Annotated in this window: 113 protein-coding genes and 3 tRNA genes (1 of these 116 cut by a window edge); 61 read left to right on the top strand and 55 right to left on the bottom strand. The window is 56.0% G+C overall.

The features are described 5' to 3' along the window. Positions 1-87: 87 nt before the first annotated feature. From DFP90_RS23435 to DFP90_RS18100, 6 genes are all read right to left on the bottom strand, one after another. Positions 88-411, bottom strand: coding sequence for a TnsA endonuclease N-terminal domain-containing protein (locus tag DFP90_RS23435; RefSeq protein ID WP_115938008.1), 324 nt, complete (start codon positions 409-411; stop codon positions 88-90). A 705-nt stretch (positions 412-1116) separates the two neighbouring features. Next, positions 1117-1193: transfer RNA gene (locus DFP90_RS18080), tRNA-Ile, on the bottom strand. A gap of 92 nt (positions 1194-1285) precedes the next feature. Then, positions 1286-3187, bottom strand: coding sequence for a methyl-accepting chemotaxis protein (locus DFP90_RS18085; RefSeq protein WP_115938010.1), 1902 nt, complete (start codon positions 3185-3187; stop codon positions 1286-1288). A 196-nt stretch (positions 3188-3383) separates the two neighbouring features. Continuing rightward, a complete protein-coding gene (gene rpoD / locus DFP90_RS18090) occupies positions 3384-5453 on the bottom strand; it encodes an RNA polymerase sigma factor RpoD (RefSeq protein WP_115938012.1) in 2070 nt (689 codons plus the stop codon). 489 nt (positions 5454-5942) lie between these two features. Further along, positions 5943-7808: a DNA primase gene (gene dnaG, locus DFP90_RS18095; RefSeq protein ID WP_115938014.1), complete on the bottom strand. Its 1866-nt coding sequence runs from the start codon at positions 7806-7808 to the stop codon at positions 5943-5945. A 162-nt stretch (positions 7809-7970) separates the two neighbouring features. Further along, the gene (locus DFP90_RS18100) at positions 7971-8423 is read right to left on the bottom strand and encodes a GatB/YqeY domain-containing protein (RefSeq protein WP_281269702.1); all 453 of its coding nucleotides are present in this window, start codon (positions 8421-8423) and stop codon (positions 7971-7973) included. A 205-nt stretch (positions 8424-8628) separates the two neighbouring features. Between DFP90_RS18100 and carA the strand changes: the two genes are divergently transcribed. After that, entirely contained in the window at positions 8629-9798 is a 1170-nt protein-coding gene (carA, locus tag DFP90_RS18105) for a glutamine-hydrolyzing carbamoyl-phosphate synthase small subunit (protein WP_115938016.1), read from the top strand. Between the two features lie 59 nt (positions 9799-9857). Here the strand turns inward: carA and DFP90_RS18110 are convergent, their stop codons facing one another. Genes DFP90_RS18110 through DFP90_RS18130 form a run of 5 tightly spaced genes read right to left on the bottom strand, consistent with a single transcriptional unit; the run spans position 9858 to position 14935 of the window. Beyond that, a complete protein-coding gene (locus DFP90_RS18110) occupies positions 9858-10913 on the bottom strand; it encodes an ABC transporter ATP-binding protein (protein WP_115938018.1) in 1056 nt (351 codons plus the stop codon). Next, positions 10910-11941 carry a carbohydrate kinase family protein gene (locus DFP90_RS18115; protein ID WP_218044727.1) on the bottom strand — a complete coding sequence of 344 codons (1032 nt, stop codon included), beginning with the start codon at positions 11939-11941 and terminating at the stop codon, positions 10910-10912. The genes DFP90_RS18110 and DFP90_RS18115 overlap by 4 nt, the downstream gene beginning before the upstream one ends. Further along, on the bottom strand, positions 11938-12789 hold the full coding sequence (locus DFP90_RS18120; protein ID WP_115938020.1) for a carbohydrate ABC transporter permease: 852 nt from the start codon (positions 12787-12789) through the stop codon (positions 11938-11940). Before DFP90_RS18120 ends, DFP90_RS18115 begins: the two co-directional genes overlap by 4 nt. Beyond that, entirely contained in the window at positions 12786-13673 is an 888-nt protein-coding gene (locus DFP90_RS18125) for a carbohydrate ABC transporter permease (protein ID WP_218044728.1), read from the bottom strand. Before DFP90_RS18125 ends, DFP90_RS18120 begins: the two co-directional genes overlap by 4 nt. Positions 13674-13690: 17 nt before the next feature. Beyond that, positions 13691-14935, bottom strand: a complete 1245-nt coding sequence (locus tag DFP90_RS18130; RefSeq protein ID WP_115938022.1) for an extracellular solute-binding protein — start codon at positions 14933-14935, stop codon at positions 13691-13693. 139 nt (positions 14936-15074) lie between these two features. On the opposite strand from DFP90_RS18130, the gene DFP90_RS18135 reads away from it, so the two are divergent. After that, the gene (locus DFP90_RS18135) at positions 15075-16292 is read left to right on the top strand and encodes an ROK family transcriptional regulator (protein WP_181905440.1); all 1218 of its coding nucleotides are present in this window, start codon (positions 15075-15077) and stop codon (positions 16290-16292) included. Positions 16293-16327: 35 nt separating this feature from the next. On the opposite strand, the gene DFP90_RS18140 is transcribed toward DFP90_RS18135, so the two are convergent. Then, the gene (locus DFP90_RS18140) at positions 16328-16834 is read right to left on the bottom strand and encodes a DUF1579 domain-containing protein (RefSeq protein WP_115938026.1); all 507 of its coding nucleotides are present in this window, start codon (positions 16832-16834) and stop codon (positions 16328-16330) included. A 113-nt stretch (positions 16835-16947) separates the two neighbouring features. Next, complete coding sequence (locus DFP90_RS18145; RefSeq protein WP_147301054.1) at positions 16948-17154, bottom strand: hypothetical protein; 207 nt, start codon at positions 17152-17154, stop codon at positions 16948-16950. An 80-nt stretch (positions 17155-17234) separates the two neighbouring features. Here DFP90_RS18145 and DFP90_RS18150 point away from each other — a divergent pair, with 80 nt between their 5' ends. Next, positions 17235-18062, top strand: coding sequence for a choice-of-anchor A family protein (locus DFP90_RS18150; RefSeq protein WP_115938030.1), 828 nt, complete (start codon positions 17235-17237; stop codon positions 18060-18062). Between the two features lie 76 nt (positions 18063-18138). Here the strand turns inward: DFP90_RS18150 and DFP90_RS18155 are convergent, their stop codons facing one another. After that, positions 18139-19614, bottom strand: a complete 1476-nt coding sequence (locus tag DFP90_RS18155; RefSeq protein ID WP_115938032.1) for an AMP nucleosidase — start codon at positions 19612-19614, stop codon at positions 18139-18141. A gap of 178 nt (positions 19615-19792) precedes the next feature. Here DFP90_RS18155 and DFP90_RS18160 point away from each other — a divergent pair, with 178 nt between their 5' ends. Further along, entirely contained in the window at positions 19793-20131 is a 339-nt protein-coding gene (locus DFP90_RS18160) for a DOPA 4,5-dioxygenase family protein (RefSeq protein WP_115938263.1), read from the top strand. Further along, positions 20128-20589 (top strand): thiol-disulfide oxidoreductase DCC family protein, encoded by a 462-nt coding sequence (locus DFP90_RS18165; protein ID WP_115938034.1) that lies wholly within the window; start codon positions 20128-20130, stop codon positions 20587-20589. The genes DFP90_RS18160 and DFP90_RS18165 overlap by 4 nt, the downstream gene beginning before the upstream one ends. 50 nt (positions 20590-20639) lie before the next feature. Here DFP90_RS18165 and DFP90_RS18170 read toward each other — a convergent pair. Both DFP90_RS18170 and DFP90_RS18175 read right to left on the bottom strand, forming a co-directional pair. Beyond that, positions 20640-20715: transfer RNA gene (locus tag DFP90_RS18170), tRNA-Ala, on the bottom strand. Positions 20716-20826: 111 nt separating this feature from the next. Further along, entirely contained in the window at positions 20827-21159 is a 333-nt protein-coding gene (locus tag DFP90_RS18175) for a TIGR02300 family protein (RefSeq protein WP_115938036.1), read from the bottom strand. Positions 21160-21476: 317 nt separating this feature from the next. On the opposite strand from DFP90_RS18175, the gene aroA reads away from it, so the two are divergent. The 6 genes from aroA to DFP90_RS18205 all read left to right on the top strand — a co-directional run bounded on the left by aroA (position 21477) and on the right by DFP90_RS18205 (position 27299). Continuing rightward, positions 21477-22802: a 3-phosphoshikimate 1-carboxyvinyltransferase gene (aroA, locus tag DFP90_RS18180; RefSeq protein WP_115938038.1), complete on the top strand. Its 1326-nt coding sequence runs from the start codon at positions 21477-21479 to the stop codon at positions 22800-22802. 30 nt (positions 22803-22832) lie between these two features. Then, positions 22833-23483 (top strand): (d)CMP kinase, encoded by a 651-nt coding sequence (gene cmk, locus DFP90_RS18185; RefSeq protein ID WP_115938040.1) that lies wholly within the window; start codon positions 22833-22835, stop codon positions 23481-23483. A 134-nt stretch (positions 23484-23617) separates the two neighbouring features. Continuing rightward, positions 23618-25300 carry a 30S ribosomal protein S1 gene (gene rpsA / locus DFP90_RS18190; protein ID WP_115938042.1) on the top strand — a complete coding sequence of 561 codons (1683 nt, stop codon included), beginning with the start codon at positions 23618-23620 and terminating at the stop codon, positions 25298-25300. 325 nt (positions 25301-25625) lie between these two features. Further along, positions 25626-25904: an integration host factor subunit beta gene (gene ihfB, locus DFP90_RS18195; RefSeq protein ID WP_115938044.1), complete on the top strand. Its 279-nt coding sequence runs from the start codon at positions 25626-25628 to the stop codon at positions 25902-25904. 74 nt (positions 25905-25978) lie between these two features. Beyond that, positions 25979-26326, top strand: coding sequence for a LapA family protein (locus tag DFP90_RS18200; RefSeq protein WP_115938046.1), 348 nt, complete (start codon positions 25979-25981; stop codon positions 26324-26326). 22 nt (positions 26327-26348) lie between these two features. Continuing rightward, on the top strand, positions 26349-27299 hold the full coding sequence (locus DFP90_RS18205) for a glycosyltransferase family 2 protein (RefSeq protein ID WP_115938048.1): 951 nt from the start codon (positions 26349-26351) through the stop codon (positions 27297-27299). On the opposite strand, the gene DFP90_RS22955 is transcribed toward DFP90_RS18205, so the two are convergent. The 3 genes from DFP90_RS22955 to DFP90_RS18215 form a co-directional block, all read right to left on the bottom strand. Next, positions 27284-27427, bottom strand: coding sequence for a hypothetical protein (locus DFP90_RS22955; protein ID WP_181905441.1), 144 nt, complete (start codon positions 27425-27427; stop codon positions 27284-27286). The two genes, DFP90_RS18205 and DFP90_RS22955, sit on opposite strands and share 16 nt — an antisense overlap. Positions 27428-27558: 131 nt before the next feature. Then, positions 27559-30318 carry a DNA polymerase I gene (gene polA, locus DFP90_RS18210; RefSeq protein ID WP_115938050.1) on the bottom strand — a complete coding sequence of 920 codons (2760 nt, stop codon included), beginning with the start codon at positions 30316-30318 and terminating at the stop codon, positions 27559-27561. A gap of 89 nt (positions 30319-30407) precedes the next feature. Next, on the bottom strand, positions 30408-30608 hold the full coding sequence (locus DFP90_RS18215; RefSeq protein ID WP_115938265.1) for a zinc-finger domain-containing protein: 201 nt from the start codon (positions 30606-30608) through the stop codon (positions 30408-30410). A 106-nt stretch (positions 30609-30714) separates the two neighbouring features. On the opposite strand from DFP90_RS18215, the gene DFP90_RS18220 reads away from it, so the two are divergent. Beyond that, positions 30715-31722 carry an ABC transporter ATP-binding protein gene (locus DFP90_RS18220; protein ID WP_115938052.1) on the top strand — a complete coding sequence of 336 codons (1008 nt, stop codon included), beginning with the start codon at positions 30715-30717 and terminating at the stop codon, positions 31720-31722. A gap of 96 nt (positions 31723-31818) precedes the next feature. Here the strand turns inward: DFP90_RS18220 and hpt are convergent, their stop codons facing one another. Next, positions 31819-32340 carry a hypoxanthine phosphoribosyltransferase gene (gene hpt, locus DFP90_RS18225; RefSeq protein WP_115938267.1) on the bottom strand — a complete coding sequence of 174 codons (522 nt, stop codon included), beginning with the start codon at positions 32338-32340 and terminating at the stop codon, positions 31819-31821. Between the two features lie 225 nt (positions 32341-32565). On the opposite strand from hpt, the gene DFP90_RS18230 reads away from it, so the two are divergent. The 7 genes from DFP90_RS18230 (at position 32566) to DFP90_RS18260 (ending at position 38575) form a co-directional block, all read left to right on the top strand. Beyond that, the gene (locus DFP90_RS18230) at positions 32566-33102 is read left to right on the top strand and encodes a DUF2269 family protein (RefSeq protein ID WP_115938054.1); all 537 of its coding nucleotides are present in this window, start codon (positions 32566-32568) and stop codon (positions 33100-33102) included. Then, positions 33080-33523, top strand: coding sequence for a MarR family winged helix-turn-helix transcriptional regulator (locus tag DFP90_RS18235; protein ID WP_115938056.1), 444 nt, complete (start codon positions 33080-33082; stop codon positions 33521-33523). Before DFP90_RS18230 ends, DFP90_RS18235 begins: the two co-directional genes overlap by 23 nt. Then, a complete protein-coding gene (locus tag DFP90_RS18240) occupies positions 33520-34491 on the top strand; it encodes an alpha/beta hydrolase (protein WP_115938058.1) in 972 nt (323 codons plus the stop codon). The genes DFP90_RS18235 and DFP90_RS18240 overlap by 4 nt, the downstream gene beginning before the upstream one ends. Before the next feature lie 123 nt (positions 34492-34614). Next, the gene (locus DFP90_RS18245) at positions 34615-36954 is read left to right on the top strand and encodes a PAS-domain containing protein (protein WP_115938060.1); all 2340 of its coding nucleotides are present in this window, start codon (positions 34615-34617) and stop codon (positions 36952-36954) included. Between the two features lie 141 nt (positions 36955-37095). Beyond that, positions 37096-37689: a HupE/UreJ family protein gene (locus DFP90_RS18250; protein WP_115938062.1), complete on the top strand. Its 594-nt coding sequence runs from the start codon at positions 37096-37098 to the stop codon at positions 37687-37689. A 151-nt stretch (positions 37690-37840) separates the two neighbouring features. Beyond that, positions 37841-38128: a DUF1330 domain-containing protein gene (locus DFP90_RS18255; RefSeq protein WP_115938064.1), complete on the top strand. Its 288-nt coding sequence runs from the start codon at positions 37841-37843 to the stop codon at positions 38126-38128. Positions 38129-38182: 54 nt separating this feature from the next. Further along, on the top strand, positions 38183-38575 hold the full coding sequence (locus tag DFP90_RS18260) for an MAPEG family protein (protein WP_115938066.1): 393 nt from the start codon (positions 38183-38185) through the stop codon (positions 38573-38575). Here DFP90_RS18260 and DFP90_RS18265 read toward each other — a convergent pair. Next, positions 38541-39452: a DMT family transporter gene (locus tag DFP90_RS18265; RefSeq protein ID WP_115938270.1), complete on the bottom strand. Its 912-nt coding sequence runs from the start codon at positions 39450-39452 to the stop codon at positions 38541-38543. The genes DFP90_RS18260 and DFP90_RS18265 overlap by 35 nt on opposite strands. A gap of 197 nt (positions 39453-39649) precedes the next feature. Between DFP90_RS18265 and DFP90_RS18270 the strand changes: the two genes are divergently transcribed. Next, entirely contained in the window at positions 39650-40576 is a 927-nt protein-coding gene (locus tag DFP90_RS18270) for a bestrophin family protein (RefSeq protein ID WP_115938068.1), read from the top strand. Here DFP90_RS18270 and DFP90_RS18275 read toward each other — a convergent pair. After that, complete coding sequence (locus tag DFP90_RS18275; RefSeq protein WP_181905442.1) at positions 40568-41125, bottom strand: PAS domain-containing protein; 558 nt, start codon at positions 41123-41125, stop codon at positions 40568-40570. The two genes, DFP90_RS18270 and DFP90_RS18275, sit on opposite strands and share 9 nt — an antisense overlap. Positions 41126-41347: 222 nt before the next feature. On the opposite strand from DFP90_RS18275, the gene DFP90_RS18280 reads away from it, so the two are divergent. The 4 genes from DFP90_RS18280 (at position 41348) to DFP90_RS18295 (ending at position 44912) form a co-directional block, all read left to right on the top strand. Then, on the top strand, positions 41348-41965 hold the full coding sequence (locus DFP90_RS18280; protein ID WP_181905443.1) for a LysE family translocator: 618 nt from the start codon (positions 41348-41350) through the stop codon (positions 41963-41965). A gap of 201 nt (positions 41966-42166) precedes the next feature. Next, the gene (locus tag DFP90_RS18285) at positions 42167-42985 is read left to right on the top strand and encodes a UDP-2,3-diacylglucosamine diphosphatase (protein WP_245957116.1); all 819 of its coding nucleotides are present in this window, start codon (positions 42167-42169) and stop codon (positions 42983-42985) included. Continuing rightward, positions 42973-44031: a glycosyltransferase family 4 protein gene (locus DFP90_RS18290; RefSeq protein ID WP_115938077.1), complete on the top strand. Its 1059-nt coding sequence runs from the start codon at positions 42973-42975 to the stop codon at positions 44029-44031. Before DFP90_RS18285 ends, DFP90_RS18290 begins: the two co-directional genes overlap by 13 nt. An 83-nt stretch (positions 44032-44114) precedes the next feature. Then, positions 44115-44912 carry a substrate-binding periplasmic protein gene (locus tag DFP90_RS18295; RefSeq protein WP_147301055.1) on the top strand — a complete coding sequence of 266 codons (798 nt, stop codon included), beginning with the start codon at positions 44115-44117 and terminating at the stop codon, positions 44910-44912. 4 nt (positions 44913-44916) lie between these two features. Here DFP90_RS18295 and DFP90_RS18300 read toward each other — a convergent pair whose 3' ends face one another. Continuing rightward, positions 44917-45696, bottom strand: a complete 780-nt coding sequence (locus DFP90_RS18300) for an SDR family oxidoreductase (protein WP_115938081.1) — start codon at positions 45694-45696, stop codon at positions 44917-44919. Between the two features lie 220 nt (positions 45697-45916). Between DFP90_RS18300 and DFP90_RS18305 the strand changes: the two genes are divergently transcribed. Both DFP90_RS18305 and DFP90_RS18310 read left to right on the top strand, forming a co-directional pair. Further along, entirely contained in the window at positions 45917-46561 is a 645-nt protein-coding gene (locus DFP90_RS18305; RefSeq protein WP_115938083.1) for a methyltransferase domain-containing protein, read from the top strand. A 5-nt stretch (positions 46562-46566) separates the two neighbouring features. Then, positions 46567-47745 (top strand): hypothetical protein, encoded by a 1179-nt coding sequence (locus DFP90_RS18310; RefSeq protein WP_147301056.1) that lies wholly within the window; start codon positions 46567-46569, stop codon positions 47743-47745. On the opposite strand, the gene DFP90_RS18315 is transcribed toward DFP90_RS18310, so the two are convergent. Continuing rightward, the gene (locus DFP90_RS18315; RefSeq protein ID WP_115938087.1) at positions 47742-49022 is read right to left on the bottom strand and encodes a GSCFA domain-containing protein; all 1281 of its coding nucleotides are present in this window, start codon (positions 49020-49022) and stop codon (positions 47742-47744) included. The two genes, DFP90_RS18310 and DFP90_RS18315, sit on opposite strands and share 4 nt — an antisense overlap. A gap of 29 nt (positions 49023-49051) precedes the next feature. Further along, a complete protein-coding gene (locus tag DFP90_RS18320) occupies positions 49052-49303 on the bottom strand; it encodes a hypothetical protein (RefSeq protein ID WP_115938089.1) in 252 nt (83 codons plus the stop codon). 222 nt (positions 49304-49525) lie between these two features. Between DFP90_RS18320 and scpA the strand changes: the two genes are divergently transcribed. After that, positions 49526-51685 (top strand): methylmalonyl-CoA mutase, encoded by a 2160-nt coding sequence (gene scpA, locus DFP90_RS18325; RefSeq protein WP_115938091.1) that lies wholly within the window; start codon positions 49526-49528, stop codon positions 51683-51685. Between the two features lie 20 nt (positions 51686-51705). On the opposite strand, the gene DFP90_RS18330 is transcribed toward scpA, so the two are convergent. Further along, positions 51706-52065, bottom strand: coding sequence for a Crp/Fnr family transcriptional regulator (locus tag DFP90_RS18330; RefSeq protein WP_115938093.1), 360 nt, complete (start codon positions 52063-52065; stop codon positions 51706-51708). Between the two features lie 116 nt (positions 52066-52181). On the opposite strand from DFP90_RS18330, the gene DFP90_RS18335 reads away from it, so the two are divergent. Beyond that, complete coding sequence (locus DFP90_RS18335) at positions 52182-53855, top strand: adenylate/guanylate cyclase domain-containing protein (RefSeq protein ID WP_115938095.1); 1674 nt, start codon at positions 52182-52184, stop codon at positions 53853-53855. Between the two features lie 6 nt (positions 53856-53861). Here the strand turns inward: DFP90_RS18335 and DFP90_RS18340 are convergent, their stop codons facing one another. From DFP90_RS18340 to ubiA, 6 genes are all read right to left on the bottom strand, one after another. Then, entirely contained in the window at positions 53862-54356 is a 495-nt protein-coding gene (locus DFP90_RS18340; RefSeq protein WP_115938097.1) for a GNAT family N-acetyltransferase, read from the bottom strand. A 6-nt stretch (positions 54357-54362) separates the two neighbouring features. Further along, positions 54363-55415 carry a 2OG-Fe(II) oxygenase gene (locus DFP90_RS18345; protein ID WP_115938100.1) on the bottom strand — a complete coding sequence of 351 codons (1053 nt, stop codon included), beginning with the start codon at positions 55413-55415 and terminating at the stop codon, positions 54363-54365. A 76-nt stretch (positions 55416-55491) separates the two neighbouring features. Further along, on the bottom strand, positions 55492-56661 hold the full coding sequence (iadA, locus tag DFP90_RS18350; protein ID WP_115938102.1) for a beta-aspartyl-peptidase: 1170 nt from the start codon (positions 56659-56661) through the stop codon (positions 55492-55494). A gap of 126 nt (positions 56662-56787) precedes the next feature. Next, positions 56788-57789, bottom strand: a complete 1002-nt coding sequence (locus tag DFP90_RS18355; RefSeq protein ID WP_147301057.1) for a tetratricopeptide repeat protein — start codon at positions 57787-57789, stop codon at positions 56788-56790. 125 nt (positions 57790-57914) lie between these two features. Continuing rightward, positions 57915-58586: a class I SAM-dependent methyltransferase gene (locus tag DFP90_RS18360; protein ID WP_115938106.1), complete on the bottom strand. Its 672-nt coding sequence runs from the start codon at positions 58584-58586 to the stop codon at positions 57915-57917. A 1-nt stretch (position 58587) separates the two neighbouring features. Beyond that, positions 58588-59505, bottom strand: coding sequence for a 4-hydroxybenzoate octaprenyltransferase (ubiA, locus tag DFP90_RS18365; RefSeq protein ID WP_115938108.1), 918 nt, complete (start codon positions 59503-59505; stop codon positions 58588-58590). Positions 59506-59629: 124 nt separating this feature from the next. Here ubiA and DFP90_RS18370 point away from each other — a divergent pair, with 124 nt between their 5' ends. The 3 genes from DFP90_RS18370 to DFP90_RS18380 are packed head-to-tail and all read left to right on the top strand — an operon-like array spanning position 59630 to position 62631. Next, positions 59630-60400, top strand: a complete 771-nt coding sequence (locus DFP90_RS18370; protein ID WP_115938110.1) for a 16S rRNA (uracil(1498)-N(3))-methyltransferase — start codon at positions 59630-59632, stop codon at positions 60398-60400. A gap of 21 nt (positions 60401-60421) precedes the next feature. Next, positions 60422-61795 carry a glutamate--cysteine ligase gene (locus tag DFP90_RS18375; protein ID WP_115938112.1) on the top strand — a complete coding sequence of 458 codons (1374 nt, stop codon included), beginning with the start codon at positions 60422-60424 and terminating at the stop codon, positions 61793-61795. Positions 61796-61830: 35 nt separating this feature from the next. Further along, positions 61831-62631, top strand: a complete 801-nt coding sequence (locus tag DFP90_RS18380) for a substrate-binding periplasmic protein (RefSeq protein WP_115938114.1) — start codon at positions 61831-61833, stop codon at positions 62629-62631. A gap of 6 nt (positions 62632-62637) precedes the next feature. Here the strand turns inward: DFP90_RS18380 and DFP90_RS18385 are convergent, their stop codons facing one another. The 4 genes from DFP90_RS18385 to fosX all read right to left on the bottom strand — a co-directional run bounded on the left by DFP90_RS18385 (position 62638) and on the right by fosX (position 65186). Continuing rightward, positions 62638-63102 carry an NUDIX hydrolase gene (locus DFP90_RS18385; RefSeq protein WP_115938116.1) on the bottom strand — a complete coding sequence of 155 codons (465 nt, stop codon included), beginning with the start codon at positions 63100-63102 and terminating at the stop codon, positions 62638-62640. An 11-nt stretch (positions 63103-63113) separates the two neighbouring features. Next, positions 63114-64082 (bottom strand): DUF3137 domain-containing protein, encoded by a 969-nt coding sequence (locus DFP90_RS18390; RefSeq protein ID WP_115938118.1) that lies wholly within the window; start codon positions 64080-64082, stop codon positions 63114-63116. Between the two features lie 16 nt (positions 64083-64098). Next, complete coding sequence (locus tag DFP90_RS18395) at positions 64099-64677, bottom strand: LemA family protein (RefSeq protein ID WP_115938120.1); 579 nt, start codon at positions 64675-64677, stop codon at positions 64099-64101. Positions 64678-64775: 98 nt separating this feature from the next. Continuing rightward, entirely contained in the window at positions 64776-65186 is a 411-nt protein-coding gene (fosX, locus tag DFP90_RS18400) for a FosX/FosE/FosI family fosfomycin resistance hydrolase (RefSeq protein ID WP_115938122.1), read from the bottom strand. Between the two features lie 163 nt (positions 65187-65349). On the opposite strand from fosX, the gene DFP90_RS18405 reads away from it, so the two are divergent. Both DFP90_RS18405 and DFP90_RS18410 read left to right on the top strand, forming a co-directional pair. After that, positions 65350-66381 carry a class I SAM-dependent methyltransferase gene (locus DFP90_RS18405; RefSeq protein ID WP_115938124.1) on the top strand — a complete coding sequence of 344 codons (1032 nt, stop codon included), beginning with the start codon at positions 65350-65352 and terminating at the stop codon, positions 66379-66381. 60 nt (positions 66382-66441) lie between these two features. Further along, positions 66442-66795 (top strand): hypothetical protein, encoded by a 354-nt coding sequence (locus tag DFP90_RS18410; protein ID WP_115938126.1) that lies wholly within the window; start codon positions 66442-66444, stop codon positions 66793-66795. Here the strand turns inward: DFP90_RS18410 and DFP90_RS18415 are convergent. Beyond that, on the bottom strand, positions 66792-67706 hold the full coding sequence (locus DFP90_RS18415) for a LysR family transcriptional regulator (RefSeq protein ID WP_115938128.1): 915 nt from the start codon (positions 67704-67706) through the stop codon (positions 66792-66794). The genes DFP90_RS18410 and DFP90_RS18415 overlap by 4 nt on opposite strands. Before the next feature lie 100 nt (positions 67707-67806). On the opposite strand from DFP90_RS18415, the gene DFP90_RS18420 reads away from it, so the two are divergent. Genes DFP90_RS18420 through DFP90_RS18430 form a run of 3 tightly spaced genes read left to right on the top strand, consistent with a single transcriptional unit; the run spans position 67807 to position 68716 of the window. After that, entirely contained in the window at positions 67807-68115 is a 309-nt protein-coding gene (locus tag DFP90_RS18420) for a putative quinol monooxygenase (protein ID WP_115938130.1), read from the top strand. After that, positions 68112-68345, top strand: a complete 234-nt coding sequence (locus tag DFP90_RS18425; protein ID WP_115938132.1) for a DUF2798 domain-containing protein — start codon at positions 68112-68114, stop codon at positions 68343-68345. Before DFP90_RS18420 ends, DFP90_RS18425 begins: the two co-directional genes overlap by 4 nt. Positions 68346-68347: 2 nt before the next feature. Continuing rightward, positions 68348-68716, top strand: coding sequence for a RidA family protein (locus DFP90_RS18430; RefSeq protein ID WP_115938134.1), 369 nt, complete (start codon positions 68348-68350; stop codon positions 68714-68716). 48 nt (positions 68717-68764) lie between these two features. Here the strand turns inward: DFP90_RS18430 and DFP90_RS18435 are convergent, their stop codons facing one another. The 5 genes from DFP90_RS18435 to DFP90_RS18455 all read right to left on the bottom strand — a co-directional run bounded on the left by DFP90_RS18435 (position 68765) and on the right by DFP90_RS18455 (position 73434). Then, the gene (locus tag DFP90_RS18435; protein ID WP_115938136.1) at positions 68765-69499 is read right to left on the bottom strand and encodes a substrate-binding periplasmic protein; all 735 of its coding nucleotides are present in this window, start codon (positions 69497-69499) and stop codon (positions 68765-68767) included. A 55-nt stretch (positions 69500-69554) separates the two neighbouring features. After that, positions 69555-71006, bottom strand: a complete 1452-nt coding sequence (locus DFP90_RS18440; protein WP_115938138.1) for a TrkH family potassium uptake protein — start codon at positions 71004-71006, stop codon at positions 69555-69557. Positions 71007-71146: 140 nt separating this feature from the next. Then, a complete protein-coding gene (gene folE, locus DFP90_RS18445) occupies positions 71147-71776 on the bottom strand; it encodes a GTP cyclohydrolase I FolE (RefSeq protein WP_245957117.1) in 630 nt (209 codons plus the stop codon). Between the two features lie 136 nt (positions 71777-71912). After that, positions 71913-72305 carry a Co2+/Mg2+ efflux protein ApaG gene (apaG, locus tag DFP90_RS18450; RefSeq protein WP_115938272.1) on the bottom strand — a complete coding sequence of 131 codons (393 nt, stop codon included), beginning with the start codon at positions 72303-72305 and terminating at the stop codon, positions 71913-71915. Between the two features lie 289 nt (positions 72306-72594). Next, the gene (locus DFP90_RS18455) at positions 72595-73434 is read right to left on the bottom strand and encodes an OmpA family protein (RefSeq protein WP_115938142.1); all 840 of its coding nucleotides are present in this window, start codon (positions 73432-73434) and stop codon (positions 72595-72597) included. Between the two features lie 159 nt (positions 73435-73593). Between DFP90_RS18455 and DFP90_RS18460 the strand changes: the two genes are divergently transcribed. The 3 genes from DFP90_RS18460 (at position 73594) to DFP90_RS18470 (ending at position 76458) form a co-directional block, all read left to right on the top strand. Continuing rightward, positions 73594-74742 carry a DegT/DnrJ/EryC1/StrS family aminotransferase gene (locus DFP90_RS18460; RefSeq protein ID WP_181905444.1) on the top strand — a complete coding sequence of 383 codons (1149 nt, stop codon included), beginning with the start codon at positions 73594-73596 and terminating at the stop codon, positions 74740-74742. Further along, a complete protein-coding gene (locus tag DFP90_RS18465) occupies positions 74739-75317 on the top strand; it encodes an LbetaH domain-containing protein (RefSeq protein WP_181905445.1) in 579 nt (192 codons plus the stop codon). Before DFP90_RS18460 ends, DFP90_RS18465 begins: the two co-directional genes overlap by 4 nt. 73 nt (positions 75318-75390) lie before the next feature. Next, positions 75391-76458 carry a sugar phosphate nucleotidyltransferase gene (locus DFP90_RS18470; protein WP_115938149.1) on the top strand — a complete coding sequence of 356 codons (1068 nt, stop codon included), beginning with the start codon at positions 75391-75393 and terminating at the stop codon, positions 76456-76458. A gap of 18 nt (positions 76459-76476) precedes the next feature. Here the strand turns inward: DFP90_RS18470 and DFP90_RS18475 are convergent, their stop codons facing one another. Continuing rightward, the gene (locus tag DFP90_RS18475) at positions 76477-76947 is read right to left on the bottom strand and encodes an Lrp/AsnC family transcriptional regulator (protein WP_218044730.1); all 471 of its coding nucleotides are present in this window, start codon (positions 76945-76947) and stop codon (positions 76477-76479) included. A 140-nt stretch (positions 76948-77087) separates the two neighbouring features. On the opposite strand from DFP90_RS18475, the gene DFP90_RS18480 reads away from it, so the two are divergent. The 4 genes from DFP90_RS18480 to DFP90_RS18495 are packed head-to-tail and all read left to right on the top strand — an operon-like array spanning position 77088 to position 81476. After that, positions 77088-78260, top strand: a complete 1173-nt coding sequence (locus tag DFP90_RS18480) for a M20 aminoacylase family protein (RefSeq protein WP_115938153.1) — start codon at positions 77088-77090, stop codon at positions 78258-78260. Positions 78261-78273: 13 nt separating this feature from the next. Then, positions 78274-79485, top strand: coding sequence for a diaminopropionate ammonia-lyase (locus DFP90_RS18485; RefSeq protein ID WP_115938155.1), 1212 nt, complete (start codon positions 78274-78276; stop codon positions 79483-79485). Between the two features lie 42 nt (positions 79486-79527). Further along, entirely contained in the window at positions 79528-80709 is a 1182-nt protein-coding gene (locus DFP90_RS18490) for a M24 family metallopeptidase (protein ID WP_115938157.1), read from the top strand. Further along, on the top strand, positions 80706-81476 hold the full coding sequence (locus DFP90_RS18495) for a maleate cis-trans isomerase family protein (RefSeq protein WP_115938159.1): 771 nt from the start codon (positions 80706-80708) through the stop codon (positions 81474-81476). Before DFP90_RS18490 ends, DFP90_RS18495 begins: the two co-directional genes overlap by 4 nt. A gap of 7 nt (positions 81477-81483) precedes the next feature. Here DFP90_RS18495 and DFP90_RS18500 read toward each other — a convergent pair whose 3' ends face one another. Further along, complete coding sequence (locus tag DFP90_RS18500) at positions 81484-82236, bottom strand: SDR family oxidoreductase (protein WP_115938161.1); 753 nt, start codon at positions 82234-82236, stop codon at positions 81484-81486. A 159-nt stretch (positions 82237-82395) separates the two neighbouring features. Between DFP90_RS18500 and DFP90_RS18505 the strand changes: the two genes are divergently transcribed. Further along, positions 82396-83412 carry an SDR family NAD(P)-dependent oxidoreductase gene (locus DFP90_RS18505; RefSeq protein ID WP_115938163.1) on the top strand — a complete coding sequence of 339 codons (1017 nt, stop codon included), beginning with the start codon at positions 82396-82398 and terminating at the stop codon, positions 83410-83412. 36 nt (positions 83413-83448) lie between these two features. Next, on the top strand, positions 83449-84384 hold the full coding sequence (locus DFP90_RS18510; protein ID WP_115938165.1) for a 2-hydroxyacid dehydrogenase: 936 nt from the start codon (positions 83449-83451) through the stop codon (positions 84382-84384). Positions 84385-84448: 64 nt separating this feature from the next. On the opposite strand, the gene DFP90_RS18515 is transcribed toward DFP90_RS18510, so the two are convergent. Together DFP90_RS18515 and DFP90_RS18520 are read right to left on the bottom strand one after the other, a co-directional pair. Further along, on the bottom strand, positions 84449-84646 hold the full coding sequence (locus DFP90_RS18515; RefSeq protein ID WP_115938167.1) for a hypothetical protein: 198 nt from the start codon (positions 84644-84646) through the stop codon (positions 84449-84451). Between the two features lie 169 nt (positions 84647-84815). Beyond that, complete coding sequence (locus DFP90_RS18520; RefSeq protein ID WP_218044736.1) at positions 84816-85355, bottom strand: peptidylprolyl isomerase; 540 nt, start codon at positions 85353-85355, stop codon at positions 84816-84818. A gap of 213 nt (positions 85356-85568) precedes the next feature. Between DFP90_RS18520 and DFP90_RS18525 the strand changes: the two genes are divergently transcribed. Continuing rightward, a complete protein-coding gene (locus tag DFP90_RS18525; RefSeq protein ID WP_115938171.1) occupies positions 85569-86399 on the top strand; it encodes a 3'-5' exonuclease in 831 nt (276 codons plus the stop codon). Here DFP90_RS18525 and DFP90_RS18530 read toward each other — a convergent pair. Further along, positions 86388-87293: a LysR substrate-binding domain-containing protein gene (locus tag DFP90_RS18530; protein ID WP_181905446.1), complete on the bottom strand. Its 906-nt coding sequence runs from the start codon at positions 87291-87293 to the stop codon at positions 86388-86390. The genes DFP90_RS18525 and DFP90_RS18530 overlap by 12 nt on opposite strands. 164 nt (positions 87294-87457) lie before the next feature. On the opposite strand from DFP90_RS18530, the gene DFP90_RS18535 reads away from it, so the two are divergent. Together DFP90_RS18535 and DFP90_RS18540 are read left to right on the top strand one after the other, a co-directional pair. Beyond that, complete coding sequence (locus DFP90_RS18535) at positions 87458-88261, top strand: type 2 periplasmic-binding domain-containing protein (RefSeq protein WP_115938175.1); 804 nt, start codon at positions 87458-87460, stop codon at positions 88259-88261. Positions 88262-88318: 57 nt separating this feature from the next. Beyond that, on the top strand, positions 88319-89209 hold the full coding sequence (locus DFP90_RS18540; protein WP_115938177.1) for a LysR family transcriptional regulator: 891 nt from the start codon (positions 88319-88321) through the stop codon (positions 89207-89209). Here DFP90_RS18540 and DFP90_RS18545 read toward each other — a convergent pair. Next, positions 89206-89973 carry a class II aldolase and adducin N-terminal domain-containing protein gene (locus DFP90_RS18545; protein ID WP_115938179.1) on the bottom strand — a complete coding sequence of 256 codons (768 nt, stop codon included), beginning with the start codon at positions 89971-89973 and terminating at the stop codon, positions 89206-89208. The two genes, DFP90_RS18540 and DFP90_RS18545, sit on opposite strands and share 4 nt — an antisense overlap. A gap of 192 nt (positions 89974-90165) precedes the next feature. Between DFP90_RS18545 and DFP90_RS18550 the strand changes: the two genes are divergently transcribed. After that, the gene (locus DFP90_RS18550) at positions 90166-91185 is read left to right on the top strand and encodes an alpha/beta hydrolase family protein (RefSeq protein ID WP_115938181.1); all 1020 of its coding nucleotides are present in this window, start codon (positions 90166-90168) and stop codon (positions 91183-91185) included. A 370-nt stretch (positions 91186-91555) separates the two neighbouring features. Here the strand turns inward: DFP90_RS18550 and DFP90_RS18555 are convergent, their stop codons facing one another. After that, on the bottom strand, positions 91556-92215 hold the full coding sequence (locus DFP90_RS18555; protein WP_115938183.1) for a glutathione S-transferase: 660 nt from the start codon (positions 92213-92215) through the stop codon (positions 91556-91558). A gap of 239 nt (positions 92216-92454) precedes the next feature. On the opposite strand from DFP90_RS18555, the gene DFP90_RS18560 reads away from it, so the two are divergent. Next, a complete protein-coding gene (locus tag DFP90_RS18560; protein ID WP_218044731.1) occupies positions 92455-92886 on the top strand; it encodes a MarR family winged helix-turn-helix transcriptional regulator in 432 nt (143 codons plus the stop codon). An 18-nt stretch (positions 92887-92904) separates the two neighbouring features. Here the strand turns inward: DFP90_RS18560 and DFP90_RS18565 are convergent, their stop codons facing one another. From DFP90_RS18565 to DFP90_RS18575, 3 genes are all read right to left on the bottom strand, one after another. Continuing rightward, positions 92905-93318 (bottom strand): hypothetical protein, encoded by a 414-nt coding sequence (locus tag DFP90_RS18565; protein ID WP_147301058.1) that lies wholly within the window; start codon positions 93316-93318, stop codon positions 92905-92907. A 62-nt stretch (positions 93319-93380) separates the two neighbouring features. Next, on the bottom strand, positions 93381-97919 hold the full coding sequence (gene gltB / locus DFP90_RS18570; protein ID WP_115938187.1) for a glutamate synthase large subunit: 4539 nt from the start codon (positions 97917-97919) through the stop codon (positions 93381-93383). Between the two features lie 65 nt (positions 97920-97984). Then, complete coding sequence (locus DFP90_RS18575; protein WP_115938189.1) at positions 97985-99442, bottom strand: NAD(P)-dependent oxidoreductase; 1458 nt, start codon at positions 99440-99442, stop codon at positions 97985-97987. A gap of 393 nt (positions 99443-99835) precedes the next feature. Between DFP90_RS18575 and DFP90_RS18580 the strand changes: the two genes are divergently transcribed. Further along, positions 99836-100633: an undecaprenyl-diphosphate phosphatase gene (locus DFP90_RS18580; protein ID WP_115938191.1), complete on the top strand. Its 798-nt coding sequence runs from the start codon at positions 99836-99838 to the stop codon at positions 100631-100633. 87 nt (positions 100634-100720) lie between these two features. On the opposite strand, the gene DFP90_RS18585 is transcribed toward DFP90_RS18580, so the two are convergent. After that, the gene (locus DFP90_RS18585; protein WP_115938193.1) at positions 100721-101680 is read right to left on the bottom strand and encodes a complex I NDUFA9 subunit family protein; all 960 of its coding nucleotides are present in this window, start codon (positions 101678-101680) and stop codon (positions 100721-100723) included. 234 nt (positions 101681-101914) lie between these two features. Here DFP90_RS18585 and DFP90_RS18590 point away from each other — a divergent pair. The 10 genes from DFP90_RS18590 to DFP90_RS18635 all read left to right on the top strand — a co-directional run bounded on the left by DFP90_RS18590 (position 101915) and on the right by DFP90_RS18635 (position 112427). Next, positions 101915-102001 (top strand) — tRNA-Leu (locus tag DFP90_RS18590). Between the two features lie 133 nt (positions 102002-102134). After that, on the top strand, positions 102135-102746 hold the full coding sequence (locus tag DFP90_RS18595; protein WP_115938195.1) for a ribonuclease D: 612 nt from the start codon (positions 102135-102137) through the stop codon (positions 102744-102746). 178 nt (positions 102747-102924) lie between these two features. Next, the gene (locus DFP90_RS18600; protein ID WP_245957118.1) at positions 102925-103920 is read left to right on the top strand and encodes a KpsF/GutQ family sugar-phosphate isomerase; all 996 of its coding nucleotides are present in this window, start codon (positions 102925-102927) and stop codon (positions 103918-103920) included. A gap of 8 nt (positions 103921-103928) precedes the next feature. Then, positions 103929-104600 carry an LPS export ABC transporter periplasmic protein LptC gene (gene lptC, locus DFP90_RS18605; protein WP_115938197.1) on the top strand — a complete coding sequence of 224 codons (672 nt, stop codon included), beginning with the start codon at positions 103929-103931 and terminating at the stop codon, positions 104598-104600. A gap of 3 nt (positions 104601-104603) precedes the next feature. Further along, positions 104604-105407, top strand: a complete 804-nt coding sequence (locus tag DFP90_RS18610; protein WP_115938199.1) for an LptA/OstA family protein — start codon at positions 104604-104606, stop codon at positions 105405-105407. 657 nt (positions 105408-106064) lie between these two features. Beyond that, on the top strand, positions 106065-106853 hold the full coding sequence (gene lptB / locus DFP90_RS18615) for an LPS export ABC transporter ATP-binding protein (protein WP_115938281.1): 789 nt from the start codon (positions 106065-106067) through the stop codon (positions 106851-106853). A 21-nt stretch (positions 106854-106874) separates the two neighbouring features. After that, positions 106875-108401, top strand: coding sequence for an RNA polymerase factor sigma-54 (gene rpoN / locus DFP90_RS18620; RefSeq protein WP_115938201.1), 1527 nt, complete (start codon positions 106875-106877; stop codon positions 108399-108401). Between the two features lie 292 nt (positions 108402-108693). Further along, positions 108694-109263, top strand: a complete 570-nt coding sequence (hpf, locus tag DFP90_RS18625) for a ribosome hibernation-promoting factor, HPF/YfiA family (protein ID WP_115938203.1) — start codon at positions 108694-108696, stop codon at positions 109261-109263. Positions 109264-109345: 82 nt separating this feature from the next. Further along, positions 109346-109810: a PTS IIA-like nitrogen regulatory protein PtsN gene (ptsN, locus tag DFP90_RS18630; protein WP_115938205.1), complete on the top strand. Its 465-nt coding sequence runs from the start codon at positions 109346-109348 to the stop codon at positions 109808-109810. Between the two features lie 523 nt (positions 109811-110333). Further along, complete coding sequence (locus DFP90_RS18635) at positions 110334-112427, top strand: methyl-accepting chemotaxis protein (RefSeq protein WP_218044732.1); 2094 nt, start codon at positions 110334-110336, stop codon at positions 112425-112427. Between the two features lie 86 nt (positions 112428-112513). Here DFP90_RS18635 and DFP90_RS18640 read toward each other — a convergent pair whose 3' ends face one another. Both DFP90_RS18640 and DFP90_RS18645 read right to left on the bottom strand, forming a co-directional pair. Continuing rightward, a complete protein-coding gene (locus DFP90_RS18640) occupies positions 112514-113134 on the bottom strand; it encodes a PEP-CTERM sorting domain-containing protein (RefSeq protein ID WP_115938209.1) in 621 nt (206 codons plus the stop codon). Positions 113135-113387: 253 nt separating this feature from the next. Beyond that, on the bottom strand, positions 113388-113458 hold the final stretch of the coding sequence (locus DFP90_RS18645; RefSeq protein ID WP_115938211.1) for a hypothetical protein. 148 nt of this gene lie beyond the right edge of the window; the window shows 71 of its 219 coding nt (coding positions 149-219); the start codon falls outside the window, past its right edge — the gene reads right to left on this strand; its stop codon occupies positions 113388-113390.

Raw genomic sequence — 113458 nt, forward strand, 5'->3', positions numbered from 1 at the left:
CATGCCCCCATACTGCTTGCAAACAACAACGTAACTGAGCAAAACTTTAACCGACGACTCTGCCTATAGCTGGAGGAACTCTGGGGCTCAGGTCATTTTGACTAAACGATGTTTTCGTACGATGTCAGGCTCCGCGGCCCGATCGTCCATTTTGACTTCGTAATAAACTGAACCCGCACGATATTCGACCAAGACGTCCGGTATGTAGTACCGGTTCTTCATTCCATCTCGATAATCGAGCCTCTCAGGCTGCACTTCGAAACAGATGACTTCCGGATCTAATTCTAGAAGTTTCAAGAAATCACGTTCTGGCTGCGATTCCCAAGGCAACGATTTTTTGCACTTAAAGCTATGAAAAAGGCCGTTAAATCGATTTCGCCCCCTATTGAGGACAGGTTCTCTAACTCGCATTTCAACCTCCGTACAAAATTTGGACAAAGGCCACCTGCTGCGAGAATCAATCTCGCCTCTTGCCTGGATAAGGAAATGGTGCTAGAGAGGGTATTGCTAAATAGGCCTCTTTAGGCAGACATTGACCGTCCCGGCTTGCTGGTGGCGGTTTTTGTTTCTATTGCTCCTTTTCATTCACAATATGAAACAAAGTAGAGCGAGCCTGGTTCACCGGCAAGTTCCCGCATTCATTTGATTTTGCAGGGGGCACCTCTTCGGATAAATGAGTTTTGTGCGACTTTTTTAACCTAGTGCTTAAGCCAAGCTAATATTTTCACCTATTTTGCTTATATTTTTTTTCATCGATTTTCATAGTCTGAAACTGGTTAAAAATTCCAATAGCAAGTGGCTGCTTATATTTTCGCGATCTTGCTTATATTTTTCCGAGATAAATTTAACTATGAGATCACTCGGAAACTCGGATCAGGCCAAATAAATCTTGTCCGAATATTTTTTTTCGAAAAATGCACCAAACGCACAGAAAGTGCGATTCACTACAGCGCGGTATTATAATACCGCGAATCGGTGTGATGCTCGTTGCAAGTACGGATCAAGTTTGTTTGGGTAAAGTCGAGTGCCAGAGACATATCCACATCACATTAGAAAACACTGATGCAAATAACTTTGGCCAGAATTGCAAACAACTGTGGCACTCGACAAGAGAAATGGTGGGCCCGGCAGGAATCGAACCCGCGACCAATCCGTTATGAGCGGACCGCTCTAACCAACTGAGCTACAGGCCCCACCATGGACGGGCCAAGTGACCCGCCGCCATTTCCGATTTCTAGCCAAGGGGTCAGGATGTGGCAAGCGGAAAAGGATATGGCCGGCACCATCATTCCGCAGCAGCCGGCATATAAACCACATTGTCAGCCTCATTGTTGGCCGCCCCCCCGCTTTCCATGCCGACCTTTGGCCTTGCCCCTTCCGGAGCGGCACCTTCGGTGCGGCTGGCCGCATGCAGGATCCCAAACAATTCTTCGCGCATCCCATTCAGTGCCTGCACAATCCCGCCCATCGCACCGGAAAGCTGGCCCGCCGCCTCGCCGGATGTCTCGGCCGAACGCTGGATCGATTGATTGCTGCCCGCCACCTTCTCGGCATTTTCCGCAGAGCTTTTCACATGACCGGCAATTGAGCGTGAGGCCTTGATCTGGCTTTCGCAGGACCGGGTCAGCTCACCCATGGCGCCATTCACATCGGCGATTCTGTCGTCAATCGTCGCAATGGCCTTGGCCGCGCTTCCTGAAACGGACCGGATAGCTTGGATTCGGTTGCTAATCTCCTGAGTTGAACGGGCGGTTTCCGCCGACAGCTTCTTCACTTCCTGGGCAACCACAGCGAAACCGGACCCGGCCGACCCGGCGCGGGTGGCCTCAATGGTGGCATTCAGCGCCAATAGATTGGTCTGCCCGGCAATATCCTGGATGATCTGGACAATCTCTTCCACCTGATCGGCGGCGCGCTGCAATTCCTCAACCGTTTTCTGCGAGGCCGCCACATCCCGGCTGGCGAGCCCGGTCAAATGGCGCTGTTGATCAACCGCCCGGCTCATCTGGTCGCCATTGCTGACCAGATTTTCGGAAAGCTGCAGGATCTTGGCGGCGGTTTCCGCATTGGCACCGGCCAGTTGACTGGCCTGATCCGCCTGGGCCTGGTTGTCATGGGCCAGACGGGTCAGACCGGCTGCCTTATCCGTCATATCATGGGCCCGGTTGGTCAGATCCTTCATGCTGGTCCGCATGCCGCGCTCAAGACTGTCGGCAACGGCGGTGAGCCTTTCTTCCACCCGGCGCTTGGTTTTCTCCCGCTCCGCATCCCGGCTGGCCCGCAGACGGTTCGCTTCTTTTTGGGCATCCTGGATCTGATGCAGACCGATCGCCAGGGCACCAATCTCGTCCTTGCGTTCCACCTCACGCAACGACACTTCTTTTTCCGCAGCAATATCCTTCAAGGCCTGCTTCAGACGCACAAGAGATCTGGTGATCAACATGCGCCCAACCATATAGGCCGCTGAGATCGCCACGAGAATCGCCAACAGGCCACTGCCCGCCACCAACGTCTTGACCCGTTCCACGAAATCATCCACCGCAGCATCCTTTTGCTTGATCTGGTCAAACTGGAACAAGATCTCCACCCGGCTGTTTTCCGCCGCCAGCGCCGCATCGGCCAGGCTGGATTTCAACGCACCAATCTTACGCACAATGGCGTCTGCGCCAGCATTGTCAGCGACGATCTTATCCACATCCGCCTGCAACTGATCCTGGGGGACGCCCTTGAACCGGTATTCCAGAACCACATTCTTAGGCTCACCATTCTCAAACAGACCAAATGAAACGGCACCGCTGCCGTCATATTCATCCACCACGAAACGGCCCGGTTTGCCGACGTCCCTGCGGACTTTACGCTTTTTATAGCGGGCAACAATGGCATCACGCCCCTCATGCTGAACCGGTTTCGCACCCTTTTCCGCCGCCCAACTGCCAAGCGCGGCCACGGGGTTGACCTCCAACTGGTTCGGGATTGCAAGATATTGTTCTTGTAATGCAAATACCTGTTCACGCAGGTCATGGTTGGTTTCCGCCAACATCTGGTTCCGGGCGTTCTCTTCATCCAGAACCTGATTGAGCAGGACAATATAACCGCCGATCTGTCCGGCCATCACAACGGTCAGGACCAGAGCCAGAATCAGCACGAATTTCACATCAATTTTTTTACGCAGGGCACGAAGCATCATCGTTCAACTTTATGCAGGGAGAGGGGCAGCCTTTTGAATTCCGGACCTTCCTAGGCCTGTTCCATGACTCTCCGGTTACATTTGCATAAAAATTGACACGATTTTGCCACAGACAAGAAAAAACCCGCCATAAAGGCGGGTTTTCTCATTAGTTATCAGCAAGCTAACCTGTTGACTTATTTTTGCTGTCCAACGATCAATAATCCAGGAAGCTGCGCAATTTGCGCGAACGGCTCGGATGTTTGAGCTTGCGCAGGGCTTTTGCTTCGATCTGACGGATACGCTCGCGGGTGACCGAGAATTGCTGACCGACCTCTTCGAGTGTGTGGTCCGTATTCATGCCAATGCCGAAACGCATGCGTAGCACACGTTCCTCACGCGGGGTCAGGGATGCCAGAACCCGGGTGGTGGTTTCCCGCAAGTTGGACTGGATCGCCGCATCCGACGGCAGCAACGCATTCTTATCCTCGATGAAATCACCAAGGTGGCTATCTTCCTCATCCCCGATCGGGGTTTCAAGGGAGATCGGCTCTTTGGCGATCTTCAGGACCTTACGCACTTTTTCCAGCGGCATATGCAGCTTTTCGCCCAGTTCCTCCGGGGTCGGCTCCCGGCCGATCTCGTGCAGCATCTGGCGCGAGGTCCGGACCAGCTTGTTGATCGTCTCGATCATATGGACCGGAATACGAATGGTGCGGGCCTGATCGGCAATCGAGCGGGTGATCGCCTGACGGATCCACCAGGTGGCATAGGTGGAGAATTTATAACCGCGGCGATATTCGAACTTATCCACCGCCTTCATCAGGCCGATATTGCCCTCCTGGATCAGATCCAGGAATTGCAGGCCACGGTTGGTGTATTTCTTGGCGATTGAAATCACCAGGCGCAGGTTCGCCTCAACCATTTCCTTCTTGGCCCGGCTGGCTTCACGCTCCCCCTGCTGAACCAGCTGATTGATCCGGCGGAATTCCGGCAGCGGCACGCCGGATTCGGCGACAATATCCCCGATCTGGCCGCGGATTTTTTCCGCATCCACACCATAGTTGGCAGCAAATTTCGCCCAAGGGTTGGATTTACTGGCCATATCTTCCAACCAGTTGGGATCCAATTCCCGGCCATAATAATGCTTAAGGAAATCCTCGCGCTTCACCCGGCATTTTGATGCCAAACGGAACAGCTTGCCTTCACAGGACGTCAGGTTCTTGTTGATGGTATAGAGCTGCTCCACCAGATCTTCGATCCGGGCATTGTTGAGGCGCACACTGTCCATCAGCTCGATCAGTTCCCGGCGATGCTTTTCATAGGTGCGTTCTGTCGAACGGGAGGCCTCTTCCCCTTTTTGCAGGCTGACCATCCGCTTGTCCTGAGCCTTCTGCAGCTTGCCGTAGGTCGCGGCAATCTGTTCAAAGGTCTCAATCACGGAGGGTTTCAGCGCCTGTTCCATGGCGGCGAGAGACATATTATTCTCATCGCTATCACCATCTTCACCGCCTTCACCATTCTCGCCTTCCTCCCCCTCTTCACCGGAGGCAGCGCCTTCGGCACCGTCCTCGGCGGGCTTGGCTTCGGCAGGCTTGACTTCGACCTTTGGCTCTTCCTTAACCTTGGCGGCCTTGGCTTCCTCCACCTTGGCCTCTTCCTCCTGATCGGCTTCGTCGGCCAGGATGGTCTCTTCCTCATCCATATCCTCGGAATCCGGTCCGCTGGACATGGTGGCGTCAAGGTCAATCACGTCGCGCAGCAAGATGCGGCCTTCGACCAACTCATCATGCCAATGGGTGATCGCGCGCATGGTCAGCGGGCTTTCACACAGCGCGCCGATCATTTTCTCACGGCCGGCCTCGATCCGCTTGGCGATGGCAATCTCACCTTCACGGGACAAAAGCTCGACAGACCCCATTTCGCGCAGATACATCCGCACCGGGTCATCGGTGCGACCGACCTCTTCATCATTCAGATTACCGGAAGGACTGCTTTCCTCTTCCTCGTCGGAGGAATCGTCGGAACTGTCATTGTCGCTTTCTTCATTATCGATAACATTGATGCCCATCTCGGAAAGAAGGGTCATCGTGTCTTCGATCTGATCCGTGGAAACCTGATCCTGCGGCAGGGCGGCATTCAGCTCATCAATCGAGATGAAGCCTCGCTCCTTGCCTTTGGCGATCAGCTTTTTCACCGCCGCCTTGGGATCTTCCAGTACCGGGTTGTCCCCGCTCTGGTCTTCGGTTTTCTTGGATTCCTTCGCTTCAGCTTGTTTGGTGGACATTAAGCCAGCATCCTCAAGTCATGCAAACATGCGGCACGGGCCTCCCGGCTCAACCGCATTTAATTCTTCAATTCCTTCCCGGCCGCCAGGTGCAGGCCGGTGCCGGAAACCACATCCAACCGATTGAGTCCCGGACCCGGCCTCTGCAGCGGCTATTCGGGTCCTGCCAACGGTTGTCGCCTGTCGCTTCCAATCGCCCCGTCTCTGATTGCCCGCTCACCCATCAAGGTTCAGGAGCGGTCAATCCAATCCAGTGCAATGCGCGTCTCCGCAATCGCGGTCACCGGTCCGGCCTCTCTGGCAAGTATCATGACTTGCGGGCTCTGAACCGCTTTCATTTCGCGCGCTTTCACCATGGAATGAGAAATGGGATTTCACGATCTCGGCGTCAAGGGTTTCCTCATAAGAAACCATCTTTTGGCGAGCAGAGGGAATTTTGTCAAGGTTTCGATTGGATTTCACAGGAAAGAAGATGGCAAACCACCGGCCTTAATCAAAACTTCGTTCATCTTCGATCCGGCGCAGTGCATCGATTGCCCGCAAAATCCGCTCCTCACGATCCTGGTTCTTTTCACTCAACCCGGATTTCACCTCCTGCTCCAGGCTGGCCGATGCGTGGGTCCGGTTGAAGATATCGTCCAGAATGTCGCGCGCATGGCCAAAAGACCGGTCACGCCCCAAACCATAGGTATGAAGCTGCATCGTCGCAAACAGCTTGGCGGTGATTTCCGCGCATTCCCCGTTTCTGAGCACATTCATCACGGCTTCCGAACTTGGATCCTCGAGAGTTGCATAGGCCCGCAAGATCGTCTGGAATACCCGTTGCAGATCCGGTGCAAACGGGATCGCCCCCACCTGCTCCTCGAATTCATCCAGAAGATTGGGATGAAATCCAAGGCAGGCCAGAATGGTTTTTTGCTGCATCACCCCAAAGACATTGCCACCGGTATTTTTTTTCAACACCTGGCCGCGCAATTCCTGGCTATGGGGCGCTGATCCCTCGATCCGGCGATAGGGCTTGGAAAAACGCCTCTGGGGAGCATAACCGCCGGCCTTCCCGGCGCCGCCATTCCTTTGCTCGCGCATCAGTTGCCAGATCCGGTCGCCAAAGGCCCGGCGATAATATTTCGCCACCACCTCGTCCGGGATGGCATCGGCAATCTCGTTAAGACGCACTTCAAGATCCGCGCGCTGCTCCGGCGTGGTCACCGGCTTGGCCCGGCTTTCCCGCTCCCACAGGAATTGGTCCATAGGCTTGGCACTGTCCATGACCGCCTCAAAGGCTCCGCGCCCCTCGCTTTGGACCAGGCTGTCCGGATCCTGCCCCTCGGGCAGGAAGACAAATTTCATGGACCGGCCCGCGCCCAGCATCGGTATCGCGCGATCCGCCGCCTTGGCCGCGGCACGGCGGCCCGCCTCATCGCCATCAAAACAGAGATAGGGCAGCTGATCCATCTGCCAGAGCGCCGTAATCTGGTCTTCGGTCAGGGCGGTCCCAAGAGGGGCAACGCCGCCTTCCAGGCCGGCCTGGGAGAGTGCAATCACATCCATATAGCCTTCCGCCACGATCAGGGGCTGTCGGTCATGGGTCGCCTGCCTGGCCTCGGCAAGATTATAAAGGGTGCGTCCCTTGTCAAAGAGCGGCGTATCCGGCGAGTTGATATATTTCCCCACCCCGGCCGCCTTGGCATCGCCCATAAAGCGTCCGCCAAAGGCAATGATACGGCCACGCCGGTCGGCAATGGGAAACAGCACACGGTCGCGGAAAAAGGCATAAGGCGCCCGGCCATCCCGGCCCTGGCGAAACAGCCCGGCCTCGATCAACAGTTTCTGCTCCACCTCCTGGCCGGTCAGCTCGCGCATCAGGGCACTGCCATCGGCAGGTGCAAAGCCCAAGCGGAAGCGGGCGATGGTTTCATCGGTCAGACCACGCCCTTTGAGATATTCCAGTGCCTCCGCCCCGGCGGAGGACCGGAGCGCACGCTGATAATGCTGGCAGGCAATTTCCATCACCTCATAGAGGCTATGGCGTTTTTTCTCCCGCGCTGCCTGTTCCGGGCTGGCTTTTGGCACTTCCAAGCCGGCCTGGTTTGCCAGTTGCTCCACCGCCTCGGGAAAACTCAGGCCCGATGTCTTGATCAGGAAGGTGAAAATATCGCCATGCTCACCAGTGGCGAAGCAATGATAAAAGCCTTTTTGATCATTGACGGTAAAGCTGGGCGTCTTTTCCGTCTTGAAGGGGCTCAAACCTACATATTCATTGCCCCGCCGGGTCAGTTTGACCTTTTGCGAGACAATTTCGGAGACGCGGATACGCGCCCGAACCTCATCCAAAAATCCATGCGGATATGCCATGACGGAAACTTAACATAAAAACACTGGCGACAATTCACTATATCCCCGGCAAAGGGCCTGTCCAGTGCTCAGATAAAACGATCCCCGGGTCAGGCCCGGGGATATCAACATCTATACAGCGCTGATCATCATGCCGGATCCGTTCCGGCAATCCGCAAAATGTCAGCTCAGCTTCTGCTTCACCAGGCCCGACGCCGTGCCAAAATTCATCTGGCCCGCATAGCGGGTGCGCATCTCACTCATGACCCGGCCCATATCCTTGAGGCCCTCGGCGCCCAACTCGGCGATCATCTCGTCAACCTTGTCAGCAACCTCATCATCGGAAAGCTGCTTGGGCAGGAAACGTTCGATCACATCAATTTCCCGCTGTTCGGATTCGGCCAGCTCAAGACGGCCGCCCTGCTCATACATATTGATGCTTTCCCGGCGCTGCTTGACCATGGTCTGCAGCATCATCAGGATTTCCTCTTCCCCGATACCTTCGGCCTGACCCTTGGAACGCGCGGCAATATCGCGGTCTTTCAAAGCCGCCAGAATCAGACGCAGCGTGGCCAGGGACGCGGTGTCCTTCGCCTTCATTGCCTCTTTCAGCGCCTTGTTCAGCTCTTCGCGCACGGTAGCCTCCCTAAAGAAAATTGCAATCAGACCGGGTACCGATTCCGGCCAATCCGGGGACGTTATATAAAATTGCAGAGAAACGCAACCTTCATATTTTTGCTAAGTGATTGAATATAAACAATTAATTAATTTGAATGATTCTTGACGGATCGCCTCTCTTCCTTTAAAAACCGGCAAAATCATATGCGAGGATCGCAGTTCCATGACAATTGAACTTGAAAATATGACGCCGCCGAAGAACGCGACGGCAGTCGTTGTGCTGGCCGATGGAACCGTTTTCTGGGGCCGCGGTGTCGGAGCCGTCACCACCAAGGTTGGCGAAGTTTGCTTCAACACATCGCTGACTGGGTATCAGGAAATCCTGACCGACCCCAGCTATGCCGGGCAGATCATCACCTTCACATTTCCCCATATCGGCAATGTGGGCGCGAATTTCGAAGATGTCGAAACCACCACACCGGCCGCATTGGGCTGCATCCTGCGCGCGGATATCACAGAGCCCTCCAACTTCCGGGCGGTTTCCCACCTTGATGGCTGGCTGAAATCCCAGGACCTGCCGGGCATCACCGGGGTCGACACCCGAAAACTGACCCGCTATATCCGCGACAATGGCGCGCCCAATGGGGTGCTGTGCCACAATCCGGAAGGCCAGTTCGATCTGGTTGCCCTGCACAGCCTGGCAAAAGAATGGCCCGGCCTGGAAGGCATGGATCTGGCCAAGCAGGTTTCCTGTACCCAGGCCTACCAGTGGGAGGAAACCACCTGGAAGCTGGGTGAAGGTTACGGCCAGCTGACCAACCCTAAATTTCACGTGGTCGCGGTTGATTTCGGCGTTAAACGGAACATCCTGCGTATTCTGGCAGGCCTCGGCTGCCGCCTGACCGTCGTACCGGCTGAAACCACCGCCGAAGAGATCCTGGCGCTCAATCCCGATGGGGTCTTCCTGTCGAACGGACCTGGCGACCCGGCAGCCACCGGCGAATATGCCGTGCCGATGATCCAGGGCGTGATTGAAAGCGGCAAGCCGGTCTTTGGCATCTGCCTCGGCCATCAGATGCTGGCCCTGGCCGTGGGCGCAAAATCCGAAAAAATGCATCTGGGTCACCGCGGCGCCAACCACCCGATCAAGGACCTGACCACGGACAAGGTGGAAATCACGAGCCAAAACCACGGCTTTGTGATCAATAAGGACAGCCTGCCGGAGAGCGTCGAAGGCACCCATTATTCGCTCTTTGACGGTAGCCTCGCCGGCATCCGCCTGAAGGATAAACCGGTCTTTTCGATCCAGTATCATCCGGAAGCCTCACCCGGGCCCCAGGACAGCCACTATCTGTTCAAGCGGTTTGTCGACCTAATGGAAGACCGGATCTGACCAATAATAGATCCAGACGTGAAGGCCCCGCGGCATTGCCTGCGGGGCTTTTTTCTTTCCTAGAGCCTGTTCCCATTTTCCGAGAACAAATGATATTGCTCTGCCGCTACTTGAAAACCGATATTCTCGCCCGTGCGGACGCCGGAAATACCGTTTATCCTAGCGATTCCCCCCTCCATGAAAGCACTGTCAAAATGGACCAGCGTGTCCGCCCCAAGATGCTCGACCGCCGTCACAACACCACGGAGCCCCCCATCATCCACCGGGGTCATATGTTCAGGCCTGATTCCGGCAAAAACCCGGCTGCCCGCCGCCCCCTCTGCCGATAAGGCCGTTTGTTCCGACAAACGAATCACCGGATTGCCGCCTGACCGGTCGAGATCAGCGGAAAACACATTCATTTTCGGCGAGCCGATAAATTCCGCCACAAAAACATTGGCCGGCCTGGAATAAAGCTCCAACGGTGTACCGACCTGCTCGACCTTGCCTTCTCGCATAATCACGATCCTGTCGGCCAGTGTCATCGCCTCCACCTGATCATGGGTGACATAGACCATCGTCGCGGCCAACTGCTTATGAAGCCTGGAAAGCTCCATGCGCATTTCCAGCCTCAGGGCCGCATCCAGATTGGACAGTGGCTCATCCAGCAACAAGACCTTTGGATCCCTGGCCAACGCGCGCCCGATCGCCACGCGCTGGCGCTGACCACCGGATAGCTGACCCGGCTTGCGGTCAAACAACGCCCCAAGGCGCAGACTCTCCCCGACCGCCGCCACTTTCTCCGCGATCCTTGCCCTTGGCAATTTCGCGAGCTTCAACGGAAACCCGATATTTTCCGCCACAGTCATATGGGGATAGAGCGCATATGACTGGAACACCATGGCAATGTTGCGGGCCGCGGCCAGCAGTTGGTCCGCACGTTGACCGCCAATCCAGAATTCGCCCGATGTGATATCTTCCAACCCGGCAATCAACCTGAGCAATGTGGATTTCCCACAACCGGATGGCCCGACAAACACAACCAGCTCGCCGCTGTCAATCGAGAGGTCCACCTCGTGAATAACCGGGAACTCCCCAAACTTCTTATTGACCTGTTTTAGTGTCAGCCCCGTCATGCCAATGCGTCCTCTTCCGAAAATTTACCCGCCACCCCCTGATCCAAGCCGATTTCTTCCGCATTCGGATAGCGTCGGGGATCAGATGAAATTGCAATTGAAGCGGTTCGAACCGCCAGCTCCAGGCAAGCCTCCATAGGCAGGCCACGGGCAAGCGCCGCCAGGAAGCCGGCATTAAAGCTATCTCCGGCACCAATCGTATCGACCGGCTGCACCATGGCGGCGTCCACCGAGAGTGGTTCCGCACCCAAGCGATCAATGCGCGCGCCCCTGTCCCCGAGTTTGGTGACAAATACGGCTCCTTCCGGCATTTGGTAGAGCGCCCGGCTAACATCCGGCAAACCATCGGCTTTCACATCCCCCAACAGGCCTTCGGCTTCAATTTCGTTCAGCAGAAGGATGGATACCTCTCCCAGCCATCCAAAGACTTCCCGGCGCAGCTCTTCGGTCCAGCCGCCGGTCGGCCATGCTGTATCCAGGGCAACCAGCCCGCCGCGCGCGCGCACATACCGGAATATCTCCGGCAGGCCTGGGGCCAGGGCCGGCATCAGCGAGGTGCCAACAAAGAGAACGATGACTTCATCCAGGCCCATGCCCTTCAAGCGGTCCATAACATCCTCGGGCTTGAATACCGCCACATGCCCCGGCGTGCTCAGGAACGTCCGCTCACCGTCCGGATGGGTAATCCCCACGGTCAATGCCGTGTCGACATCTTCAACGATCCAGTCCTGCGACAGGCCGCCGTAACGCTGCCGCAACCAATCACCAAAAAGGTCCTGGCCGACATTGACGATCATCCGCTGGCGGCAGCCAAGCGCCGCCAGAGCCATGGCCGTGATACCCGCACCGCCCCCCTCCCGCAGGCTCGCATTCGGGAGAATGACTTCCGTACCCGGCGTTGGCCATGGCTCTTGGGGGCCCATGATGAGATCAACATTAACCGTGCCCACCGTCACCACCTCGGCCCGTTCGAGCATTGCCAGGGGAAAATCACTGTTTTTTCTTTTTTGTGGAATAATCGGTTTCATCCTTTGACACTCCCACTCATCAGGCCGGATACCAGCGATTTTTGCAGAAAATAGGCCAGCGCCACCGGTGGAATTGTCGCCAGGATTCCAGCCGCCGATATCAGGCCGTAATCCGCCACCCGGCCGGCCGCAAAATCAGCAATTGCAACCGGCAGGGTCTTGGCCCTGATATCGTTGGTAAAAAGCAGCGCATAGAAAAATTCATCCCAGGCCATCAACACAGCCATCAAGGCAGCTGCACCCAGGGCCGGCTTGGCAATCGGGAGCGTCACATGCCAGATCACCTGCAACCGGTTGGCCCCATCAATAATCGGCGCCTCATCGAGATCCATTGGGATGCCATCAAAATTGCTTTTCAACAGCCAGGTGGTGAATGGAACCAGGATCCCGCAATAGACCAGAATGAGAGACAGGTGGGTATTCAATAGCCCCAATTCCCCCATCATCGCATAAAGCGGCAAAACAATGGCCACAGGTGGCATCATGAAAGTCGCAATCGCTACAAACAGCAGCGATTTGCGGCGCCTGCCGGGCAAACGGGAGAAGCTGTAGGCTGCCGGCACTGCCACAGCCAGGGAAATAGCGGTCGCACTTAACGCCACGATCAGACTGTTGCGCAACGCCGTCAAAAAGCTTTCCGCCACCGTGCTGCCCCCGCCGCCCAGAAGCTTGGCGTAATTTTCCAGGGATATCGTTTCAGGGATCCAGGTCAGCGGCAGCGCCGTCAGATCCCGGGTTGAACTGACACTCATGATGAACAGCCATAAAACCGGCGCGAGCAGAACTGCACCTAACAACAGGGCCAGGCTATAAATCATGATCGTTTGGGAGGGCGATCGACGGGTCATGCGGTTTCCCCCTGTCTTTGCAAAAGCTTGAGATAGACGGCAATCAGCGCCGCACTGATCAGGACCACAATCAACGCATAGGACGCACCTGATCCCACACGCATATAGGCGAACGCCTCCTGATAGACATGGAAACTGACGGTTTTGGTGCTGCTGGCCGGGCCCCCACGCGTCATCACATAAATAATGTCAAAAACCTTGAAGGCCTCTATCGTGCGCAGTACCAAAGCCACACTGACCGGCGCAACGATGGCGGGGAACACAACATGCCAGAAACGCTGCCAGGCATTCGCGCCATCCAGAAGCGCCGCCTCCAGATGATCCCTTGAGATCGTTTGCAGCGCCGCCAGGGTGATCAATGCCACCAGTGGGAAATTTTTCCAGATATCCGCTAGCGCCACCATTGTGAGGGCCGAGGACGGATCCCCCAGCCAGCTGCGGTATTCGGCCAGCAGGCCCACCTGGGTTAACAGGGCGTTGAGGGCGCCGAAATCAGGTCCGTAGATCAGACGCCACATCATCGCATTGACCACAGTTGGCAGAGCGAGCGGTAAAATCACCAGCGCCCTGAGCAGGGTCCGGCCGTGGAATTCCTGGTTCAGCAACAGCGCAACCAGCACACCGAGCAGAATTTCCGCACTGACCGAAAACACCACAAAATAGACTGTATTACCGATAGAGGATCGGAATTTCGCATTGCCAAGCGCTTTGAGGAAATTCGTCAGCCCCACCCATTGATCACTGGTATCGGGTGAAACCAGATGGGCCGCTGTAAAACTGAAATAGACTGTTTTGATCAATGGGTATCCCGCCACCCCGACGATGATAATCATCATCGGGGCAAGCAGGTACCACGCAACGGTGGTTTTGGACATTTGCGTCATTGGAAATCATTTTGCCCTTAGTCGAGATTGGCAACAGTTTCAGCCGCTTCCCGCAAAGCATCTTCGGGGGATTGATTTCCAAGCAGGGCGTTTTGAATGGCCAATTGTAATGCAGCGGACATTTCCTGATAAGACGCCTTGGTCGGACGCGGATACATGGCCGCCAAACCAACCTTGGCAGCAACCAGCAGCTCTTCCTGGCCCTTGGCGATTTCAGGATTATCATAGGACGCCTTCCATACCGGCAGGCTCAGACGGGCAAAGTCTTCCTGCACAGGCATTGAGGTCAGATGCTGGATATATTTCCAGGCCAGGTCCTTGTGTTTGCTGTTGACCGGAATACCCAGCCCCATGGACCCATTGACCGCAGACGCTTTGCTGATATCGGCCTCCCCCAAAGCAGGCGCGATCCGAACCTGGCCGGCAACCGATGATTCCTCCGGATTGTTGGCAAGGCTGTACATATAGGTCCAGTTGAGGGCGAACGCCGCCTGACCGCTGGAAAAGGTGCGGCGCACATCTTCTTCGGAATATTCCCTGGAGTTGGGATTGGTTAAGCCCGCCTTGATACTGTCCACCATATATTCCAACGCCTTTAACCCGCCGCCAGAATGAAAGACTGGGTTCTTCTTATCATCCAGAAATTCCCCGCCCATTGCAGACAACAAGGTGGTGTAATCACAAATGACGGCTTCGGATTGCGACCAGCTCCAAACCAGTGGATATTCCACAACCCCTTTTTCCTTCAGGGTTTTCGCCTGCTGAACCAGCTCGCCCCAGGTCGCCGGCGGACTATCGATTCCCGCCTTTTTCAACATGGCTTCGTTATAGAACAGATATTTGGTATCCACGATCCAGGGCATGCCATAATACTGCCCATCATATTCTACAGTAGACCATGCCCCCTCCAGGATTTTCCCCTTGGTCGTGCTGTCAATCTTGTCACTGACATTCTCCAGCAGCCCATATCGGGCAAATTCCGCCGGCCAGATGACATCAAACAGAACAACATCGTAACCATCCGCAGCGTTGTGGGATAAAACGATTTTGTCATGCAGCGCCTCGTAGGGCACAAACTCCAATTTGACATCAGTACCGGGGTTTGCCGCTTCGAAAGCTTCTGTCATCTGTTCGATATCTTGCTCACTATAGGCCGCCTGGGCCATGAACAAGGCGCTCAATTGGGTGTCCGCCCCCAAGGCAGCGCCAGAAAACACCAGGCTTCCCAAAGCGGCAGCCAGCCATTTATTTCCCAGTTTCATTGTAACCTCCCTGTTTCAAGGTTTGCGCCACCCGACAAATCACTCTTATGTTTGTATCTTATCACTGTCTGTGGCAGTTTTAGTCGAGACTCATTTATTAATTCAATTTGATTTAATTAATATAGCGCGGAAGTTTTTGATGACAACAAGAATCTCGAAACCGGGACAAAACAGGTCTTTCATGCAGGGTGTTTCCGGTACAAATCTGGGCTTTGCCAAGGAACATAATCTCCGCGCGGTCATCGATGCCGTGCGCCGCCACGATGCGTTGACCCGCGCTGAAATCACCCGGATCACCGGGCTTTCCGCACAAACCATCTCCAACCTCGTCGGCGAATTGGAAGCACGTGGCCTTCTGGTGGCCGGCGCGCCGCAAAAAGCCAAACGCGGTCAGCCGGCAAGGCCATACAGCCTCAACCCAAACGGTGGCTATTCCATTGGCATTCAGGTGGATTATCAGATGGCACTCGCCACATTGGTCAACCTGTCCGGTCAGGAATGCCACCAGATCAAAAAACAGATTGCGCGCCCTTCCCCGAATGACGGCGTCATCATATTGTCCGAGATCATCGACCGGCTTTTGATCGAAAGCGATGTCGCCCGCGAACGGGTATTCGGGGTCGGGGTGGCAATTCCAGGTCCCTTTTGTGTCAGCGGCCCGACCGGCATCGGCCCGGGCTGGGTCGAGTTTCCCGTGGCTGAACGGCTGAGCGAACGCAGCGGCCTCCCGGTGATAGTGGAAAATGATGCTAATGCCGCCGCAATCGCCGAACGGCTGCATGGCGCAGGCCGCAACAACGACAATTTCATTTATATTTTCATCGGCATGGGCCTGGGGGCCGGCCTGTTCATCAACGGACAAATTTACCGGGGGCTGCGCGGCGCGGCGGGCGAGATCGGCCATATCATCGTGGAACCGGGCGGCAAAATCTGCGAATGCGGCAACAGAGGATGTCTGGAACGCTACGTTTCCCTGCGTGCCGCCTACGAAGCCATTGGCGAGGCGGAAGACGATCCAGACAGCCTGGCCAAATTGGAACAAAGGCTCAACGACAATGACCCCGCCGTGAAGGCCTGGTTGAAGGATGCCGCCGAAAAGCTGAGAATGGGCATTCTGGCTCTGGAAAGCACCCTGGATCCCGAAGCCGTTTTCATCGGTGGCCTGTTGCCATCCAAACTGGCGGAAGCGCTGATGGCAGAGTTGTTACCCCCCCTGCCATCAGTGACCACCCTACAGGGATCCGGGCAAGGTTCCGGAGAACCTCATATCCAGCTCGGCAGAAGCGCCCCTTCCGCGCCGGCCCAAGGTGCTGCCAGCGTCCCGATTTTCAATGAGTTCAACCCGGGGCCGACCTGATCACAAGCCCCCACCTCCCCACTTCGGCCAGAAGGTCAGGTTAGTGCATTATTGCAATCATGGCGATCCGGCGTCCGGCGGAACGTCATGGTCCAGTTCACCTCCCAACTCTTTCCTCCATCCGCTGAAAAGGCCTGCTCCCATACCGGGGTCGGGGTTTCCATGCTCCGCCAGCGGAACCGGACCTTGATCGGGCGGCCTTCGAAAACATCTTCCGCCAGAAAGATCCCCTCGCCCCCTTCAAATCGGCCGACGACCGGCACATCCATGCCGTGGGGGGACCGTCCGTCCAGCCACCAGATCGCCCACTCCCCGCTTCTTTGGTCAAAACTGCGCACCGACATGGCGCGGTAATCCCCCTCGGGCAGCGCCAAGAGATTATCATCCACATTGCCTATCCCGCCCAAGGTCGGCCAGACAGCGACACACCCGCCAAATTCCTGCCAGTCATCCGCTCCGGCCAGACGGGTTTTCAGCCGCCGATGTGCGACCTCCCATTGACCATGCAGAAAATCAAACTCCGTTCCTGGCACCACTGTCATTTTGAATGCTTCCCTTTATCTATACCCCTATCCGCCGGTTGCCGGATCAGGATCGTCAGCTGCTCGTTTCTTTACGGGCCGCACTCTATCTCCGCCCTGCTGACAGGGTCTTGTCAGTAAGGAACGCTCAGACCGATATTTTTTCCGCACAAATTTTTTTGGGCGACTGCCGTCTCTTCGATAAATACCAATTTTCGAGTTTGTTGAAAAATCAACAACTTCTGACAAAACCAATGAAATTGGCAGTTTTCTGCAGCTTTGACCGGAATTTTGCCCCCCGGAAATAGCGCGAATTTATCTTGCATTTTCGGTAATTTCATATCAAAACCGGTCAGGAGACATGGAAATGTCGCGATCAGAATTCCTGCCCGCATGAGACGGGCAACGGGGGACAGAGATTATGAAAACCATTTATCGGGCGCTTGGCCTGCTGGCTGTCGGCCTTCTGGCAGCACTGCCTGCTCGGGCCGGCGTGATCGACCTGGGCACAGCCGATGACTATACGCTGCTGGCGACCGGTTCGGCATGGGGCGGCTCCATGGTGCTGGGTTCCGAAGTGGATATCGGCGGTAATATCGGTGCGCGTGACAGCGTACTGATCGGTACCGGCTCAACCATTGACGGCAATGTGGATGGCGGCCTCGTTCATTTTGACGCCAGCACCAGCATCACCGGTGCGGTTCAGACACGCTCCGGCGGCTACTGGGATCAGGTCACCAGTGATCTGAAAAATGCCTCTCTCTTTGCTGCCAACATGGCCGGCAGCGATAGGGGCAATATCACCGATACCACCATTTTATCCGGCGGCGGTGTTTCGGTTTTCCATCTGGACGGCCTCGCACTGGGCTCCGGCGAGACCCTGTTCCTGGATGGTGACGCAACCTCTGAATTTGTCATTAATGTCAGCGGCAGTTTCATCATGAATGGCGGGGCGGAAATCGCACTGCTCAATGGTCTGCAGCCCGCCAATGTCACCTTCAACATCCTGGAAGCATCCCTGATCCAGATGAATAACGCCATTGCGGTTGGCACCTTCATCGCGCCAGAAAGCTATGTCCAGCTGGGCGATGGCAATATCCTTGAAGCCACCCGCTTCCTGGGCGGCGCCATGCAGGGCAACCTGCAGTCTGTGCGCCCGCCCTCGGTTGTTGATGTACCGGCACCGGCCATGATCGGCCTGATGTTGATCGCCATTGCCGGCGTTGGAACGATCCGCCGGTCCCGCTAAATCAAAGCGACATTCTGTAAGAAAAAAGCGCGGCCGGTTTCCGACCGCGCTTTTTATTGCCTCCATCCCTGCGTTTTTACCGGAAAGCCGGCTCAGAGAAACTTCTCAGCTTTCGGGAATGCAGCCGGTCGACGCCCTGTTCCTGCTCGCGGAGCATGCGGATCGCCTCGATTGAGATATCCAGATGCTGGCTGATCCGTTCCTTGTAGAAGGCATTGGCCATGCCGCGCAGCTTGATCTCCCCATGCATCGGCTTGTCCGAGACGCAGAGCAAGGTGCCATAGGGCACCCGGAAGCGAAAACCGTTGGCGGCAATGGTGGCGCTTTCCATATCCACCGCCACAGCGCGGGACTGGCTGAACCGTTTGGAAAGTTCGGAATATTGCAATTCCCAGTTCCGGTTATCCGTGGTGGCCACAGTACCGGTACGCATGGAGATCTTGAGGTCCGGACCGGTCAGGCCGGTGACGCTGGCCACCGCCTGTTGCAGGGCCACCTGCACTTCGGCGATCGGCGGCACCGGCACCCAGGTCGGCAGATCGTCATCCAGCACATGGTCTTCACGCATATAGGCATGGGCCAGCACGTAATCCCCCAGTGACTGGGTTCGGCGCAGGCCGCCGCAATGGCCGATCATCAGCCAGCAATGGGGGCGCAGGACAGCGATATGGTCGGTGATTGTCTTGGCGTTGGAGGGCCCAACCCCGATATTAACCAACGTAATACCGTCCCGATCCGACCGTTTCAGGTGATAAGCCGGCATCTGCGGCAAGTGATCCAGCGGCCTGCCCGACGGCTTTTCATCGGAATAGCGCGGGTTCGGCGTGATCACATCACCAGGTTCAACAAAGGCTTCATATTCATCGCCATTCTCCACCTGATCGCGGCTGTATTTAATGAATTCATCCACATAGCGCTGATAGTTGGTGAATAGCACGAATCGCTGGAAATGGCTGGCATGGGTTGCCGTGTAGTGCGCAAGCCGCATGCAGCTCAGATCAACCCGGACCGCAGAAAAAAGCGACAACGGGAAAGGATAGCCCGGTTTGGGTTCAAACGTGCCGTTGGCAATGGAATCATCAATATCCGCCAGGTCCGGCATGGTGAAAATGCGTTGAAGATCCTTCACATCATCGGAGGTCACATCCGCGGTCGCATGCTCGATCACAAAAGGCAGCGGGATCGGCCGATCGGATATGCCGATCACCACGGATGTACCATGGCTTTTCATCAACAGCGCGATTTGTTTTTTCAAATAGCCGGTGAACATGTCCGGCTGGGTCAGGGTTGCGCCGTAATGCCCCGGGAAAGAGAGCGTTCCATAAGACATGTTCAGATCATGGGCCGGATGCGGGTTATCCACCCGCAGGCCCAAATACGGATAATAGGCCTCCACCGGCTCAATTTCCCGGTTGCCTTTGGAAAACTCATCAAAGGCGCGATGGATCTTCTCCACCTCTGTTTCATAGAGGCGTTTGATCTCTGCAAAAGCAGAATCCGGATCGGTAAATTCCGTGAGATTACGGGCGTTGCCGTGGCCAGTTCCTGGCATGATATGTCACCTTATTTTTGTTGTTATTGTGACCCCGCATTCTGTCTTACTTGGCAGGGCGTTACAACCTTCGAAATCAGTAGGGAACAATAGAATGATCCTCCGCCTGCCGGGATTGACTTCCCCCCCCGACAGCCGTCAGCCTACCCCCATGGTTCCACAGGAAAGTTCCAGTTTCATGACCGACCCGGCCTCTGCCTATCACGCCCATATCTATTTCGACCAGGACAGCCGGGAGGCCGCCTTGACCCTGCGGGAGCAGGTGGCCGCCGCCTTTCCCGATCTGGAGATCGGCCGGTTTCACGAACGGGAGGTGGGGCCCCATCCGAAATGGAGCTGCCAGATCGCCTTCCCCCTGGAGGCATTTGGCACCCTGATACCCTGGCTGATGGCCAATCGCGGGTCGCTGACCATATTTTTGCATCCACTGACCGGGGATGATCTGGCCGATCATCGTGACCTAGCCTGCTGGCTGGGCCGGGAAGAGACATTGAAGCTGGAGATGTTTGGCGCATGACCACGGAACGCGCACCCTATTCCTACCGGCAGGACCCTGACGTGCCGGACTTTCCCGATGGCAAGCCCATCATCATCTTTGACGGGCATTGCGCCTTTTGCTCGGACTGGGCGCGCTTTGTTCTGAAACATGACCGGGAGGGCCGGTTCCGCCTGCTGGCCGCCCAGACGGATCTGGGCCGAGCGCTCTATGTCCATTACGGCCTGGACCCGGAACATTACGAAACCAACATCCTGATTGAAAACGGCATGGGATGGTTTAAATCGGAAGGATCAATCCGCATGGCGGAAGGCCTGGGCTGTCCCTGGTCCCTGGCCGTCATCTTCCGGCTGCTGCCGCTGCCGGCACGTGACTGGCTCTATGAACTGATCGCCCGCAACCGATTCAAACTGCGTGGTCGCCTGGAACAATGTTTACTGCCAAGCGAAAAAGAGAAGGCCCGGTTCCTCGGCCTGTAATACCAAAGGGTAGAAAAAACAAAACCCGCAGGTTTCCCTGCGGGTTTTGATGGTGGAGCCAAGGAGGATCGAACTCCTGACCTCTTCGCTGCCAGCGAAGCGCTCTCCCAGCTGAGCTATGGCCCCTTTGCCTTCGGCTTCATCTTGCCGTCGGTGGCGCTTTTTATACGCACCCATTTCCGACTTGCAAGAGGAAAAATTGCCCAAGGCTACATTTTTATGACCTATGCCACTTTTTTAGGTCTCGTCGCCGTCGCCATCCTTATCGGAAGCCACAACTGCAACACCATCATCATTGTCGAGATCGCTGGTATCCTCCAGGATATCGTCATCGGAATCATCGATGGCATCATCGTCGGTTTCCAGCAATTCAACGTCGCCGCTGTCCGCTTCCTTCGCAGGCTTGGCACCCTCGGACATAACACTTCGACCGCGCTTCAGTTTGATGGCCGCTTCCGGATCAAACGGGGAATCGCATTTCGGGCAGTCAATCGGATTACGCTGCAAATCGTAAAATTTAGCACCACAGCTCAGGCAGGTGCGCTTCAGGCCCCATTCGGGTTTCGCCACAGGAACTCTCCTCGGATATCTCTTAAGCCATCCAGGTTTCGGTCAGCCGCGCGCCAGCCATGCACCATCTAATAAAAACGGCTGGTCTCACGCCTTCGGGCCGACCAAGGCGACCTGGTGAATAAACACGTTGCAGGGCAATAGCGAAAATGGCCCCCCTCTGTCAAAAGCATTTTGACGATTCCTCCATTTTTTTGCACGCATATTATCCTGAGATGCCTTTCCCACATCGTTCAGTCATGATAATAGCCTCTCTTCCCGCGCCAATGTGAAGCGCAGGGACCACATGAATTTTCTGCCCTCCGGAGACACCCGCCTTGACCTTTCTTCGTGCTTCAAAATCACAAAATCTGACCGGTACCGTCACTGTCCCCGGAGACAAATCGATCTCGCACCGGTCCATCATGCTGGGCTCGATGGCCATTGGGCGCACAACGGTCAAGGGCCTTCTTGAAGGCGAAGACGTCCTCTCCACCGCGGCGGCCTTCCGCGCTATGGGCGCGACAATCGAAAAACATGAAGATGGCACCTGGACCGTGGACGGCGTCGGCATCGGCGGTCTGCAGGAACCGGATGATGTGCTGGACATGGGCAATTCCGGCACCTCGGCCCGGCTGATCCTCGGCATTCTGGCCGGTCATGACATCACCTGCTTCCTGACCGGGGACGATTCCTTGCGCAAGAGACCCATGGGCCGGGTAATCAACCCGCTCTCCGAAATGGGTGCGACTTTCGAGAGCCGGGCGGGCGGGCGCCTACCCCTGATGGTGCGGGGCGCGGCCGATGTTTTGCCGATCACCTATGAATTGCCCATGGCATCGGCCCAGGTGAAATCCGCTGTCCTGCTGGCCGGTTTGAGCGCCCGTGGCAAAACCACTGTGATAGAGAATAAGCCGACCCGGGATCACACCGAACGCATGCTGACCCATTTCGGCGGGGAAATCACCGTCGAACCGATCGAAGGCGGCGGCAATAAAATCACCGTCACCGGCCAACCGGAACTAACCGCGGCCGATCTGGTGGTGCCGAGCGACCCGTCTTCGGCCGCCTTCCCGGCGGTGGCGGCCGCCATCACGCCCGGTTCCGAGGTGGTGCTGCCGGCGATTGGCATGAACCCGACCCGGTCCGGCATTTTCCAAACCCTCAAGGATATGGGCGCCGACCTAACTCTTTCCAACGAGCGGATCGAAGGCGGCGAACCGGTTGCCGACATCACCATCCGCCACGCACAGCTCACCGGCATTGAAGTGCCGGAAGAGCGCGCGCCCTCCATGATTGATGAATATCCGGTTTTGGCCGTCGCCGCCGCACAGGCCAGCGGCAAGACCGTTATGCGCGGCATCGGCGAATTAAGGGTGAAGGAATCCGACCGCCTGGCAGTTGTCGCCGAAGGCCTGCGCGCCAACGGCATCACGGTGGAAGAAGGCGAGGATTGGATGATCGTCCATGGCACCGGCGGCAAGATCCCGGGCGGCGGCACTGTCACCACTCATCTGGATCACCGCATCTCCATGTCCTTCCTGGTCATGGGGTTGGTCTCCGAAAAACCGGTCACCATCGACGACGGCCAGCCGATCGAGACCAGTTTCCCCAATTTCCTGGAATTGATGACGGGTTTGGGCGCAGATATTGCGCCTCTTTGAGGCGAACCGAGCAACAAAGGACGAGAGACCATGATCATCGCCATCGACGGACCCGCCGCCAGCGGCAAGGGCACCCTTGCCCGCCGCCTTGCTGAGTATTTCGATTTTGCCTATCTGGATACGGGCAAGCTTTATCGCGCGGTCGGGCTCGGCGTCTTGCGCATCGGCGGTGATCCGGAAGACGAGGATCAGGCCCTGGATGTGGCACAGAACCTTGATCCGGCACAGCTGGATGACCCGGACCTGAAAGGCGATGATGCCGCACAGGCCGCTTCCAAGGTTGCCGCAATCCAGTCCGTGCGCGCCGCCCTTCTGGATTTCCAAAAGACCCTCGCAGCCCACCCGCCGGGCGGCAAGGCAGGGGCTATTCTCGATGGCCGCGATATCGGCACCGTGGTCTGCCCGGAAGCAGAAGCGAAGCTTTTTGTCACCGCCAGCGTGGAAGAACGGGCGAATCGGCGACACAAAGAGTTGCTAGATCGGGGAGAAACCTCTATATACGAGCGCGTTCTGGCAGATTTGAAGGAACGTGACGCAAGGGACAGCAGCCGGGCGGTTGCCCCGCTGAAACCCGCGGATGATGCCACTGTCATTGATACTTCGCAGATGAATGCTGACGAAGCCTTTGATAAAGCAGTAGAAATCATCCAACCGATCTATTCGGCAAGCGCACGGGATTAATTTTCAGAACGGAAACTCCTGGGAGTTTAAATGCCAGCGTCAGAGCCTCAACACGCTGACATCATGAATGAGGTGAGACCGCCGGAAACAACCGGACGGCCGGATAAAACTGAATATCGAAAGGTTTATTAACAATGACTGAGAGCTTTGCAGCCCTCCTTGAAGAGTCTCTGGGCGCGAATGACAGCCTGGAAGGCACAGTAGTAAAAGGCACCGTTATCTCCGTTGATAGCGACCATGCCCTGATCGACGTTGGCCTGAAAGCCGAAGGCCGCGTTGCACTGAAAGAATTTGCCCCCGCACCTGGCCAGCCGGCAGAACTGAAAGCCGGCGACACGGTTGAAGTCTACATCGAGCGCCTCGAAGACCGTAACGGCGAAGCGATGCTGTCCCGTGACAAAGCCAAGCGCGAAGAAGCCTGGAAACTGCTGGAAGAACAGTTCAACGCCAATGAGCGCGTTAACGGCGTTATCTTCGGCCGCGTCAAAGGTGGCTTCACCGTTGACCTCAACGGTGCCGTTGCCTTCCTGCCGGGTTCCCAGGTTGATATCCGCCCCGTGCGCGACATCACCCCGCTGATGGGTAACCCGCAGCCGTTCCAGATCCTGAAAATGGACCGCAGCCGCGGCAACATCGTTGTGTCCCGTCGTGCTGTTCTGGAAGAGACCCGCGCGGAACAGCGTGGCGAGTTGATCAAGAACCTGGAAGAAGGTCAGGTTCTCGAAGGCCTGGTCAAGAACATCACCGATTACGGTGCCTTCGTTGACCTGGGCGGCGTTGACGGCCTGCTGCACGTCACCGACATCTCCTGGAAGCGCATCAACCACCCGTCCGAAGCTCTCAACATTGGTGAGACCGTCAAGGTACAGGTTATCCGCTTCAACTCCGAAACCCAGCGTATCAGCCTCGGCATGAAACAGCTGGAAGCGGATCCGTGGGAAGGTGTTGACGCGAAATACCCGATCAACGGCAAGTTCACCGGCCGCGTCACCAACATCACCGATTACGGTGCCTTTGTTGAGCTGGAGCCGGGCATCGAAGGTCTGGTTCACGTGTCCGAAATGAGCTGGGTGAAGAAAAACATCCACCCGGGCAAAATCGTTTCCACCAGCCAGGAAGTCGACGTCATGGTTCTGGATGTGGACGCTTCCAAGCGCCGCATCTCCCTTGGCATCAAACAGTGCGCTGACAATCCGTGGGATTCCTTCATGGACAAATACCCGGTTGGCGCTGAAGTTGAAGGCGAGATCAAGAACATCACCGAATTCGGTCTGTTCATCGGCCTCACCGACGACATCGACGGCATGGTTCACATGTCCGACATCGATTGGGACCTGTCCGCGGAAGAAGCCCTGGCGAAATACGCCAAAGGTGACATCGTTAAAGCCAAGGTCCTGGATGTTGACGTTTCCAAAGAGCGCATCAGCCTCGGCATTAAACAGCTGAGCAGCGATCCGTTCGAAGAAGCCATGGACGGCATCAAGCGTGGTGCGATCGTAACCTGTACCGTGACCGAAGTGACCGAAAACGGCATCGAAGTATCCGTCAATGACGGTCTGACCGGCTTCATCCGCAAAGCAGAACTGAGCCGCGACCGCTCCGAACAGCGTCCGGACCGTTTTGCCCAGGGTGAAAAGGTTGACGCCAAAGTCACCGCCATCGACAAGGCCAGCCGCAAGCTGACCCTGTCCATCAAGGCATTCGAGACCGCAGAAGAGAAAGAAGCCATGGCGAACTATGGTTCCTCCGACTCCGGCGCGTCCCTCGGCGATATCCTTGGCAAGGCTCTCAAAGAGAAAGCCACTGACAAGGAATAAGGCTTAAGGAATATACCGCTGGATCCGGCCTCATGGGGCTTTGATCAGGCGGTTCCGGCCACGGGCCGGCAGCTGTTCCCAGCTGCCGGCCCGTTTCTTTTTCTGCCGCCAATTCCCAACCATCTGCGCTAACCTGCTGATCCGATTCTGAAATTTTCCCTCAAATCGCCCTTAAGCCCTTGACCTGAAACTATTGTAATGGCAAGCTTTTACGGCATCTAAGCATTCTAGGCAGCTAGGCCTAACGGGAATATGGCCCGGCAGATGCGAGAATTGGAGCGGGCGCCCTTTGGTGCCTTTTGGATCATTATCTGGGGGCTCGAAAATGACGCGTTCGGAACTGATTGCACGCATCGCACAGCAGAACCCGCATCTCTATCATCGCGATGTTGAGCGCATTGTCGCAACCATCTTTGAAGAGATCTCTTCCGCGCTGGCCGCTGGTGATCGTGTGGAACTGCGTGGGTTTGGTGCTTTTTCCGTAAAACATCGAGATGCACGCGTCGGCCGGAACCCGAGAACGGGCGAGTCCGTTTCCGTGGAAGCCAAAGCGGTACCGTTCTTCAAGACCGGGAAGCTTTTGCGCGAACGGTTGAATAAGTGAGCATGGCCCCTGTTCAGGGGCTCTTGTATTTTGTGGCATATCGTTTTCAGACTTAACAGTAGAACGCTTCACCCATGCGCCTGATCAATTGGCTTGTTGCACTGCCGGTGACCCTGCTGGCAATTTCCTTTGCCGCGTCCAATCTGGAACGGGTCGAATTCAAATTGTGGCCGTTGCCCATGACGTTCGATCCCCATCTGCCACTTTTTACTTTTTGCGTCTTGCTGATCGGATTCTTACTTGGGGCCGTAACGACCTGGGTGGGCGCCAGCAGGACCCGCAGCCGCGCCCGGCAGGCCGAACGCAAGAGCCAGCAGCAAGCGCGCGAAATCAATGATCTTGAGCGCAAGGTCAACGAAAATAAGCCAGACCAGGCCCTGCTCAAGCCTCAACAGGACAAAACCGTCCTGCCCCCTCAATAACAGCGTATGATGGGGCAGACCATTGGCTGAGATCGCAGCAGTCATTCCCTGTTATAAAGTCACCGATCAGGTCCTCGATGTCCTGGCGGCCATTCCCGACTGCTTCACCAGAATCTATTGTGTCGATGATGATTGCCCCGATCATAGCGGTGATCTGATCGAAAAAGAAAACCGGGATCCCCGGGTCGTGGTCCTGCGCAATGATCGCAACCTGGGTGTTGGTGGTGCCGTTAAACATGGCTATCGAAAAGCTCTGGAAGAGGGCGCAGAGATCATTCTGAAGATCGATGGTGACGGCCAGATGGATCCCAGGCTAGCCCATAAATTTATCGAGCCGATCCTCTCCGGTCGGGCCGACTATACTAAGGGCAACCGCTTCTTCGATCCCCATAATATCAAGGATATGCCCGCCATCCGCCTGTTTGGAAACGCGATCCTAAGCTTCATGAACAAGTTTTCCAGCGGCTATTGGCATGTATTTGATCCCAATAACGGCTATACCGCTATCCATGCAAAGGTTTTACGGCTGCTGCCGCTGGATAAACTCTCGGACCGCTATTTCTTTGAAACCGATATGCTGTTCCGCCTGAATACGGTGCGCGCCATGGTGCAGGATATCCCGATGGATGCGGTTTACGGCGACGAGATCAGCAATTTGAACATCCGCAAGGTCATAGGCAGCTTTTTCGGCGGCCATATCCGGAATTTCGGCAAGCGTGTGCTCTATAACTATTTCCTGCGGGACTTCCATGCCGCCTCGGCCCAGCTTGTCCTGGGCCTGCTTCTTTTCCCATTTGGCGTCGCCTACGGCACCATCCATTGGATCGAAGCCCTGGCCACCGGCCAGCTCACCCCCACCGGTATCATCATGGTCGCGGCCCTGCCGATCATCATCGGCGTGCAGATGCTGCTCTCAGTGCTTCAATTTGATGTTGAGAACACGCCAAAGACGGTGATTCACCCGCTTCTGTAGGTGACCCGTTGCGCTTCGATTCCAAGACCGACGCGCGCACCAACCCAGGCCAGCGGATGATCCCTGCGCAATTCGCTGACAAGCTCTTCAACGCCTGCAGCAACGGTCTCCAGACAGAACAAGAACAATCATCATCCGACAGTTCAATGGCCATTTTCACGGTCCCCGTGCCATAGCAGTCACAGCTTAGCTGAAAGGATTGAGGCTCCTCGGGCAGAGCAATCTCGAACCTGCAACGATCCCCCTCTGGAGACTGCGCTTAGTGCGCCTCGCGCCAATTGTCGGCGATTCCCCCATCCACCACCAACGGCACGGAAAGGTCATATACCGGCCTGGCTGCATTTTCCATGATGTCGCGCACCACCGGCACAACGGCTTCCGCCTTATCTTCCGGCGCCTCAAAGATCAATTCATCATGGACCTGCAGCAGCATTTTGACATCCGTCATCCCGGCCTTTTCCAAGGCTCCCGGAATACGGATCATGGCGCGTTTGATGATATCGGCCGCCGTCCCCTGGATCGGTGCGTTGATCGCCTGCCGTTCGGCATAATTGCGCTTCATCGGGTTCTTGTCATTGATCGAGCCCAGATGGATGCGCCGCCCAAACAGGGTTTCCACATATCCCTTGGCCCGACAGCCCTCGACCACATCATCCATAAAACGGCGGATACCTGAGAATCTCTCAAAATAAGCTTCGATAAAGGCTTTGGCATCGCCCCGGCTGACGCCCAGCTGGTTTGCCAGGCCAAAGGCGGAGATGCCATAGATGATGCCGAAATTCACCGCCTTGGCCTGGCGGCGCACAATCGGGTCCATGCCTTCAAGCGGCACGCCGAACACCTCTGACGCGGTCATGGCATGAATGTCGATATCGTTGCGGAAGGCTTCACGCATGGTTTCAAGCCCAGCGATCTCTGCCACCAGGCGCAGCTCGATCTGCGAATAATCCAGACTGATCAGCTTATGGCCGGGCTTGGCGATGAAGGCTTCGCGGATCTTGCGCCCTTCTTCCGTCCGGACCGGGATATTCTGCAGGTTCGGATCGGTTGAAGACAGCCGCCCGGTCTGTGCGCCGGTCATCATATAGCTGGTATGGACCCGTCCGGTTTCCGGATTGATGTCTTTAAGCAGCGCATCGGTATAGGTGGAACGCAGCTTGGACAGGGTCCGCCATTCCAGGATCTTGGCGACAATGGCGTGCTCATGGGCCAGCCCTTCCAGCACCTCGGCATTGGTGGAATAGCCGCCGGTCTTGGTTTTCTTGCCCCCCGGCAGCCCCAGATCCCCGAACAGCACCTCGCCCAGCTGCTTGGGGGAACCGACATTAAATTCCTTGCCGGCCATTTCGTGGATCTCGCCCTGCAGTTCCTCGATCCGTTTGGAGAAATCCTCGGACAGCTGTTTCAGCGTTGCCGGGTCCACCAAAATGCCTTCCCGCTCCATGGCGGAAAGCACCGGTGCCAGCGGCCGCTCTATGGTTTCATAAATGGTGGAGAGGCGTTCGGAAAGAAGCTCAGGCTTCAGTTTCTGCCAGAGGCGCAAGGTGATATCGGCATCTTCCGCCGCATAGTCACGGGCCTTGTCCAGATCCACATAATCAAAAGTGACCTGGGATTTCCCCTTACCCGCCACTTCTTCAAACTTGATCGGCTTGATATCGAGATGAAGCTCGGACAACTCGTCCATGCCATGGCCGTGGGAACCGCCTTCCAGCACGAAACTGATCAGCATGGTATCGTCGATGGGGGCCACATTGATCCCGTTACGGGCCAGAACGGTCATATCATATTTGATATTCTGCCCGATTTTCAAAACAGACGGATCTTCCAGCATGGGTTTCAGGATTTCAATCGCCCGGGCAAAAGGGATCTGTTCCGGCGCTTCTTCGCCACCCCCCAGCAAATCCCCCTGGGCCGCGGTCGATTTATGGGCCAGCGGGATATAGCAGGCCGTGCCTGCCTCCACGCATAAAGAAACCCCGACCAGCTCCGCCCGGTTCTGGTCGACGCTGGTGGTTTCCGTATCCACCGCCACGGTGCCCTTCAATGTCGCCTCACGGACCCAGCGGATCAGATCCTCTTCTTTCTGGACCAGCTGATAGTCGGTTTTTTCCGGCACCTTGGGCGCGCCATCCCCTGCATCCCCGTTCAAAGCTGCCTCTTCCGCCTCAAATTTTGCGATCAGGCGTTTGAACCCTTGCTCTTTCAGGAAGGTCAGCAATTTCCCATGATCGATCTCACGGCGTTCCAGCCCGGTCAGTGGCGTTTCAACCTCGATATCCTGGCGCAGGGTCACCAGCTCTTTGGATACGCGGGCCATATCCGCTTGGCCGGTCAGCCGTTCCCGGCGTTTGGGCTGTTTAATCTCACCCGCTCGCTCTAAAAGGGTTTCCAGATCACCATATTCATTGATCAACTGGGCTGCGGTCTTGATGCCGATCCCCTCGACACCCGGCACATTATCAGCCGTATCGCCTGCCAGCGCCTGGACGTCGACCACCCGTTCCGGGCCGACACCAAACTTCTCCCGCACCTCGTCCGGCCCGATGGTCTTATTCTTCATCGGGTCCCACATATTGATCCCGTCGCCGACCAGCTGCATCAGATCCTTATCGGAAGATACGATGGTCACTTCCGCTCCGGCTTCGCGGGCCTGCCTGGCATAGGTCGCAATCAGATCGTCTGCCTCGAACCCATCCATATCGATACCGGGCAGGTTGAAGGCTTCGACCGCCTCACGGATCAGGGGAAATTGCGGCACCAGATCCTCCGGTGCCGGCGGACGGTGGGATTTATAGTCAGGATAAATATCGTTACGGAAACTTTGCCGGGCCTTGTCAAAAATCACGCCGACATAATCCGCATCCGTTTCCTCCACCAGTTTGAACACCATGGTGCAAAAACCGAAAACCGCGTTGGTCGGCGTGCCATCCGGCCGGTTCATCGGCGGCAGGCCGAAGAAAGCGCGGAAAATATAGCTGGAGCCGTCAATAAGGTAGACGTGACGCGGTGCCGACATGGATTTGCAGCCTTGTTAGATCAGAGTGAAGGTCAGAAGGCGATCAGGCCCCGGATATACCGGGGCGCATTGATCAATGATAGCCGGGATCAATGATGGCCTGAGATTTTGGCCCCTTCCTTCAGCACGAAACGGCGGTCGCAATACTGGCATTCGACATAATTGGATTTGGCCGGATCGATGGTGAGGTATACGCGCGGGTGGCCCATGGCGCCGCCATCGCCATCACAGGCAATTTTCAGCGTTTCCACCTCAACGATTTCCGGGTTGTTATTGGCTTCAGCACCCATGATCTCATACTCTTCCATTGTTTAAAGCGATTTGCGCCCTATATAAACGCAAGGCCCGCAGTTCTTCTGCGGGTCGATCCCTTCTATTTAAACGCTTGGATGATAGATGTCAGCCCAGACCGACAATTTTTCTCACCCTGAATTTGCCATCGAGATCGAGGGGCTGTCCAAGACATATAAACCGAGCGGAAATGCTGAGCCCAAAGTGGCCCTTTCCAACGTGGATCTCAAAATCCCGCGCGGCAGCCTGTTTGGCCTGCTGGGACCCAATGGCGCCGGGAAATCCACCATGATTAACATTATGGCAGGCCTGGTGATCAAAACCGCCGGCACCGTCAAAATCTGGGATATGGATATTGATACGGATGGCCGAAATGCCAAAGCGGCCATCGGCATCGTGCCGCAGGAACTTAACATCGATCCTTTCTTCACCCCCCGTGAGGCACTGGAGATCCAGGCCGGCATGTATGGGGTGAAAAAGTCGGAACGCCAGACCGAAGAGATATTGAAAACCATTGGCCTTTGGGACAAGCGGGATTCCTATGCCCGGACCTTGTCGGGTGGGATGCGGCGGCGCATGCTGATCGGCAAGGCAATGGTCCATAACCCGCCGATCCTGGTGCTGGATGAACCAACCGCCGGTGTCGATATCGAACTGCGCCAGCAGCTCTGGGAAAATGTCGTCGAGCTGAACAAACGCGGCACCACTGTCCTGCTGACCACCCATTATCTGGAAGAGGCGGAAGAGCTGTGCGACCGGATCGCCATCATCAACCATGGCCAGGTGGTCGCCCATGATGAGAAAAAGCGTTTACTCGGTCGGCTGGATGCAAAAACGGTTAAGCTCAGTGTCAAGGAAAGTATGGACCGTGTGCCCGATACCCTGAAACATCTGGATCCGGCGATCAGCACCGACATGGACGGCCTGACCTGGCTGACCATTTCCTACCGCCCCTCCAACATCAATGCCGGCGACATTATCCAGGCGGTGAATGCCGCCAGCCTATCGATCCTGGACCTTACCACGGAAGAGACTGACCTGGAGGATATCTTCCTGCAGCTGACTTCTTCAAAGACTGGCGCAGTGGATAAACGAGACGAGCAGGCGGCATAACGGATTGCCCGGTCAAACCCAGCAATGGCAAAACCATCAAGTTATAGGGGTTGAGTGGTTATCCCCGGGTCTGCCCCGGGGATTTACCTAAAGACCTCAGTCCACGGTGCCGACATAGGGCAGATGACGGAATTTCTGTGCATAGTCGATCCCGTAACCGACCACGAACAAATCATCGATCTTGAAACCGACATAGTCGGCTTGGCTATCCACTTCACGTCGGCTGGGTTTATCCAGCAAAACACAGGTTGTAACTTTGGCGGCACCCCGCTCCAGGAACATATTTTTGGCAAAGGCCAGCGACCTGCCGGAATCGAGAATATCATCCAGAACCAGAAGATGCTTACCTTCCACATCGCTGGGAATGTTGCCGGAAACCAGCACCTCGCCGCTGCTCTCCTTTGAATTGCCGTAGGAAGAAAGACGCAGGAATTCGATCTGGGGTTCCATACCGGCCTTATCCAGCGCGCGATACATATCGGCAGTGAAAACAAACGCCCCTTTCAAAAGACCGATCACCAAAACATCATTTGGCAGGTCCCGGGCAATCTCAGCGGCCATCTCTTCAACGCGGGCATGAATGTCCGCTTCATCGATCAGTTTGGTCACCGTGGTCATGTTCGTGCGATCCTTCTCAATCCGGCAGTTATCTAAAATGATTTCCTTGTCCCGTGCCGTGTTGAAGCCTTGAGCAGGCATATCGCCTCTTTCACCGGGCGATCCGTTGGCCCGCGCAATGTGGCCAAAAACGACAGCAAAGGCAAGCACGCCCATCAATATAGCTTGCTATACTGATTTCCTTCCGGTATTTACATTCCATGCTATATAAATGAGGGGAAAGAAATGCCGAAAACCATCAAACTATTTCACATCCTGGGGCTGGTCCTGTTTTTTGGAACCGTGCCGGTTCACATTCTGCTGGGCCAAATCGCGCTCAGCTACTTCGAAAATGGAGATACCAGCCTTGCGGCCACCTATCGCATGATCCTGGTCCAAGTTATCCAGATGCTGACCCTGCCGGGCCTTGCCTTGTTATGGCTGAGCGGGCTGTTCTCGGTATTTCGGTCCAAAGGCAGAATACTTAGGCAGAAATGGATCCTCATGAAGCTGGCGCTCGTCTTTTTGGTAAGCGTGAACGGAGTGGTCATCCTGACATCACTCGCCAAAGAACTGGCCTTTCACTATGGCATGGCCGCCGCCACAGGGGAGATCGCGGAAGAAATCACAGCTCTAACCACCCAGGAAGATTTGTTTGGAACACTAAATTTGCTAATGATTTTGGCGATTTGCGCGCTTGCATGCTATAAGCCGGGACGGATAGGAAAAACCGCCACTATTAAGCATCCGGAACAAAAGGTTGAGCAAATTACCGCGACGTGAATCCTTCGGCTATCAGGTCAATCATCTGGGCCGGCTTTTTGCCAGGGCGCTGGACCGAAAGATCCAGCCCCTGGGCGTATCAACCGGACAGATGCCGACCCTGCTGGCGCTGTTCGAACAGGACGGCCTGAGCCAGAAAGAGTTGATTGCCAGGGTTCAGGTGGAACAGCCGACCCTGGCCAATACACTAAACCGTATGGAGCGGGATGGTTTGGTCCAGCGGGAGAGCGACGACCAGGACAAGCGCAGCAGCCGGTTTTTCCTGACCGAAAAGGCCAGGGATATTCAATCCCCGCTGATCGCGTCGGCGCGCGCCATCAACGCATTGGCCGTAACCGGTTTTGCGGAGCAGGAACAACAACAGCTGCTGGATCTGTTGACCCGCATGATCGGAAACCTTCAAACCGGCGGCCATACATGATTCGCGCAGTCTTTTTGCGCACAAGCTGCCTTCTCCTTCTTCTTTCCATCGTGGCCTGCGCACCGAGAGTGGAACCGGCTGGCCCGTCGATTCAATCGCCCGCTATGGCGGCGCAGAGCTTTGTGATGGCCGATGCGGCGGTACTTCCTTTCCAACGATGGGGGAATGAGTTGGCACCGCCCAAAGCCATCCTGCTCGCCCTGCATGGATTTAACGACTATTCCAATGCCTATGATGCCCCGGCAAAATACTGGGCGGCACAGGGTATCATGACCTATGCCTATGACCAGCGGGGCTTTGGACAAGCCCCCAATCGAGGGCTTTGGCCGGGCAGCGAGACCCTGCGCCGGGATTTGACCGAAATCGTCACACTGCTGCGCCATCGCCATCCGGGTATTCCATTGGTTCTGATCGGAGAAAGCATGGGCGGTGCTGTCTGCCTGACCGCCCTGACCAGCGATGACCCGCCGGACGTGGATCGGACAATCTTGAGCGCCCCCGCCGTTTGGGGCAAACAGGTTCTGCCATTATACATGAAGGCCCCTTTCTGGTTTTTCGCCCATACCATTCCTTGGCTGGAAGTGCGCCCGCGGGTTGATATCCAACCCTCGGACAATATTGAGATGCTCCGCGCGCTGGGGCGAGATCCCCTGATCATCAAACGTACCCGCATCGATGCCGCCTGGGGATTGCTAAACCTAATGACCGACGCCCATGATGCAGGCGCCAGGCTCGACAAACCAACGCTCATCCTGTTTGGCCTGAAAGAGGAATTAATCCCGGAACAAGCCCGTCAGGGGTTTTTAGCCAAGCTGCCGGCGAGCAATGGCAAAAGTTGGGCCTTACGCGAATATGAAGACGGGTATCATATGTTAATGCGTGATCTGAACGCTGAACCGGTTTGGCAGGATATTGCGGATTTTATCCTGGATGATACTGTCCAATCATCATTTGCAGACGGTTCCTAATATCCCGATACCGGAAGCGCGGGATCTTCTTGAAAATTTAAGGTAATTGTTAACCCTGTCGGATAAGAATGTTAGGTTGTCACCCCAGGTGATCTGAGGCGACCTATCTTTCCGAGGGGATGAATGACTGAACCGAAAGGGAAAATCACAACGGAACTACTGGCGCTGGTCGCGAAACATTCCAGCACCGCCGTGATTATTCTCGACAGGCAGGATCGGATCCTCTGGGCCAATGATGCCTATGAGAAGCTGACCGGTTGGCCGGTTCATGAAATCACCGGCAAAGCGCCTTACGAGTTTCTCAATGCCGAGGGTACGGATCCTGAAGCAATCAAACGCCTGGCAAATGCCGTTCGAGATGGCACAGCGGCTTACGAAACCATCCGGAACAAACATCGGGACGGGCACGCCTTTTGGATGCGGATCGAAAAAGAACCGGTTACGGATGAAACCGGCTTTGTTACCCATTTCATCTCTATCGAGCGCGACGTTACCGATGTCATGGAACAGCGCAATGCGCTGGCCCATAGTGAGCGGATCCTCAAAGATGCCATAGAAGCCCTGGCGGACGGGTTTGTGATTTACGACGCGGATGACCGCCTTGTGGTCTGCAATGAACGCTATCGCGAAATCTATCAGACTTCTGCGGATCTGATGGTTGAGGGCGCCTATTTTCCCGACATCATCCGGGAAGGGGTCCGACGCGGCCAATATCAGGATTTCACCGATGAAGCAGAGGCGGAGGAGTGGATTAAAGAGCGGCTGGACCGGCATAACAATCCTAGCAACGAACCGGTTGAATATGAAACAGATGACGGGCGCTGGATCCAGATCCGGGAATGCAAAACCGACAATGGCGAAATAGTCGGAATCCGGACCGATGTCACCCAATTAAAACAGGCGCAGCTGGATGCGGAGGCCAGCAGCAAGGCCAAATCGGATTTCCTGGCCCATATGAGCCATGAACTGCGCTCGCCGCTCAATGCCATACTGGGCTATGCGGAACTGACGCTCAATCCAGAGATTGCAGGTTCTTTGCCCGCAGAAGCACGGCATTATGTGGAAACCATTCAGAAATCCGGCCAGCATCTGATGGGCCTGATCGGGGACATCCTGGATCTCTCCAAGATTGAGGCCGGACAACTCAGTCTGGAACGAGTACCGTTTGACCTGCGCCATATGATGGAAGAACTGGTCAGCATGATGACCCTGCCCGCGCGGGAAAACAACAACCGCCTGGAATTGGAAATGCCTGACGATCTGAACTATTGGATCACCGGCGACCCGGTACGCGTTCGCCAGATTGTCATGAATTACATTTCCAATGCCGTCAAATTCACCCGGGATGGGCTGATCCGGGTTTGCCTGAAATGCATAGAGGAAAGCCGCAAGGAAGTCCTTCTGAGATTTTCCGTCATCGATAACGGCATTGGCATCCCGCCGGAAAAGCAGGCCCAGCTGTTCGATGCTTTCATCCAGGCTGATGGCTCCACCACCCGGGAATATGGCGGCACCGGGCTTGGCCTGGCGATTAACCGGAAACTGGCTGAGGCCATGTCCGGCACTGTAGGCCTAGATAGCCGAGAACATGAAGGCAGCAGTTTTCATTTCGAGGCCCGTTTCCGCAAGGCACGCCAGCCGGTCCGCAAGGCTGACGGCAAGGGATTGGCCAATTTGCCCTCCATGCGGCTGCTGCTGGTGGAGGATATCGAAATCAACCGGGAGATGGCCAAACGGATGCTGGAGCATCAGGGCCATGTCATCACCCCGGCCGGAAACGGCCTGGAAGCGGTCCAGGCAGTGCGCGAAAATGATTTTGACGCGGTTCTGATGGATATTCATATGCCGATGATGGACGGCATCGAAGCCACCAACCGGATCAGAATGCTGGATGATCCTGCCCGGCGGGCGGTGCCGATCATTGCGCTGACGGCGGATATCGCGGCATCAAACCTTGAGGAATATCTGAAGGCCGGTATGAATGACTGCTGTTCCAAACCAGTGGACCTGAAAAACCTGTCACAGGTGCTGCAAAAATATGCGCCAGTACCCGGCATGGCCGCCACGACCTTCATTAAAGCCGATATCCCACCCCCCAAACCCGCCAGTGCGGGCAACCCGAACCTGCTGGACCGGAGCCGCCTGCTGGAGGTATTGCGCCATATTCCCGATTGTCTGGCCCTGTTCGAGAGCCAGTCGGAAAAGAATATCTCCGCCTTCAAGCTGGATCTGGCCAATTTTGAAATGGGAAAACTGAGGGCTCATGCCCATGCGCTCAAAGGGTCGTCACTGAACCTGGGATTCAAGGCCATGTCGGGCTGTTGTGCGGAGATTGAAACCATGCTGAAGGATGAGAACCAATCGGCCGCCGTTCTTGAAGAACGGATCCGGGAGTTGGAAACCCTTGCCCAGGCGACACTGGCTGCGGCCCGCAAGACGGCTGATGAAAATCATAACCCTTAAGGACCTTTCAGCCCCGGCGGGGTGATTTTCTTTTGACGCGCAAGGGGATATCTGCAAAATATAAGGAACTGCTGATTCAGCAATAGAACGTTCATGGCGCGACCGTTGTAGCGGGCGTCTGGTTGACCAAACGAGGAACCGATGATCAAGAAACTCCTGCCTGCCGGCGGCATTTTGCTGGCGCTTTCCTCTCCGGCTTATGCCCATCTCAATCCTGCGGAACACGGTTCTTTCATGGCTGGTGCCACCCATCCGCTGTTCGGCCTGGACCATCTTCTGGTCATGGTAGCCGTCGGTCTTTGGGCCGCCCAGGAAGGCCGGAAAGCGATCGTTGCGCTGCCGGCAAGCTTTGTCGCCATGATGCTTTTAGGATTCGGCCTGGCCTTGACCGGCATGGCCCTGCCTTATGTTGAACCGGTCATCCTGTCATCCGTGGTCGGCCTGGGCCTGCTGGTTGCTCTGGCAATTCGTCTGCCGATCGGTGCCTGCATGATGATTGTTGGTACCTTCGCCCTGTTCCACGGCCATGCCCATGGCGGCGAGATCGGTTCTGCCGGTGCCCTGGCCTATGGGGCCGGATTTGCGCTGGCCACTGCCCTGCTGCATGGCTGCGGAATTGTCATCGGCCGTTATGCACGGGCAAGCCGGAATTCCGAAAGCCCGCTTCACCAGATGATCAGCCGTGCGCTGGGCGGTTTGACCGTTTTGGCCGGGGCGGCTTTGATCCTCGGCTGATCAGGCGAACCTGATTATTTGAAAGAGCGGGCCTATTGGCCCGCTTTTTTATTGGCGACTGGCTGACGGATTTTTGTGGCTTTGCTCCTGGTATGGCGATTAACCTGACCAAAGAGTCAGAACAATATCAACTTACAGGGATACATCACCCATGCCCAAGGCCTATTGGATCGCCCATGTCACGGTCACAGACCCGGATCAATATAAGCTCTATGCCGATGCCGCACCCAACGCATTCAAGAAATACAATGCCCGCATCCTAGCGCGCGGCGGCACCCATGAACATCTGGAAGGCGAAGGCCGCCCCCGCAATGTGGTGATCGAATTCAACAGCCAGCAAGATGCCCTGGATTGTTACCATTCCGAGGAATATCAGGCGGCAAAGGCCCATCGCAAAAACGCCGGGATCGCCGACATCGTCATCGTTGAAGGTGTTTGATCCCATTCTATCCACAGTGTAGCCTCCGGCCATCACCCATTGCCGGAGGATCTCATGACCATCACCGCCCTTTATGCCAGTTTGTTTGCCCTCATCTTCTTTGCGCTCTCGGTGCGGGTGATCACAGTGCGCCATGCGACCAGGATCGGGGTTGGTGACGGCGGTGACAATCTGTTGAAACGGCGCATGCGCGCCCAAGCCAATTGCGCGGAGTATGGCCCCCTCATCCTAATCCTGATGGGGCTTTCCGAACATTTGACCGTTTCCGCCTGGGCGCTTCACGGCCTGGGGATTGCCTTCCTGGCGGGACGCGCATTGCATGGTTTCAACATTGCCCGCGATCGGGAGGTCATCCGGCTGCGTATCTTTGCCATGGGCCTGACCTTCACCGCCCTTCTTGGCTTCAGCCTGCTCAATCTGATCCAATTGGCGCGCGTTTGGATCTGAACCAGTTGCCGCGGCTGTTGATCAGCATCACCCCGATGAGGGCGGCGGCTAGGCCGATGCCCTGTTCGGCGGTGATGGTCTCGCCAAGAAACAGCATACCCAGGACCACCCCGACACCAGCGCGCAGATAGGCCTGGCTGGCAACCCCCAAGGGTCCCAGCGTATGGACAAGCCGGTAATAGATCAGCAATGCCACGCCTGTGCAGCCGATCGAGAGAAAACCCGCAGCCGCCATCGCCCCCAAAGAAGGGGAAAGTGTCCAGGGACGTTCCAAAATCAGGCTGGCCGGGACCAGAGCAATGGTTGCCCAGATCATGACCCCTGCCGCCGAAACCGCGCTTGGCAAATGGGAAAGACGCCGACCATAGAGCGCGGCACAGCCATAGAGCGCCGCGCCGCCCAAAATAGCCAGCTGGGCCCAAACCTGTTCACCAAGCCCATTCAGGGCGCCGAACCCGACAATCAGCGCAACCCCCGCCAATCCCAGCGCCGCGCCCAGGATTTTCCGGATGGCGGGGCGGTCGGATAGCGCAAGCATGCTGCCGATCAGGACAACAAAGATGGGCGAAGTGGAATTGAGCACGCTGGCCAAGGCACTGTCCACATATTGCTGGCCCCAGACCAGCAACAGCCAGGCCCCGATGCTGTTAAAAAAGGATTGCAGCAGCAAACGCGCCCAGTCCCGGCGGTCTCTGGGCAGGCGCAGCCCCCGGAGAAAGAGGACAATCAAAAGAAAACAGGCCGCACCCGACACCCGGACCGCCACCAAGGTGACCGGCGGGATTTCATCAACCGCCAAACCAATGAAGAGGTAGGAAGACCCCCATAACAAAGCCAGCAGCCCAAGCAGGCCATATTCCAGTTTATGATCGGTCATTGCTTTCATTTCCGTCCTGTCATCAACATTATCTGGCCGAATTCCTACTTCCGATCATCGGACAAATGCTTCGATCCCGGTCGAAGCACCATTGGATTTGATCCACCGGATGACGGTCGCAGCCATCATTTTGGCGTGCAAACGATAGTGCATGCTCCCGCTTTGCGGCTTGATCCCCCGAGCCAAGGAGTTGCCCCATGATCGTTCGAGACCGCCCCAGCCCCCTGCGTCTGTTTTTTGTTATGCAGGGTTCTATCGTACCGCGTATTGCGCCCCAGATCATCTGCATCTTTATTCTGGGCTGCCTGGATCTCCTCCTGCATCGTTATTATCCCGCCTTCTTCTCCGGGCTAACGGCTGCGCCCTTCGCCCTGATGGGGCTGGCCCTGTCGATCTTTCTCGGCTTCCGCAACAGCGCCAGTTATGACCGATGGTGGGAGGCTCGGAAACAATGGGGGCAATTGGTCATTGATACCCGCTCACTGGCCCGGCAGGTCAACAGCCTGATGCCGGAAAAGGGCGAAACCGGCAGTTTGGCGGCCCGGAAGATCACCCGTCTTTCCATTGCCTTCACCCATGCCCTGCGCCATCATCTGCGCGGCACGGATGCCTGGTCCGACATCGGGGATTTTCTGGATCATGGGATGATCGATGATCTGAAACGCAGCCGGAACCTGCCCGATGCACTATTGCGACAGATTGGCCAGGAGCTGGGGCGCGCGGTTCATAGCGGCCTGATCAGCGATGTGCTTTACCGTCCGATGGAAGAACGTCTGACCTCCATGGCCTCTGTCCAGGCGGCATGTGAACGCATTCATACCACACCGCTTCCCTTTGCCTATAATCTGTTGCTGCACCGGACCGCCTATCTTTATTGTTTCCTGCTGCCATTCGGCCTTGCCAGCACATTGGGACTGCTGACCCCGCTGGTGTCGGCCATCATCGCCTATACCCTTTTTGGCCTGGATGCCCTGAGCGAGGAATTGGAAGGGCCGTTCGGCACCTCCGCCCACGACCTGGCGCTTTCCGCGATCAGCCGGACAGTTGAGGTGAATTTGCGTGAGACTTTGGACGAACAGGACCTCCCCGCAGACCTGACGCCGGATAATTTTCATTTATGCTGAGGAAATACCGATCTCAGATTTTTCCTGCTCGTCATGCCGGAAATGCAGCGCATTGACGATCTTATGGCTGATATCGTTCCGTCCGTGGATGAAAGGCAGGAATAAGACCGTGTAAACGGTTTTGCGAATGGCTTCTTCCTCCTGTTCCCGCCATTCCATGGTTTTGGACACCAGATGAGGCTCTTCGCAATCCCGGACCCAATCCAGTCGGCCTTTTACATCATCGTAGTTTTCAGGCGGCATAAATTCACGCAGGCTTTTGGGGGTTGCCGGGATCTGAAGCGCGTTTTTGCAGCTATTGCCGACAACACTGACAAAATAGTCGCCATTGTTCAGCGCATCATAAAGCAGGATATCGGGCAGGACGTTCGGCACCTCTACTGGGTCAAACTCTGACCAGACAGGCATGAGCCGGTTCCCACGCAAATCATTCCAATAGCGAAACAGCCCCTGCATCGACGGACAGGGAATATTGTCTTCACATACATCCAACACCGTCGCAAAAGGACTATGCGGCAAACCAGCCTTTGCCTTTCGATAAGAATCCATCTTCTCTGTCCGCATCCCAATTTATCTTTTGCCCTATTATTCCATAGAAAGTTAACAAAATCATCAACGGTGGCGGGAATTCGGCATTTCCGTGTCTATCTAACACTTTTTCCCCTTCCAAGAACGCCCTCGCCGCCCGATATGTCTTCAACCGGTTAGCAGATGACATTACCTGCCAGGCTGATATTGTGCGCCAAATGCCTCCTTGCTTGGAATGATCGGATGACCGGACTGGAAACCTTCCTGATCGCATCCCTGGCGCTGAATATCACGCCGGGCGCGGATATGATCTTTGTCCTGGCCACCGCGCTGGCCCAGGGGCGCAGAACCGGCATGGTTGCCGCCTTGGGCATCGGGGTCGGCGGGCTTGGCCATACGGCTGCCGCTACCGTGGGGCTGTCCGCCCTGTTGAGCCTGTCTGCGGAGGCTTTCACCCTGCTTAAGATTATCGGCGCGGCCTATCTTGTCTGGCTCGCGGTTCAGACCTTGCGGGGATCCGGCGGACTGTCTTTTGCCGATGGCCGTCCGGTAAGGAAGAAAAAACGCATTTTTCTGGATGCGGCTTTGGTCAATCTGCTGAATCCGAAGGTGGCGCTCTTCATGCTGGCATTCCTGCCGCAATTTGTGGATACAGCCGCCCCCAACCCGGCCCTACAGGTCATGTTCCTGGGCGCGCTTTTCTGTTTCACCGGAACAGTCACGCTCTGCCTGGTGGCCTGGTTTGCCGCACCGCTCGGCCAGGCCGTGCGCAAGAGCGCGCGCACGCAGCGTATCATGCGCTGGGCTACCGCCGGAATTCTGGCGGGGTTGGGCGTGCGACTCGGGCTGACCCAACCGTAATATCCGACGATATTCCCGTTGGTTTGCGGGTGCTTTGGCCCCCGGAAATTCTCGTTATATGTCCGATTTATGTCATAAATTGCAATTGGGTTACAAATCCGTAACAGGCGGGTGATAAATCCCGCCTGTCGCAATTGTTTAACAATCATACATATGCCTTCCATGATAGGCACAACCCGTTCGTTTCTCTTATCCCGGAGAATGAAAGGACGGGAGATGATGCTCGATACCGCCACAGCCAAATACCGCGCCATATGGATTTCTGACATCCATTTGGGTACCAAAGGGTGTCAGGCCGGTAAGCTATTGGACTTTCTTAAAAAGAATGAAAGCGACTACCTGTATCTGGTCGGTGATATCATCGATGGCTGGCGCTTGAAGAAATCCTGGTACTGGCCGCAAGAGCATAACGATGTTGTGCAAAAGATCCTGCGCAAGGTGCGCAAAGGGTGCAAGGTCACCTATGTGCCCGGCAATCATGATGAATTTGCCCGTGAATATGTCGACCATCATTTCGGTGGCGTTGAGGTTGTCGACAAGGCCATTCATGAGACCGCCGCCGGTCGGCGCCTGCTGATCCTGCACGGCGATGAATTTGATGTGGTCGTGCGGTATGCCAAATGGTTAGCCCTGCTGGGCGACGGTGCCTATACGGTTCTGCTGGTATTGAACAACTGGCTGAACCGGATCCGGGAAAAGCTGGGCTATCCTTATTGGTCGCTCTCCTCCTATCTCAAACTCAAGGTGAAGAACGCGGTCCAGTTTATCGCCGAATATGAGACCGCCATCGCCAAGGCAGCCGCCCATGAAGGGGTGGACGGCGTTGTATGCGGCCATATCCATCACGCGGAGATGCGCGAGATCGATGGCATCCTTTATTGCAATGACGGTGATTGGGTCGAAAGCTGCTCTGCCCTGGTCGAACATTATGACGGGCGTCTTGAACTGGTTTATTGGGCCCATCAACCGGCAACACAGTCTGATTCACAAAAGAAGGCCGAAATCGCGTGCGTATATTAATAGTGACCGACGCCTGGTATCCGCAGATCAATGGTGTCGTTAGAACCCTGACGGCCATGCGGGACGAACTTACCCGCGCCGGGGACGAGGTCCATATGCTGACGCCGGAAGGTTTCCGGTCCATGCCCTGCCCGACCTATCCGGAAATTCCCTTGAGCCTGGTAACCGCCCGGAATGTTGAAAAAGTGGTGCGGCAGTTCCTGCCCTGTGCCATCCATATCGCCACCGAGGGACCTCTCGGTCTTGCGGCAAGACGGTTTTGCCGCAAACTGGACATTCCCTATACCACCGCTTTCCATACCCGGTTTCCGGAATATATCGAAGCGCGGTTCCGCATTCCCGCCAATTGGGTTTACCCGGCCATGCGCTGGTTTCACGGACATTCCAGTTCAGTAATGGCCCCGACCCCCACCGTGGTTGAAAGTCTGAAGGACCGGAAATTCCGCAATGTGAAACTTTGGGGCCGCGGGGTTGATATTGACCTGTTCAAACCCGGCCCGAAAGCAGAGATCCCCGGCGCAAAAGACGGGCCGGTCCTGTTATCGGTCGGTCGCATCGCCGTTGAGAAAAACATCGGTGCCTTTTTGGAATTGGAAGCGGAAGGCACCAAAGTGGTTGTCGGTGATGGCCCGCAGATCGGCGAATTGCGCAAGAAATACCCCGATGTGGTTTTTGTCGGTGCCAAACATGGTGAAGAACTGGTTTCCTACTACAACGCGGCTGATGTTTTTGTCTTTCCCAGCCTGACCGACACATTCGGACTGGTGATGCTAGAAGCCATGGCCTGCGGTGTGCCCGTTGCCGCCTACCCCGTTATGGGGCCGAAGGATGTGGTCACAGACGAAAAAGTCGGCAGCCTGCATGACGAGCTGGGCGTCGCAGTCAACCGGGCCTTGGGATTGAAACGAGCCGACTGCCGTGCTTTCGCCGTGGAACGGTCCTGGGAAAACTGCGCTAAAACCTTCCGCTCCTACCTGCATGAATTCGACCCCGCCATGATCCATGGCACCTTGGTCGACCGGGATATGAACCGCGAAACTATCTGATCAGGAACGCCAGATTATAGGCCTGTTAACGATTCATCGATAGAATAACGCTTGCTGGGAAATAAACCGAAAGCAGCATTCTATTGATAAGATATTTGTTCACGGCGCTCTCTGTCAGCTGGTTGCTTGTCCCGCTTATGGCCGCATCCAATGCCAACGCGACAGGCATTGGCCTCAGAATTGCGGGATATCAAAATGAAATCCTGCTGCCAGCGGACAAATCCGGCCCCTATAGCCGGATTATCACCGCCATCGGGGATGAGGCCGGCATTCCCCTCACCATGGAAATCCTGCCTGCAAAACGGGCCTGGCGACGCATGCATGGCCCCAAACCGGAAGTGCATTGCGAATTTCCAAGTGCGCTGGCGCACCTGCCCGTGGATAGGCTGGATGTAACCGACTATATCCAGGCAAAGGCCATCAATAATGTGAGGGTCTATGCGGTGGCCAGGGAAGGGAGGGCACCGATCGGATCTGTTTCAGAACTTGAAGGACTGCGCCTGGCCTATAATCGCGGCTATGGATACGGCCCAGAGCTTTCCCCGATCCTGAGAAAGGAAAAACCGTTTCCGGCACAGCTATTCCCGGTGGAAAACGACATGCAGGGGCTGCGCATGTTATTGGTCTATGATCGGACCGACGTGATGGTGAGCTATTACCCGGAGTTATTGAGTTACCTGCAAAGAGAAAAACTGCCAACGCCTGTTTACGATCTGAACAAGCCGCTTTGGCAGGTTGAAGACGCCATTTTATGCCGCCGCAGTGCGCGGGTCTCCAGCTTGCTGCGGGATCTGAATGGCGCCATTGATGCCCTGCTCCAACGGGGCGTGATACAGGCCATTCTCGGGGATCTTTACCTGCCTGCCCCCCGCAACAAATAACAGCCTAGCGCACCCGTTCGGTATTGCCGTCTACGGCAATAATCTGGCCGGAGACATAGCGGCTGGCCGGGTCCGCCAGAAACAGCGCCATGTTGGCAATATCGTCCTTTTCCACAAAACACCCCATGGAGACAGCGGATTCATAACCATCCCTGATGGTGCCCTCTGACCGGCCGGTGGCTTTTGCCTCAGCGGCAATCACCCGATCCATCCGATCGCCGGCAACAGCACCCGGACAAATCGCATTGACCCGAATCCCATCCATACCCACCTCGCCGGCCAGGCTTTTTGTCAATCCGACAACGGCCCATTTGGCCGCGGCATAAGGGGTGCGCATGGGATACCCCCAAGTACCGGCCGTTGACGCCAGATTGATGATTGCCCCTGCCCCCGCCTGTTTCATCACCGGCAATGCGTATTTCAGACACAGGAACATGCCATCGACACCAACTTCGAGACAACCGCGCCAATCCGCCAGCGCCATATCTTCCAGATAACCGCTGGGGCCTGCGATCCCGGCATTATTCACCAAGACGTCAATGCCGCCCATCCGGTCCAATACCCGGGTGAAGAAGGCGGATACCGCCGGTTCATCGGTCACATCAACAACCTCGGCCAGGGCCTCTGGATGCTGTTTACGGAATTCCGTAACCGCCGCCTCCGAGAGATCGAAAATCGCAACCTGTGCGCCTTTTCGCAAGAAAGCCTCCGCAATAGCCCGCCCGATACCGTCCGCCGCCGCCGAAACCACGACCCTAAGCGCAGCCTGCTGGTCCTTGGTCATGATTGATCACTCCCTATTTCTTTTTTTATACGGTGCGCGCCTATTATGGAAAGAACCTTCCCAAATTCGACAATTAGTTTCATAAATCCGTCCGAAATCAGATCCTTGATCCAATTGATAAATGAATGGCTTACCCTCGGAATAGAATGTTAGACTCAGCTGCCGAAACCATTTGTCCGCCGACAACGGTTTTCCGCCTGATGAAAGAACGGAGAAGTTCATGAGCGAAAACGCGCCCCATTCCGAATTGGTCAGTTCGCAATTTGGCAAGCTCTATACCGCCCTGATGATCAAACAGCTGAATGAACGCGGTTTTGTCACGCGGATGATGGACGTGGGGACCGGACATGGCGGCTATCATGATCTGCTGAAAGATCATGTGCCGGATATGGAGTGGGTCGGCGTCGAGGTATGGGAGCCCTATGTCCGGGATTTCAAACTGCATGAAAAATATCCGGAAATGTATAACGAGGATGTCCGGACCCTGGATTTCAATAAGATCAAGAAAGTCGACCTGACCCTGTTCGGTGATATCCTGGAACATATGACCAAGGAAGAAGCCCAGGCTGTGATGGACAAGACCCTGGCCATGTCGCGCCTGGTGCTGGTTTCCATCCCAATCGTCCATTACCCGCAGGAAGAATTCGAAGGCAACCCCTATCAGCGCCATGTGAAGGATGATTGGTCCCATGGGGAATTTTGCACCAGTTTCCCCGGCCTCCTGACCGGTTTTGTCCATGATCATATCGGCGTTTATTTCCTCTCGCTCGATGAGGAGGCATCTGAGCTGATCAAGCTGCTGCATCCCGCGGTCAGCAGCCTGGTCGAACAAAAACTCCCCAACGACCAGATCAAATGGGGGTGATGCAGATGACTATGCCGCAATGCCTGGTGGAAGCGACACACACACCCTATGCGGCTATTCATGTGATGATGGAAGACATCGCCTATGCGTTGAAAACCGCCGGGGTCGGGGTCACCCATTATCTGTTTCATCCCGAAATGCAAACGGACCTTTATACCCTCCTGCTGAAGGAGCTGGCGGCCTTTGACGCGCCCAGAATACTGTTTGATATCAACGGCAAGACCAACCCGGCACAGCGTGCCACCCATGACGGCGGCCATCTGCTGGACCATCTCGGCATCCGCCAGATCACCTTCCTGGTCGATAATCCGATGCAGCATGTGGAGAATCTAAAGAAGGGGTCGGAAAACGGTATATTGCTCTATCTGGACCGGGACTTCGCGCCACTGCTCGACAGTTTGGACCTGCCTTATGAAACCCGGCTTTTCTTTCCCCATGGCGGGCCGGATATTCTGGCCAAGGCTCCGCCGTTGCCGGACCGGCCCATGGATCTTCTTTATGTGGGGAATATCTTTTGCCCGCCTGCTTTCCCTGACTGGCTGGCCGCTAACGGCATCGGCGACGAGATGATGGCGGGTGCCCTCGATCGGGCGGCGGAACGGGTATTGATGCAGTCTGACCCGATCCATGACGCGCTGTTAGGGGAATTGACCGAATGCGGGTTTGAGCTGGCCCTGGCGCAGCGGGCCGCCCTGAACACGGCCCTGGAGCATTTCGTGAATGGCAAATACCGCTGGGAGATGATCCATAACCTGCAGGAGGCTAACTTAACCGTTTGCGGGGATATTCATGCCGGTGCCCACCTGCCCAGTGATAAGATCCAGGTTTTGGGGCCGACACTTTTTAGGACGTTCCTGGATCTTACCGCTCAATCTAAGTTCCTGCTGAACCCGGTTCCGGTATACCGGAACGGGGCGCATGAGCGGGTTTTTTACGGCATGAACCGGGGCACGGTCATCTTGAACAGCCATTCCCGGTATCTGGAGCCTGAGGCGGAACAGGGCCTTGGGGTTGCCATGATACCCAACGATTTCCGCAATCTCGGTGAATGGTACCAGGACCAGCTGGCGGCTATTCCGGCTTTTGAGGATAGACGCGAGGACACCCTCGGACATTTCCTGGACCATCACAGCTGGAGTAAGAGACTTGAGCCCGTATTGGCAGCCGCCGGGCTGACCGATTAAGCGCCGATAACAAACATCTGATTAAACATTTCCATGACCCGGTCCACCGCCTCCCTGGTCACATGGCGGCGATCCCCGGTCCATGGTGCCTCCAGACAGGCGGTGATCAACTCATAGCTGGGGAAATAGAAACAATCCTTGTTGCGGGCGACGACTTCTTCCACTGCAACCCGCAAAACCGCCTTGGAATGGCTGTTGGCTGAGACCACGTGATGATCTTGCGCCCGCCAGGTGGCCAGGAACGGAATGGGCGAGAGGCTGATGATGAACTTAATATCCCGGTTATGATGCCGCACGATATCAATGAAACGCTGCAGGGCCGTGATATTTTCCTCAACCGTCAGGACCCTGGGTTTGGCCATCACCTGGGCGGCCCAGCCCCGCGGATTGCGTGAAAAATAGGTGCCGTCATCCAGAAACTGCCAGCATTCGTTCAGGCCCGGCGTGATCGTGAACACTTTACATTCCTCCAGCGCCCGCCTCACCGCAGGAATATGGCGTTTCAGATCCGCCAGATAACTTTCCGGATCGGCGAAAAACACCCCTTCACGATAGGGATCTGAGAAAAACTTCTGGCCGCCAGGCCCATCTTCCCGGATCAGCTTTTTTCCAAAATCCCGCTCGCCAAACGCTCGTTCCGCCAGTTGGGCAAAGCTTGGTGCATTGAACAGCAAGCCCCAATGGGCGCAGAAATCGACCAGTTCACCGCCTTCACGGCCTACATCGGCCCAAACGCCGTCACTGCCATCGGGCACCGGTTCGGTCACCACATAATTATAACCTTTACGCTGCATGGCATGGCTAAGCTCAAAGGCAAAGCAACTGCCCGCGGTGCCAAGCGGGGTATCTTTTTCCAGGATCGGATGGCGATGCACGAACGGCAGGATGTCACGCAGGTCCATTCCGCCATCGCGTTCGGGATTGGGCCAAAACACCGCATGGCTATCTGGTTTATTGCCTTTGTGATAGACCTGGGTAACCCACTGGGAATGCTGAATGAAAAGCTGTAGTGATCGTTCATGCGCCTGGGCGCGGGTCGCCATTTCCTTATCCCCGGAGGCTTTCAGCGCGTCAATAAATTGCTGGCAGAGACCGAGGATATCAGAAGATCCCTGGATTGAGAGATCCGCTTTCTCAATCTGCTCCAGCACCAAACCGGTAAACCCTTCATCCCGGAAAATACAGTCCAGGAAAGCCCGTTGCGTGGCCCGGTCGGCCCAGCCCGACCGTCCGCCCCAGATGATCACTGATTCCTCTGTCATTTCCGGTCCATCCATGGGGTTCTCCTGCCCAGTCGAAGCGGGCTTTATTTATCGGCTGCTCCGACCATCACCGCGTATAGTTTGGAAACCACTTCGGAAGGTTTGTAACGCCCTGTGGTCAGGGCCTCGCGGCCGGCTTCCACCTGCGCCTCGGTCGCTTCCGCCTCGACAATGACAAATCCCTTTGCCCGGATCGCCTGCAAAACTGCGTCCGCCTGTTTCGAATAGTTTTCGTTGAACCAGGAACTGTCCGCATCCTTGATCGCTTTCGCGATCGCTTTTTTTAGTTTCTGCATACCTGTTTTTTTACGCCTCCCGATTGATCCCCCATCATCATACAGTGCTTCGCCTCTGCATAGCTTTTTAAAATATGGTAATCTGTCAGTATCTTAGCGCAAGTAGATTTCCACCATACGCTACCGTATGGACAAATGACATGACTGCGCATAAACTGCGCGCCGTAACAGGGTATCCGGCAAACCGGATGAAAACTGCGTATCGAATATGGATCGGAATCGATGACGGATAAGAACCCCCTTCAGGATTGGCAAGATCTGGCTGCCAAGGAATTGCGCGGCGCAAATGCTGAGACTTTGGTCTGGCAAACACCCGAGGGCATTCCCGTCAAACCGCTCTATACCGCGGCAGATCTGGAAGGCCTGCCCCATTTGAGCGGCAATAACCTACCGGGTTTCTTCCCCTTCGTACGTGGTCCGCGCGCCACCATGTATACAGGCCGCCCCTGGACGGTGAGGCAATATGCCGGATTCTCCACCGCCGAAGCCTCCAATGCTTTTTACCGGCGTAATTTGGCGGCAGGCCAGAAGGGCCTGTCGGTTGCTTTCGATCTGGCCACTCATCGGGGTTATGATTCCGACCATCCCCGTGTGGTCGGCGATGTGGGCAAGGCCGGTGTCGCCATCGACAGCGTTGAGGATATGAAGATCCTGTTCGATGGCATCCCCTTGGATGAGATGTCGGTCTCCATGACCATGAATGGTGCAGTGCTGCCGGTCATGGCGGGCTATATCGTCGCCGCCGAAGAACAGGGTGTCACCCCGGACCAGCTTTCAGGTACGATCCAAAATGACATCCTCAAGGAATTCATGGTGCGGAACACCTATATCTATCCGCCCGAACCTTCCATGCGGATTGTATCCGACATTATTGGTTACACTGCCGAACATATGCCGCGCTTCAACTCCATTTCCATTTCCGGCTATCACATGCAGGAAGCGGGCGCGACCCAGGTCCAGGAACTGGCCTTCACCATCGCCGACGGCCTGGAATATGTTCGCGCCGCCAAGGCAAAAGGGCTGGATGTGGACAAATTCGCGCCGCGGCTTTCCTTCTTCTTTGCCATTGGCATGAATTTCTTCATGGAAGTGGCCAAGCTGCGTGCCGCCCGTTATCTCTGGGCGACCCTGATGGAAAAACATTTTGCCCCCAAAGACCCGCGCTCGCTCATACTGCGCACCCATTGCCAAACTTCGGGCGTCAGCCTGACCGAACAGGATCCCTATAACAATGTGATCCGCACTACGGTTGAAGCCATGGCGGCAGCCCTTGGCGGCACCCAGTCGCTGCATACCAATGCTCTCGATGAGGCCGTTGCCCTGCCAACTGATTTTTCTGCCCGCATAGCCCGTAACACACAGTTGGTGTTGCAGGAAGAGACCGGCATCACCAACACGGTCGACCCGCTGGCCGGATCCTATTATGTGGAGAACCTGACAGCCCAGCTGATCGAGGAAGCCAGTAAACTGATCGATGAGGTCGAGGAAATGGGCGGCATGACCAAGGCGGTGGCCGCCGGCATGCCGAAACTGAAAATCGAAGAAAGTGCCGCACGACGCCAGGCCCGCATTGACCGGGGCGAAGAAGTGATTGTCGGTGTCAATAAATACCGTCTGGAAAAAGAGGATGAGATCGAGATTCTCGAAGTCGACAACACGGCGGTGCGCGAATCCCAGATCAAGCGTCTCAACGATATCCGGGACACCCGTGATCAGGCTGCCTGCGATGCCGCGCTGGAATCGCTGCGCGCCTCGGCCGAGAGCGGCGAGGGCAACCTGTTGGATCTATGTGTGAAAGCGGCGCGCGCCCGTGCCACTGTTGGGGAGATGTCGGAAGCCATGGAACGAGTCTTTACCCGCCACCGGGCAGAAACCATGTCCATCAGCGGGGTTTATGCCGCCGCCTACGAAGGGGACGCCGGTTTTGAAAAAATCTGTTCCGACGTGAATGCCTTTGCCGAAAGGCAGGGCCGCCGGCCGCGCATGCTGGTGGTGAAAATGGGCCAGGACGGTCATGATCGCGGGGCCAAAATCATCGCCACCGCCTTTGCCGATATCGGATTTGATGTGGATATCGGGCCTTTGTTCCAAACCCCGGAAGAGGCCGCCCGACAAGCGATTGAAGCAGATGTCCACGTGATCGGGGTCTCTTCCCAGGTGGCCGGTCATAAAACCCTGGTGCCAAAACTGATTGAGTCCCTGAAGGCAGAGGGTGCCGGGGATATTCTGGTAATCTGCGGCGGCGTGATCCCTTCCCAGGATTATGATTACCTGAAGCAAGCAGGCGTCGCCGGTATTTATGGCCCCGGGACCAACATCCCCGCGGCCGCCGCCGAGATATTGGCAATGATCAATGACGGGACAGCCGCCGCTGCCGAGTAATCCCCAGGCCGGTCGTGGAATTACTGTTCCACCCGTTTCGACAGATCCTTGATGCGCTGGGTGAGATAAGTCACCCAGTAACGCATGAATTCATCTACCCCATCCAGCTGTCGCTCGATATCCTCGGGCCGGACAATCACCACTTCGCATTGTTCAAGCGCAATAGCGGTCGCGCTGCGCGGGGACCCGTCCAATAGGGCCAGTTCCCCAAACAGCTGGTTGGGCATAACTGTGGTCAGCAACACCACCTCGCCCTCCTTTGTCGTCGTGATCCGCACCTTGCCCGATTTCAGCAAATAGGCCTTATTGCCGACATCGCCTTCATGAAAAATCACGCTGTTCGCCGGGATGATTTTTCGGTTCATTACAGGTTTTGCCATCAATGCCGCCTTCCGGTCTCGCCGCTGCCTGTCTGTGCTAGCATATGATAATATTGTATCTTTTGGTGAAACAGGGATAATTTTTCATATCCGGTGAATTCGAGGGATAGGAAGCCATGCGCCTGAATATCGCCCATAAGATCTTCGGCATTGCCGTGGTAATCCTGGTCTTGATGATCTGCGTTGCCGTGCTATCCGGTCGCCTGACGGCGCGGATCAGCGCCGAATTGAACAATATCGCTTACAAGCAGTTGCCGCTTTCCAATGAAATTGGCGAATTGAACGTGCGTATCCTGGAACAGGGGCTGTTGATCCAGCGCCTGTTTGCCCTGCCCGGGGATCCGGCTGACTCCCTTGACCGGATTAAGGAATTGGGCGCCGAGATTGATCACGACTTCAAAGAGAATTTCGAGTTGTTCGAACGCGAGGAGCAAAGCGCCAATCCCCCGCCCGGCATTTTTGAGCTGCACAAGGCCCTGAAACGGGTTGAAGGCGAATATCGCAAGCTGCAACGGGACGGGCTGGAGCTGGTGCGGCTGCATGCCAACAAGGATTCGGAACGTTTCCATGCCTTGCTGGTGGATTTCAACCAGGAACAAAATGCCGTTGACCAGGAAGTGGCCGCGCTTCGGGAATATATGGAGAAAATTGCCGAAGATGCGGTCAAACGGTCAGATCGGGATGAAAGGTTCCTGCTCTATTTCAACAGCGGCCTCACCGGATTGGCAGTGATCCTGGGGATCGGCTTTTCCTCTCTGGTCACTTATATCCTGGTCCGGAATGTCCGGATACTCGTGCGCGCCGCCGAAGCGGTTGAAGAAGGCAACCTGGATACCGAGGTCCCGCCGCTTTCCCGCGATGAAATCGGCCGGCTGGGCCTTTCCTTCAACGATATGGTCGACGGTTTGCGGCTGAAGGAACGGATCAAGGACATGTTCGGAAAATATATGGATCCACGCATTGTTTCCAGGCTTCTGGAAAATCCGGAATTCGCACGCATGGGCGGCACGCGCCAGGAAATGACGGTTATGTTCATTGACCTGAAAGGCTATACCACCTTGTCGGAAAATCTGGAGCCGCCAGAGCTTTTGGATGTAATCAACCTGTTCCTGTCCAGCATGACCCAAGCGGTTTCCAACCGAAATGGCGTGATCAACGATTTCCTGGGCGATGCGGTCATGGCGTTCTGGGGGCCGCCTTTCACAAAGCCGGACGAACATGCAGCCCTTGCCTGTGACGCCGCCAGGGATGCCATCCTTCAATTCCAGTCATTCCGGGACCAGGTTCGGGAAAAACTGGGCGCGCGTGCCGATCATCTGGATCTCGACATGCGGATCGGCATTTCAACGGGCGAGATGATTGCCGGTAATATCGGCTCGCTTGCCAGCAAGAAATATTCCGTGATCGGTGACCCGGTCAATCTGGGCGCGCGTTTGGAAGGAGCCAACAAGGTTTACGGCACCCGGATCATGGCGAGCAATCGCACCCGGGAACTGGCTTTGGATCGCTTCAAGGGCCGGGAACTGGACTTGATCAAGGTAAAGGGGAAATCGGCCCCGACCCGTGTTTACGAACTGTTTGAGCCGGATCTCCTGCGCCCGGATCTCAGTCATGCGCTGGCCGCTTACCGCCGCCAGGACTGGACCGGTGCCAACGCCGCGTTTGAGCAGGTTCTGGCACAAGATCCAGACGACCCGGTGGCTCAGGTTTTCCTATTCAGGACTGCACAACTGCAAGCAAAACCGCCAGAGGCAGACTGGGATGGTGTTTGGGAATTGCAGGAGAAATAACCTTTGCTACAGCACTTTCGCCATTAAAACTTCGTCAATCAGGCGATCGCCCACTTTCAGGGCTGCCGGTTCACGGCCATAGGCCTCAAAACCAAGGCTTTCATAGAGCCCTTTTGCAGCCTCATTCTCTGCCGTGACAGTCAGATAAAGATGACTAACCCCCATTGCGCCGGCTTGCTCCATCAGGCCATTCATCAGGATCCGGGAGAGGCCGCGCCCTCTTGCATGTGGGCTGACATAAACACCGAATATACTGGCCTTGTGCCGGCATTTTTTCTTTTCCTGGCGCATCAGGATGCCCGATGCAATCAAGTCATCCAGCTCCCAATAGCCAAGCGTGAGCCAATCTGCGCCCGGGCTGAGACGCCGGATGAAGAAATCGAGCGGTTTCCTGGCTTCTTCCGCATAATCGGCTCCAAAGGCCTGCGGCTCATCTTTGCGCGCCCTCAGGCGGTTGCGCCGGTAAATAGCTGCATCAGCAGGGGTGAGTGGCCTCAGCATCCCGGATCAGCCCTTAAAGGTGCCGCCGCGCTGGCGGATCATCTGCATCTCCGGTTCACCGAAGATAAAGGCCAGCAGGACAAAGCGTTCACCCGCGGATACAGGCAACACTTCATGCAGCATGGAACAGCTGAAAACCGCTGCCTCCCCGGCGCGGGGCTTGATCGGAGCATGGGTGTATTCGGGAAAGCGCAGTTGGCCGCCGTCATAATCCTCATTCAAACATAATGTCATGGCAAAACGCCGATGGGCGGCGGCTTTGCTCAGATTATCCCGATGCGGGCGGAAATGGCCCGAGCTTTCGCCATCATAGCGGCAGATCTTCAATTCCTCGAAATAGCGCAAATCATTGGCCAGCGCCTTGGCCACTTCCGGAAACACCCGGCGCGAAAGGATGTGGATCAATTCCTGCTGGATCTTCGGATCAGAGATTCCGTGATCCCGGCGCACTTTCACATTGGCATCCTGCACTTCAACATAAGTCCCGCCCTGATTGGCATAATGGCCCGACTGCCGGTTATCGGTCGCCCAGAGGTCGATCAATTTTTGGCACCAATCCGGATCCAGAACCCGCGGAATCGTCAGGACAGGTGGAAATCCGGTTTGCAGGCTGGTCATACTGCCTCCAACCAACGCCTGGACCTGATGGGCCAGATCCTTGGCATTGAGCGGCATGTCCGCCAGCAGCCTGGAATTGGGATCCGTGACATAAAGCTGCGGTGCGCTGCCCGACATGCCAAGCCGCGCTTCCGCCTCGCCGTCCTGATCAATGCCCAGTTTCAAGGTTGGATGGGCTGTTTCCAGATCCGCCAGCTTCTCAAATTCGGATTCGTTGCGCACCAGCGCAAAGACCTGGGCGTCCGGAATCACCAGCAATTCTTCCAACCTGGCACGAAATTCCTTGAGCTTGCTAGATCGTTTGAAGGCCAGCAGGGTCGGCAGCCCGATCACATCCACATAATAATGCATCATGGTCCGGCCCGGCCGGTGACCGCCAAAATCAAGCACCCGGTCACCGGGCAGAGGTTTAGGTAAAACGGGTTGAGCGGATTTGGCCATATCTTTTCACTATTCGGATGATCGCAATCTCATGCGCAGAGACTAGAGAAAGCCGCATGCCCCAGCAAGAAGATGGTTATTCGAAATTGCCCTTGCGGACAATGGCTCCGTCTTCCATCCAGCTTTCACCTGCGGCAAAGACCCATTGCAGGTTCAAATCCGCGTCCAGCAACAGGAAATCGGCATCCTTGCCAACCGCGATCCCGCCTTTGCCGTCGAGTTTCAGAACCCGGGCCGGGTTGCTGGTCACCAGTTTCAACGCCTGGTCCAGGGGCAGCACATCCTCCCGCACCATCTGACGGATATTGGCGAACAGGGCGGCAGGCAGGCCCATCTTGATCCCGATCAGATTGCCGTCCCCATCGTAATCAGGCAGGGAGCCACAGCCATCCGAACTCATAGTGATATGCTCGATCGGCGCCCCGCCTTCTAGCAGGGTTCTCACCGCTTCGCCCGGTGCCACATGGGTTGTTTCCAACTCACCCGGCATGGTGGCAGCCGTAATATCCACCGGGATCTGTTTTGCCAGCGCCACCGCTTCCTTGATGATGCGGGGATTGCGGTTCACATGAGTCGGATAGAATTTCGAAATCGGCAGATCGCTTTCCTCAGCCGCCCGGTAGATCAGCTCAAACGGATTATCCGCATTGCCCATATGCAGATGGATGACACCGGCTTTTGAACCCAAGAGGCCGCCTACCAGCGTCGCCTTGCCCAGCTTGACCAGCTCGGTCAGGGTCGGCGAGGAAGAGCGGATATCGGCGATGGCGGTTTCCCCCACCCCGATGATTTCATCGATAAGCGCCAGATCCTGCGCCACCTCCCCGGTCAAGGTCGGGGCCGGCACCTGATAAGACCCGGTATAGACCCAGGCGGACAAGCCCTGCTCCCGGATCGCTTTTGCCTTCATCACCAGGGAGGCTGTTGTGCGGGTATGGCCATCAGTACCGATACAGCCCACCGCCGTGGTCGTGCCGCCCGCCACCAGCTGCTGCAACTGCACTTCCGGGGTCCGTGTCGCAGGTCCGCCATCACCGCCGCCACCGGCGATATGCACATGCACATCCACCAGGCCCGGGGTGAGTTTCAGACCGTTGGCATCAATAACCCGGCAATCAAGGTCTTCAGGCGCATTGATCTTGCCTTCAATGGCAATGATCTTGCCCCCGGCCACCAAGACATCCTTGGAACCCAGAAAGTCCGGCGCATAAACGTCAGCGCCTCTGATCAACAGCATCACGGACATGACTTCAACCTATCAAAATGAATATTCCAAGCAGGCCCCTGCCCGCCTCACTGATATATTTCACTCTCCTCAGTGCCTCAATTGGCAATCCGCTCCCAAGAGAGCGCCGTATTAGTTGCCCATTGATCAGCGGACAACCACTGCGCTTGAAAACAGAGGCTTAACTGTTTTATCGATCAAGCCGGCCTCACGGACAAAGTTCGGCTTCTTTTTATCATCCTGCCATTCATAACTAACCAGATAGAGCGCTTCCGTAGACGCCAGGATCTTGAAAGCAAATATGCTGTTACGCCGGGCATGGATTTTCTCTGGCACCTTCGCCAAATCCCGATCCGTGCAATAGGCGATCCTATTCGTTGATTGTTTCTCAATGCGCGGTGCGATACTGCCAAAAACATACCCCCCGCAATGTTCAACATACGCCGCCATCGACCGGTCCAGCAGTCCTGTTTCCGCAACAACCAGATACTCATCAATAGGCTCAGGGCGCGCCAGCTTACGAATTGTAATCATTTCCCGCCAGTTATCGGTGGTCTGGTCCTGGGGCAAATATTCCCATAAAACCTCCCGGTCATTGGCATGAATCCAGTTGGTCTTGAAGCCTTCAGGCAAGGAGATTTCCAATCCCTTTTGCGCCGGCGACGGCTGGCTGCGATAAACCTCCGAAAGATCCAGCCGGTCCATCATCAATTTCAAATTGCCAACGTCACCGCCATTTTCGTAGACGAAACGGATATCGTCCCGCGCCACCTCAAGATTGCCGATACTTTCATTGCTGATCGCACGGGCATAGCGGACTCTCAGATCCATCGGTTGGATCGCAACAAGCCTGTCAAATAAAGGAACCGCCTTTTTAAACTCTTCCTGACCGAAGTAATAGGAAGACAGGTTGATCAACTCAACCTCAGTTTCTTTGATCTTATGGGCCTCAATGAAATGCGGTCCTGCCTTTTCATTCTGATTTAGATACCCAAGTGAAACACCGATATTGCGATGGGCAATGCGGCGATTTAGATCCGAAGTTCCCGCATGTTCCAGGCAATCGGAGAAATGATCAAAAGCCAGTTGATGACGACCGTCATTTTGAGCTTCCAATCCATCACGACATGCCTGATTCAGCTCAGCCAATCGATTGCTTTCGCATGCGGACAAAAAAAGGCCCGCACTAATCAACGCTACAAACGCTTTCATTTTTCCCCCTAAAGACAATTGAAATTGCTGTTGCCTGTTTGAAACAGCAAAGAATGGCAGAATTAGGGCGCGGTTGATGGATCAACCACCCAGACCTGGGCATTGCGCAAATCGCTGTCTTCCATGATCGATGTGGTGGGCGCATGATATTTGGCGATCTGGCGCAGGCCCAGTTTCGGCAGGTAAAACCGGCCCGGATCACCGACCAGGATATCGGTGCCGTTTTTCGCCATGTCATGGATCCAGGGGATCACCGTATCAGCAATCTCCTTGTCGTAACAAACATCCCCGACCAGGACCACATCCCACTGGCTTTCCTGGCCGACCAGGTCTTCGGTGGTGATGTCGAAATAGACGTCATTGGCCTCTGCATTCATGCGCATTACCTCAGCCGCCAAAGGATCAATATCCGCCGCGGTCACATCCCAGGCTCCGGCCTTGACCGCCGCGATTGCCACCATGCCGGACCCGGCCCCGAAATCCAGCACTCGTTTGCCCCGGACCGCCTCCGGGTTTTCCAACAGATACCGGCTTAGGGCCTGGCCACCGGCCCAGGCAAAGGCCCAGAAAGGCGTGGTCCAGCCCATCTCGTAAAGCTCATCCTCGCCCATGCGCCAGATGGGCAGGTCCTCCATCGCCAGATGCAGCCGGATTTCCGGCAGCAGGCGTGGGCTGTCGAGCCTGGTATTTTCCATAACGGTGGTTTCAAAATCGCCAGGTTGGATAGCGTACATGTTAGATTCCTCCGGCCAGCAGGCCCGCAAAAATGATGAAACCAAAATCCCGGTTGGATTTGAACAGGCGCAGGCAAAGATCGGGATCATCAATATCGAGCCGTCGGATCTGCCAGGCCAGATGGATCGCCGCAACCGCCAGCAGCGGCCAGAACCACACGGCAAGGCCCGCCAGATAGGCGCTGGCTGCAATCAGGATAATGGTGAGGCTATAAAACCCGATCAGCCACCGACCGGTTGCCGCCCCTAAGCGCAGAGCCGTTGATTTCACCCCGACCAGGGCATCATCTTCCTTATCCTGATGGGCGTAGATCGTGTCATAGCCAAGGGTCCAGAAAAAACCCGCCGCATAAAGCAACAGGGGCGCCAGGGACAATTCCTGTTTCATTGAGGTCCAGCCGACCAGCGCACCCCAGTTAAAAGTCAGGCCCAGCCAGGCCTGCGGCCAATAGGTCACCCGCTTCATGAATGGATAGGCCATCACCAGCAGCAGGGCCGAGGCCCCGACCATCCGGGTGAAATCATTAAACTGCCAGAGAATCGCCAGGCCGATCAGCAGTTGCACGGCCAGGAAAACCAGGGCCTGCCTGACCGTGACCTCACCCGCCGGGATCGGTCGGGTGGCGGTACGCGCCACCTTGCCGTCGAAATCCCGGTCCGTGATATCGTTCCACGTGCAGCCCGCCCCGCGCATCACCAGCGCGCCAATGGCAAACAACAGGATATACCAGGGGCTTGGAAGAGCGAGTGCCGGATGATCCGCATTGGCCAGCGCCAATCCCCACCAACAAGGCAGCAGCAGCAGCCAGGTGCCGATCGGTCGATCGAGCCTGGCCAGCCGCGCATAGGGTTGCAGCCCCCCGGGCAAGACGCTATTCACCCAGCTCCCCTGGGGGATGTCACTTGCATCCTGACGCATGATTTCCCTCGCCTTCAACTCAAACCGCCTGTACCTGGAAAGGCGGCTCAGCTATTGTTGCTCATTACCGCTTGGTATTACCCAATCACAGCGCCGCGGCCAAGAGAGTCCTGAAAAACACCCCATGAATATCATTTCCAAGACCCGCCTTTATGTAACCGAAGCCTTGAAAGAAGGGGCAGTGGTCGGCTGTTCCAGCAATCAGGCCCATTATCTACGTTCGGTGTTACGCCTTCAGGCCGGTGATCCGGTGACTCTGTTCAATGGCGAGGATGGCGAATGGCTGGGCTCGATAGACGGGGTTGGCAAGGGCTGGGCCTCGGTCAGCCTGGAACGGAAGCTGAGGGACCAGGCAGCCTCGCCTGATCTATGGCTGCTTTTTTCACCGCTCAAACGCTCAGCGACCGATCTGGTGATCCAGAAGGCAACAGAACTGGGCGCAAGCCGGATCGTGCCTGTCTTGACCCAGCGCACCAATACGGAGCGGCTGAAACAGGACCGCGCCCATGCCACGGCAATCGAAGCGGCCGAGCAATGCGAGCGCCTTGATGTGCCGGAAGTGACAGAGATACAAAAACTGACCACCTTCCTATCCGACTGGAACGAAGAACGCCTGCTCTACGTCTGTGCCGAGGCCGGCATTGCTGACGCGGTGTCAAAAGTGTTTGCCGCCCATCAAATGGACCGGCCCGCTGCCATTCTGATAGGACCGGAAGGCGGCTTCACGGAAAAGGAACTTGCATTTTTGAATGATCGTTCCTTTATTACGCCGGTAAGCTTGGGGCCGCGTATCTTGCGGGCGGAAACCGCGGCGCTTGCCGCGCTGGCTTGCTGGCAGTCGATTTGCGGGGATTGGGCGGACCGCCCGCCGCATCGGCAGGGTGTAACGGATTAAAACATATTAGGGGATACTGCCATGGCGGCTGCCTCATCCAAGGACCAGGAACTGATCACCTCAAAGGATCAGTTGATCCACTCCCTCGCCAAAGGCTGCAAGCCGAAGGATCAATGGCGGATCGGCACCGAGCATGAAAAGTTTGTCTATGATCTGAACAATCACAAACGTCTGCCCTATTTCGACACACCGGGCATCAAGGCCCTGCTGGAAGCCATCGGCGAAGGGGCCGGTTGGGAGCCGGTCATGGAAGGCGAGCATATCATCGCGCTCAAATGCGGAGAGACCGGTGCTTCCATCAGCCTGGAACCGGGCGGCCAGTTTGAACTGTCCGGCGCGCCTCTGGAAACCATCCACCAGACCTGTTCAGAAGTGAACCGGCATCTGAAGCTGACCAAAGAGATTTGCGACAATATGGGGGCCGGCATGATCGGCCTCGGCTTTGATCCGCAATGGGCACGTGACGACATCACCTGGATGCCCAAGGGCCGCTACAAAATCATGCGGGAATACATGCCCAAAAAAGGCAGCATGGGCCTGGATATGATGATCCGCACCTGCACCGTGCAGGTAAACCTGGATTTCGATTCCGAAGCCGACATGATCCGCAAAATGCGTGTTTCCGTTGCCTTGCAGCCAATCGCCACCGCACTTTTTGCCAACTCGCCCTTCAAGGAAGGCAAACTGTCCGGCTTGAAAAGCCTGCGCAGCCATGTCTGGACCGATACCGATCCTGACCGTTGCGGCATGCTGCCCTTTGTTTTTGATGAGGGTTTTGGATTTGAGCGCTGGGTCGATTACATGCTGGATGTGCCGATGTATTTCATTCATCGCGGCAACGATTATCTGGATGTGTCGGGCAAGAGCTTCCGCAGTTATATGAAAGGTGAGCTGGCAGGCTTCGAAGGCCAGATCCCGACCATGACTGACTGGGAAGACCACCTGACAACGGCCTTCCCCGAAGTGCGCCTGAAAAGCTTCATTGAAATGCGCGGGGCTGATGGCGGCCCCTGGCGCAATCTCTGTGCCCTGCCCGCCTTTTGGGTCGGGCTGCTCTATGATTCTCAAGCCCTGAATGAGGCGGAAGCCTTGATTGCCGACTGGACGGTCGAGGAAATGGCCAAATTGCGGGATGACGCCCCGGCCAAGGCATTGGATGCGGAAATCAGGGGCCGGACCATCCGGGAGATTTCACGCGAAATCCTGGAGATTGCCCGCGGCGGCCTGAAGCGGCGTGGCAAGTTGAACAGTGATGGTGACACGGAAGAGCATTTCCTTAACCCACTGCAGGATATCGTGGAAACCGGACGCACCAATGCTGATGAGCTGATTGAGATCTACGAAAAGGAATGGATGGGCGATATCAGCCGCATCTATGACGCCTTCAGCTATTAAGGATTATTTTAGCATGGTTCGCTTACTATGGAGCCATGAGACACCCATTCTGGAAATGCTTCTGCCTGCTGGTTGTCCTGGCGGCCAAACCTGTCTTTGCCGGTGATCCGGTCGCGATTTGTGACGACCAGGCCGAATGGCCGCCCTACACCTATTATGCGCGAACAGCAGACGGCATTGACAAGACAAGGATACAAGGCGCGACGGCAGAGCTTGTCGCAGCAATATTCGACCGCATCGGCCTGAAATACAGTTACGATCTGCTGCCCTGGAACCGCTGCATGTATCAGGTGGCGAATTTCGCTGATCTGGGCCGGTATGAAATTGTCGCCAACGCCTCCTATAACAAGGAGCGCGCCAAACTTTATTACGCCTCCACCCCGCTATATCAGACACGCTATGGCGTTGCTTTCACGCTGGCGCGTTTTCCCAACGGCCCAAAAATCGATCGCTTGGAAAAGCTGCGCAAATTCCATCTCTGTGCACCAAGCGGCTATAACATCGCCATGTATGACCTGACCCCGGCCCAAGTCAGCAGTTCCAACCGGTCCTACCGGGAAATCCTGAACAGAGTGTCTCATGCGAGATGCGATCTGGGCCTGGTCAGCATTGGCGTGGTCCGGGGATTGGCACAGATTGAAGATTGGTCCGTTCCTGAAAATGTTATTTTGGAACCGCTGCGTCAGATCAAACCCATTACGTTCCACTTGCTGATTTCAAGAACATCACCGCGCGCCCAGCAACTGTCTGTCAGCATCAATGAAGCGATCATTGACTTGCAGCAAGATGGCACCGCAGGTCGGATTCTCGAGGCCCACACCCGTATCCAATATTAGCCACGTTCAGTTTCCAGACCAAATCCGGCGCCAGGAAGGCAACTCTCCATGCTTTAAATCTTCATGCAGTTTTTTTACCGCTTGGCGATGGCCGTTGAACGGCAACAGATCATCCGCCTCATCGAACGTAACCCACCGGTAATCCGTATGTTCCCTATTCAGGGAAATTTCAGCCTCAACAGGGACATTCGCGACAAATAACGGGACAATTTCAACCCTGTCCTCGGCCGGATTATAAAAATGATCGCAATAGTCGGCCGTATACAGACATTCCGGCACCAGTGCGGTCTCCTCATGCAATTCCCGCAGCGCCGCCTGCCACAGGGTTTCATCCCCATCCGGCCGACCGGTCACTTGTGCCCAAGCCCCCTTTAGAAAGCCTGCCGAACGTTTCAGCAATAGCACTTTCCGGTCAGCACGCAGGACAATCACAGCAACCGCATCACAGGCCACATTGGTGCCGTTGGACATGAGATTCCCCCTCAGACCTTGCTTGTGCTCTCCAGGTTCAAAATATCGATAATGTCCAGGATAATGCGGATCTCCGCCAGGGTCTCAGCCACATATTTTGTGTCGGTAAGATCGGAAAAGACAGACCCGGCCTCGAACATATTCTCGCGCTTGGGCCCTGCCAGATACAGGCGATCCTGGTCAAAGGCCAGTTGCAGGCCGCGGTCGAAATGGCGGCTGAGATCCACCAGGCGTTCCATGAAACGCGGGGTGAGCAGATAGCGGGCCTCCACCTGATCCGAGGAGAAAACTTCAAAAATGCGTTCGAATTCTGGATCTTCCAGGGAGACCCGGTCCCCCTGAATGCCCCAGGATTTGAATTTGTTGAAAATCTTGCCGCTGTCCTGGGTGATGATGGTGCGCGCCTTCACGCGCTTGGGAAAGGTAAACTCCGCCAACAGCCCTCTAAAAACCGTGTGGTAACTGGTTTTCCTGTTGCCCTTGCTGTCGGTAGTGGTGCGCTTGTCCTGCAGGCGTGCCTCGACCAGATGCAGTTCAATATCACCGATCCGACCGGATATCTCGTCTTCCAGGTCCGATTTGTCATAGGACGGAATCAATGACAGTTCCCGGAACCGGGCCAGCGGGCTGAAGCGGCACTGTCTGGTATAATCCAGTTCCAGAAAACGGCAAATCGAACCGGCCACATGGGTGTCAAAACCGCTTTTAACCTTGGAAATCTGGTAATAACCAAAACCCACACCCGCCGCCAAGCAGGCAAGGCCACCAAACAGCCAGCCCTGCCAATCCCCGTCCCCGTGCATCTGCCAAGCCCGGAACAAGAGATAGGCCGCCGGAACCGCCAAAACGGCGATCGCAATCTGGCCCTGCCGCAAGGCCGAACGGCGCGCGCCCTCCATCTCTGTCAGGGCCGGTTCGATCTCACGACGGAAATATTCGTTAAAGCCCTTCAGGCGCGGATGGGATTCGTCGAATATCATTGAAATCGTGCGTCACTCAGTCCAGATAGGCCGAGGCGTCCACCGGTTTGCGGGCGGCTTCCTCAATCTCGAAATAAGGCATGGTTTTAACCCCGGTCATCGTGGCGATCATGCTGCCGGGAAAGATCTGGACCGCATTATTCAGATCAGTGACAGCAGAATTGTAAAACCGCCTGGCCGCCGAGATATGCCCCTCCACTTCCGCGAAGGTATCCTGTGCGCGGACGATGGTTTCGTGGGATTTCAATTCCGGATAATTTTCCGCCACGGCAAAAAACTGCAGAATGCCGGATTGCAGCTCGGATTCGGATTGCAGATGGTTCTGAACCGCATCCGGATCCTGGGGATGGTAATCCTGCTGGGCTTTGGCCCGCAATGCGGTCAAGCGGTCCAGCAATTCGCGCTCATGCTTCATGAAACGGCTGGCCAGCTTTAGGATATTGGGCAACAGGTCATGGCGCTTGCGTAATTGCACATCGATGGAAGACAAAGCCTCCAGCGCCTTATTCCGGCGCCCGATCAGGGAAATATACCAGATATAGCCGCCGACCAGAACGGCACCAATCACCAGCATGACGATGGTGGTTTCACTCATAGCCCCGTTTTTCCCCCCGCGGATAATAAACCAACTGACAGCCCGTATTTTAGACGGCCAATCCCAGTCCGCCAACTGAAAACCGGCGATAAAACGGGTTATTCGGCGGCCTGGGCATAACTGCGCAGCCGTTCATTCAGGGTGCCGGAATGCAGCTCAAACAGGTGATTGTCGTAATCATGGAAATAAATGGACTGGCCTTCGCCCTCGATCCGGGGACGCGGGGCACGGATATCCAGGCCAAGCGCCTCGATCTTCTTGCGACAGGCATCCATATCCCCAGGCTTCACCTTGAAGGCCACATGGTTATAGCTGCGTTCATAAAGCGGATCGCCTTCCTGGATGGCGATCCATAACCCGTTCACATCGAAGAATCGTTCCGCCGCAATGGAAAAACTGTCTTCGCCACTGTCATAGACTTCCACACCGCCGAGGATCTCAGTGAGAATGCGCGCCATCTTGTCCAGGTCGCGCACAATGAAAGTCATATGGCTCAAACCTTCGATCATTCCTGATACTCCAATAAGATAGGTCTGTTTTTTTGAGGGCGTATGTATCCAGCTTTTCTTGCAGGAATATGAGTATTTTATGGCAGATGCGTGGCAGGCTTTGCCAGGGCGGAAAAACTGGTAAACTGAAGGGTGACAGCGGGAAAAAAGGCGGGAATGCATCATGCTGAATCTGACCAAAGCCCTGTATCATCTGTCCGCAAAGGCCAGGACCAACTGGTATGGCGGCCACTATGCGCTGGCCCAATTCCTGGCCCCGCCCTCCAATGCACCGCTTCCCCAACCGGGCAGCATGCCAGGATGGGAAGTGATCCTGGCCGACCTTAACGCATTGAACGAGCGGGACTGGACCCAGATCGAACGGGGCGAATACCGACCGCCTGCCGATATGGTCCCCAACCCACTGGCGCTGGCGCGGCAATCACTGCGCTATCTGCGCGATCTGCCGGCCATCAACCAGCGCCGCCGCCTGGGATTGGCTAAAGAGTTGAAGCCCGATGTGGCTGGTCAGGGCTATCCGGATTATTTCCTTCAGAATTTCCATTTCCAGACCGATGGCTGGCTGAGTGAGGATTCCGCAGAGATTTATGATTTCCAAGTAGAGGTTCTGTTTGTCGGCGGGGCCGACGTCATGCGCCGCCAGACCCTGCCCGCCATTCGACGGGCGCTGTCGGGTCAATCCGGCATGGGCATGCGGCTCTGCGATATTGCCTGTGGCACCGGCCGCTATCTGCGGGAGGTCCAGCGCAACTGGCCCGGCCTCGCCTTAACCGGCATTGATCTCAGCGCCGATTACATCACCCATGCAAATCGACAGCAGGGCCGCCAGGGCAAGACCCAGTTTCTCACGGGTATGGCAGAGGATCTTCCCCTGGAAGATGAAAGCCAGGATTTGATTACCTGCATCTATCTGTTTCATGAATTGCCCGCCGATATCCGGCGACTGGCGGCCGCGGAAATGATCCGGGTCCTGAAACCCGGCGGGCAACTGGTCTTTATGGATTCGATCCAGATCGGAGATCATCAACCCTATGACGCCCTGTTGGACCGCTTCCCGATCGCTTTTCACGAACCTTATTACGCCGATTACATCCGGGATGATATTGACGGACTTTTCAAAAAGGCCGGCTTTGAGAAATTAACCAGGGAGCGCGCCTTTTTCTCCACCGGATGGGTGTTCCGCAAACCATGTTGACAGATTCCAAACACTGATGGAATTTGCCGCCCGTCAAAGATCAGCGGGGGAATAGAAGACATGGCATGGCGAAACTGGTTGGTTCTGCTCATAATCGTCGGGGCGGAATCCATTGTCTTTTGGATGCATCCGTTATTGAGCGGATACACGATCCTAGCTTTTCTGCTAGCGCTATCGATTGATCTGCTGTTGCTCGCACTCCTTGGCCGTTTCATGCCAAATCTGGGTTCCCTGTTCTTTATCCTGTTGGCCATACATATGCTAAGATTTTGGCTCTTGATCGAAAATAGGGTGATTTGGGAAATCAGGGGAAACACACAAGATCTGTCCATCCTTGCTGCCATTGCTTTTTTCATCAGCTATATGATTGCCAGCCAGTTCCATTTGCATTTCAAGGCCCGGAAAAGCCGTTAGTCCGGCAAAGCCGGTATCTGACCGTTCAGAATCGGCTGGCTGGAAAAATAGCGCTCCATCTTATCCAGAAAGCATCTTGCTCGCGCGGTCAGCAATCGCCCGGTCGGCCATACCGCATGAATTTCCCGGTCCGGTCCCTGCCAATCCGGCAGAATCCGTCGCAACCGGTTTCGGCGCATATCCTCCGCGCCTTCTGAAACCGGCATCATCAGGAGACCATGGCCATCCGCCGCCAGCTTCACCGCCATATACATATCATCAACCACTACCCTGGATGTCGGGTGCACGATCTGTTGCTGTCCCGTATCCTGTTGCCTGAGATGCCAGCGGGTCAGAAGGCGGCTAAAGATCACCTGATGGCCGGAAAGATCCTCAAGGGTCTCCGGTGTGCCCCGTTTTGACAGATAATCCGGCGACGCCACCAGAATACAGGATATCACCCCAAGTTTCTTACAGGTCAGCTGGGAATCGCTGAGCGGCCCGATCCGTATCGCCAGATCAATCTGGGCTGCTTCCAAATCATGGATATGGTTGCTGAGCACCAGTTCCAGCTGGATATCCGGCTGCGTTCCAAGGAAAGCCGACCACATGTCCATTAAAATGCCCTGGGAAAGGTTGGTCGGCGCTGCGACCTTTAACCGCCCGGCCAGTTGATGCATGTCCCGGCTCAAGCGCCTGGATTGCGTCTCCATCTGATCCAGCAGATCCGCATAGGCGGCAAAATAGGCCTCCCCCTCTGTGGTGAGTTCAAAACGCCTGGCCGAGCGATGGATCAGGCGACATCCCAGGCTGTCTTCCAGCTTCGCCAAACGCCTTGTCACTGTCGCGGGTGGCAAATTCAGCTGATTGGCCGCTGCGCCAAGCCCGCGATGCCGGACAATATTCACAAAAAGCGCCAGATCATCATACATTGCAAATATGGAATTTTAACTTCCATCCTTCGATATATATTCCGTTTCTGGAAATAAATATCATTCAGATCCCCTATTCAACACAGAAATGAGGATCAAGATGCACCCCCTTTGGATCAGCGCCGGCATCGAAGTGACAGACCCGGCCAAATTGAAAAGCGCGAGAATAGAGCTGGATCAATTGCGCCATCACACGATCAGCGAGAAAGGATGCCTGCAGTTCGAGATTTTTCAGGATAACGACACCCCCGGACGTTTCACGCTCTGGGAATGCTGGACCGACCAATCCGCACTGGACGCCCATTTTGCCGCCGCCCACACCCAAGCCTATCTGGCGCAGGACCTGACACAGGTCGTCTATATCGAAAAACTGGGCAAGTTGAAAATCAACGAGGAGGCTGCGTTATGAAATTCCGGATCATCAACTCCATTCTGATGGCCCTATTCCTCAGCTCCGCCATGTCCGGCTGGATCACCTGGATCAATCTCGGCTTTGTTTCCGATTTTCCATTCCGCTGGTTCGAGGCGTTCAAGATGGGCTGGCCACCGGCAACCGTGATTGCTTTTGTGATCGGTCCCAGTGTTCAAAAACTCAGCCGGTGGCTCATGCAAATTGGCGCTGCTGCGGAACAGGCCTGAGCATGGAACATCTCAATTTGAAAAACCTGGGGCTGCCGGTCGGCCCCTATTCTCATGCTGTCTGCCATAACGGATTTCTGTTCACATCCGGCTTCACCGCCTTTGGTACCGATGCCCAAAGCAAATCCATTTCCGTGCAGGCACGGGCAATTTTCCAACAGCTGGAACAGATTGCCCGTGATCAGAAGAGGTCTCTGGCGGATCTTGTCAAAGTGACGATCTTTGTCACGGATTTGGCCGAGATCGAGCCTTTACGCGACTTTCTGCGGAAGGCTTATCCGGGAATTCCGCCGGCAAGCAGCCTGGTTCAAATTACCGGATTGTTCTCGCCGGATCTGAAAATAGAGATTGAAGCTGTCTTTGCGCTCTAAACATCCACACAAAGGGGCTGGGCCATCGCTCAGCCCCGGCTTTCACGGCTAGAATCCGTGATGGCCCAGGATAGCCTGGTACCGGCCGGATGCGCGCAACTCAGCCAACCCCATATTGAAATCCTCTTGCAACCGATCATGATCCGGCGCTTTGCGGCTGATCGCCAGATGCAGTTGATTACTGTCAATCGCGATATCCAGGGGAACGATGTTTTGGTGATATTGAGGCGGCATGCCGGTCTGAAGCAGATGCATGCCCACATACCGGTCGGTCACCAGCATATCCAACCGCCCGACCAGCACCATGCGAAACCCCTGCTCAAGGGTTATAACAGGATAAATCTCCACCCCCTGGCCCGACAGGATCTTGAGCACATGGGCACCGCGCAAACCACCGACGCGCGTCCCGCGCAGGGTAAGAAGATCCTGGCCTGCCTTAAGATCTATTCGTCCAAAGGGAACACTCACCTCTTCCCCGACGGGATCTGTGAAAACCGCCCATTGCCGCCGTTCTTCGTTGATATTGGCCAGATAAAGGGCGTCCGCCTTACCATCACGGGTCAGGGCTAACGCACGCGCCCACGGCAGGATCTGAAGATGCGGTTCATATCCCGCTTCTTTCAGAATCGTCGCGCAAACCTCCCAGGCCCAGCCTTTCTGGGGAAGGTTTTCACTGACATAGGGTGGAAATTCCAGCGTCACCACATGCACCGGTCGGCCATCGGCCCGGGTTGGGTTTATGACCGACAATAAAACCAAGGCCAGCAAAATGGGTCGGATCATTGGAGTCCTCCTGGACCGATAGTAATCCGATCTCCCGGTTCCGGGCAATTGCTGATCAGCGCCGCCAGAAAGTGGCGGTAAATAGAATGATCACGGTGAAAATCTCAAGCCGCCCTAGCAGCATGCCCGCCGACATGACCCATTTGGCCGGGTCGGAAAGCTGGGCGAAATTACCAGCTGGGCCGACCTGGGGCCCAAGACCAGGCCCCACATTGGCAATGGCAGTGGCCGCCGCGCTGGTTGCAGTGATGAAATCCAGCCCTAACGCACCAAGAGCCGCCGCCAGCACGGCAAAGGAGATTGCGAACATAAAGAAGAAGGCCATGACGGATTCGGAAACCGATTCCGGGATCGGGCGGCGGTTATAATAAGCGATAAACACGCCATGGGGCTGCAGCAGGCTTTTTAACTGGACCCGCGCGGTCTCGAACAGAACTTGAAAGCGGAAAATCTTGATACCACAGGTGGTGGACCCGGCGCAGCCGCCGACAAACATCAGGGCAAAAATCATCGGCTGGGCAAAATCACCCCAGGAATAAAAACTATAATCCGTCGCATAGCCGGTGCCGGTCATGATTGATGTGACATTGAAGCTGGTTTTGCGCAGCGCCTCCCAGAAACCTATATCCTGATGAAGTGCCATCAGATGGGCCGAGCCAATCACCGCGATCCCAAGAAAACTGATGAACCAGCGCACCTGGGTATCCTTGAACAGCGGCCGCCAATTGGCCCGTATCACCTGCAAATAGAGAAGAAAGGGCAGCGATCCCAGAATCATAAAGACGATCGCTATCATTTCCACCCGGAGATCCTTGAACCAGCCCAGGGACAAATCATGGGTGGAAAAGCCGCCGGTCGCAACGGTGGTCATGGCATGGTTGATAGCGTCAAAGCCGGACATGCCGACCATCCAATAAAGCGTTGCGCAGGTCAGGGTCAGCGCCAGGTAAATAAAGGAGATCCAGCCGCCGATCTGAGCCGCACGCGGCAGCGCTTTTTCCACACGATCGGAAAATTCCATGCGGAAGAGCTGCATACCACCGACCTGCAGGATCGGCAGCACGGAAATCGCCATCACCACAATCCCGATCCCGCCCAGCCATTGCAGGATCGAGCGCCAAAGCAAAATCCCGGGCGGCACATAATCCAGGCCCACCATCACCGTTGAGCCCGTGGTAGACAGACCTGACATGGCCTCGAAATATGCGTCCGTGTATGAGAGATTAAGATCGGCAAAGGCGAGCGGCAGGGCCGCAAACGCCGGCAGAGTGACCCAGGCGCCCGTGGTCATCACAAAGGCCTGGCGGATGTTGAGCATCGCCGCTTCGGTGCGGGTCGCCAGAATGCAGCTGACCCCGACAAACAAGGTGAAACCGGCGGAAAGCGCGAAGACCTGCCAATCATCATTATTGACGGCAGCATCCACCGCCGCCGGCAGCAGCATCGAGACTGCCAGCATGCTCAGCAAAATGCCAAGCACAAAGAAAATTGGACGAAAATCCTGCAAAAACCGCCTGCCCCGGTTGTTTATCCCACTGCCAAACTTGCCAGAATTCTTCTCGGGCGGGAACCATGATTCCTTCCCTCACGAAGAGAGTCCAGATTAATCAGCAGATTGAATGCATGGACCAACTGCCGGAGAACCGGTCAGATGGAGTGCACCTTGCGGATATTGTTGCGGCCAATCAAAGTCAGAAATTCGGAACGTGTCCGGGCATCCTCACGGAAGCGACCCGTCATATAGCTGGTCATCATATCAACACCCGGCTTATGAACCCCGCGGCAGGTCATGCATTGATGTGAGGCCTGCACTACGACGGCGGCACCCTTTGGCTTCAATGCGCTGGTGATTGCATTGGCAATCTGGGCGGTCATCTTTTCCTGAATCTGAAGGCGTTTGGCATAAATCTCGACCACACGCGCCAATTTGGAAATACCAACCACGCGTTCATTGGGCAGATAGGCGACATGCACTTTACCCAGGATCGGCGCCAAATGGTGCTCACAATGGGATTCGAAGGGAATTTCCTTCAAAACCACCATTTCATCATAACCGTCTGTTTCTTCAAACGTGCGCGACAGCAAGGTATCGGGGTCTTCCGCATAACCGGCGAAATATTCTTCGAATGCGCGTACGACACGCCCTGGCGTGTCCAGAAGGCCTTCACGGTCCGGATCATCACCCGCCCAGCAAAGGAGCTTGCGCACCGCTTCTTCCGCATCCGCCCGGGTTACCGTCATCGCCCCGCTGGGGCTGGTTTTCGAATCAGTGGTCATGAATTTGCTCTTCATCCAACATGGTTTGCGCGCAATAAACGGCTTTTTGGCGCAAATATCAACATCACAAACGTTGGATATTAGCCTTTTCGCGACCTCACGGTCGCCATTTCACTGCCCAGGCAAGTTCAAAGGCTCAGTGGATCTGCTGGGACATGTGGGGGCTGTCGAGGGAAAAAGCCGGAATGGTCACCTCAAAACCGGTGCCATCGGACCGTTCCATCTCATATTCGCCCATCATGATGCCGCTGGGGGTCTGCAGCGGGGTTCCGCTGGTATATTCATAGCTGTCACCCGGCGCCAGCACAGGCTGTTCGCCGACCACACCAGCCCCGCGCACTTCCTGGCAGCGGCCCATACCATCGGTGATTTTCCAATGTCGGTTGATCAGCTGGACCCGGTCCTCACCGTGATTTTCAATGCGTACATTATAGGCCCAGACATAATGATCATCCTCGGGCGAGGATTGATCCTCAAGATAGACCGGCCGTACGGACACACGAATGCCGTTGGTGGTCTCCTCATACATATGCTGGTCGTCCTTGTGCGCGGTCATCTTTTCCTCGGACCTGGGTGGCATAGTCAGCTATGGGAAATAGATTACGCCAAGCGGGTTAAATGGCAAGCGTGCTGATCACAAAAAATCCCCCTGCCGGTCCAGGGACAGTGGACCATCTAGCAGGGGGTCAAGTCAGTGGGATGCCGGGCCCAGTGGTTTCTCGCGAAAACCTCTGGACGGAACTTGATCGAGAGTGGCGGGATCAAGCAGCCAACGGAGCCAGGCTCTTAGCGCCGGCATCCCCGGGAAAGCGTCACTCTCAGGCATCCACCCGGGGATAGAAGATGATCTCCACACGGCGGTTTTGGGCTTCACGCACATTATCCCGGGTTTTGACCTTCAGTCGGTCTTCGCCATAGGCGCTAATGGCGATGCGGTCTTCCGGGATCCCATTTTCCATCAGGATCTGTTTCACCCGGTCGGCCCGGCGCAGGGAGATCTTCATGTTATTTTCCTGGGACCCGACCGTATCGGCATAGCCGACAACCGTCACCAGCGGCACATTCAGCCGGACGGATTCTCGCGCCAGGCGGGCGATTTCCGCCTTGAAATGATCGTTGGGTTCCGCACGATTGAAGGAAAACCAGACCCGTTGTGGCTCGCTCAATTCGCGCTCCAGGCTGATCACGGATTTCTGGAACCGGTCATGACAAGCGGCAATATGATCGGCCTGCCACCCCTCTTCCAACTGTTCGAGCCAGCAATCATAAGAAGCTTGGGCACGGGCAGCCAGTTCCGGAGAGCGGCTGGCGGCGTCCCTGGCGAGCAACGCCACCAACCGCTTCCGTGCGTCGGACAAGCGCCTGGCCCCATAGGCCAGATCCCAGTCCGCCACCCTTTCCGGAACCGGGCGTGCGCCTTCCGCCGCCGTCAGGCCTTTCTTAGCGAAATGACGGGCATCCCCCCAGTCATACATCTGATAGGCTTCGTAACTGGCCAGGTCGCGATATTCACGCGTCAACGCCTGGTCATACCCGGTGCCGCCGGATTGCCGGGCGGACAGCTGATCCACTTCCTCGGTCGCGGTATAACAGGCAGCCAGCGGCAGGCTAACTGCCCCTGCCAGCAACATACGGGATACTGTTTTTACCTTAAGCATGATCCGGGTCCTGTTCCGAAATTTTTGATGAGACCAGTTTCGCGCCGGATCTGGATGAGAATGTGCGGAAATTAAGGAAAGATTTTGACAGCAGACTGCCCTGTTAGGGTATTGTAATAAAAGGATTCCATCGTTTACCGGCCCAGGGAGAGCCGCATTTTGGCAAGTGAGACCCTAAAAAATTCCTCCAAACCCGTTCCCCTGTTGGAACCGGATATCGGCCCGGCAGAGCGTGCCAGGGTCGATCAATGCCTGGCAGATAACTGGGTTTCCTCTGCCGGCCCTTATGTCAGCGCGTTTGAAAAACGGGTCGCCGGGCTCGCCAATCGCCGCCACGGCATTGCCACCGCCAGCGGCACCGCGGCCCTGCACCTGGCGTTACTCAGCCTGGGGATTGGCCGGGACGATTTCGTTCTTGTTCCCGATTGGACTTTTTCCGCCTCGGCCAATGCGGTCATTCATGCAGGTGCGGTGCCTGTTTTCATCGATATCGACCCGGAGAGCTGGGACCTGGATGCCAGCAGTTTGGAACAGGCTTTGTCAGGGCTGGACCGGAAACCGGCGGCCATGATGGTGGTGGACCCGCCCAGCCTGCTGGGCGATCTGCCGCGATGGGAGGCGATGGCACGCGGTCACGGCATTCCCCTGATCGAGGATGCCGCAGGGGCCTTGGGCAGCCGCCGGGAAAGTCGACCCGCCGGGCATTTTGGCACCCTTTCCACCTTCAGCTTCAACGGCAACAAAATCCTCACCACGGGCGGCGGCGGCATGATGGTCACCGATGATGACGCCCTGGCCGAAAAGGCACGCCATTTTTCGGCCCAGGCCCGGACCGGTCAGGTTTATCGCTATGATGCCGCTGGCTATAATTTCAGAATGCCCAGCCTGAACGCCGCCCTTGGCCTCGCCCAATGTGATCGGCTGGACGCCATGCTGTCCCGTAAAAGGGAAATCGCCGCACGTTACCGGGCATTTTTTGACGGCAACAATCATCTATCCTTCATGCCGCTGAACAATCTTCAGGACAGCAATGCCTGGATGTCCTGCTGCGTGACCGACACCACCGACGCTGCGGAGGATCTGGTCCGGCATCTGGATGTCGCCGGGATCATGGCACGGCCTTTCTGGTGCGGCCTTTCAGACCAACCCCCCTACCAGGCCTATCCGGCCTATCTTTCCGGCGGTTCGGCGCGCCTTTCCGGCCGGGTGGTCAGCCTGCCCAGCAGCAGCACGCTGACAGATCAGGATCTGGACAGGGTTCTGGCCGCCCTGCAGGAATGGCCACACCAACAGGGGTTACCATCATGATTAGGCCGGGCGATAACATCATCCTGTTCGGGGCCGGCGGCCATGCCAAGGGATTGGTGGAAATCATCACCACCCATGGCGGTAAGATCGCGGGCTATACCGGACCCGAGAAAAGTCACTGGCTGGATGCCCCCTGGCTCGGCGGAGATGATCAGGCTGTGCCGGAGATGGGACCGCTGGTCCTTGGTTTCGGGGCGGTCACACCGGCCGCCCTTGCCACGCGTCTTAACCTGCTGGAAAAATTCCGCTTTCGCGGCTTCACAGCACCAGCCGTGATCAGTCCCGATGCCATCATAAGCCCCAGTGCCACACTCGGCGCAGGCAGCCAGATCCTGCCCGGCGCGATCATTCATGCCCAGGCAACCATTGGTGATGGAGCCATCATCAACAGCGGTGCCATTGTCGAGCATGATGTCCAGATTGCCGACGGTGCCCATGTGGCGCCAGGGGCCATCATCCTTGGCGGTGCGATGATCGGAAAGCATGCCATGATCGGGGCCGGGGCGGTCATCCTGCCGGGTGCCGAAGTCGCCCCGGAAACTCTGATTGCCGCCAACACCCGATTTGGGGCATGATAGAGCCTTGAATTCACTGTTTATTCAAAGGCGCTTCACGGGCTGGCCGGGAATAAGGAAGACAGGTTAAACCATGTCCTATTATGTGGAATATGACATCGATCCCTTCTGTTGCGCACCCGATATGCCAATCCGGGAGGTGCTGCTCCGGATCAACAGCCTGACAACCACACCGGTTTTCCAAATTGTAGTCGATGAAGCGGGCAAAGTGGTCGGCACTGCCACGGACGGGGATATCCGCCGTGGTATCCTGGCCGGGAACAGTCTGGATGATCCGATCCGGTCCTGCATGCATCAAGGCGCACGGACCCTGAAACGGCTGGACCGCATTCCCGAACCGACGATGCAGGAATATGGTTTCCTGCCTCATGTGGATGAAACCGGAAAGCTGGCCGCCATTGTCATCAACAGTCTTCTGGCCACAGGCATTCAAAACTGCCTCATCATGGCGGGCGGCTATGGCAAGCGTTTGGGCAACCTGACCCTCAATACACCAAAACCACTGGTGGCCCTGGGCGACCGGCCTATCCTTGCCCATATCCTGATGGGGCTGGAACGGTTCGGCATCCGGCATGCCTATCTGTCAGTCCATTTCCTGGCCGACCAGTTCAAGCAATTCGCACAAGATTGGAACGGGGATATTGACCTGGACCTGATCCACGAAACCGAGAAGCTTGGTACCGCCGGGGCGCTGGGGCTCTACCCGCGCCCTTTGGATGCGCCGGTTCTGGTGATCAACGGCGATGTGCTGACCAATATCAATTATCTGGCGCTGAAGGATTTCCACGATCAAAAGGGCTATGACGCCACCATTGGCGTCACGTTGCATGACACCGAGATCCCCTTTGGCATCATCCAGCAGAATAAAGACGGCACCCTTGCCGGTATTGAGGAAAAACCGGTGCTGACCCATTTTGTCGCCGCCGGGATTTATTATCTCTCGCCTAAGATCCTGGATATGGTGCCGGAACCAACAGCCCTGGACATGCCGGACCTGATCAATCTGGCCGCCGAAAAAGGGCTCAAAATTGGTCTGTTCCCGATTCATGAATATTGGCGTGACATTGGCCGCCCACCGGATTTGAAAGCAGCCGGCATCGATCTGGCCCAGGACCTGGTCAATCTAGATGGCTGCGATTAATACGCAGGCGGCAGAGAGTCAGCCTTCTCCATCCCCCGATAATGGCACCGCCAGGCCAACTTTGACCCCATCCATGACCACATTGGTCTGGAAACGGCGCACATTGGAGTTTTGAAAGAAGAAATTGCGGGTGAATTCTTCGTAATCCTTCATATCCTTTGCCGTGACAATCAAAACGAAATCCGCCGTGCCGGTAACATAATAACATTGCATCACTTCCGGTGACGCACGCATCTTACGCTTGAACTCATCCAGATATTCCGGCCGTTCCCGTTCCATGGTCACTTCCACAATCATGGTCATCCGGCGACCGATGCTGGCCGGGTCCAGCACAGAGATGTCAGAGGCAATCACCCCGGTTTCCCGAAGCTTCTTGAGCCGTTTTTGACAGGCCGCCGGTGACAAACCGACCTTTTCGCTCAAAATCTCTGCCGTCTGACGGTTATTGATCTGCATCTGGTTCAACAATTTGCGGTCAAATTCATCCATTAGCCTATAGATCCTGTTTTTATCACTGACTGACATAATAAATCATATTTTCGGATCGAATTCCGCAAACTGAAATTAAATTCGGAACGAATTCGTCTTTATCTTCGGTGCAATCGAAGAAATTCAGATGAAAGAGACCGATGTTGGATGGGAACAGGCAGGCGCTCGGCGCGGACATGATCCGCTGGCGCCATGAAATACATCAGAAACCGGAACTGGGCTTTGCCGAACATGAAACCGCGGCCATGGTTGCCCGGCATCTGAAAACGATCGGACTGACGTTGCATGAAGGCATCGGTGGTACCGGCATTGTCGGCATGTTGAAGGCAGGAACCAGCAGCAGGGCAATCGGCATCCGCGCCGATATGGATGCACTGGCCATCCAGGAACAAAATGAATTTGACCATAAATCACAAATTCCCGGTCAGATGCATGCCTGCGGTCATGACGGCCATACATCGATCCTGATGGGGGCAGCTGCCATGTTGGCGGAAGAACCATGTTTCGACGGCACGGTTTATTTTATCTTCCAACCGGCCGAAGAACATGGCCGGGGCGCGCTTTCCATGATGGAAGACGGTTTGTTCGAGCGGTTCCCGATGGACGCGATCTATGCGCTCCACAACATGCCGTCGCTGCCCACCGGTCATGTCGCGGTCAAGCCCGGCCCCGTGATGGCCTCTGAGGATAACTTTGAAATCACTGTCCTGGGCAAGGGAGGCCACGCCGCCCTGCCCCATCTGGCAAAGGACCCCATTCCGGTTGCAGCCGAAATTGCATTGGCACTGCAATCAATCATCTCGCGGAAACTGAAACCAACCGACAGTGCGGTAATATCCATCACCGATATCCAGACCGACGGCACCCGCAATGTTATTCCGAACCGGGTGACATTGACCGGCGACACCCGCAGCTTCGATCCGGAAGTCCAGAACACACTGGAGCGGGAGATGGAACGCACCACCGCCAACATCTGTTCCGCCCATGATGTCGGCTTTGAGTTCGCCTACAGCCGTGAATTTGCCTCGACCATCAGCACTGAGGCGGAAGCCCGGCATGTCTTCGACGCGGCCACCGCCCTGTTGGGGCCCGAGAAGATCCGCTGGGACGGGGAACCGATCATGGCCTCGGAAGATTTCGGCTTCATGCTGCAACAAAAACCCGGCTGCTATTTCCTGTTGGGTAATGGCGGGGATGGCCCCGGCGGCTGCGGCCTGCACAGCCCGCATTACGATTTTAACGACGACATCTTGATGACCGGTGCCCGGCTTTGGGTGGAACTGGTCCGGCAACAGCTGCCTGTAACGGCTTGAGGAGACCATCATCATGACCCAAGACACATTCGCCCAGGCCCATATCGCCCGACATGCCAATGCCATGGCCACCCATGATGCTGTTTATCCAAAAGCCCTGCATCCCATCTTAGGCACCGGCGACTGCCAGCAGGCAGCTGAGGTGATCCGTCAATGGCCCGGTTATGCCCCGACCCCGCTCAGCAACCTTGATTCCCTCGCTGCCAAGGTCGGAGTCGGCCAAATTCTTTACAAGGATGAAGGTCCGCGCTTTGGCTTGGGCAGTTTCAAGGCGCTGGGCGGGGCCTATGCCGTCCTGCATCTGCTGCAACGGGAATTGGGCAAGCAACTTGGTCGGACCATTGCCTTTTCAGAAATCATGGAGGGTACCCTCAAGGACGAATGCGCCCAAATCACCGTGGTTACTGCGACCGATGGCAATCATGGGCGCTCTGTTGCCTGGGGCGCGCAGAATTTCGGCTGTGGCTGCCGGATCTATATGCATGCCGGTGTCAGCCGGGGCCGGGCCGATGCCGTCGAGGCTTATGGTGCCGAGGTGATCTGGGTCGATGGCAATTATGATGCGTCCGTCCGGGCCGCGGCGAATGATGCCGAAACCCATGGTTGGCACATCGTTTCCGATACGTCCTACGAAGGCTATATGGATTTGCCGCGCCAGGTGATGGCCGGATACACGGTTATGACTGGCGAAATCGCCGATCAGCTCCCCAATGGGCAAATCCCGACCCATGTTTTCCTGCAGGGCGGCGTAGGCGGCCTGGCCGGGGCGGTCTGTGCCCATTTCTGGCAGCTGTTCGGTGAACAACGGCCGCGCGTGATCATCGTTGAGCCGGAACAGGCCGATTGCCTGAAACAAAGCGCGATTGCTGGCGAGCCGACCCTGGTCGACATCCAGGAGGAAACCGTCATGGCCGGCCTGTCCTGTGGCGAAGTCAGCCTGCTGGGCTGGGAGATCCTGAAACGCGGTGCCGATGATTTCCTGACCATCCCAGACGGCCTGGTGCCGCCAGTCATGCGCCTGCTGGCCGATCATAGCATCATTGCCGGCGAATCCGCTGTGGCCGGGCTTTCGGCCCTGTTGGGCTGCCTGAATAATGCTGAACTGGCGAAAGCCACTGGACTGGATGAGGATTCCCGTATCCTATTGATCGGTACAGAAGGTGCGACCGATCCGGCCATTTATCGGGAATTGGTCGGCCGCGACCCGGAACAGATCGCCGCGTGAACCCGCTTTAAAAACCCTGGCTTAAGAAAGTTGTCGACGACGATGATGCAGCCCCCCCGGCGCGGTTTTGATATCGTGGAATATGAATTGCGCGTGGCGCGCGCACAAAAGGCCATGCATGCGGAACAGCTGGATGGCCTGCTGCTGACGACCGAGGCAGAGGTTCGGTATTTTTCCGGTTTTCAAACCCAGTTCTGGGAAAGCCCGACAAGACCCTGGTTTCTCATTCTGCCGGCAAAGGGTGAACCGATCGCGGTCATCCCCGGCATTGGCGAGGCCGGCATGCGCGGGACCTGGATCCGGGATATCCGGTGCTGGCCCGCGCCCCGTCCGGAAGATGACGGGGTCAGCCTGCTGGCAGACGGCCTCAACAGCCTGCCAAGACGGTTTGGCCGGATTGGTCTGCCCATGGGGCATGAAAGCCTGCTGCGCATGCCGCTGGCCGATTTTCGAAAACTGGAACGGGGTATTGCCGGCTATGAACTGATTGATGCAGCCCCGTTGATGCATGCGCTGCGCTTTGTGAAGTCTGCTGCAGAAATCAACAAGATCGAATATGCCTGCCAGGTGACATCCAAGGCATTTGAAGCCTTGCCGGAAAAACTGGCCATCGGCATGACCGAGCGGGAGGCCTGCCAAGCCCTGCGCATGGATCTTCTGAAGCTGGGCGCAGATCATTCGCCCTACCTGATCGCCGGCTCCGGCTCGATGAGCTATGGCGATATCATCATGGGACCAACCGACCGGGTGCTGGAAGATGGTGATGTCCTGATCATCGATACCGGTACAGTCTATGACGGATATTTTTGCGATTTTGACCGAAATCTCGCTTTTGGCACGCCGGCGGATGAAACGCTCGCCGCCCATGAATGTGTCCACCGCGCAACCGACGCCGGTTTTGCCGCAGCCAGACCCGGCGCGACCATGGCGGACTTGTTCAACGCCATGTGGCAGGTCCTGGAAGCCGGCGGCGCGTTGGGCAATAATGTCGGGCGCATGGGCCATGGACTTGGCATGCAGCTGACTGAAGGCCCGTCCGTCACCCCGCATGACCAGACCGTGCTGGAAGTAGGATGCGTGGTCACACTAGAACCCGGCATGTGTTTTGCTCCCGGTTGCGAAATGGTGCATGAAGAGAATATTGTGATCACCGAAAACGGCGCGCGCTGGCTTTCCAACCGTGCACCGGTGGAAATGCCGCGCATTATCAGGAAACAATCATGACCTCTGTCCCCTATCAGCGATTGGAGCTCTCTCTTGAGCTGGACCACCGCGCCCCGCGTGGCCGGATCGGTTTGGTGGCACTGGGTACCGATTTCACCGCCGAGGATGAGTTGCGCCAGATGCTGCCGGACGGCACAGCGCTCTTTACCAACCGGGTGGAAAACGCCAATCCGCTGACCCTTGACAATCTGCGCAGGATGGAAGCCGATCTGACACGGGCCGCTGCCGGAATCCTGCCCGGACGTGGCATCGATGTAGCGATATTTGCCTGCACATCCGGTTCCGCCGCCATCGGCGATGAAATCGTCGAGCAGCGGGTCCAGGCCGCCTGGCCCGGCATACCGGTCACCAATCCTTTGCGCGCTGCGGCCGCTGCAATGAAATCGCTCGGCCGCAAGCGCCTTTCCGTACTCACCCCCTATATCGAAGAAGTCAGCAATAAACTAGCCAAGGAGTTTTCAAGGCGCGATCTGATTTTGACCAGCCTGTTCGGCCTCGACATGCTGGATGATATTGATATCGCCATGCTGCCATTTGACACGATCCGCGAAGCCGCCCGAAGGAGTGTAACAGGAGATGAGGAAGCGCTTTTCATTTCCTGTACCGCCACCCGCGCCGCCCAAATTGTGGCGGAACTGGAACAGGAACTGGGCCTGCCTGTCTTGACCAGCAATCAGGTGATGACCTGGCATGCCCTGCGCCTGATCGGGATCGAGGATGCAATCGAAGGGTTTGGTGAGATATTCCGGACGGACCTGACCGGGTAGGCTTTCCCTAAACCGCGGTCCAGCCACCGTCAACGGGCAGAGCCACGCCATTGACATAGGCCGCCGCATCGCTGGCCAGGAACACCACTGGCCCAGCCACATCATTGGGATTGCCCATACGCCGCATGGGCGTGCGTTCCGCGTATTGGGCGATGAAATTTTCTGGCTGGCCATCCTCGATACCGCCCGGACAAACCGTATTCACCCGGACCCCTTTTGGCCCGTACCAGGCGGCCAGATAACGGCCATAATTAATTAGCCCGCCTTTAATCGCGGAATAGACAGGCGGAGACAACGGCATTTCCAACCCGTCATAGACTCGCAAATCCGGCCCCCGTAGGCCGTAAATTGATGCAAGATTAATGATTGAGCCATGGCCACGCGCGCCCATGCGCGTCGCCACCTTGGCCGAGAGCAGACAGGCCGCGTTCATCTGCAGATCCACATTCTTGCACCAATCCGCCTCATCCAAATCATCCTGCTGGTTCGTGCCGAATTCGGTTGTTCGCGGATAGGCCGCATTCACCCAGACATCCGCATGCCCATGCATGTTTTCCAGTGTCTCCAGGCGGCCTTCCAGATTGATCATGTCGGCGGCATCAAACACAGATTGCCGCACCCGGGCATCCATGCCGTGTTGTTCCACCAGATCCAGGGAAAAGACAGAGGCCCCCGCATCCGCAAGGGCCGAACAGATCGCACGCCCGATCAATCCATTGCCGCCGGTCACATAAGCGGTCTTGCGATCAAGCTGGAACATATGCTTTCTCCAAAGCAGGAAACTCGCGAAATCAATATCTTGAGATGATGAGTCTGCCTGCGGGTTCTGGCCCCGTCAAGAAAGCAAAGCTTGGTAACCCGGCTATTTGACCGTTATAGTCTTGGGAAAGGAATCGCTGAGTGGAATTGAGATATCATCGTGAATAACAAGGCTTTACAGGGCAAGAGGGTTTTCGTGACCGGTGCAGACGGTTTTATCGGGTCGCACCTGACGGAGCATCTTGTCAGGGCGGGCGCAGATGTCACGGCTTTGGCGGCCTATAATTCCTTCGATGCCAATGGCTGGCTGGACGATCTTGAACCGGACATCCGTGATCAGGTCCGCATCATCCGGGGCGATGTGCGGGACGCGGCCTTCACCATGCGCGAAATCCGGGGCCAGGACATGGTTTTCCACCTGGCCGCCCTCATCGCGATCCCCCATTCCTATGTGGCGGCGCAGTCTTATGTGGATGTGAATGTCACCGGCACGCTGAACATCCTGGAAGCAGCCCGCACGGCCAACTGCGAGAGGGTCATCCATACCTCCACCAGCGAGGTTTACGGCACCGCCCAATTCACCCCGATCACCGAACAGCACCCGCTTCAGGGGCAATCGCCCTATGCCGCCAGCAAGATCGGCGCGGACATGATGGCGGAAGCCTATGCGCGATCCCACGGGCTGCCGGTCATGATTTTACGCCCCTTCAACACCTATGGCCCGCGCCAGTCGGAACGCGCGGTCATCCCAACCGTCATCCGCCAGGCCCTGGACCCGGCCTGTGATGAAATCCGCCTGGGCTCGCTCGATCCCAAACGGGATTTCAACTTTGTCGGCGACACAGCGCAGGCATTCCTGGCCATGGCGGTCACGGACGGGCTTGAAACCGGCAGCCCCTATAACACCGGCACCGGGGTCGCGGTATCGATTGCGGAGATTGTGGCAGAAATCAAATCGACCACCGGCAGCACCAAACCGGTGGTGACGGAAGATGCCCGCAAGCGCCCGGAGAATTCCGAAGTCGGGCTTTTGCTGGCGGATAATGGCCGCCTTCGCGACACAACCGACTGGCAGCCCGAGACGGATCTTGCCGACGGGCTTGCCAAGACTGTTTCCTGGTGGCAGCGTCGCCTACAGGCGGGCCTGGTACGCCCGGACCGGGGCTACGCCACCTGAACTTAAACTCACCCGATTCCCAGTGGGAGACAATCCATGGCGGTTTTGCTGTGCAGCCGATCCGAATCCGCTCAAGAATGGGCCAAAGCCTTTGCAGCATTGAACGCTTTTGAGCTTCGGGTCTGGCCCAATGCCGGGGATCTGTCCGAGATTGACTATGCCATTGCCGCCCATCCGGAAGAAGGCGTGCTGGCGCAATGCTCGAACCTGAAGGCGATCCATTCCCTGTGGGCCGGAATCGAACATCTGACCAATGATCCCAGCCTGCCCAAGAATGTGCCGATCATTCGCATGATCGACCCGGGCCTGACCCAGGGTATGGTGGAATATGTCTTTGGCCATGTGATGCGCTATCACCTGCTGACCCATATTTTCCAGGCGGGCCAGGCACGCCATGACTGGGCCCCGATGGATCCGCCGCTGGCGCAGGAACGCACCATCGGCATGCTGGGCCTTGGGGTTCTGGGCGGCACGATTGCTGGGAAGCTTTCTGATTTCGGCTTCAACATGCTGGGCTGGAGTCGCTCGCCCAAGGAAATCAAAGGCGTTGACTGCCTGCACGGTGAAAACGGGCTGATCGAACTGCTTTCCCGATCCAGCATCCTGATCAATCTGTTGCCCAACACACCCGCCACCACAAAATTGTTAAACGCGGAAAACCTGGCCCAACTGCCAACGGGTGCCTGCATCGTCAATGCCGGACGCGGCCAGTTGATCGATGATGATGCCTTGTTGGCAGCCCTGGATACGGGCCAGATCGGCGGTGCCAGCCTAGATGTTTTTTGGGAGGAACCGCTGCCCAAAGACCATCCCTATTGGTCCCATGACAAGGTCCTGGTCACCCCACATATCGCCAGTGTCACCCGGATTTCCACCGGTGCCGCCACTGTGGTGAAGAACCTGCGCCATCTAATGGCAGGTGGCGCGATTGATGTGATTGACGGCGTGATGGACCCCGGGGCGGGTTATTAATCGCCCAAATTGCAGAACAACTGTATTATTTTCAGTAAAACTGGGGCGCAAAGGCCACGCCGGATCACGCCAGAATATTGACGATCTGGCCGCGGCCGGAGGAATTCAGCGGCTGGGCGATGCCGCCCGCCTCACCACCAGCGACATTTTCGACAAGCTCGACCGCCTGGGCACTCTGGTCCAGGGAGGTTTTCAAACTCTTCAGGGCAAATTGCTGCCTTGTTTGAAGATTGTTTAAGGCGACGGCGCCGGTCGCATCCATGGTTTTAAATCCTCTTTGGCGCCGGAGGCCTTCTTGGTCCGGCGGGCCAGTCTTGCTCGTTCTATGCCGATAATTAAGCGCAATCTTATCACAGAGTCATCCAAAAAAGAATAACGGCAGCGGGAAAACCCGCTGCCGCTAACCGTTTAAAGCGTTTCAGGCGCTTGGATCAGCCTTCGACGTCGGCCGCCACTTTCATGGAAACAATCTGGTCCGGGTCGGTCACGGAACCGTTCTGACCAGCGCCTTTCTTGATCATGTCGACATATTCCATGCCGGAAACCACCTGGCCCCACACGGTATATTGACGGTCAAGCCAGGGGGCGTCGGCAAAGACGATGAAGAACTGGGAATTGGCGCTGTCAGGATGACCGGAACGGGCCATGGAAAGCGTGCCGCGCACATGTTTCTCAGCGGAAAATTCCGCTTTCAGGTCCGGTTTGTCGGAACCGCCCATGCCAGTGCCGGTCGGGTCACCGCCCTGTGCCATGAAACCGTCAATCACCCGGTGGAAGACGATACCGTCATAAAATCCTTCGCGCGCCAGTTCCTTGATCCGGGCAACATGGTTCGGGGCCAGGTCCGGACGCAACTCGATAACCACACGGCCATCTTTCAGCTCAAGATAAAGGGTGTTTTCAAGATCAGCCGCTTCGGCAGCGCCGCCAGCGGACAGGGTCAGGCCCACCGCCAGGGCGGCAGAACGCATGAAACGGGAGGAAAACAGGGACATGGATGATCCTTTCTCAAATCGACAAAACGGCCCTCTCCATCAGGGCCGCGCAATCCCGGTGCGGAAGTCCGCATCGCGCGCAGCCTAGGGGCAGCCCCCGGAATTGGCAATCCTGAAGATTGCGGCAATCCGGTGGCATGACCTGATCAATGATTGCGCCACCGCCCCGACTCAGGGTTAGATCCAGCCATGCTTGACCAAATTTTCGTCTTTGACATTGAAACCGTCCCCGATACCGATGCGGTGCCTAACCTGACCGGCTTTTCCGATCCGGACATTGCGGCCAGGCGCGAAGAGCTGGAGCGCTATCACCTGGAAATCACCGGCGGCAAGAACGCCTTTCCCCGACAATGTTTCCATAAGGTAGTGGCAATCAGCTTCCTGCGCGCGCGCATCCTGCGCGATGGCGGCTATGAATCCTACCAGATCGAGGAAATTCGGTCCGGCGGCACGCTGGCATCGGACGAAGAGGAGTTGGTTAAAGGATTTTTCCAATATTGCGGGCGGCATCTGCCCAGATTGATCAGCTATAACGGCCGCGGCTTTGACCTGCCGGTGCTGAAATACCGGGCGATGAAATACGGCATCTCCGGAGAGTGGCTGCACAAAGGCGTCAATAAATGGGAGAACTATACCCAGCGCTATGCCAAGGACTGGCATTGTGATCTGATTGAGGTTTTGTCCGATTATGGCGCTTCGGCCAAGGCGCGCCTGAACGAGATCTGCGCCTCTGTCGGGCTGCCGGGCAAGACCGGCACCGATGGCGGCGATGTAATGGCGCTCTATGATGCGGGCAATATCCAGGAAATCCGGGATTATTGCGAAACCGATGTTTTGAACACCTTCCTGCTCTATTTGCGCTATGCGCTGCATGCGGGAATCACCGATTTTGACGGCTATAACCACAGCCGGTTGCTGCTGTTGGGCGATGTGGAAGAACGGGCGGAGGAAAATGAGGCCTATAAGGCATTTCATGAGGCCTGGCGTGACGCTTCCGGCGGCAGTTTTTCAGCCCTTTAAGACCGTCTTGCCCATCAGGATCGTTTGCAGACGCACCAGATCGTGATCCTCCGGGCTGTCTCCTGCGGATACCAGGAAATAACCGCGTTCCGTCTCGACCGATTGCCGGCCGATCCGGACCAACTGCCCGTTTTCCAAATAGCGATCCACCATATTGGACCAGCCGAGCGCCACTCCGCGCCCTTCCATCGCCGCCTGCAAAAGAAAGGGATATTGCAGATAAAGTTCCGACCGGCTGACCCGTTTGCCCGGCGGTAACGGTCTTGCCCCCGCCTGCTCCAGCCAGCTTTCCCAGACCAGCCAGCCGCGCTGGCCCGCATCCAGATGCAACAGCGGATAATCCGCCAGATCACGCCAAGCCTGCGGATCTTTCAAACCCGGATGGCGGCTCAGAAATTCAGGCGCACAAACCGGAAAGACATTTTCCCGAAACAGGCTGACCGCCGCCCGGCCCGGCCATTGCCCTGTTCCATAGCGAATGGAGTAATCCGCGTCCGACCGTTCCAGATCCGCATAGGAATCGGTGGTGATCAATCGCACCTCATGCGCAGGGAACGCCTCCTGGATGGCCGCGAAATAGGGCATTAAATAGAGATGCGCCAGGCCATAGGAACAGCCGATTGTTAGTGTCCGGATCTGATAGGGCGATCGGCGGATTTCCTGAAAAACCGACTGGATATGCCCCAGGCCCAAGGCAACCGCCTCATGCAGGGCACACCCCTCCGGGCTCAATACGATCCTGTTATGGTGGCGATCAAACAGCGCCACTCCCAGATGATCCTCCAGATTAGCGATATGGCGGCTGACCGCCGGCTGGGATGTTCCCAGTTCCTCCGCCGCACGGGTAAAACTGCCGGTGCGCCCCGCACATTCAAAAACGGCAAGCGCATTCATCAATGGTTGGATTTCCCTAAGCAGCTTCATAACATGAGATTATGAGACTCTGCCCTCGCTGCCAAGGATCTATCAGCAGACGACAAGGGCCGGTTCCCCGGTCGGGGTTAATATGATACTTTTCTGAAAAATGGCCGACAGGGTCGAAAAGGGAAGTATTTATAGTGAGAAGCAAAAATGCCATCCTGCAGCGATTTCCTTTGATTCTCTGCCGGACAATTTTTCTCTGCCTGATGGTGATCCTGCCGGTCCGTGCGCAAGCCGATCCGATGATCATTGGGATCGAAAGTAACGATTATTACCCTCATTACCAGTTTCAGGATGGGGAGTTTCGCGGCTATGTCCGTGATCTGTTTGACCGGTTTGCACAGGATAGCGGCCTGAAAATCCATCTGCGCACCATGCCGCTCAAAAGACTGTTGAAGGAAGTGCGCGCGGGCACGGTGCATTTCAAATATCCGGATAACCCCAAATGGAATGTCGGAGAGAAACAATCTGTCTTTCTGCACAGCGACCCGATCGTCGGCTATATTGACGGCACTTTGGTGCTGCCGAATCAGGTCGGAGGCCCGGTTGAGAATATCAAGACACTGGGTACCTTGATCGGTTTTACGCCATGGCCCTATTTCGACCGGATTCAGGCCGGCGCGGTCTCGGTTTATGAAGGCACCTCACTGGGCGGGGTCATTAAACGGACCTTGCGCCGGGGCAAAGGCGGCCTTTATGCCAATATCGATGTGGCCCGCTATCAACTGACAAGCCTGCTTGGTCAGCCGGACGCGCTGATTTTTGACCCAAACCTTCCCCATGCGGTCAGTTATTATGCGATCTCAACGGTGCATTATCCCGAATTGCTGGACCGGTTTAATCGCTGGCAAAAGGAATCGGCCGCATTCAAAGCCTTCCTGGAACAGAAATATGGCGTTGGCGACGCCGGAATATTGGGCCAAAGTCAGCTGACAAATTGAGCTGCCCATTCCTTTGATTTCCCTGTATATTCCGGGCAAACAAGGAAGAAGGCTGCGATGAACAAACCTTTGCCCCCGTTGAACTGGCTGCGCGCATTTGATGCCGCCGCCCGGCATCTCAGCTTCACCGGTGCCGCAGGTGAATTGAACATGACACAGTCTGCGGTCAGCCAGCAGATCAAGGCCTTGGAATCCTTTCTGGGAAACCCGCTTTTCATCCGCAAATCACGACAGTTGGAGCTAACCAATACGGCACAGGCCTATCTTCCTACCGTGGATGCAGCCTTTAAACTGTTGGCGGAGGGCACCCAGACCGTGCTCGGTGTGGATCAGGACCAGATGCTGGAGATCCGATCCAATCTGGCGTTTAGCAAATATTGGCTCACCCCCAGGATTGGCCGGTTCCTCAAGGCAAATCCCTGGGTCCGGCTGAATAACACCACGGTCATCTGGCCCGACAAGGCGCCACTGGTGCCTAATGCCAGCGTCGAGATTGCCTTTGGCGATGCCGCTGCATTGCCGTTTCAATCGGGTGCCCGCCTGACGGAGGAGACCTTTTATCCGGTTTGCGCGCCCAACCAAGCAAAAACATTCACCAAGCCGAAAGAGCTGTTGGACCAGCGGCTGCTGGATGTCAGCGGCATCATTGAAGGATGGGACAGCTGGCTGCGGGCCGCCGGGGTCGAAATCCCGCCATTGCTGCGGATTGATATGGCCAGTACCTATGTGGTTACCCTACCCCTGGCCCTGGAGGGATGCGGGATTGCCATGGGCCATGACATGATATGCGGAACCTTGATGGAACGGGGCGAACTGGTGCGACCGTTCGAAATCGGATGCCCGTTGCGCGAGGCCTATTTTTTAATGCCCCCGTTCGGCGGCAAGTCCAATGCCGCCTCCACCGCCTTCCGGCAATGGATATTACAGGAATTCGACCTTGGGAATTAATCCCGGTATCCCGGCTCTTCCTCATCCAGGATCGCCTTCAACTCGTTGAAATGGCTGCCAGCCTGGCTGGGATAATCTTCCAGTTCACAGGCGGTTTTTTCCGCGATCTCATTACTGAGCACGCGCAATTCCCGCCCCGTTTGCAGCGCCCGGATATAGGTCTCCGCCGCGCGTTCGAAATAATAGAGCCGGTTAAAGGCATCGGCAACGCTGTCCCCAATCACCAGAACCCCGTGATTGCCCATGATCATAACCTTGATTTTCGGATCCGATAACATCCCGGCGCAGCGCTCACCCTCTTCCTCAAAGGCCAAACCGCCAAAATTTTCATCAATCACATAGCGGTTGTAGAAAGTGGCCGTATTCTGGTCGATCGGCGGCAGATTGCTGTCCTTCAGGCAGGCCAGTACCGTGGCATGGATCGAATGGACATGCATCACGCAACGGGCATGGGGCACATGCCGGTGGATGGATCCATGCAATCCCCAGGCCGTCGGGTCCGGCGCACCGGGCAGGGACAGGGTGTCCCGGTCATTCGCATCCAGAAGCAAAAGATCAGTCGCCTTGATCCGGGAGAAATGTCGTTGGTTGGGATTCATCAAAAATCGTGTGCCATCTTCATTCACCGCCAGAGAAAAGTGATTGGCCACCGCCTCATGCATACCAAGCCTCGCGGTCCAGCGGAACGCACAGGCCATATCCACCCGCTCCCGGTAAAAGGGCATGTTTAAGCGATCCGTCTCTTGCAAATCCAGCACCGTCATCTTCCGTCATCCTGGTCTATCTTCGTTACGCACCATTGTCTGGCAGCGACGTATTTCCGGCAAATGATAAAATCGCAACCTATTCATAAGTGAAACTTATGGATAATACCCAAATGACCGGCAAAGAGGTTGAATTTTCAGCATAACCTGCGCTAGCGTGAAGCCAGCATATATCCGTTCCAGGAGGGCAACATGCCATCGGTCGGTTTCCAGCAAGGTCAATTCGAGGATGAGGGCCGCCCCAATTGGGATGGCAACGGGCCGCGACCGATCCGCTATTGCGTCTGGTACCCGGCAGAGGATGGCAGCCCGGGAGGACTGATGGATATAGGACCACCGGAAGCACCGCTTTTCCATATGGGTGAGATCGCGCCGGATGCACCCCTGGCGGAAGCCATAAATCCCTATCCGGTTGTCTTATTGTCCCACGGCACCGGCGGCAATGCGGAAGGCATCGGCTGGCTGGGATGCCGGTTAGCGGCCCGCGGTTATGTAGCCATCGCGGTCAGCCATCATGGCAACACCGTCGCCGAACCCTACCGGGCCGAAGGGTTTCTTTGTTGGTGGGAACGCGCGCCGGATCTGGTTCTGGCGCTGGATCATGCGGCCGAACAGCGGGCTTTCGCCGAGCAGTTGAACAAGGGCCGCGTCTATAGTGCCGGTTTCTCGTTGGGGGCTTATACCGTGATGGCTTTGCTGGGCGCGCGCACCGACACCAACCTTTTCCGGACCTGGTATGACCGTCATGGTGACCGGCTTGGCAAAGGACCGCGGGAGTTTCCCGATCTTACCGACCGGATAGATGATCTTTTGAAGGATAGCCCGGTTTTTCGGGAAAGCTGGGATCGTGCCGGGGATGATTATCAGGATAACCGCATTCACGCGGCCCTGGCCCTGTCTCCAGCCCCGACGGTTCGGGGCTTCACCGAAGACAGCCTGGCCGCCATCACCCGACCGGTCACCATTATTTGCGGTCGGGATGACAAGGAAGCGCCCCATGATCTTTGCGCCGCCTGGCTCAATGATACCTTAAGCAACAGCAACCTGCTGCTGCTGGGGGAAACGGTCGGCCATTATGTCTTTTTGAACGAGGCCCTGCCCGCCGGCATCGCCGAAATGCCCGATATCTGTGTGGATGCCGAAGGGGTTAACCGGCACGCTATTCATAATCAGGCCGCCCTGATGGCGGATTTCCTGTTTTCAGCAAATTAAAAGCGGAGAAGAAAGGGTCCAACCTGGGATCCGGATCGGTCCGGGGGCAGGAAATGGCCAACCCGGATCCGCAGGCATTGGGTTGCAGGTTTTCGCCTGCTTGGCGGCATTGGCTGAATGAAAACGCATGTCTGCCTGGGGGACAGGGTAGGTTACATCCAAACAAGTGCCACCGTGGGACTGACAGCCCTGTGCGGTCGGGCCGCCGTCGTCACAGGAGATATAGATAAAATTTTAAACAAATATTTGTCAAATTTTATTTTATCTCCAAAATGCCATTCGTTCCGCTGGTAATGCTTGAGATCAGCCTAGGGATGAAGCGCGGGGATGAAAACTGTCACATTTGACATACCCCGCCCCACCCCGGCCATCAGCCTGTCAGCAACATGGCACCGCCCTTGTTCCGGGCCGCGCGATAAGCCAGCCGGGTCTCGATTCGCTCCAGGAATTTGGTCATGTGGGGCATGGATTGCCCGCCCCCCATCCGCGCCTGGGCCGCTGCCACCGGATATGCCATCTGGATATCGGCCATGGAAAACTCGTCTCCCGCAAACCATGTGTTTTGGGCCAGATGACCTTCCACATGAGCCAGCAAGGTCCGGATGGTGGGCCCCAGATAGGCGGCATCCGCCTTGCCCGCCAGCAATTTTGCCACCGGCTTGATGAAGAAGGGCGATTTTTCAATCATCCGGGACCAGAGATATTTCGAGACCAGCGGCGGCATCACACTGCCCTCCGCCGCATGCAGCCAATAACGGTAATCGTCCAAAGCCCGGCCCTCGGCCGGACGTAAGCCCTCGGCCTGATCGGCAATGGCTTCCAAAATCGCGCCCGATTCCGCAAGCACGCGGCCCTCCAGCTCCATCATGGGAAATTTGCCCGCCGGATGCAGGCCCCTGGCCTCATCCGGTGCCAGCCTGGTCTCCGGATCTCGCTGGTAGGCTTCAACCTGATAGTCCAACCCGGCTTCTTCCAGCGCCCAGAGAATGCGGAAAGAACGCGACTGTTCCAGATGATGCACAATAATCATGCCAACCCCTCAAAATTTATATTTCATGATTTTATATGTCATGGATTGTAATTTTTTGTCAAAGAAATTTTGAACAACCGTTGCAGACCGGAATGATGCGCGCCGCTTCTCGGGCATCCACATCCCGGACCTGATCCAGGATCCAGGGTGGCACAGACAGCAAACCGGAAACATCCGCACCCGCTTGATCCGGCCAAAAGCCTGTGCATATTGGAAATAGAGATTATTGGAGCATACCCTTGGCCAAGAAAAACCTGATCATCGACTCAGACATGCCGCTGGACCAGAAAGCCCTGGTCCTGTTGCTCTGTACCGCCCAGGAACAGCAGATGGAGATGACCAGGATCATTCAGGATCTGAACCTGTCATTGGCACAATTGCAGATGCTGCATTCCCTGGCCCAGGTCCCAAATGGCACCCTGACCGTCAACCAGCTGAAAGACTTCATGGTCAATGATGCCTCCAATGTCAGCCGTGCGCTGAACAAACTGGTGGAAGCGGGCTATGTCACCAAGGAACGCTCGACAACCGATCAGCGCACCGTCATGGTCACCATCACCAAGGACGGCCACGCCGCCCATGAAGAGGCCGACCGCCGGCTGATCAAGCACAGACTACCGTTGAGCGCGGCAGAGACAGAGACCCTATACGGATTGCTGGCCAAACTTTAACCCCTGATGTTTTGGAGCCTACCGGCCATGGCGCCGGAGATTTCTAACCATACCGAAAGCATGATAGCCGACATAAGCGCCCGTTAAGATCAGCAAATAAGGCCATGTTACAAACACCACTATCAGAAACAGTTGATTTTTGAGCTTTCGACCTTCCAAGCTCATATCCTCCGGCAGCCCCGGCCAGCCGCCAGCCAATATGATGCCGGAGGCAATGCAATAGACGCACAGCAACAACTGGCCATACAGGGCTGCCAGCAACAACCGGTTCAGACTGCGTTTATCAGCAAACTCAGCCAAATAAATCAGCCCAATGATCGAGATGAATGCAACCAGAGAATACTCGCCGCTAACCATGCCCTCACTCCCCCCTTCTGTTGACAGCCTATGCGGAGACTCAAGTCCTCTCAACCGGAATAGGGCCTGGAACAAGAAAACCCCCAGTCCGGGAGAGGACTGGGGGTTTTTTACCGCGGAATAATGGGTTCAGTCAGTTATTCCGCAGCACCTACCTGAACGCTGTCGTTCAAGGTTAGGGGGCTCTCGAGCTTGCCGATGATTTCATGGGGCACCACATGTTTGATCATGCCCCGCGCCCGGTCCCATTCACTTAGGATCGTTTCGGCCCAGGTGGAATGGGTCTCCCGGAAATGATCCTCGATCATGCGGCGGCAGACATCGGCCCAATAGTCGGTCTCAAGGCTGTAGGCCGCGCAGGTATCATCGTTGAGGCGGTTTTCAAAAGTGCCGTCCCTATCGAGCACGAAGGCCATGCCGCCGGTCATGCCGGCGCCGAAGTTCTCGCCGACACTTCCCAAAATCGCTACACGCCCGCCAGTCATATATTCACAACCGTTGGAGCCGCAGCCCTCGACCACACCAACCGCACCGGAGTTTCGGACCGCGAAACGCTCGCCCGCCCGGCCCGCGGCATAAAGCGCGCCGGAGGTTGCCCCATAAAGGACTGTGTTGCCGATGATCGCGTTTTTCTGGCTTTCCAGCGGGCTGGTCGCGATCGGGCGAACCACGATCTCGGCCCCGCTCAAGCCCTTACCGACATAATCATTGGCATCACCGATCACCTCCAGTTTCAACCCCTGGACCGCGAAGGCCCCCAGGGATTGACCGGCCGCGCCGCGCATGCGCACGGTCAGATGGCCGGGTTTCAGACCCTTCATGCCGAACTGGCGGGTGATCTTGGACGAGATCTTGGTGCCAATCGCCCGATAGGTGTTGCGGATGTTATATTGCAGCTGCATTTTTTCGCCATGGGTGAAGAGCGTTTCCGCATCTTCGATCATCTTGGCATCCAGGGTTTCCGGCACCTCATTGCGCCCAATCATGGTGCAGACGGAGCCGCTCGGCCCCGGGTCGGCTCTCGCCAGCAACGGGTTCAGGTCCAGATCATCCAGATGGGCCGCACCACGGCTGACCTGGCGCAGAAGATCGGTACGGCCGATCACTTCTTCCAGAGACCGTGCTCCAAGTTCCGCCAGGATCTCGCGCACTTCCTCGGCAATGAAGCTGAACAGGTTGACCACTTTTTCCGGATTACCCTGGAATTTGTCGATCAGGGATTGATCCTGGGTGCAGACACCAACAGGGCAGGTGTTGGAATGGCACTGACGCACCATGATACAGCCCATCGCCACCAGGCTGGCGGTGCCGATGCCATATTCCTCCGCCCCCAACAGGGCGGCGATCACCACGTCGCGCCCGGTCTTGATGCCGCCATCGGTGCGCAAGCGCACCTTGTGGCGCAGACCATTGAGGGACAGGACCTGATGAGCTTCCGCCAGACCCATTTCCCAGGGCAGACCGGCATATTTGATCGAGGTTTGCGGGGAGGCACCCGTGCCCCCGGAATGACCGGAAATCAGGATCACATCCGCATGGGCCTTGGCCACGCCCGCAGCAATGGTGCCGATCCCGGCGCGCGCCACCAGCTTCACACAGACCTTGGCTTCCGGGTTGATCTGTTTCAGATCATAGATCAGCTGGGCCAGATCCTCGATGGAATAGATATCATGATGCGGCGGCGGGCTGATCAAGGTAACGCCTTCGGTGGAGTGGCGCAGTTTCGCGATCACCTTGGAAACCTTGAAGCCCGGCAGCTGGCCGCCTTCGCCCGGTTTCGCGCCCTGGGCCATCTTGATCTCAATTTCCTTACAGTTATTGAGATATTCCGCCGTCACGCCAAACCGGCCGCTCGCTACCTGCTTGATCGCACTTGATGCATTGTCGCCATTGGGTTTCGGCTTATAGCGCGCCGGATCCTCACCGCCCTCGCCGGAATCCGATCGCGCACCGATCCGGTTCATGGCGATGGACAGCGTCTCATGGGCAATGGGGCTGAGCGCGCCCAGGGAGATCCCCGGCGAGATCAGACGCTTGCGAAGTTCGGTAATGCTCTCCACCTCATCCACCGGCACCGGGTCGCCCTTGGGGTCAAAACCCAACAGATCGCGCAGCGCCACGGGCGGCAGCTTTTGCGTGCCTTCGGAATATTTCTTGTAGGTGGCAAAAGAGTCGGTTGAGACCGCACTTTGCAGGGTATGGATCAGGCTGGCTTCCCAGGCATGGGTCTCGCCGCCCCGGCGATAACGGTAAAATCCGCCCATGGGCAGGGCCAGAACCGCTTCGTCATAGGCCTTGCCATGCTGGGATCCGACCAGTTTCTGAATACCGGTCATACCGATGCCGGAAATCCGGCTGGGCAGGCCCGGGAAGAATTCAGAGACCAGCGCGCGGGACAGGCCCACCGCCTCGAAATTATAACCGCCGCGATAGGAGGAAACGATCGAGATCCCCATCTTGGACATAATCTTCATCAAGCCGTCATTGATCGCCTTTTGATAGCGGCGCAGCGCCTCTTCCAGGCTCAATTCACCCAGCAGGCCGCGGGCATGGCGGTCGGCAATGGCTTCCTGGGCCAGATAGGCGTTGATGGAAGTGACACCGACCCCGATCAGGACTGCGTAGTTATGGACGTCCAAGACCTCGCCGGATTTGACATTCAGGCTAGCAAAGGTCCGAAGCTGGCTTTTGACCAGATGGGTATGCACCGCCCCCGCCGCCAGAACCATGGGGATTGCGGCCTTTTCTGGTGACGCATATTCATCGGTCAGGATCAGATGGGCTGCCCCCCGGCGTACCGCCTCTTCCGCCTCACGCTGAATGCGGTAGATGGTTTCGCGCATGGTGCCGGACTTACCCGATACATCATAGGTACAGTCGATCTCGGCCGCCGCATCCTCGATATAGGCTAGTACCTTCTTAAAATCAGTATTGAGCAGGACCGGGCTTTCCAACTGCAGGATCGCCATCTGGCGCTCGTCTTCCTCCAGGATATTGCCCAGGTTGCCGAGACGGGTCGCCAAACTCATCACCTGGCGTTCGCGCAGGGGATCGATCGGCGGATTGGTCACCTGGCTGAAATTCTGTCGGAAATAGTGATGCAGCCCGCGATATTGCGAGGACAGAACCGCAACCGGCGTATCATCCCCCATGGAGCCGATCGCTTCCTTGCCGGTTTCCGCCATGGGCTGCAACAGCAGCTCCAGATCTTCCATGGACCAGCCGGCGGCCACCTGGCGGCGGCGCAGTTCCGAACGGTCCATTTTGCCGACCACACCGCTTGTATCGGCCTCCAGCTTGTCCAGTGTGGTGATATTCTTCACCCAGTCGCCAAAAGGCGCCAGCCCGGCCACATGGTCCTTCAGGGCCTGGTCGTGATAGAGTTTGCCCTCGCGCAGATCGACACCGATCATCTCTCCCGGACCCAGCGCGCCTTTTTCCTCGACCAGCTTTTCATCGACCTTGACCATACCGACTTCGGACCCGATCAAAAGCAAGCCGTCGCCGGTTACCACATAGCGCATGGGGCGAAGGCCGTTCCGATCCAGACCGGCCAGCACCCAGCGGCCGCCATGGGCGCAAATGGCTGCCGGGCCGTCCCAGGGCTCCATCACGCCATTGGCATAGGTGTAAAAATCCTTGTGGTTTTGCGGAACCGACTTGGAATGCTCCCAGGCTTCAGGAATGAGCAGGCTTTTGACTTCCGGCAGGCCGCGCTTGGTGCGCACCAACACTTCAAAGACCGCGTCAAGCGCGGAGGAATCCGAGCTGCCAGGCTGGATGATCGGTTTGATATCCTCCACATGATCCCCAAAAATCGGGTCATCCATGCGGGTTTCATGGGATTTCATCCAATTGACATTGCCGTTATAGGTATTGATCTCACCATTATGGGCCAACACCCGGAAGGGCTGGGCCAGCGGCCAGCTGGGGAATGTGTTGGTGGAATAACGCTGGTGATAGATCGCAAAGTTGGATTCAAACTTCTCATCCAGCAGGTCCGGATAAAAGGCGGTCAGCTGTTCCGCCAGGAACAGACCTTTGTAAATCACCGACCGGCAGGACAGCGAACAGATATAAGCCTCACTCAGATTGGCATCCAGAACCTTGCGTTCAATCCGGCGGCGGATAATGTAGAGATCCACCTCAAACTGGGAATCATCCACATCCCGGGCATTTTCCACCAGGATCTGCTCAATCTCGGGGCGGGTTGAATTACCTTTTTCACCAAGGGCGGTGATATCGACCGGCACCTGGCGCCAGCCATAGATCCGGTGGCCCATGCCGATGATTTCGGATTCAATGATCTGGCGCACACTTTCCTGCTTGCCAAGATCGGTCCTGGGCAGGAAAACCATACCGACGGCCAGGCGGCCCTTGCCGACCTGCTGGCCCATGCGGCGGATATGATCCTTGAAAAACTCCTGCGGGATCTGCAAATGGATCCCGGCCCCGTCGCCGGTTTTGCCATCCGCATCCACAGCCCCCCTGTGCCAGATCTGGCCCAAGGCCTCAATGGCGGAAAGCACCACCGATCGGCGTGGCTTGCCATCAATACTGGCCACCATGCCAACCCCGCAGTTCGCGGTTTCGGTTTCCGGCAGATACATGCCATTGGCGGCCAGATGGGCTGCGCGTTCCTGGTAATTGTCGATGAAGGGCCGGTTATTGGTCATCTTATTTAGTCCCCTGGTTGCCCGTTCGGGCCTGAATTCCTGATCTCTGGTGTCGTGTTCGGCGCTTATTCCGCGGCGGCCTGCGCCGCTATATCGCCGGCCTTGGCCTGGATATAGTCATGCATGGCATCAGCCGCGTCGCGGCCGTCGCGGATCGCCCAGACCACAAGGCTGGCACCGCGCACGATGTCACCGGCGGCGAAAATGCCGGGCCTGGCGGTCATGGCGGTGCGATGATCCACCTTGATGGTGCCCCAATTGGTGACGGGCAGGTCCTTTTCCCCCCACAGGGTCGGCAGATCTTCCGGCTCAAAACCAAGCGCCATCACCACCAGATCGGCATCATGGGTCACCTCGGATCCTTCGATGGCGCGCGGGCTGCGCCGACCGGTCGCGTCCGGTGCGCCAAGGCGCATGGAGATCGCCTTAACCCCGGTTACCTTATCCTGCTTGTCGGCAACAAAGGCTTCGGGTGCCGAAAGCCAGACAAATTCAACGCCTTCCTCCTCTGCATTGGCGGTCTCACGGCGCGACCCCGGCATGTTTTCCTTATCGCGGCGATAAAGGCATTTTACCGATTTCGCTCCCTGGCGAATGGCGGTGCGCACACAATCCATGGCAGTGTCTCCACCGCCGATCACCACAATATTCTTGTCCTTGGCATCCAGATCGCCGCTTTCAAAAGCCTCAACCTTGTCACCAAGCCCCTTGCGGTTGCTGGCGGTCAGGTAATCCAATGCCTGGATAACATTCTTCGAGCCAACACCCGGTGCCTTCAGATCGCGGGTCTTATAGACACCGGTCGCGATCAGGACCGCGTCATGCTTGGCTTCCAATTCTGCAAAGCTCAACTGCTCGCCGATACCGACACCCAGATGGAACTGAACACCGCTGTCGGCCAGCCATTGATTGCGGCGCTCGACGATTTCCTTGTCCAGCTTGAAGTTGGGAATGCCGTAGACCAACAGGCCGCCCGCCCGGTCATAGCGATCATAGATATGGACTTGATACCCTTTGGCACGCAGTTTTGCAGCTGCCGCCAGACCGGCAGGCCCGGCACCGATGATGCCAACGCTTTCATCCCGCTCGGCCAACGGCTTAATTACCTCAACCCAATCATTATCCCAGGCCGTATCGGTAATGTATTTCTCAACCGCGCCAATGGTGACCGATCCATGGCCGGACTGCTCGATCACGCAATTGCCTTCACAAAGTCGGTCCTGGGGACAAATACGGCCGCAAATTTCCGGAAAGGTGTTGGTGGCACTGGAAATCTCGTAAGCTTCCTGCAGGCGCCCCTCAGCGGTCAACATCAGCCAATCGGGAATATTGTTATGCAGGGGACAATGTACCTGGCAAAAGGGCACCCCGCATTGGGAACAGCGCCCGGCCTGGTCAGCGGCATGGTCCTTGGCATAGCGGCCGTAGATTTCCTCAAAATCCTCTCGACGCAACTCGGAAGCGCGTTTTTCCGGCATTTCTTGGCCGAGTGAAATGAATTTGAGCATCTTATTCGTGGTCATGGTCCAAGTCCCTAGATCCGGTCGGTTATCCCTCTGCCGAAATAGTCAGAAATACTGACCTTTTTAGCCCCGCCAGCACTTTCTGATTATTCAGTTACACAAATTCAGCAAAACGGGAAATTTTCTGTCGGCAATGGTTCTATACAGGCAAGAAATCGGGAAATCCAGAAAAAAATGCAATTTAGTAAACATATGATTACCATTATCTGGCAATGATAAGCTTATTCGCAAATTTCTTGATAATACCGGGGTAGGGTCAAATTTAATTAGTTCCGTTTCGGTACTATCTTAAAAATCGAAACTTCACAATTGTTTGATGCATGCCACGACCGTCAATGTTATAAGCGGCTTCCCCCATGTGCGCGCCCGCAAGAACAATCCAAGGAAATCCCGTTGGCTCTCCATCACATTCTGATTTTGGCTATCATCCAGGGAATCACCGAATTCCTGCCCATCAGTTCTTCCGGCCACTTGGTTTTGACCGGCAAGGTGCTGGGCTGGACCGACCAAGGGCTCGCTATTGATGTGGCGGTACATGTGGGCACCCTACTGTCCGTCATGCTGTATTTCTGGCGTGACGTCGGGGCCCTGGCCAATGGCGCACTCAAACTGACCACGGGGCGCAAGGGACCGGAACGCAAACTTTTCCTGAATGTGGTTATCGGCACCATTCCGATCGTCATTGTCGGCTTCCTGCTGAAAGACGAGATCAGCCATTATCTACGCAATGTGGAATTGATTGCCTGGACAACCATCGGGTTTGGCATCCTGCTGCTGCTGGCGGACAAATTGGGTATGACCGCCTGGCGGCTGGAACATATTTCCTGGCGGGTTTCACTGGCCATTGGCCTCGCCCAGGTGCTGGCCCTGCTACCCGGCACCAGCCGGTCCGGGATCACAATGACCGCCGGGCGAATGCTGGGAATCGAGCGATCTGAATCCGCAAGATTCTCGCTGCTGCTCTCCATCCCGACCATCGCGGCGGCCGGCCTGCTGGTGGGAATAGAAATTCATCAGGCGGGCAATGTCGCCCTTGAAAAGGATGCCCTGATCGCAGCCGCTATTGCCTTTGTTGCCGGCTACATTTCCATCTGGGCCATGATGGCCTGGCTGAAGCGGGCAAGTTTTACAGTCTTTGTCCTGTATCGACTGCTGCTAGGCGGCATTCTGCTGGGCTGGATCTATCTGTAACGCACAGACTTCACCCGCACCCCAAACAAAAAAGGCGGCGCCCGCAGGCACCGCCTTTTCTTATAAGCCCGATTGGCCCGACAGCCCTTACGCCATTTTCATCGGGTTAAACTGTCCACCCGGACGATAACGGTCCATATAGGTCGGCAGGATCACCTCAGCCGCATGAGCCTTAACCCCCAAATCCTCAAGACCGGGTTTTTCGCCACTCAGGATGTTATCATGACGCAGCTGGCGCACCTGATCACGGGTCAGGAAAACCGGAACGATCGGCAGCTTACCCACAATCTCACCCACCAGCCCGATGATATTGGCCAGGAAGAAAGGCAGCGGCACCAGACCTTTGTGAACACCCATTTCATGCATCACCAGACGCAGCAGCTCTTCAAAGCTGTAGACCGTCGGCCCGCCCAATTCAAAGACCTTGCCATTTGCATCATTACTGCACAGGCATTTGGTCACCGCTTCGGCGACATCTTCAACATAAACCGGTTGAAACTTGGTTTTACCACCACCGATCAGCGGGAAACCCGGCACGGGCATGCTGGCGAATTTATTGAAGAAATCATCGTTGGGCCCGAAAACGATGCTGGGCCTCAGAATGCTGGCGGTTGGAATATGGGAAAGCACCGCCTCCTCGCCCGCCGCTTTCGCACGGGCATATTCAGAATCCGACGCCTTATCCGCGCCCAAGGCCGACATTTGCACGAAATTGGCTATCCCCAATTCCTTGGCCACCCTTGCAATGGTCTCAGCGCCCTTATGCTGGATCGCATCAAAGGTCTGCTTGCCGCTCTCATGAAGGATACCAACCAGATTGACGACCGCATCGGACCCTTGCATCACCATGCGCACCGCCTTCTCATCACGGATATTGCACATAACCGGGGTTACCTGACCAATTTCGCCATAAGGCTTAAGAAACAGCGCACCTTCGGGATCGCGCACCGCGACAATCACCTGACAACCCATCTGCGCCAGACGCCGCACAACACTCCGGCCAATAAAACCGGACCCCCCAAAAACTGTCACTTTGTTCGGTCGCATAACATTCCCCTGAATGATCCTGAACATTTTCAAAGCATTCGCACGTTTAAGCGCGCGCGAAATCAAAATCTATCGCCCGATATAGCCTAAAGCGCACGTCTGGCCAAGAGGCAAAGCCCCGAAAAACCTAGCGTTTTTGCCGGATTTTCAAAAATTGCAAAAAAAAGTTCAAAAAGACATAAATTCCGTGTTGACATTCCCCCTCCAAATCGACATTTTCCGTCCCGCGTTAGAGCCCAGGTGGCGGAATTGGTAGACGCGCTGGCTTCAGGTGCCAGTGGCCGTATGGTCGTGGAAGTTCGAGTCTTCTCCTGGGCACCAATTCCTTATAGTTATTAAGTGAATTGGTCTTAAATAAATGTAAACGCTAACAAAATGCGGTGCAATACCGGCACCGCATGATACACTAAGGCCGATTTCACGAAGATCTTGAAGCGTTGAAAGGGCCTTATCCGTGACTATCCATCTTCATCATGATGATTTGCCAGCCGATATTGACCTCGGCGACGTTATCGCTGTGGACACGGAAACACAGGGATTGAACCCGCATCGGGATCGGCTCTGCCTGGTTCAGCTTTCGTCCGGGGATGGCACATGCCACCTTGTTAAATTCAAGGCCGGCCAATATGACGCCCCCAACTTAAAAGCACAGCTGGGCGACCCCAAACGCACCAAGCTTTTCCACTTTGCCCGGTTCGATGTCGCCATCATTGAAAAATATCTGGGCGTGCGGGCCGAGCCGCTTTACTGCACCAAAATTGCCGCCAAATTGACACGGACCTACACGGACCGTCATGGCCTGGCGGTCTTGTGCCGCGAAATGCTCGGGGTGGACTTATCGAAAGCACAGCAGTCTTCTGATTGGGCCGCGGACGAACTCTCCGATGCCCAGCTTGAATATGCGGCCAATGATGTGCTGCACCTGCATAAACTCAAGGACAAGTTTGACATCCTGCTGGCCCGTGAAAACCGCACCCACATGGCTGAAGCCTGCTTCCGGTTCCTGCCAACCCGGGCAGAGCTCGATATTGCAGGCTGGGAAGAAACAGATATCTTCTCCCATTGATCATGAAAGGGCTTGCGCCAGACAGGCGCAGGCCCCACATATCCGGAAGCTAGGTTCTGACCGCTAATTTATTGACCGGATAAGTATAAACAGCGTATTTTACCGGTATTTTAAGAGCATATTCCGCGACCCGGACCGCTGCCCAAGTATTGTATAGTAACCGTTAGGGGTTAACACATTGCTCAACCAGCAAATTCAGCCGTCAGTTGATGACCGCCAAGCAGAACTGGATGTTGAGGCCGGCCGGAAGGTCTTGGCCCGGGAAAGCGATGCCATCAAACAGTTGGCAGACTCCCTCAATGGTGAATTTTCCAGAGCAATCACCCTATTCTCGACCATCACCGGGCGGGTGATTGTATCCGGAATGGGCAAAAGCGGGCATATTGGACGCAAAATTGCTGCTTCCATGGCCTCGACCGGCACTCCGGCCCAATATGTCCATCCCGGCGAAGCCAGCCACGGCGACCTGGGCATGATCACTCATGACGACGCCATCCTGGCCATTTCCAATTCCGGCGAAACCAATGAACTGCGTGATCTGTTGGAATATGCAAAACGCAGTAAGATTCCTCTGGTCGCGATCACCTCTAGACCCGACAGCACACTCGCCAGCTATTCGGATATTGCCCTGATTTTGCCAGATGAACCGGAAGCGGGCGAATTACGCCTGGCACCAACCACCTCTACCGCCATGACTTTGGCGCTTGGCGATGCCCTGACGATTGCCTTGCTGGAACGCAAGGGATTTACGCCCGAAAAGTTTCATAACTTCCATCCGGGCGGCAAATTGGGCCGTCAGCTTCAGCGGGTATCGGACCTGATGCACAGCATCGGTGAAACCCCTCTGACATCCAGGGATACACGGATGCAGGATGCAATTGTGATCATGGCGGAAAAGCCGTTTGGCTGTGTGGGCGTGGTTGATTCACAAGGCCGCCTTCAGGGCATTGTTACCGATGGCGACCTGAGACGCCATATGAGCCCGGACCTGCTGGATAAAGCCGTTGGCGACATTATGAAGAGCAACCCGATCACCACAAGCCCAGACGCACTGGCCATGGAAGTGATCGGAATGATGAACGAAAAGAAAATCGGTGCGATTTTTGTAACTGAAGGTGATAAGGCAGTCGGCATTGCCCACCTTCACGATTTCCTGCGTGCCGGGATTTCTTGAGGAAGACGATGGCGTTGGCGGATCAGGAAATAGAGAAAAAGGCCATAAAAGGGGCCAGCATCCCCTTTGCCCGGCGCGAAGCCAAGCTCAACCGGATGCATGGCCGTGTCGTTGGCGGCCTGAAACTAATTCTGCCGACCATTGCGCTTGCCATGATTGTTGCCGTGATCGCCTGGCCCTTACTGGAAGAACAGACCCAGGCCAGCCTGGGTCCCTCCATTGGCGACAGGCAATTTGCCGATAACATTCAAATCACCGACGCCTCTTATGCCGGTATTGGTGATGCCGATTCTCCTTTTTCCCTGACGGCCAGTCATGCGGTTCAAGAAGACCCGGACCAACCCCTGGTCTCCCTGACCGAACCCAAGGGTGATATTTTCTGGGCTGATGATGACTGGTATGCCATCACCGCCCCCAATGGGCAGTTGAATCAGGAAACAGGCACATTGGAACTGAGCGGCGGTGTAAACGCCTTTCAGGACAAAGGCTATGAGTTCCAAACAGAGAGCATGGTGATCGATATTCGCGGCCGCAGCGGCTATGGCGTTGAACCGGTTGTCGGACAAGGCCCGGACATCTATCTCACAGGCGAGGGTTTTCGGGTTTACAATATGGGTGAACGGGTGGAAATAATGGGCAAGTCCAAACTCATCATCCGTTCGGTGAAATCCGGAAGCTGACCCATGAATTTTTTCCACAATACAGCCTTTGCCTCTTTCGCGCTGCTTGCCTTGGCAGCAGGCGCAACCGCGCAATCCCTGAGCCAGGGCGGCAAAGGCGGTATCGAGATTGAGGCTGATGACGGCATCGAATGGGTGCGCAACCCGGATGGAGGCTCGGGTCAGTATCATGCCCGCGGCAATGCCCACGCCTCCCAGAATGATGTCGATCTCTATGCCGATGAGCTGACGGCATATTATCGAACGCAAAACGAATCCCAGGAAGTATTCCGGATGGATGCCATCGGTCAGGTGCGTGTCCATCAGGCCGAGACACAGGCCTTTGGCGACAAAGGCGTCTATCACATGGACAAACAGGTGGTGGTTCTGGTAGGTGAGAGCCTGCGACTGATCAATCCGCAAGCGACCATCACTGCCGAAGATTCCTTAGAATATTGGCAGGCGCGCTCGATCGCCGTGGCGCGCGGAAAGGCAACGGTTGCCCAGGAAGACCGGCGCCTACGCGCCGGTGTGCTGACGGCCTTTATTCAGAATAACACCAAAACCGGCAAGGATGAGATCCAGCGCATAGACGCCACCGGTGGCGTGCATATTTCAAGCCCGGATGAGATCGTAACAGGCCGGGAAGGTGTTTATGAAGTTGCCAAACAGATCGCCACTGTCTGTGGTGATGTGAAAATCACCCGGGGTGAAAATCAACTGAATGGTGAATGCGCGGAAGTGAATATGGCGACAGGCCGGAGCAGGATTGTGGGCGGCGCCGGGCGGGTCACCGGCCTCTTGCTTAACAGCAAAAAGAATAATTAAATTACCGTCTGGCACCCCTCCGCTATTCGGTTGGAGGGAAACGATAGGGCAAGAAAGTCGATCATGAGCTGGTTTAGAAAGTCCAAGAATAAGAAAACGGACAAAGGCGCTGATGAACAAGCGCCACAGCCAACAACATCCCCCTGCGGTAGCGACAAACCTGTCGACATAGATGTCCAAGCAAAAGCGAACCAGGCCAGCGCACGCCAGGCTCTGCGCGCCTCGGTGAAACAGCCATCCGCAACCCCAGACCGGACCAAAGACAGCAAAGCCGTCACCGGAAAAACTGGAGAGGAAGAAGAGGAATCCTTCATCCTCAAAGCAGCGATCGCCCTGGAAGAAAAAGCCAGATTGCATCAAAATCCCGGATCAGGGGCGATAAAGCCGGGAAATCCGGCTCAGAGCGATCAGACGGCTGGCAGCCAAACGGTACGCGAGAGTTTCGATAACCTGAAACAGGCGTTGGCGGATACCGATGCAAACGCGCCTGCAACAACGCCAGGCCAACCAACCAGCCAGCAACCAGCGTCCGCCGCGACGACACCAACCGGTGCGCAGGATAAGCCCGACACCAAATTTGTCGAACGCCGAAAAGTTACTGACCGCCGTCAAACCGACCGTAACGCCAGCGGAACGCCTGCTGCCAATAATTCCGAGCTGGTTGAATTCCCGAAAACCCCACCCAAGGAAACCAGACCCGCCGCACCTGCATTGGTCACGCAAAATGAAGGTCTGGTCATCGAATCACTGGGAAAGCAATTCAAGAAAAGACCCGTCCTGCGCGATGTCTCCCTGCGGGTACAGCGTGGTGAGGCTGTGGGCTTGCTGGGGCCGAACGGTGCGGGGAAAACCACCTGTTTTTATATGGTAAGCGGCCTTATTCCCGCCGATTATGGGACCATCAAACTGGACGGCCAGGACATCACTGAACTGCCAATGTATCGCCGCGCCCGTCTTGGGATCGGCTACCTGCCCCAGGAAGCATCGATCTTCCGCGGCCTGACGGTGGAACAGAATATCCGTGCGGTGTTAGAGTCAGTGGAAAAGCGCCGTGATAAGCGCGACGCGATGTTGGAATCCCTGATGGCGGAATTTTCGATCAGCCATCTCCGGCGTTCACCGGCTGTGGCATTATCGGGTGGCGAACGGCGCCGTCTTGAGATTGCGCGAGCCCTGGCCAGCCAGCCACAATTTGTCCTGCTTGACGAGCCTCTGGCAGGCATTGATCCGATCGCCGTCCGCGACATCCGTGAGCTGGTAAGCCACCTCAAGGACCGGGGTATCGGCGTGTTGATAACTGATCATAATGTGCGAGAAACGCTGGACTTAGTCGATCGGGCCTATATCTTGCATGATGGACATGTTCTGATGGAAGGTACACCAGACGAAATTGTCCGCAACCAGGAAGTCCGCCGCGTCTATCTGGGTGATCGTTTCAACCTGTAACAGGGAAATCAAGCAGTCTCCATGGCATTAGGTCCCAGGCTCGATCTCAGACAAACTCAGTCTCTTGTCATGACTCCGCAATTGCAGCAGGCCATTAAACTGCTGCAGCTGAGCCATCTTGAGCTGGCAAGCTTTGTGGAAAACGAGCTCGAGACAAATCCGATGCTGGAACGGGACGAAGGCCAGAATGATCAGCCCGCTGATCAGAATGACGGTCCCGACACATCTGCTGGGGTAGATGGACAAAATTCCGATTCCCTCGAACTGCTGTCGCCCAGCCAGATGGCGGATGGCGCTGACGCCCCGCTTGATACCGATTATCGAAATGAATACGACCAAGATATCGCCGGCCCTGGCGCTGTTGCGCCCAACTCGATGGGAGAAAGCCTGAACATTAGCGGAACCGGCGGTCGGAGCGACTTTTCCGACGATTCCATGAATTTGGAAGCCACCCTATCGGAGGCGGAAACCCTCACCGACATCCTGACCGACCAGTTGCAAATCGACATAACAGACCCGGCGGAACGCATCATCGGCCTGCATCTGATCGATATGGTCGATGAATCCGGCTGGATCACCGGCGATCTGGAAGAGGTCGCGAAAATCCTGGGCTGCGGGTTCGATCAGGTTGAAACTGTTCTGGCCAAATTGCAGAGTTTCGATCCACCGGGCATCTGCGCGCGCAACCTGCAGGAATGCCTTGAAATACAGCTCCGGGAACAAAATCGCCTGGATCCGGCCATGCAGGCGCTTTTAAACAATCTTCACCTTCTTGCGGCCCGGGATGCCAAGGCATTGCTACGGATTTGCGGCGTGGATGAAGAAGACCTAACCGAAATGGTTGCTGAAATCAGGGCGCTCAACCCCAAACCCGCCGCTGCTTTTGACCATTCTGTCGCGCAGCCTGTGGTACCGGATGTGCTGATGCGGTCGAACCCTGAGGGCGGTTGGTTTATTGAGCTCAACCCCGAAACCCTGCCACGGGTTCTGGTCAATGAACAATATTACGCAACCATCAACGGCAACACCCGCTCCAAGGAAGAAAAAGATTATCTTTCAGAGCGTTATCAAACGGCCAACTGGCTGGTAAAAAGCCTGCATCAGCGCGCAACGACCATCTTGAAAGTGGCCTCCGAAATTGTCGTGCAGCAGGATGGTTTTTTCCATCATGGCGTCTCCCGCCTGCGCCCGTTGGTACTGCGCGACATTGCGGAAGCGATCGAGATGCACGAAAGCACGGTCAGCCGCGTCACCAGCAACAAATATATTTCCACCCCGCGCGGCCTGTATGAACTCAAATACTTCTTCACCTCGGCAATCGCCAGTACCGGCTTTGGCGACGCGCATTCAGCCGAGGCAGTCAAACACCGTATCGCCAAACTGATTGATGAAGAATCCCCAAAGGCCATTTTGTCCGACGACAAAATCGTTGAAATGCTGAAAGACGACGGCATGGATATCGCCCGGCGTACCGTCGCAAAATACCGTGAAGCCCTTAAGATTCCATCATCTGTCCAGCGGCGTCGGGAAAAGAATCGCGCGCTTTGAACCCGGCTGAATATCCGGCCCGGAAAAAACCATAATTTCTCGGTTTACAGCAGGGGGGGATTCGAGGGATCATATATCCTGCAAGCGGCGCTTGACTCGGACGGTCTGCGTCGATAGGGTCCGGCCTCGGTTCGATCCTGGCCCACCGAAATGCGACAGTAGAGCGCATGAGAATTATCGAAGCGGGGCCCGGGAGACGCCTGATATCGACGTCTACCGCTGCAGTTGTGCATCGGCGTCTGGGAAAGACGGCGCCACTTGGCGGAACCGAAAATAACAAAAGGCATCACAAATGCAGCTTTCTGTAAACGGCAAGCAAGTAGATATCGGCGACGCGTTGCGGACCCATATTGAGGAAAACCTTGGTCCGGCGGTTGAAAAATATTTCAGCCATGCCACGGATGCACATGTAACCGTGCTGAAAGAAAATAACGACTTTAAAGTCGACATCCAGGTTCATGTGGGCAAACGGATCATGGTCCAGTCCCAAGGGAACAGTAATGATGCCTATGCAGCGTTTGAAGAGGCGCTGGAACATATTGCAAAGCGCCTGAGGCGCTACAAGAGACGCCTGCGCGACCATAAAGGGCGCGCGCAGGATGAGGTGCTGCCGGCACAGGCTTATGTCTTGCAAGGTGGGGGCGATTCCGATGAAGAAGCCTCCGATAATCCTGTTATCATTGCCGAAATGCCGAGCGAAATTGAAACAATGTCCGTCAGTGAGGCAGTCATGCGGATGGATCTGGCCAATGTGCCGGCCATGATGTTCCGTGACACCAAGCATGGCGGTTTGAATATGGTTTACAAAAGACAGGATGGACATATCGGGTGGGTAGACCCAAAGGTCCAAACGGGGTCATAAGACCATAAAATTGAAAAGGTCGATAGCAGAATGGATGCGCATGATTGCCATGCGCATCCTCTGTTTGAATGCTAGGTGAAACATGGAAATTCAGGATCTGGTCCAGGCGGACGCGATCATCGCAAAGCTGAATGTGACCTCCAAGAAACAGCTTCTTCAGGAATTGGCCAAACGGGCAGCCGCGTTTGTCCCGGCTAGCGAACAAGCGATTTTTGATGTCCTGCTTGAACGGGAACGCCTGGGCACCACCGGTGTCGGAAACGGCATTGCAATTCCCCATGGAAAATTGAATTCGGTCAATGGCATTTTTGGCATGTTTGCACGTCTGGATCGGTCAGTTGATTTTGACGCCATTGATGATCAGCCCGTTGACTTGGTATTCCTGCTACTCGCCCCTGAGGCTGCTGGGGCCGATCATTTGAAAGCGCTGGCACGTGTTTCACGCCTTCTGCGGGATCGTGCGGTCTGTGAAAAACTGCGTGGCGCAGATCACGCCGATGCCATCTATGCCCTGCTCACCGATGAGCCGGTCGGACGGGCCGCCTGAGATCGACCAAGCGCACTTATCTGTGCCATAGAACCAAGAATGACAAAAAGGGCCGCTTAATCGGCCCTTTTATTTTTTCTCTCTTCCCAATTGACCACCATGTCTATCGGGCCTTGATCGACTGAATCGGGAAATTGAGCGCTGATTGATCCTTCACTTTGGGCCTGCCCTTCCCCCCCTTTTAATTGCCGAAAAGGCAGCATTGCGACCTACAACACGCATTTCAAAAGCGGGGAGTTTTTTGGATTTGTAGTGGTCCTTACCAACCTCTTTGATTAGCACCAATACCATAATCGCAAAATTAAACTGCAAAAATGCCGCGAATCATACCAGCATGCCGTTTCATTGGTTGTTAAGGTTTTTCGTCTAAGTTTATTCCATACAGATAGTGCTCTACTTAAGGCAAGGATTTTGGGGGAAAGCTGGAGCCACAAAGCAAACACTGCGCGGGAGTATGTGGTTAATGTTTTCGTATCTTGCAAAAAAGAAATTGCGGGTCCTCGTTCCGGCTGTGGTTGTTATCATGGCCTTTCTCGCAACGGTCACAACCGGTATTTCAAGCTTTCTTCTGGCCGATGCCTCTTTGGAGACAGAATCCCAGAATAAGCTGACGGCCATTGCGGAATCACGCAAAAATGCCATGGCGGATTACCTGAATAGTATTGAACAAGACCTCTTGATCCAGGCAGAGAACCCCGCCATCAAGCAGATGCTTACCGAGTTCATTGCTGCCTGGGACGCGCTTGGCGGCAATCAGGAAAAGACACTTCAAAAAATCTACATTACCGATAACCCCAACCCCACGGGCCAGAAGGATAAACTGGTCAAAGCACCGGGATCCTCCGACTATGAGGCCCTGCACACCCGCTATCATCCCTGGATAAACCAACTGCAGCGGGATCGCGGCTATTACGACATTTTCCTGTTCGATACCCGCGGCAATCTGGTCTACACCGTCTTCAAGGAACTGGATTACGCCACCAACCTGGTTAACGGGAAATACAAGGAAACGGGCCTGGGCATCGTTTATCGCGCCGCCCGCGACGCCGCCAAGGTCGGCTCTGTCTCATTTGATGATTTTGCCCCCTACGCGCCCAGCCACGGCGCACCAGCAAGTTTTATTTCCACCCCTGTGATGGAAAATGGGAAACTTCTGGGCGTTCTGGTGTTCCAGATGCCGATCGACAATATCAATGGTATTATGAACCAGCGTGCAGGCATGGGTGAATCCGGGGAAAGCTATATTGTCGGTGAGGATCTGCTGATGCGGTCGGATTCCCGTTTTAGCGAGGACTCCACCATCCTGCAGGTCAAGGTGGATTCCCAGACAGTCAAACAGGCTCTCAAGGGAGAATCCGGCGTGGAAGTCGTGGATGACTATCGCGGCATTCCTGTCATGTCCGCTTATTCACCGCTGCATTTCCAGGGCGCCAATTGGGCGATCATGGCCGAGATTGATGATGAAGAGGTCCATGCGCCCTCAAACCATCTTATGCTCTGGATCGGCGGTATACTGATCGGTGTGGTCATCGTGTCCGCCCTGGTCGGGCTTCCTTTTGCCACGTCTATCACCCAGCCATTGGTAGAATCGGTCGCTGTGATGGGCAAATTGACCAAAGGGGAACTGGATACGGAAATCCCCACCTTTGACAGCGACAACGCCCTGGGCCGAATGGTACTGGCCCTGACCGATCTGCGTGACGGTTTACGTAAGGCAGAGGAATTGCGCCGACAGCAGGAAAAGGACGCGGAACTCAAGCTCAAGCAGGCGGAACAGATGCGCCAATGGGTTGACGAGTTCAACACCAAATCCGGTGCTGCCATCGAACAGGTTTCCCAGGCCTCCCACGCTATGAAAGAAACCGCCAGCTCCATGAGCCGCTCCGCAGATGAAACCACCTCCCTTTCCTCAGATGTGGCCAGTGCCGCGGAACAGGCATCCAACAACGTGAATACGGTGGCCGGTGCCGCCGAGCAGTTATCTGCCTCTATCCGCGAAATCAGCGCCCAGGTCCAGAATTCCAACTCAATTGCCCGGGCTGCTGTGGACAAAGCCCACGAAAGCGACCGTCTGGTCCAGGGACTGGTCGAAGGGGCAGATCGGATCGGCGAAGTCGTAACATTGATCAATGAAATCGCCGATCAAACCAACTTGCTGGCCCTGAATGCCACGATTGAGGCCGCCAGGGCCGGTGATGCGGGCAAGGGCTTTGCCGTGGTGGCAAATGAAGTGAAAAGCCTGGCCACACAGACCGGGAAGGCAACCGATGAAATCGGTTCCCAGATCGTGGCCATCCAAAATGCCACCAACCACACGGTCAGCGCCATCAAGGAGATCACCGGCATCATCCAGGAGATCAGCGACATCACCACCGGGATTGCCGCCGCGGTAGAAGAACAAGGCGCCGCCACCCAGGAAATTGCCCGCAACACCCAACAGGCCGCCAGCGGCACAAAAAACGTCACGACCAATATTACTGGCGTGAATGGCGCAGCCGCCGAAACCAAGGGGGCAACCGACAAAGTGATGGCCTCTGCCGACGATCTCTCGCTTCAAGCAGATTCGTTGCGCGAAGAGATCCAGCACTTCCTGGAACGGGTGCAGAGCGTCGGCTGACCGCCGCGCATCCAGGGCATTTCAAAAACAGGGAGGCCGCCCAAAAAGGGGCGGCCTCCCATTCGTTAAAACATATCAAAAGCCGGTCATTTCTTCCGACGTCGGGCTGCTCCCATCGCCAGAAGGCCAATCCCCATCAGGGACAGGACCGCCGGTTCTGGCACAGATATCTCCCCCGAAGGCGTAAAGGACACCAGGTCCAGGATATTTGACCGGTTGTCGCCAAAATTGGTATCAAACGAAAAGAGGCCAATCCCAAACGGCCCGGGATCTTGACCATCCTTATAGAAATTGAAATTGCCCAGGCCACCTTCCCAGGACTGAACCCCCCAGGTTTTTGTGCCGACTGCCTGCCCGACCAGTTCCTGCGTCAGATCAAGGCCATATTGCGTCGTGTCAAAAATGAAGCTCCCAAAATCATCGATATGATAAACCCCATCATTCATTGGTGTGCCGGTAACCGTCAGGTCAAACTGGACAATGCCCCAATGACTTGCCGAGAGCGGCGGTTCATCAATGGGATGCGGATTAGGCAAAACAGTGTCATCAATCACTAGCCTCGCCGTTGCCGATCCCTGTGCAAACTGGCTCGCCTGCCAGGTCAGGTCAAACCCCAACAAAGCTGCCTGCGAGGATCCCATGATTGCCAAAGACGTCCCGATCGCGACAATCCCGGCCAAAAGCCTGGTCGAATAATTCCGAAACATTACATGCCCCCATAAAGTGAATTACATATCTCAAACCATTCAAATGGTTACAAAATTCATTCCATGGGGCGTCATGCCGCAGTTTCACTTTTATCAGATAAAATTCTAATATTCAGTCGACCGCCGGATTGTTAAAAATCCCGTCACTACATTGACTTAAAGAACACTGGAGCAAAGAAAAACCGCCTGCCCGTGATAGGGCGGCGGTCTATTCTTGTTTTAAGGACAAACTTCCCGGGCAGGATCGAACAGCTTAATGCAGAGTCGCGGCCTCAAGGTCAAAATGCTCAAGCGCCATGCAGGCGGCATCATAATCCTCGGCCT

Origin of the sequence: Aestuariispira insulae (assembly GCF_003385955.1) — a bacterium.
In the GTDB taxonomy this organism is placed as follows: Bacteria; Pseudomonadota; Alphaproteobacteria; order UBA8366; family Aestuariispiraceae; genus Aestuariispira; species Aestuariispira insulae.

What these genes read in the sequence shown, in the direction of transcription:
- DFP90_RS18250 (WP_115938062.1), top strand. Translation starts at nt 37,096, where the DNA reads ATGATCAAGAAACTCCTGCCTGCCGGCGGCATTTTGCTGGCGCTTTCC.
- DFP90_RS18640 (WP_115938209.1), bottom strand. Translation starts at nt 113,134, where the DNA reads ATGTTTCGGAATTATTCGACCAGGCTTTTGGCCGGGATTGTCGCGATC.
- DFP90_RS18360 (WP_115938106.1), bottom strand. Translation starts at nt 58,586, where the DNA reads ATGTACGCTATCCAACCTGGCGATTTTGAAACCACCGTTATGGAAAAT.
- DFP90_RS18480 (WP_115938153.1), top strand. Translation starts at nt 77,088, where the DNA reads ATGTTGGATGGGAACAGGCAGGCGCTCGGCGCGGACATGATCCGCTGG.
- DFP90_RS18520 (WP_218044736.1), bottom strand. Translation starts at nt 85,355, where the DNA reads ATGCGTTCTGCCGCCCTGGCGGTGGGCCTGACCCTGTCCGCTGGCGGC.
- rpoD (WP_115938012.1), bottom strand. Translation starts at nt 5,453, where the DNA reads ATGTCCACCAAACAAGCTGAAGCGAAGGAATCCAAGAAAACCGAAGAC.
- DFP90_RS18110 (WP_115938018.1), bottom strand. Translation starts at nt 10,913, where the DNA reads ATGACGGGGCTGACACTAAAACAGGTCAATAAGAAGTTTGGGGAGTTC.
- DFP90_RS18385 (WP_115938116.1), bottom strand. Translation starts at nt 63,102, where the DNA reads ATGTCCAACGGCACCAATGTGGCCTGTGATGCGGTTGCTGTGATTGTC.
- DFP90_RS18380 (WP_115938114.1), top strand. Translation starts at nt 61,831, where the DNA reads ATGAGACACCCATTCTGGAAATGCTTCTGCCTGCTGGTTGTCCTGGCG.
- DFP90_RS18215 (WP_115938265.1), bottom strand. Translation starts at nt 30,608, where the DNA reads ATGGGTGCTGAAGCCAATAACAACCCGGAAATCGTTGAGGTGGAAACG.
- ihfB (WP_115938044.1), top strand. Translation starts at nt 25,626, where the DNA reads ATGACGCGTTCGGAACTGATTGCACGCATCGCACAGCAGAACCCGCAT.
- DFP90_RS18305 (WP_115938083.1), top strand. Translation starts at nt 45,917, where the DNA reads ATGAGCGAAAACGCGCCCCATTCCGAATTGGTCAGTTCGCAATTTGGC.
- apaG (WP_115938272.1), bottom strand. Translation starts at nt 72,305, where the DNA reads ATGTATGAGGAGACCACCAACGGCATTCGTGTGTCCGTACGGCCGGTC.
- DFP90_RS18320 (WP_115938089.1), bottom strand. Translation starts at nt 49,303, where the DNA reads ATGCAGAAACTAAAAAAAGCGATCGCGAAAGCGATCAAGGATGCGGAC.
- DFP90_RS18415 (WP_115938128.1), bottom strand. Translation starts at nt 67,706, where the DNA reads ATGTATGATGATCTGGCGCTTTTTGTGAATATTGTCCGGCATCGCGGG.
- DFP90_RS18500 (WP_115938161.1), bottom strand. Translation starts at nt 82,236, where the DNA reads ATGTTCCAGCTTGATCGCAAGACCGCTTATGTGACCGGCGGCAATGGA.
- folE (WP_245957117.1), bottom strand. Translation starts at nt 71,776, where the DNA reads ATGACCACTGATTCGAAAACCAGCCCCAGCGGGGCGATGACGGTAACC.
- DFP90_RS23435 (WP_115938008.1), bottom strand. Translation starts at nt 411, where the DNA reads ATGCGAGTTAGAGAACCTGTCCTCAATAGGGGGCGAAATCGATTTAAC.
- DFP90_RS18220 (WP_115938052.1), top strand. Translation starts at nt 30,715, where the DNA reads ATGTCAGCCCAGACCGACAATTTTTCTCACCCTGAATTTGCCATCGAG.
- DFP90_RS18455 (WP_115938142.1), bottom strand. Translation starts at nt 73,434, where the DNA reads ATGCTTAAGGTAAAAACAGTATCCCGTATGTTGCTGGCAGGGGCAGTT.
- rpsA (WP_115938042.1), top strand. Translation starts at nt 23,618, where the DNA reads ATGACTGAGAGCTTTGCAGCCCTCCTTGAAGAGTCTCTGGGCGCGAAT.
- DFP90_RS18635 (WP_218044732.1), top strand. Translation starts at nt 110,334, where the DNA reads ATGGCCTTTCTCGCAACGGTCACAACCGGTATTTCAAGCTTTCTTCTG.
- DFP90_RS18545 (WP_115938179.1), bottom strand. Translation starts at nt 89,973, where the DNA reads ATGACGGTGCTGGATTTGCAAGAGACGGATCGCTTAAACATGCCCTTT.
- hpt (WP_115938267.1), bottom strand. Translation starts at nt 32,340, where the DNA reads ATGACCACGGTGACCAAACTGATCGATGAAGCGGACATTCATGCCCGC.
- lptC (WP_115938197.1), top strand. Translation starts at nt 103,929, where the DNA reads ATGGCGTTGGCGGATCAGGAAATAGAGAAAAAGGCCATAAAAGGGGCC.
- DFP90_RS18125 (WP_218044728.1), bottom strand. Translation starts at nt 13,673, where the DNA reads ATGACGCAAATGTCCAAAACCACCGTTGCGTGGTACCTGCTTGCCCCG.
- DFP90_RS18485 (WP_115938155.1), top strand. Translation starts at nt 78,274, where the DNA reads ATGACCCAAGACACATTCGCCCAGGCCCATATCGCCCGACATGCCAAT.
- hpf (WP_115938203.1), top strand. Translation starts at nt 108,694, where the DNA reads ATGCAGCTTTCTGTAAACGGCAAGCAAGTAGATATCGGCGACGCGTTG.
- DFP90_RS18240 (WP_115938058.1), top strand. Translation starts at nt 33,520, where the DNA reads ATGATTCGCGCAGTCTTTTTGCGCACAAGCTGCCTTCTCCTTCTTCTT.
- DFP90_RS18330 (WP_115938093.1), bottom strand. Translation starts at nt 52,065, where the DNA reads ATGGCAAAACCTGTAATGAACCGAAAAATCATCCCGGCGAACAGCGTG.
- DFP90_RS18310 (WP_147301056.1), top strand. Translation starts at nt 46,567, where the DNA reads ATGACTATGCCGCAATGCCTGGTGGAAGCGACACACACACCCTATGCG.
- dnaG (WP_115938014.1), bottom strand. Translation starts at nt 7,808, where the DNA reads ATGGCATATCCGCATGGATTTTTGGATGAGGTTCGGGCGCGTATCCGC.
- DFP90_RS18395 (WP_115938120.1), bottom strand. Translation starts at nt 64,677, where the DNA reads ATGAGTGAAACCACCATCGTCATGCTGGTGATTGGTGCCGTTCTGGTC.
- DFP90_RS18155 (WP_115938032.1), bottom strand. Translation starts at nt 19,614, where the DNA reads ATGCCAGGAACTGGCCACGGCAACGCCCGTAATCTCACGGAATTTACC.
- DFP90_RS18470 (WP_115938149.1), top strand. Translation starts at nt 75,391, where the DNA reads ATGTCCTATTATGTGGAATATGACATCGATCCCTTCTGTTGCGCACCC.
- ptsN (WP_115938205.1), top strand. Translation starts at nt 109,346, where the DNA reads ATGGAAATTCAGGATCTGGTCCAGGCGGACGCGATCATCGCAAAGCTG.
- DFP90_RS18285 (WP_245957116.1), top strand. Translation starts at nt 42,167, where the DNA reads ATGAAAGGACGGGAGATGATGCTCGATACCGCCACAGCCAAATACCGC.
- DFP90_RS18420 (WP_115938130.1), top strand. Translation starts at nt 67,807, where the DNA reads ATGCACCCCCTTTGGATCAGCGCCGGCATCGAAGTGACAGACCCGGCC.
- iadA (WP_115938102.1), bottom strand. Translation starts at nt 56,661, where the DNA reads ATGTCCGTGATGCTGTTGATCAGAGGCGCTGACGTTTATGCGCCGGAC.
- cmk (WP_115938040.1), top strand. Translation starts at nt 22,833, where the DNA reads ATGATCATCGCCATCGACGGACCCGCCGCCAGCGGCAAGGGCACCCTT.
- DFP90_RS18585 (WP_115938193.1), bottom strand. Translation starts at nt 101,680, where the DNA reads ATGCGACCGAACAAAGTGACAGTTTTTGGGGGGTCCGGTTTTATTGGC.
- DFP90_RS18425 (WP_115938132.1), top strand. Translation starts at nt 68,112, where the DNA reads ATGAAATTCCGGATCATCAACTCCATTCTGATGGCCCTATTCCTCAGC.
- DFP90_RS18160 (WP_115938263.1), top strand. Translation starts at nt 19,793, where the DNA reads ATGACCGACCCGGCCTCTGCCTATCACGCCCATATCTATTTCGACCAG.
- DFP90_RS18230 (WP_115938054.1), top strand. Translation starts at nt 32,566, where the DNA reads ATGCCGAAAACCATCAAACTATTTCACATCCTGGGGCTGGTCCTGTTT.
- DFP90_RS18530 (WP_181905446.1), bottom strand. Translation starts at nt 87,293, where the DNA reads ATGAATGCGCTTGCCGTTTTTGAATGTGCGGGGCGCACCGGCAGTTTT.
- DFP90_RS18085 (WP_115938010.1), bottom strand. Translation starts at nt 3,187, where the DNA reads ATGATGCTTCGTGCCCTGCGTAAAAAAATTGATGTGAAATTCGTGCTG.
- gltB (WP_115938187.1), bottom strand. Translation starts at nt 97,919, where the DNA reads ATGACCAATAACCGGCCCTTCATCGACAATTACCAGGAACGCGCAGCC.
- carA (WP_115938016.1), top strand. Translation starts at nt 8,629, where the DNA reads ATGACAATTGAACTTGAAAATATGACGCCGCCGAAGAACGCGACGGCA.
- DFP90_RS18465 (WP_181905445.1), top strand. Translation starts at nt 74,739, where the DNA reads ATGATTAGGCCGGGCGATAACATCATCCTGTTCGGGGCCGGCGGCCAT.
- DFP90_RS18130 (WP_115938022.1), bottom strand. Translation starts at nt 14,935, where the DNA reads ATGAAACTGGGAAATAAATGGCTGGCTGCCGCTTTGGGAAGCCTGGTG.
- DFP90_RS18390 (WP_115938118.1), bottom strand. Translation starts at nt 64,082, where the DNA reads ATGATATTCGACGAATCCCATCCGCGCCTGAAGGGCTTTAACGAATAT.
- DFP90_RS18245 (WP_115938060.1), top strand. Translation starts at nt 34,615, where the DNA reads ATGACTGAACCGAAAGGGAAAATCACAACGGAACTACTGGCGCTGGTC.
- DFP90_RS18275 (WP_181905442.1), bottom strand. Translation starts at nt 41,125, where the DNA reads ATGGATTCTTATCGAAAGGCAAAGGCTGGTTTGCCGCATAGTCCTTTT.
- DFP90_RS18165 (WP_115938034.1), top strand. Translation starts at nt 20,128, where the DNA reads ATGACCACGGAACGCGCACCCTATTCCTACCGGCAGGACCCTGACGTG.
- DFP90_RS18410 (WP_115938126.1), top strand. Translation starts at nt 66,442, where the DNA reads ATGGCATGGCGAAACTGGTTGGTTCTGCTCATAATCGTCGGGGCGGAA.
- ubiA (WP_115938108.1), bottom strand. Translation starts at nt 59,505, where the DNA reads ATGCGTCAGGATGCAAGTGACATCCCCCAGGGGAGCTGGGTGAATAGC.
- DFP90_RS18550 (WP_115938181.1), top strand. Translation starts at nt 90,166, where the DNA reads ATGCCATCGGTCGGTTTCCAGCAAGGTCAATTCGAGGATGAGGGCCGC.
- DFP90_RS18490 (WP_115938157.1), top strand. Translation starts at nt 79,528, where the DNA reads ATGATGCAGCCCCCCCGGCGCGGTTTTGATATCGTGGAATATGAATTG.
- DFP90_RS18575 (WP_115938189.1), bottom strand. Translation starts at nt 99,442, where the DNA reads ATGACCACGAATAAGATGCTCAAATTCATTTCACTCGGCCAAGAAATG.
- DFP90_RS18610 (WP_115938199.1), top strand. Translation starts at nt 104,604, where the DNA reads ATGAATTTTTTCCACAATACAGCCTTTGCCTCTTTCGCGCTGCTTGCC.
- DFP90_RS18555 (WP_115938183.1), bottom strand. Translation starts at nt 92,215, where the DNA reads ATGATTATTGTGCATCATCTGGAACAGTCGCGTTCTTTCCGCATTCTC.
- DFP90_RS18145 (WP_147301054.1), bottom strand. Translation starts at nt 17,154, where the DNA reads ATGAAATTACCGAAAATGCAAGATAAATTCGCGCTATTTCCGGGGGGC.
- DFP90_RS18510 (WP_115938165.1), top strand. Translation starts at nt 83,449, where the DNA reads ATGGCGGTTTTGCTGTGCAGCCGATCCGAATCCGCTCAAGAATGGGCC.
- DFP90_RS18120 (WP_115938020.1), bottom strand. Translation starts at nt 12,789, where the DNA reads ATGACCCGTCGATCGCCCTCCCAAACGATCATGATTTATAGCCTGGCC.
- DFP90_RS18370 (WP_115938110.1), top strand. Translation starts at nt 59,630, where the DNA reads ATGAATATCATTTCCAAGACCCGCCTTTATGTAACCGAAGCCTTGAAA.
- DFP90_RS18150 (WP_115938030.1), top strand. Translation starts at nt 17,235, where the DNA reads ATGAAAACCATTTATCGGGCGCTTGGCCTGCTGGCTGTCGGCCTTCTG.
- DFP90_RS18515 (WP_115938167.1), bottom strand. Translation starts at nt 84,646, where the DNA reads ATGGATGCGACCGGCGCCGTCGCCTTAAACAATCTTCAAACAAGGCAG.
- fosX (WP_115938122.1), bottom strand. Translation starts at nt 65,186, where the DNA reads ATGATCGAAGGTTTGAGCCATATGACTTTCATTGTGCGCGACCTGGAC.
- DFP90_RS18265 (WP_115938270.1), bottom strand. Translation starts at nt 39,452, where the DNA reads ATGACCGATCATAAACTGGAATATGGCCTGCTTGGGCTGCTGGCTTTG.
- DFP90_RS18405 (WP_115938124.1), top strand. Translation starts at nt 65,350, where the DNA reads ATGCTGAATCTGACCAAAGCCCTGTATCATCTGTCCGCAAAGGCCAGG.
- DFP90_RS18280 (WP_181905443.1), top strand. Translation starts at nt 41,348, where the DNA reads ATGACCGGACTGGAAACCTTCCTGATCGCATCCCTGGCGCTGAATATC.
- DFP90_RS18135 (WP_181905440.1), top strand. Translation starts at nt 15,075, where the DNA reads ATGACAACAAGAATCTCGAAACCGGGACAAAACAGGTCTTTCATGCAG.
- DFP90_RS18255 (WP_115938064.1), top strand. Translation starts at nt 37,841, where the DNA reads ATGCCCAAGGCCTATTGGATCGCCCATGTCACGGTCACAGACCCGGAT.
- DFP90_RS18430 (WP_115938134.1), top strand. Translation starts at nt 68,348, where the DNA reads ATGGAACATCTCAATTTGAAAAACCTGGGGCTGCCGGTCGGCCCCTAT.
- DFP90_RS18270 (WP_115938068.1), top strand. Translation starts at nt 39,650, where the DNA reads ATGATCGTTCGAGACCGCCCCAGCCCCCTGCGTCTGTTTTTTGTTATG.
- DFP90_RS18315 (WP_115938087.1), bottom strand. Translation starts at nt 49,022, where the DNA reads ATGGATGGACCGGAAATGACAGAGGAATCAGTGATCATCTGGGGCGGA.
- polA (WP_115938050.1), bottom strand. Translation starts at nt 30,318, where the DNA reads ATGTCGGCACCGCGTCACGTCTACCTTATTGACGGCTCCAGCTATATT.
- rpoN (WP_115938201.1), top strand. Translation starts at nt 106,875, where the DNA reads ATGGCATTAGGTCCCAGGCTCGATCTCAGACAAACTCAGTCTCTTGTC.
- DFP90_RS18435 (WP_115938136.1), bottom strand. Translation starts at nt 69,499, where the DNA reads ATGATCCGACCCATTTTGCTGGCCTTGGTTTTATTGTCGGTCATAAAC.
- DFP90_RS18345 (WP_115938100.1), bottom strand. Translation starts at nt 55,415, where the DNA reads ATGGCCAAATCCGCTCAACCCGTTTTACCTAAACCTCTGCCCGGTGAC.
- DFP90_RS18340 (WP_115938097.1), bottom strand. Translation starts at nt 54,356, where the DNA reads ATGCTGAGGCCACTCACCCCTGCTGATGCAGCTATTTACCGGCGCAAC.
- DFP90_RS18475 (WP_218044730.1), bottom strand. Translation starts at nt 76,947, where the DNA reads ATGGATGAATTTGACCGCAAATTGTTGAACCAGATGCAGATCAATAAC.
- DFP90_RS18375 (WP_115938112.1), top strand. Translation starts at nt 60,422, where the DNA reads ATGGCGGCTGCCTCATCCAAGGACCAGGAACTGATCACCTCAAAGGAT.
- DFP90_RS18115 (WP_218044727.1), bottom strand. Translation starts at nt 11,941, where the DNA reads ATGAAACCGATTATTCCACAAAAAAGAAAAAACAGTGATTTTCCCCTG.
- DFP90_RS18200 (WP_115938046.1), top strand. Translation starts at nt 25,979, where the DNA reads ATGCGCCTGATCAATTGGCTTGTTGCACTGCCGGTGACCCTGCTGGCA.
- DFP90_RS18260 (WP_115938066.1), top strand. Translation starts at nt 38,183, where the DNA reads ATGACCATCACCGCCCTTTATGCCAGTTTGTTTGCCCTCATCTTCTTT.
- DFP90_RS18300 (WP_115938081.1), bottom strand. Translation starts at nt 45,696, where the DNA reads ATGACCAAGGACCAGCAGGCTGCGCTTAGGGTCGTGGTTTCGGCGGCG.
- DFP90_RS18140 (WP_115938026.1), bottom strand. Translation starts at nt 16,834, where the DNA reads ATGACAGTGGTGCCAGGAACGGAGTTTGATTTTCTGCATGGTCAATGG.
- scpA (WP_115938091.1), top strand. Translation starts at nt 49,526, where the DNA reads ATGACGGATAAGAACCCCCTTCAGGATTGGCAAGATCTGGCTGCCAAG.
- DFP90_RS18335 (WP_115938095.1), top strand. Translation starts at nt 52,182, where the DNA reads ATGCGCCTGAATATCGCCCATAAGATCTTCGGCATTGCCGTGGTAATC.
- DFP90_RS18540 (WP_115938177.1), top strand. Translation starts at nt 88,319, where the DNA reads ATGAACAAACCTTTGCCCCCGTTGAACTGGCTGCGCGCATTTGATGCC.
- DFP90_RS18495 (WP_115938159.1), top strand. Translation starts at nt 80,706, where the DNA reads ATGACCTCTGTCCCCTATCAGCGATTGGAGCTCTCTCTTGAGCTGGAC.
- DFP90_RS18525 (WP_115938171.1), top strand. Translation starts at nt 85,569, where the DNA reads ATGCTTGACCAAATTTTCGTCTTTGACATTGAAACCGTCCCCGATACC.